Genomic DNA, 109,958 nt, shown 5'->3' on the forward strand with positions numbered 1-109,958 from the left:
GCCACCCACCGAGTCACCGGCGTAGAAGAACGACCCGCGGGGCTCGCCGCGCTCGGTGAGCACGTCGTCGACGACGCGCAGCACGCCGGTCGCGAGCTCGGCGATCGTGAACGGCTCCTCGGGCACGCCCCGGTTGTGACCGTGCCCGGGCAGGTCCCAGGCGACGACGTCGAAGACGTCGGTCAGGCCGGTCGCGCAGGCACCCCACAGCGTGGTGGCCGAGGTGCCCAGCGACGGTCCGAGGACCAGCAGCGGCAGCTCGGCGCGGTGTCGGGCTCCGGTCATCCGGACGACGGTGATGCTCGGGATCACGAGGGCTCCTCAGGGGTACGGCGGGCGCGGGCGACCACCTGGTCGACGTACGCCGTCGCGTCGCCGAGGTACGTCGGCGCGGGGTCGTCGGTGATGCTGCGCTGCTCGGCGAGCACGGCGTCGCCGGCCGCGGCGAGCGTCGCCGCCATCCGGTCGGTGTCGACGCGCAGGTCGGTGACCAGCTCGGCGGTCTGGGAGGCGGCGACGAGGGTCCGGCGGACGAGGTCGCGCAGCGTCGCCCACTCGGCGTGCCAGCCGCCGTCGGCCCGGTCGTCGACCTGCTGCGCGGCGGCGAGGTGCAGCGTCGCAGCGAGCTGCGGGGTGGTGAGAGCCGCGCGCCGCACCAGCACCGAGAGCACGGGGTTGGCCTTGTTCGGCATCGTCGAGGAGCCGCCGCCGCTGCCCTCGGCCAGCTCGCCGATCTCCGGGCGGGACAGGGTGAGCACGTCGTTGGCGATGCGGGCGCAGGCATCCGTGCAGCCGACGAGGGCGTCCCCGATCCGGGTGACCGGGGCGCGGGTGGTGTGCCAGCGAGGTACGTCGGCCGGCGACTCCCGCCCGAGCTCGACGATCGCCGCGCGGGTGCCGGCTGCGCCGCCGAGCTGCTGCGGGAAGGCCAGGCGCGCCAGGTCGTCGTCGGCGTCGAGCACGGCCGTCAGCCAAGCCGCGATCCGGAAGCCGAACGTCGTGGGCACGGCGTGCTGCGTCAGCGTGCGCGCCACCATGGGCGTGCCGCGGTGCTCGGACGCGAGCGCGGCGAGCCGGTCGGTGACGACGCGCAGGTCGCGGCGCAGGGTCGCCACCGCCGAGTCCGCCATCCGCATCAGCGCGGAGTCGACGACGTCCTGGCTGGTGAGGCCGCGGTGCGCCTCGGGGTGCTGCTCGCGCAGGATCCGCAGCAGCGGGATCACCGGGTTGCCGCCGGCCTCGGCGTCGAGCGCCAGCTGCTCGGCGTCGACCGGGGTCGAGAACCCGCGGCCGAGCCAGTCCTCCTCCACCGCGAGCATCGCGCCCACGAAGTCCTCGGCGGAGAAGTGCGAGCCGGCACGTTCGTCCCCGGGCCAGAACAGGTCCGTCATGGGGTCAGTCTTGCGCGTGCGTCAGGAAGACGGTCTCGCCCTCGCCCTGGAGCCGGATGTCGAAGACGAAACCGCGGTCGTCGGCGCGGGCGGCCAGGCTCGGCCACTGCGCCGGCGCGGCGCCCGGGAGGTAGGCCCGGGTCAAGAGCCGGTCGAGGAGGCCGCGTGCGAAGACCGTGACCGCGAAGTACGGCGACGCGCCGCCCGGTCGCAGGGTCGAGAACTGGTAGTGCCCGGTGCGGTCGGTGGCCGCCCGGCCCCAGCCGGTGAAGGTGTAGCCGTCGCGGTGCAGCGACCCCGGGGCCTGCGGGACCGACCCGTCGGGCGCGGCCTGCCACAGCTCGATCAGCGCGTCGGGCACCGGGTCCCCGGCCCCGTCGTACACGCGACCGTGCAGCCGGATCGCGTCCGGTCGCGTCGGCGGGACGAGCTCGCTGTCGCCGGCGTACGGCAGGGCGTAGCCGAAGAACGGCCCGACGGTCTGGCCGGGCGTGGGTGCGAGCGTCATGCGTCGTCCTCCTCGAGCGGGGTGCGGTGGCTGCCGGTCAGCACGATGTCCCACCGGTAGCCGGTGCACCACTCGTGGGTGGTCACGTCGTGGTCGTACGTCGCGACCAGGCGGTCGCGGGCGGCCGGGTCGACGATGGACTGGTAGATCGGGTCGAGCGCGAAGAGCGGGTCGCCGGGGAAGTACATCTGGGTGATCAGCCGCTGGGTGAACTCGGTGCCGAAGAGCGAGAAGTGGATGTGCGCCGGCCGCCACGCGTTGTGGTGGTTCTTCCACGGGTAGGGCCCGGGCTTGATCGTCGTGAAGCGGTAGACGCCGTCGCCGTCGGTCAGGCAGCGGCCCATCCCGGTGAAGTTGGGGTCGATCGCCGCCGGGTGCTGGTCGCGCTGGTGGATGTAGCGACCGCCGGCGTTGGCCTGCCAGATCTCGACCAGCTGGTGCCGCACGGGCCGCCCGTCGCCGTCGGTGACCCGCCCGGTGACGACCATCCGCTCGCCGATCGGCTCGCCGCGGTGCTGGATGGTCAGGTCGGCCTCGAGCTCGCCGACGTCGCGCTGCCCGAAGACCGGTGCCCAGAGCTCGATGCCCTCCGGGTCCACCTGCTGCGGCGCCTTGGTCGGGTGCCGCAGGATGCTGGAGCGGTACGGCGGGTAGTCGAGCCGCACGTCGGTCTCCGTCACGCCCGCGGCGCCGTACTCCTTCGAGATCGCCTCGATCTCGGCGCTGAGGTCGGCCTGGCTGGCGAGTTCGCTCACAGGCCCGACCGTAGGGAGACCGGTGCGTGCCTGACGACGGCCGGCTTCCGTTCAGTGGAAGACTGCTCCCATGGCCGGCAACAGCGGAAACCCGGGAGCGTCCGTCACCTCGCGCGCCCTGGCGCTGCTCGGCGCGTTCGACGAGCACCACCGGCGGCTCACCCTGACGGAGCTCGCCGAGCGGGCGGAGCTGCCGACGCCGACCGCGCACCGGCTGGTCGGGGAGCTGGTCGCGTGGGGCGCGCTGACCCGCACCTCGACCGGCACGTACGCCGTCGGCCGCCGACTGTGGGACCTCGGCCTGCTGGCGCCCGTGCAGACCGGGCTGCGCGAGCTCGCGTCGCCGTACCTCCACGACCTCTACGGCGCCACCTTCGCGACCGTGCACCTGGCGGTCCGCGACGAGACCGAGGTGCTGTACGTCGACCGGCTGGCCGGGCACGCCTCGGTCCCGGTCGTCAGCAGCATCGGCTCCCGGCTGCCGCTGCACGCGACCGGTGTCGGCAAGGTGCTGCTCGCGCACGCGCCGGCCGACGTGCAGCAGCGGGTGCTGGCGGACCTGCCCCGGATCACGCCGTACACGATCACCCAGCCGGGCCTGCTCCGTCGCCAGCTCGGCCGCGTGGTGCGCGACGGCTACGCCACCACCACCGAGGAGATGAGCCTCGGCGCCTGCTCGCTCGCCGTCCCCATCCGCCGCGGCCCCGACGTGGTCGCCGCGCTGGGCATCGTGGTGCCGTCGCTCAAGGACCGCGCCAAGCTCGTCGGCGCCATGCACGTCGCCGCCCACGGCATCGGCCGCTCCCTCGGCTAGGTGTTCCGCCCAGCGGAAGACGCCCCTGCTCGGACCTGGTGACCGGAGGACAGACTGCCGGCATGCGTACCCAGGTCGCCATCATCGGCGCGGGCCCGTCCGGGCTGCTGCTGTCCCACCTGCTCGCGGCCGACGGCGTCGAGTCCGTGGTCCTCGAGACCCGGTCCGAGGAGTACGTCGCGGGCCGGATCCGGGCCGGCATCCTCGAGCAGTCGACCGTCGACCTGCTCCGCGAGGTCGGCCTCGGCGAGCGGCTCGACCGCGAGGGCGACCCCCACCGCGGCATCTACCTCCAGTGGCCCGACGAGCGTCACCACCTCGACTTCGTCGACCTCACCGGCAGGTCGGTCTACGTCTACGGCCAGACCGAGGTGCAGAAGGACCTGGTCGCGGCGTCGCACGCCCGCGGCCAGGAGGTCCACTACGAGATCACCGACACCGCGCTGCACGACCTCGAGACCGACCGGCCGTCGGTGACGTTCACCGACCGGGACGGTGTCGAGCAGCGGCTGCAGGCCGACGTCGTGGTCGGCTGCGACGGCTCGTTCGGGCCGTCGCGCGAGGCGGTCCCGCAGGCGGTACGACGTACCTGGGAGAAGACGTATCCCTACTCCTGGCTGGGGATCCTCGCCGACGTCGCCCCGTCGACCGACGAGCTGATCTACGCCTGGCACCCCGACGGCTTCGCCATGCACTCGATGCGGTCGGCGTCGGTCTCGCGCCTCTACCTCCAGGTCCCCAACGAGACCTCGATCGACGACTGGTCCGACGACCGGATCTGGGAGGCCCTCGCGACCCGCCTCGGCCACGGTCAGGACGGGTGGCAGCTCACGCCCGGTCCGGTGACCGACAAGAGCGTGCTCCCGATGCGGTCGTTCGTGCAGCAGCCGATGCGGCACGGCCGCCTCTTCCTCGCCGGCGACGCGGCTCACATCGTCCCGCCCACCGGCGCCAAGGGGCTCAACCTCGCGGTCGCCGACGTCGCGCTGCTCGCGCCCGCCCTGGTCGGCCTGCTGAGGAAGGACGACCACGGCCTCGCCGACGCCTACTCCGACACCGCGCTGCGCCGGGTCTGGCGCTGCACGCACTTCTCCTGGTGGATGACGACGATGCTGCACACGAGCGGCGATCCGTTCGACGAGCAGCTGCAGCTCTCGCAGCTGCGCTGGGTCACCTCGAGCGAGGCCGGTGCCACCGGGCTCGCCGAGAACTACGCCGGCCTGCCGATCGGGTTCTGAGCATCCGCCCGCACTCACAGCCTGCGTACAGGAAGTCCTCGGTCTATCAGCAGGATCGTCGGTTGAACTTGCGAGCATGACCGACCACGACCCGTCATCCGACGACACCACCCCGATCGGGCGCATCCAGCCCGAGACCGCGCCCCCGGCGTACGACCCCTACGGCAACCCGTACCAGGACCCGTACGCCGCCCCGTTCCAGCAGGCTGCCGCCCACCCCGCCCCGGCCACCGCCCACCGCGCCGGCTGGAGCTGGCGCTCGTCGCTCGCCGGCGCCGTCGCCGGCGGCGTCATCGCCGCGTCGATCGCCGTCCCCGTCAGCTGGGCCTTCGCCCACGACAGCGGGCAGACCACGACCGCCGACGCCCCGGCCGCCGCCCCCCAGCAGCCGCAGACCGTCCCCGGCGAGGGCTCGGGCCAGGCGCCCGACCAGGGCCAGGGTGGCGGCTTCGGCTACGGCGCCCCGGACGGCCAGCTCGGTGGCAACACCAGCACCCAGGAGGGCGACCAGACCGACGCGACCGCCGACCAGTCGCAGGGCGTCGTGCTGATCGACACCCAGACGACGGCCGGCGAGGCGGCCGGCACCGGCCTCGTCCTCGACTCCTCCGGCGTGGTCCTGACCAACTACCACGTCGTCGAGGGCTCCACGTCGGTCAAGGTCACGATCGCGACGACCGGCGACACCTACGACGCCACCGTCATCGGCCACGACCAGGCCGCCGACGTCGCGCTGCTCCAGCTCAAGGACGCCAGCGGCCTGGCGACCGTCAAGCTCGACGACGACGGCGACCCGGCCGTCTCCGACGACGTCACCGCGGTCGGCAACGCGCAGGGCCAGGGCTTCCTGTCCGCCTCGACCGGGACGGTCGTCGCGCTCGACCAGTCGATCGACACCCAGTCGGAGGGCACGGTCGAGGGCGAGCACCTCACCGGGCTGATCGAGACCAACGCGTACGTCGTGGGCGGCTACTCCGGTGGCGCGCTCCTCGACGACGAGGGCGAGGTCGTCGGGATCACCTCGGCCGCCTCCAGCGGCGGTCAGGTCCAGAGCTATGCCGTCCCGATCGACGACGCGCTCGACATCGTCCAGAAGATCGAGGACGGGACCAGCTCCGGCGACGTGCAGGTGGGCCCCTCGGCGTACCTCGGCATCGCGATCAGCCAGGACGCCGCCGCGACCACCGGCGGCGTGGTGGTCGGCCAGGTCCAGAGCGGCGGCGCCGCGGCCCAGGCCGGCATCGAGGCGGGCGCGACCATCACCGCGATCGACGGCACCACGATCACGTCGTACGACGTGCTGCGGTCGACGCTCGCGGGCTACCGGCCCGGTGACTCGGTGACGCTGCGCTGGACCGACACGTCCGGGGCCAAGCACAGCGCCCAGGTCACCCTCGGGGAGTCCCCCGTCAACTGACGCTGGTCCAGACCACGTGTCGCCCGTCACAACCTTCCGGTTCTCCCCTCGTTGCTCGTGGGTACGAGACGCTCGCCCGCCACAACGGGCCAGTGACAACGAGGGGAGAACTCATGTTCAGGCAGGTCATGAAGGGACTGCTGGCACTGTGCGTGGTGGCAGCGATGTCCTTCGCCGGTACGACGTCGGCGTCGGCCGCGAGCGACAGCGCCGCCCGGTCCGGGAGCGTGGCGAAGGCGGGCGCGCCGTGCGCCAAGCAGAAGCAGAAGGTCGCCAAGACCACGAAGAAGGCGCACCAGGCGGACAAGCGCGTGAAGAAGGCCAAGAAGGCCAAGAAGCGCGCCGACTCGGGCAAGCAGCGGCACGCCGCGAGCAAGAAGCTGAAGAAGGCCAAGAAGCAGCAGCGCAAGGCGCACCGCCAGGCCGCCAAGGCCAAGAAGGCGCTGAAGAAGTGCCGGAAGGCCCACAGCGGCGGTGGCGGCAGCGACAGCGCCACCGTCGTCCAGCAGTGCCGCGACGCCGGCCTGCCCGCCGAGGTCTGTGAGGCGGTCGGGGCCCTGCCCGACCCGACGGGTGGCGCCGGCGATGCCGACCTCGCCCAGCAGTGCGTCGACGCCGGGCTCCCGGCGGAGCTCTGCAACGCGGTGTCGCAGCTGCCGCCACCCCCGGACCCGTCGGACAACCCGCTCTGCGGCCTCGGTCTGCCGGTCCCGCTCCCGATCTGCACCGACGGGATCCCCCGCAAGGCAGCGCACGCCAGCGCCGCCTGAGCACTAGGTTCGCGTCGTGGACGCGATCCTGGCGGCGGTCGTGGTCGTCATCCTCGTGGTGGCGACCGCGGCCGCCGTCCGTGCGAAGCGGGCCGGCCACCCGCTCGGCGCCGGCATCAGAGGCGTCGGCGCCGCGCGGAGCATCGCGACCGGGCTGGGCGTCGCCGCGGCCGGGATGCTCACGACCACCGGGCTGATGGCCCTCGCCGGCGTCGCCCACATCGACGGGATCGGCTTCGACCCCGGCGTGCTCCTGCTCGGGGCGCTGGTCTTCACGCTGTCCGGGTACGGCGAGGAGCTGCTCTTCCGCGTCCTGATGCTCGGCGGGCTGGTCCGCCTGACCGGGCGGCCGTGGCTCGCGCTGACGATCATGGCTGCCGCGGTCGGTGCGTTCCACGTCGCGACCACCGACCACACGACCGTGCTCTCGGTCGTCAGCAGCACCCTCGGCGGCGTGATGTACGGCGTCGCGTTCCTCCGCACCGGCACCCTGTGGCTCGGCCTCGGCGTGCACATCGGCTGGAACTGGATCCAGGGCACGCTGCTGGGCTTCACCGTCAGCGGCACCGACGACTACAGCGGCGCGCTCCTCGACGTGCACACGACCGGTGCGGCCTGGCTCGGTGGCGGCCCCTACGGGCCGGAGGGCAGCGTGCTGTCGCTGGTGGGCCGGCTCGTGATCATCGGGCTGGTCCTGGCCGTCACGGCACCGGGTCGCCCTGCACGCGGTACTTCCGGTAGGAGTACGCCAGCAGCCCGAGGGCGATGAAGCCCGAGAGCACCAGCGTGATCCCGGTCGCCGGGCCGCCGACGAGCCACCACGAGTCGCGCACCGGCCACCAGCCGGGGGCAGCCGGGTCGACGATCCAGAGCACGCCGAACCCGAGGATCGCCAGGCCGCCGAGCGTCGAGAGCGCGACCCGCCACCAGGTCTCGACACCCTCGGCGGCGGCGCGCTTCGCCATCCGCTCGACCGGCTCGAGCCGGCGCTCGGCCCACTCGTACTGCTGGGACAGCACGACCAGGCCCGCGAAGAGCATCAGCAGCCCGGGGCCGGGCAGCACCAGCGCGGCGATGCCCGCCAGGATCAGGGTCCAGCCCACGATCTCCAGCAGGATCCGCTTCGCGTGCCGACCGCCGGGGAACCCCATGCCGGAAGCCTGCCAGACCGCGTCAAGCGCGTCAGGCGGCCAGGCTCAGGTCGTCGCGCGCGACGTCCGGGTCGATCCCGTCGGGCAGCCGCACCAGGCGGGCGTGCACGTGCGGGGGTACGGCGAGCCGCGTCAGGATCAGCACCGCCCCGCTCGTCGCGACCAGCGCGTAGATGAGGTTGGCGTCGATGTCGGCGATCAGGCCGTAGGCGCCGGCCAGCGAGGCGTCGACGATGAGCATCGCCCATCCCGAGGCCGCGATCGCCGAGACGTCGTGCGAGCGCCACGCGGTCACGGCGGCGGGCCCGACCATGAGCGCGATCGAGCAGCCCAGCGCGACGACGATCGGGGTGGAGCCGAGCACCGGCACCAGGGCCGTCAGCGTCGCGATCGTCAGCGCCCAGACGGCGGGCAGCCACATCCGGTCGCGGTTGCCGCCGCGGCGCCAGGCCAGCAGCATCGCGCCCGCCGTACCGGGCAGGGCGAGGAACGCCGGCAGGATCACCCACACCTCGTGCTCGACCACGCCGAAGACCGTCCAGGCGATGCCGCTGACCGTCGAGTTCGCGAGCGCGGCGACGCTCACGCCGGCGGCGGTGCCGCTGCGCGCGAGCTTGCGCATCTGGGGGACGGTGTAGGCGAACGCGAGGAGCGTGCCGGCCAGGCCGACGACGGTCGCGAGCGAGAGGTTCACGGGCGTGCTTTCTTCGGGAACAGACGACGGCCGCCATGTGCGAGCACGTGGCGACCGTCGGCGGAGCTGACGTGGGGATCGGTGGTCGGCGGCGTCACGCCTGCCGACCGGACAAGTCTACCGACCTTCCGGACCGTTCCCGACCAAAAGTAAGCCCCGTCAGGGTGATGTCACCCACAGATCTTCCGGCATTCATCTTTCAGGGCCGGAAGATGTCCCGTTTCAGCGGCCCTTCCAGACCGGCGGGCGCTTCTCCGCGAACGCCGTCGCGCCCTCGGTGGCGTCCTCCGACACGAAGACCGGCATCATCACCTCGCCCTGCTTGGCCCACATCTCGTCGGCGGACCAGTCGGACGAGGTGCGGGCGATCTGCTTGGTGACGGCGACGGCGAGCGGACCGTTGCCGGCGATCGCGGCGGCGAGCTCGAGCGCTCCGGCCAGCGCACCGCCCTCGGGGGTCACCCGGTTGACCAGGCCGAGCTCGGCAGCGCGGGCCGCCGTGATCGGGTCACCGGTCAGCAGCATCTCCAGCGCGATCGCCTGCGGGATCCGCCGCGGCAGCAGCATCGCCGCGCCGGCCCCCGCGACCAGGGCGCGCTTGACCTCCGGTACGCCGAGCTTGGCCGTCTCGGCGGCGACGACGAGGTCGCACGCCAGCAGCAGCTCGAACCCGCCCGCCACGGCCCAGCCCTCGACCGCGCCGATGAGGGGCTTGCGGGGCGGTCGCTCGGTGATCCCCCCGAGGCCCCGGCCCTCGATGCTCGGCACCTCGCCTCGGAGGAACGCCTTGAGGTCCATGCCGGCGCTGAAGGTCCCGCCGGCGCCGGTCAGCACGCCGACCCGGAGCTCGTCGCTCGCGTCGAGCTCGTCGACCGCTGCCGCGATCCCGGCCGCGACCGCCCCGTTGATCGCGTTCTTCGCCTCGGGCCGGTTGATCGTGATGACCTGGACCCCGTCGCGCCGCTCGACCAGTACCTCGTCTGCCATCACGTTCTCCTTCGTGGGCGTCGTGCTCAGATGTCCGTGACCCGGATGCCGGCGTGGGCCTTGTAGCGGCGGTTCACGCTGATCAGGTTGGCGGTGAGGGCCTCGACCTGGTGGGCGTTGCGGAGGCGGCCGCCGTACACGCCGCGGACCCCGGGGATGGTGCCGGCCAGGTCCTGGACCAGGTCGGTGGCCTCACGCACGTCGCCGAGGACGAGCACGTCGGTGTCGACCGAGGTGACCTCGGGGTCCTCCAGCTTGACCGCGCTGACGTTGTGGAAGGCGCCGACCACGGTCGACTCGGTGAGGATCCCCTGTGCCTGCTGCGCCGCGGAGCCCTCCTCGACCGGCAGCGCGTAGGCGCCCTGCTTGTCGAAGCCGAGCGGGTTCACGCAGTCGACGACGACCTTGCCGGCGAGGGCGGGGGCGAGCTCGGCGAGCAGCTCCGCGTGGCCGTCCCACGGCACCGCGACGACGACGATGTCGCCCGCTGCGGCCGCGCCGGCGTTGTCGGCGCCGGTGACGTCGCCACCGACCGCCTCGGCCAGGGTCGCGGCCGCCTCGGAGGCGCGCTCCGCGCTGCGGCTGCCGATCACCACGGGCACACCTGCGGCCGCGAACCGGCGGGCGAGCCCGCGGCCCTGGGGTCCGGTGCCGCCCAGCACCGCGACGGTCTTGCCGGTCAAGGAGTCGGGAACGTTGCTCATGGCGACACTCTGTCAGCCTGGCGTGCCGATCACGCGGTAGGGCAGGGTGGTGGACCTCACACCGGGAGGCACGATGACCGCCACTGCCACGTCGCCGGCTCCCGCCGCCTCGCCGACGCCCACCTTCCTCACCGGACGTGCTCGGGTGGTCGCGTTCTCGACCATCGGCCTGGGGATGCTGCTGGCGGCACTGGACGGCACGATCGTGTCGACCGCGCTGCCGACCATCGTCGGCGACCTCGGCGGCGGCAACCACGTCTCCTGGGTGGTGACGTCCTACCTGCTGGCGCAGACCGCGGTCACGGTGGTCGTCGGCAAGCTCGGCGACCAGTTCGGCCGCAAGCTGGTCTTCCAGCTGAGCGTCACCATCTTCATCATCGGCTCGGCGCTGTGCGGCCTGGCGGACGGGATGACCTGGCTGATCGCGTCGCGCGCCCTGCAGGGGATCGGCGCCGGCGGCCTGACGGTCACCGCCACCGCCCTGATCGCGGACATCATCCCGCTGCGCGAGCGCGGCAAGTTCCAGGGCGCCCTCGGCGCGGTCTTCGGCGTCGCCACCGTGATCGGCCCGCTGCTCGGCGGCCTCCTGACCGACAACGTCAGCTGGCGCTGGTGCTTCTACGTCAACGTGCCGCTCGCGCTCATCGTGATCGTGGCCGCCCGCTTCACCATCCCCAAGGTCCCCGGCGGCGCCAAGCCGCGCATCGACTACGCCGGCATGGCCACGGTCGCGCTGGGCGCCTCGATGCTGGTGCTGGCCACCAGCTTCGGCGGTACGACGTACCCGTGGGCCTCGTGGCAGATCATCGGCCTGCTGGTCGGCGGCGTCGCGGTGCTGGGCGTGTTCGTCCTGATCGAGCACCACGCCGTCGAGCCGATCCTGCCGCTGCGGCTCTTCCGGTCGAAGGTCTTCTCGGACTGCTGCGCGCTGGCCTTCGTCGTCGGCTTCACCATGCTCGGCGCGATGACCTTCCTCCCGACGTTCTTCCAGTACGTCGAGGGCGTGACCGCGACGCAGTCCGGCTTCCGGATGCTGCCGCTCGTGCTCGGCCTGCTCGCCACCGCGATCACGAGCGGCAACATCGTGAGCAAGACCGGCCGCTACAAGGTCTTCCCGGTCGTCGGCGGCCTGGTGATGGGCCTCGGGCTCTTCCTGCTCTCGACGATGGAGCCGTCGACGTCGGTGTGGCAGTCGGCGACCTACCTCTTCGTGCTCGGTATGGGCATCGGGCTGAGCATGCAGGTGCTGACGATCATCGTGCAGGCATCGGTCCCCTACGCCGACCTCGGCGTCGCGACGTCGGGTGTGACCTTCTTCCGCACCATGGGCAGCGCGTTCGGTGCCGCGATCTTCGGCACGCTCTACGCCAACTTCCTCAGCGACCGGCTCCCCACCGCGATCGCCGAGAGCCCCGGGGTCACTCCCCAGGACCTGGCCACGCCGAGCGCGCTGCACCAGCTGGAGGACAGCGTGATCGCGCCGATCGTCACCGCCTACTCCGACTCGCTGACCCAGGTGTTCCTGTGGGCGGTCCCGGTCGCCCTGGTCGCGTTCGTCCTCGCGCTCTTCCTCCCCCAGGTCCGGCTCGCCGACAGCCTGGCGCCGGAGGCCAACGACATCGGGCCCGGCTTCGGGGCCCCCGAGTCGCTACCCAACCAGGAGATCCTGTCCCGCAGGATCGCGAACCTCCTCTACGGCCGCCGCCGCGACCGGGTGCTCGACCTGCTCGAGTCCGACGAGACCGACCTCGACGCCGCCAGCATCTGGGCGATCGTGCAGGTCTACGGCCTGACCGCGTCCGGCCACCGCGCCGACGTGGCCCAGGTGGCCTGGTCGCGGCACCTGCCGGCCGCGGTCCTCGAGCCGCTCTTCCGGCAGGTCGTCGCGGCCGGGTACGCCGAGGGCAACCTCGACGACCTCACCCTGACCGCGCAGGGCCGGGCCACGATCGACCGGCTCAGCGACGACCTCAGCGCCTGGATCCTCGACAATCTGGAGGGCATGGAGGGCGAGACCCAGGAGGGGGTCGCCGAGGCGATCGCGTTCGTCGTGCAGCGCATCGTCGTCGAGCGCGTCGAGTCGCCGGTCAGGCCGCCGGCCGCGGCGCTCGCGGGCGACGCCGCCCCGTGATCCGGGGCACCAGCACCCGCGCCGAGTGAGCGCGTACGGCCCCCCACCACAGGCCCGCGCCGTACGCGAGATCGTCCAGCCGCCGCGCCACGAAGGCCTCCGGCGCGCGGCCGGCCGGGACCTCGCGGTGGTCGAGCAGGTCCCAGACCATCGCCGCCGCGACGGCACGCCGGGCCCGTCGGGAGCCGAGCGCGACGACCGCGGTCCCGGGCCACCAGTGCCGCAGCAGCAGGTGCGAGCCCTGCCGCAGCGTGGAGACGCCGACCTCCGCTGTCAGCGCGGTCGCCAGGTGACCACGGTCGGGGGTGTCCGGCAGGGTCCGCCCGAGCCGGAGACGGACCAGGGCGACGCAGCCGAGCGCCACCGGCACCGACCACCGCCGCTGGGCCAGCAGGGCGAGCGCCCCCACCGCCGGGACCGGCGACAGCACGGCCGGCGCCATCCAGTCGCCGTGCCGCTGGGCCAGCCAGGCGCCGCCGGTGCCGTAGAACGCCTTGCGACCCAGCCAGGTCGCCCAGGTGCCGCGGCTGTCGTGACCCGCGACGTACGCCGGGTCGTAGCGGACGTGCCGCCCCGACTGGATCAGCCGCCACACGAGGTCGACGTCCTCTCCGACGCGGCGGCCCTCGTCGAAGGCCCCCGCCTCGAGGTCCGCGACCCGCACCACGAGGCAGGCGCTGGGCAGCCAGCCGACCTTCGACCACGGCCGCACCAGCGCGGGCACCTCGCCGAGGTCGAGCGAGAGCCCGTCGACGTCCCACCGCTCGAAGCGGCGCGGCTCGGCGCTCCGGGACACGCCCTGCACCCGTGGCCCGACCGCCGCGACCTGCGGGTCGGCGAAGTGGCCGGCGAGCCCGCGCAGGGTCGCCGCGTCGACGACGACGTCGGAGTCGACGAACGCGACGTACGCCGTCCGCACCTCGGCGGTGCCGGCGTTGCGGGCGCCCGCGGGCCCGACGTTGTCGGCGAGCACGACAAGTTGGGCACCGTGCCGGGTCGCGACCTCCGCCACGGCGGCCGGGTCGCGGGAGGCGTCGTCCACGACGATCACCGGGAGTCCGTCCAGGCCGGCGAGGAGGCGGTCGAGGCGGTCGGACCGGTCGCGGATCGGCACCACGACGGTGAGGTCGGCGTCACCGGTCGCCGGAGGCAGCACGGGTGCCGCGAGGTTGGCCGCGAGCAGCCGCTCGGCGACGGTGCCCGTCGTCCGGTCCGCGACCTCGAGGACGTCGCCGCGGGCCAGCGCCGGGGCGGGCTCCTTCAGCCGCAGCACCCGCAGCGGCGAGCCTCCCACCAGCGTCCGGCCACCGTCGTGGACCCGGACGTCGGCACCGACCCGGACCCGGAAGCCCAGGGGCAGGGTCATGGCGTCATGGCCGGAAGCCGCCGTCGGCGTGCACGACGCTGCCGTTGAGCGCGGCCCCCTCGACCGAGCAGCAGAAGGCGATGGTGGCGGCCACCTCGCCGGGGTCGAGCACCCGGCGCAGCAGCTGGTTGTTGCTGAAGACGACGGGGTCCGAGATGCCGTAGAGGTCGGCGGTCGCGTCGAGCATCGGGGTGTTGGTGGACCCGGGCGAGACCGCCACGGCGGTGACGCCGGTGGCGACCAGGTCGGCGGCCAGGCCCTTCACCAGCCCGACGACGGCGTGCTTGGCGACGGTGTAGCCGGCGAGGTGGAAGAGCCCGTACGTGCCGGCGGCCGAGGCGACGGCGACGAACCGGCAGCCGTGCGGGTCCGGCCCGGCGAGCATGGCGGGTACGGCGACGGCGGCGGTGTTCCAGACCCCGCGGACGTCCACGTCCCAGAGCTGTTGCAGCTCCTCGTCCGGCGTCTCCCACAGCGGTCTGCCGCCGGCGATGACGGCAGCTGCGGCGACCGCGACGTCGAGCCGGCCCCAGCGCGCGAGCGCGAAGTCGACGGCGCCCTTGAGGACGTAGCGGTCGCGGACGTCGCCGACGACGTGGGCGACGGTGTCGGACTCGGGCGCCTCCTCCAGGTCGATCCCCACGACGGCGTACCCCTGCGCGGTCAGGCGCGTGACCGTGGCCGAGCCGATGCCGCCAGCAGCGCCGGTGACGAGCGCGACGCGGTTCATCCGAGTCGTCCCAGCACGTCGGCGACCATCGCATCGAGGACGCGCTCGCCCTCGGCGGCGGAGGCTCCGGCCGGGTCGCCGAGGACCCCGTTGGCGGAGACGGCGGCGATCCCGCCGGCCATCATCACGGGGAGGATGTCCCTCAACGGCTGGGTGTTGCCGGTCTCGGCGCGCTCGAGCCGCACCGACTCCGGGCGGAGGTGCAGCATCAGGGACGTCTCGGTGAAGCCGGCGTGGAGGTCGACGTCCTCCGTCGCGCAGGGCACCCACTCCAGCTCGTCGGAGGCCTTGAGCGCGGTGAGGTTGCCGCCGTGCGCGTTGACGAAGACGACGCGGGACGCCCAGGTGCGCAGCGACCGGGCCAGCTCGACGGCCAGGTGCGTCAGCGCGTCGGTCCCGACCGACGCGGTGCCGGCGAAGGACTGGTGCTCGCCGCTCGAGCCGTAGGACAGCGCGGGCGCGACCCAGGTGCCGGGCAGCTCCGCCGCGACCCTCTCGGCCACCGCGACCGCGATCGCGGTGTCGGTGTCCAGCGGCAGGTGCGGCCCGTGCTGCTCGATCGAGCCGACGGGCACCAGCACGAGGCCGGCGCCGGCGGTCTCGGGAGACGTGGCGTCGGCGAGCCTCATGACCGGTGGAAGCCCTCGGGGACCAGCAGGTGCTCGGGGGTGAGCTCGTCGACGGACGCGACGCCGAGTCCGAGGAGGGCCGAGTCGATGCCGCCGTGCAGGACGTCGAGGACGTTCTCGACGCCGGCCTGGCCGTTGGCCGCGAGGCCCCACAGGTAGGCGCGGCCGATCAGCACCGCGCGGGCACCGAGGGCGAGCGCCTTCACGACGTCGGAGCCACGGCGTACGCCGCCGTCCATCAGCACCTCGACCTGGTCGCCGACGGCGGTGGCGATCGGGTGCAGCAGGCGGATCGCCGCGGGTGTCCCATCGAGGTTGTTGCCGCCGTGGTTGGACACCGAGATCGCCGAGACCCCGGCATCCACAGCACGTTTGGCGTCATCGACGCGACCGACGCCCTTGAGCACGAACGGCGTGCCGCTGAGCTGCGCCCACTGCTCGCGCATCCAGGCGACGTCCTCCCACGACGGAGGCGGGGTCGTCATCCACTCGTAGTAGGCGCCGAAGAACGTCGGGCCCTTGTCGGCACCCGGGGGCGCCAGGTTGGGGGCGGTGAGGTCGGGGATCTGGCCGGTCTTCCCGAACTGGTAGAGCCAGCGCGGCTTGGTGGCGACCTTCGGCGCCATCCGCACCATCGTCTTGAGGTCGACCTTCTCGGGGATCTCCGGGCTGCCCCAGTCGCGCCCCATCGAGAACGACCAGTCCAGGGTGGCGATCAGGCCGATCGAACCGGCCCGGTGGGCGCGCTCCATGCGCTGGATCATCCCGTCGCGGTCGCCGGTCCAGTACATCTGGAAGAGCGTGTTGGGGCAGGCCTCTACGACCTCCTCGACCGACTTGGAGGCGAAGTTGGACAGCCCCATCAGCGTGCCGCGAGCGTTGGCCGCCCGCGCCACCGCCACCTCACCGTCGGGATGCACCGCCTGGACGCCGGTCGGGCTGATCAGCACCGGCAGCGAGACCTCCTGGCCCAGCACCGTGCGCGCCATCGACCGGTCGGCGTGGTGCCCGGCGACGTGCGGCAGCACCCCGAGCTCGGCGAACGCCGCCTGGTTGTCGCTGACGGTCTGCCCGCGCTCCGAGCCCGCCACCAGCGCGGCGTACACCGGCTGCGGCAGCCGCTTCTGCGCCCGCCGCTGAGCGACCGCGACCGACTCGAACCAGGGGTTCTGCTTCCAGGGGTTCTCGAGCTTCACCTCAACCCCCGGCCGGCACGAAGCCGGCGAGCGGGCTCTCGGCGCAGTCGCTCACCGGCGGACGCGTCATCAGCTTGAGCATCACCGGCTGGTTGCGGGTCGGGTTGGCCTTGGAGTGGTCCTGGCTCGCGGCCGGGATCATCCGGTCACCGGACGCCAGCGCCGACTCGCCGTACCCCTGCACGCACTCGGGGTCCGGGCCGTCGAGCGGCAGGCCGGTGAAGAACTTCGCCGCCATGCAGCCGCCCCGACACGTGTCGTAGAAGTCGCACTTCGCGCACGCGCCGCCGGTCTGCGGGGAGCGCAGCTCGGCGAAGAGCTCGGAGTTCTGCCAGACCTCCTTGAAGCCGCCGTCGGCGAGCAGGTTGCCGGCCAGGAAGTTGTCGTGGATCGCGAAGGGACACGCGTAGACGTCGCCGATCGGGTCGATCAGGCAGACGACGCGGCCGGCGCCGCAGAGGTTGAGGCCGGGCAGGGCCTCGCCGAACGCGGCGAGGTGGAAGAACGAGTCGCCGGTCAGCACGTTGTCGCCGGACGCCATCAGCCAGTCGTAGAGCACCTTCTGCTGCTCGGGGAGCGGGTGCAGCTCGTCCCACACGTCCGCGCCGCGACCCGACGGGCGCAGGCGGGTGAGCCGCAGCGTCGCGCCGTACCTGTCGGCGAGGGCCTTGAACTCGTCGAGCTGCCCGATGTTCTGCCGGGTGCAGACGACCGAGATCTTGGCGTCGGAGAAGCCGGCGTCCTGCAGGTTCTGCAACGCGGTGATCGCCATGTCGTAGGAGCCGGGACCGCGCACGAAGTCGTTGACCTCGGCGGTCGCGCCGTCGAGCGAGATCTGCACGTCGACGTACCCCGCGCACGCCGGGCCGGCCAGGAACGCGGCCCGCTCGGCGTCGAGCCGGACCCCGTTGGTCGAGAACTTCACACCGACCTGGTGGTTGACGGCGTACTCCAGCAGGTGCCAGAAGTCCGGGCGGATCGTCGGCTCGCCGCCGCCGATGTTGACGTAGAAGACCTGCATCCGCTGCAGCTCGTCGATGACGGCCTCGGCCTGCGCCGTCGTCAGCTCACGGGGGTCCCGCCGACCCGACGAGGAGAGGCAGTGCGCGCACTCCAGGTTGCAGGCGTAGGTGAGCTCCCAGGTCAGGCAGATGGGAGCGTCGAGACCGAGCTCGAAGTGCTCGATGAGCTTCATGCGGCTCCCTCTTCCAGCTCACGGGGTCGGATCATGTCGGCGTCGGCGAGGCCCTCGAGCGCGGCGGCGTACGCCGGGTGCTGTCCCTCCGGCACCCCCACCGCGACGAGCGTGGACCGGACGTCGGGGTGCTCGGCCAGCTGCTCCACCACGCGCACCAGCTCGGGGCGCTTGAGGAAGGTCAGCTTGCGGTTGCCGAAGTGGTAGGCCAGCGCACCGAACGGCTCGGGGCGCAGCGCCACCGACGGCGACAGCCGCCACGGCTCGTCGAGGATCATGTCGTCGGCAGCAGACTCAGTAGACGCCGCACATGCCGTCGATCGAGACCTCTTCGATGAGGTCCTCCGCGGTCACGTCCTGCTCAACGGTCTCGTTCTGGTCCGGGTTCATGGCAGCCTCCTCGGTGGATGTGGTGCGGGACACACTAATGGCACTCTGCGCCAAAAAGATAGGGTTCGCTCATGAGCAGTCGTGGCCGACCGGTTGCGACCAGTCACGCCCAGATCGAGGCGGCCGCCTTCCGGCTCTTCGCCGCGCGCGGGTTCGAGTCCGTCACGATGGCCGACATCGCCGCCGAGGTCGGCGTCGGGCGGCGCACCCTCTTCCGCTACTTCGAGTCCAAGAACGACATCCCCTGGGGACAGTTCGACCGGACCCTCGACGGCTTCCGGGCGATCCTCGCCGCGACCCCGGCGGACGCGCCGCTGGCCGAGGCCGTGCAGGGCGCGGTGCTGCGGTTCAACGAGTACCCCGCCGACGCGGAGCCGTCGCACCGCGACCGGATGCGGCTGATCCTCGAGACGCCCGCGCTCCAGGCGCACTCCGTGCTGCGGTACGCCGAGTGGCGCGGCGTCATCGCCGAGCACGTCGCCCGGCGGACCGGCCTCGGCCCGTCCGACACCCTGCCCCGCACCGTCGGCAGCGTCTCGCTGGCGCTCGCCATCTCGGCGTACGAGGGCTGGCTGGCCGACCCCGGCAGCGACCTCTCGGCCCTGCTCGAGGAGACGATGCAGAGCCTGCGGGACTACCTCGGCTGAGCCGGGGTTAGGGTCCGAAGATGCCCGCCTCCCGCCTGCTGCCCTCGGACGAAGCCGTCGACCTGATCGCGCTGGTGCGCGACCTGGCCACCCGCGAGCTGGCCCCGCTCGTGGCGACCGCCGAGCGGGACGAGGCGTTCCCGCGCGAGGTCTTCCGGATGCTCGGCCGGGCCGGCCTGCTCGGCCTGCCCTACCCGGAGGAGTACGGCGGCGGCGGGCTGCCGTACGAGGTCTACCTGCAGGTGCTCGAGGAGATCGGGTCGGTGTGGTCGAGCGTGGGGGTCGGGACCTCCGTGCACGCCCTGAGCTGCTTCGGGCTCGTCACCGCCGGCACCGAGGAGCAGAAGCAGCGCTGGCTGCCCGACATGCTGGGCGGGGAGCTGCTCGGCGCCTACTGCCTGTCCGAGCCGCACGCCGGCTCCGACCCGGCCGCGATGACCACCCGCGCCCGGCTCGACGGCGACGAGTACGTCATCACCGGCGCCAAGGCCTGGACCACGCACGGCGGACAGGCCGACTACTACAAGGTGATGGCCCGCACCGGCGACGGGCGCAACGACATCTCCTGCTTCCTGGTCCCGGGCGACAGCGACGGGCTGGTCGCGGACCCGCCCGAGCACAAGATGGGGCTCACGGGCTCGACCACGGCGACGATGCGCTTCGACGGCGTCCGCATCCCCGTCGAGCGGCGGCTCGGCGCCGAGGGCCAGGGCCTCAGGATCGCGCTCGCCGGGCTCGACGCCGGCCGGCTGGGCATCGCCGCCGTCGCCACCGGACTGGCCCAGGGAGCCCTCGACCACGCGGTCGCCTACGCGCGGAGCCGGGAGACCTTCGGCGAGCGGATCATCGACCACCAGGGCCTGAGCTTCGTGCTCGCCGACATGGAGGCCGCGATCGAGAGCGCCCGCGCGACGATGCTGCACGCCGCCCGGCTCAAGGACCAGGGCCTGCCGTACGGCCGCGAGGCCTCGGTCGCCAAGCTCGTCGCGACCGACAACGCGATGAAGGTGACCACCGACGCCGTCCAGGTGCTCGGCGGCTACGGCTACACCCGCGACTTCCCGGTCGAGCGCTACATGCGCGAGGCCAAGGTGATGCAGATCTTCGAGGGCACCAACCAGATCCAGCGGCTCGTGATCGGCCGCCATCTCGACCGCGGTGACGCGGGGCGCTTGTCCGTGGTCGGTGGCTCCGTCTAGGTTGCTGCTCTCGTCACAACGAAGTGACCTGGATCACTCGGGAGTTCCAGATGCGCCTGCTCCGTGCCCTACCTGTCGTGCTCGTCCTCGCGCTCGCGCCGCTGGTGCCCGCGGCGGCCCAGGCTGCGAAGCCGGACGGTGACTACGCCCGGCACGCCCTGCGGTCGGGCCTGACCGACCAGGACTTCTACTTCGTGATGGGCGACCGGTTCGCCAACGGCAGCACCGCCAACGACGAGGGTGGCCTCGGCAGCGACCCGCTCGTCAGCGGCTTCGACCCCACCAGCAAGGGGTTCTACAACGGGGGCGACCTCAAGGGCCTGCGCTCCAGGCTCGACTACATCCAGGGGCTCGGGACCGACGCGATCTGGCTGACCCCAATCTTCAAGAACAAGGCGGTCCAGCTCGAGGACGGCCCCTCCGCCGGCTACCACGGCTACTGGATCACCGACTTCACCAAGGTCGATCCCCACCTCGGCACCAACGCCGACCTCACCGCCCTGGTGAAGGCCGCGCACAAGAAGGGGATGAAGGTCTTCTTCGACATCATCACCAACCACACCGCTGACGTGATCGGCTACGAGGAGGGTGCGCGCACGGCGTACGTCTCCAAGGACGTCTCGCCCTACCGCACCGCAGGTGGTCAGGCGTTCGACGACCGTGACTACGCCGGAGGGTCGAGCTTCCCCGCGCTCGACCCGGCGACGTCCTTCCCCTACACGCCGGTGCTGGACCCCGCCGAGCAGGACGTCAAGGTCCCGGCCTGGCTCAACGACCCGCGGGTCTACCACAACCGGGGCAACACGACCTTCACCGGCGAGGACAGCCAGTACGGCGACTTCTTCGGGCTCGACGACCTCTTCACCGAACAGCCGCGGGTGGTCAAGGGGATGACCCAGATCTATCGGTCCTGGATCGGCGAGTTCGGGATCGACGGCTACCGCATCGACACCATGAAGCACGTCAACGACGAGTTCTGGCAGCAGTTCGGGCCGGGGATCCTCGACTACGCGCACCGGCACGGGAAGCCCGACTTCTTCATGTTCGGCGAGGTGGCGCTCGACGGGAGTGACGCCGCCGCCAAGAGCTTCACCTCGCACTACACGACCCACGACGGGATGCAGGCGATCCTGGACTTCCCGTTCCAGGACGCGGCCCGCGGGTTCGCTTCGAAGCGGCTGCCGACCCAGCGGCTGGCGGACTTCTTCGCCAACGACGACTGGTACACCGATGCCGACTCCAACGCCTACTCCCTGCCGACCTTCCTCGGCAACCACGACATGGGCCGGTTCGGCTACTTCGTCACGACCGACAACACCACCGACGGCCAGACGGCGGACGCCGCCGAGCTGCTCGCCCGCGACCGGCTCGGCCACGAGCTGATGTACCTCTCGCGCGGCAACCCGGTCGTCTACTACGGCGACGAGCAGGGCTTCACCGGCACCGGCGGCGACCAGCTGGCGCGCCAGACGATGTTCGCCAGCCAGGTCCCGGACTACCAGGACGACACCCAGATCGGCACCACGCGCACCGGCGCGGACGACAACTTCGTGACCACCCACCCGCTCTACCGGTCGATCCAGCGCCTGGCGGCGCTGACGGACCGGCACCCCGCGCTGCGCGACGGCGCCCAGCAGGTGCGGCTCGCGTCGGACCACGCAGGGCTCTTCGCGTTCTCGCGGGTCGACCGCAAGCGGCAGCGTGAGTACGTCGTCGTGCTCAACAACAGCGAGCAGCCCGCGTCCGGCAAGGTGCCGACGTACGTGCGCAACGGCGCCTTCAAGCGGCTCTACGGCACCGGGCCGGCGCGCCTGACGAGCAACCGCCAGCGCAAGCTCGCCGTCACCGTGCCCGGCCTCTCGACGACCGTGTACGTCGCGCAGGAGCGCATCCCGCGCTCCGAGCGCGCGCCGGGCATCAGCCTGCGCAAGCCGAAGCCGAGCAGCGTGTCCCGGGCCCGCATGCACGTCTCCGCCCAGGTGACGGGCGCGTCGTTCAACGAGGTGACCTTCCAGCGCCGCGTGGGGAAGGGGCCGTGGCGCGCGATCGGCACCGACGACTCCGCGCCCTACCAGGTCTTCGACGACGTCAGCACCCTGCGGCCGGGCACCGCCCTGCACTACCGCGCCGCGGTGCTCGACAACGCCGGCCACGCCCGCGGCACGTCGCCACGCGCGGCGCGGGTGCCGTCGCCGGCGATCCGGATCTCCTCGCCCGCGGGCCCGACGGTCACCGCGATCGACCCCGTGCGCCTCGAGGCCACGGTCGACCCGGAGCGGGCGACCCAGCGGGTGACGTTCCAGCGCCGCGTCGGCTCCAGTGCCTGGACGACGCTCGGCACCGACACGTCCTCGCCGGCGTACACCCTGACCGACGACGTCTCGGACCTGCCGATCGGGACCTCGGTGCGCTACCGGGCCGTGCTGCGCGAGGGATCGCTGCCGGCGGTCACCAGCGCGCCGGTGACCGTCACGACCGCCGACCCGATCCCGTTGCGCGACAGCGTGACCGTGGCCGGCAACCTGCAGTCCGAGCTCGGCTGTCCCGCCGACTGGCAGCCCGACTGCGCCGCGACGCACCTGGCGTTCGACACCTCGGACGGCCGGTGGCACCGGACCTTCACCCTCCCGGAGGGCACCTACGAGTGGAAGGTCGCGATCAACGACTCGTGGGACGAGAACTACGGGTCGGGCGGAGCGGCGGGCGGCGGCAACGTCGTCGTGACGGTGCCTCCGGGCGGAGGCGACTACGTCTTCACCTGGGACCAGGTGAGCCACGTTCCGAGCGTTGCTGCACTGCCCGGATAGAGATGGCCCGGGTGGCGCCGAGTGCGGGGCGCGGTCCTACATCAAACGGATCGTCGCGATCGGGCCGGCTGTTGTCGCCGCAACTGTCGACCGCGACGAGTCAGCGGTGCCCTGCAGACATGGTCTACCTGCAGGGAGACAACTACTGACGGCAGCGACGTCGACTCGCTGCGCATGGAGGCCAGGCCTTCGCTCGTTGCCGACGGCCTGCGCGTCCGCCTCATGCCGATCGCGAACCGCGGCGCCGCCTCACGCGCTGGATGCCTGAGCGCGTAGCTTCTCGACGCGCTGCGCGAACCGCTCCCACACCGCTTGCCGAGAGACGCCCATCGCCTTGCCGATCTCAGCCCAGGACAGCTTGCGCGACCGAGCCAGCTCGACCCACTCGACCAGGAACTCGTTGACCTCGTCCGCCGTCTGGGAGATCAGGGGGAGGTTGCTCAGGATCTCGGCATCCGACATCGCCTCCCATGGGGGCCTGGCTGCTCGCGACGTCTTGGCAGCAGACGCGAAGACCTCGTGGTAGTGGCTGACACAGCTCTCACAGATCATGGCGCCCAGACCGCCGCCGAACCGCATGCCGCGTTTGCCCTTCGTCCCACAGAAGGAGCAGTGCTTCCGCACGATGTTGTTGTCCATGAACGTCCTCTGGTCTCCGGTGCGCTGCCGGCATTCTCATCCCATCGCGGTGATCACGACTCTACTTCGGGCTCCGGGGCCGGTGGAGACAGCCGGACGGGGCCTCCGGACTCGCCGTTCTTTACCGGTCACTTGACCGGTAAAGCGAACTCCGTTACTGTACCGGTACAGCGTCATTCATCGAGCCCGAGGAGGAGCCATGACGTTCGACCCCATCGCCGCAGACCTGGCCGTCCGGGCCGCCCGCGCCACCGCCGGCAGTGCCCGTCCCGACGCCCCCGTCGTCCCCGACCGACCGGCCCGCACCCGGCCGACCCGCGCCGCCCGCAGCCGGGTCGCCGCCCGCCTGCACGGCTTCGCCCGCTGGGTCGAGCCCGCGCCGCGCCGTACCTACCTGCACGGGTGAGTCCCACCCCGGCTGGGGTGACCCGCGATACTGGGTCTCCCATGGCCAAGGTGACCCTCCAGTCGATCGCGGACCGCGTCGGCGTCAGCCGGATGACGGTGTCCAACGCGTTCTCGCGCCCCGACCAGCTCTCCGCCGACCTGCGGGCGCGGATCCTGACTGCGGCCGACGAGCTCGGGTACGTCGGGCCCGACCCGGCCGCGCGCGCGCTCGCCCGCGGCCGGACCGGCTCGGTGGGTCTGCTGATCAACGGCAGCCTGAGCGAGGCGTTCGAGGACGCCGTCTCCGCCGAGTTCCTGGCCTCGGTCGCCGATGCCCTGGCCGGGCAGGGGATGGCGCTCACCCTGCTGCCGTCGTCCACCGACGAGTCCTTCGTCCCTGCGCGGGACGTCGCCGTCGACGGCGCCCTGGTCTACATCTGCGACCCGACGTCGTCCGACATCGGCTGGCTGGACCGGCGCAACATCCCGGTCGTCGTGGTCGACCACAACGTGCGCGACGGCGTGGCCTCGGTCAACGTCGACGACCGCGGCGGCGCCCGGCTCGCCGCGCAGCACCTGGTCGACCTCGGTCACCGCCGCATCGGCATCGTCACCCTCGACGTGGCCGCCGACGAGCCCAACTACCCCGCCCGCGAGCGGATGCTGGGGTGGCGCGACGCCCTCGACCCGGCCGGCATCGAGCCGGCGGTCGTGGCCACGCCGTACTCCCCCCGCGACGCGGCGTACGACGTCGCCCGCACCCTGCTGGACCGCCCCGACCGCCCGACCGGCGTCGTGTGCTTCTCCGACGCCTTCGCGATCGCGACCGTGCGTGCGGCCGAGTCCCTCGGTCTCCGCGTCCCCGACGACGTGTCGATCGTCGGCTTCGACGACAGCGTCGTCGCCGCAGCGAGCCGTCCCCCGCTCACCACCGTCCGCCAGGAGGTCGGGGCGAAGGGCAGGGCGGCCGTCGCCGCGATCGCGGACGTCATGGGCGGTCGGTCGCCGGCCGCGGTCGTGCTGCCGACGACGCTGGTCGTCCGGGACAGCACCGCGCCGCCGCGCGGCTGAGGGCCGGCGTCAGGTCGCGATGAAGAGGATCTCGTCGCGGCCGTACTTCATGCCCGGGTGCACCTCGGCGAGGTGCTGCTGGGTGAGCTCGACGAGCTCGTCCTCGTCCTTGCCCTTGACCACTTCGCCGCACGGGCAGGTCAGTCGCGTCTTCATGGCTCCAGCGTAGGCGTTGGCGCCAGCACCCGGGCCGAGACGTCCGCCAGGCTGGCGGCGAGCTCGGTGGCGGTCGGACGGTCGGTGCCGTCGGCCTGGAGCAGCCACGCCCGGACCACGCCGAGGAACCCGGCCGCGGCGTACCGCAGCACGGCGGCGCCCGCGTCCGGTGCGCGCTCGGCCAGCCGGTCGACGAGCCAGCCCTCGACGGCGTCGCGGGACGCGGAGAACGCCGTACCGCTCCCGATCGTGCGCTGCCAGGCGGACCGCTCGCCGTCGAGGTCCTCGAGGAAGGCGACGAGCAGCCGGTACGACGCGTCCGGGCTGTCGCACCCGGGCAGCTCGGCGCTCAGCCGGAGGAACCGCTCCTCGATGCCCGCCACCGCGACCTCGTCGAGGCTCGCGAAGTGCTGGTAGAAGGTCGGCCGGCTGACCCGGGCCTCGGCGCAGAGCGCGGAGACCGAGATGTCGCGGGGGTCCTGGGTCCGGAGCAGCGTGCGCAGCGCCTCGGCCAGCTGCGCCCGGCTCCGTTCGACGCGGACGTCGGTCCGGGTATCTGACAACGCGCTCGCCCCTCCTCCCGATGACTTCGTCGCCGGCGGCGAGTCGAACAGGTGCACCCCAGTGTGGGGTTCACGCAGGCGGAACGCTAGTTTACAGTTGTAAGAGTAGGGAGGGACGACACGATGACGGTGAGCACGGCGGGGCCGGTCGCGGCGCGCCGTACCCCCGCACCGGAGGTCCTGCGCGAGGTCGCCCAGATCCTGGCCGCCTTCCTCGTCTACAACCTCGGCCGCGTGCTGGCCACCCAGGAGCTCGGCCGCGCCGACGCCCACGCGCACGACGTGCTCCACGTCGAGCGGTGGCTCCGGCTGCCGGCCGAGGCCACCCTGCAGACCTGGGCGCTCGGCCACGACTGGATCGTCGAGGTGGCCAACCGCTACTACGTGTCGGTCCACTTCCCGCTCACGATCGCGGTGCTGGTCTGGCTCTACCGCTACCGACGGCCCGCCTACCGCTGGGCCAAGCGGGCACTCCTGTGGGCCACGGCGATCGCCCTGGTCTTCACGGTGCTGCTGCCGGTGACGCCGCCGCGGCTGCTCGGCTCGCTGGGCATGGTCGACACCGGCCACGCCGGCGGGATCTCGATCTACCAGGCCCCGGTGCTCGGCAGCATGTCCAACGAGTACGCCGCGATGCCGAGCCTGCACGTCGGGTGGGCCCTGCTGATCGCGGTAGTGCTGATCGCCGCCTGCCGCACCCGGTGGCGCTGGCTGTGGCTGCTCCACCCGGCCGCCACGGTCTTCGTGGTCGTCAGCACCGCCAACCACTACTGGCTCGACGGCATCGCCGGCGCGGTGCTGGTGCTGGGGGCGTTGTGGCTGACCCGCCCGCAGCGCCAGGACTGACCCTCAGGCCTCCGCGTCGAGGGCGGCGGACACCCGGCGGTGGGCCTCCCAGATCTCCTCGGGGACCCGGTCGAAGCCCTTGAGGTGCGCCTCCCGGAAGCCCATCTCCTGGCGCCACCGCTCGTTGTCGATGGTCAGGATGATGTCGAGGTCCTCGCGGGTGATGTCGACGCCGTCGAGCTCGAGCTCCTCCTCGGTCGGGAGGACGCCGACCGGCGTCTGACGACCGGTGACCTCGCCGTCCTTGAAGCGGGCGAGCCAGAGCAGCGCGCGCAGGTTCTCGCGGTAGCCGGGCCAGCGGAAGTGGCCGTCGTCGCCGCGCTGGAACCAGTTGACGTGGGCGAAGATCGGCCGGTCGGTGGCCGCGCCGATGATCTTCATCCAGTGCGCGGCGTAGTCGCCCTCGCCGTACGCCATGAACGGGCGCATCGACATCGGGTCGTAGCGCAGCTGGCCGTCGACCCCCTCCGCGGCGAAGGTCGCCTCGGCGCCGAGCGTCAGGCCGTCGTACACGCCCTCGGCGAGGTCGGTGATCGCCCGGACCAGCGGCTCGCGGTCACTGGTGCGGCCGCCGAAGATGATCGCGTCGATCGGGACACCGGCGGGCGCCTCGAAGTCGCCGGCCACGTTGGGCACGTTGGCCAGCGTCGTGGTGAAGCGGCTGTTGGGGTGGGCCCACGGCGACGTGTCGTCGGCGGCACGCTCCGAGATCAGGTCGCCCTTCCAGTCCTGCCACCCGGTGACGTCCTCGGGCGGGTTCTTCGTCATGCCCTCCCACCAGACCTCGTGGGTGTCGGGGTTGTAGGCGACGTTGGTGAAGATGACGCCGGAGCCCTCGCCGATCGAGTCGAGCGCGGTCGGGTTGGTCTTCTCGTTGGTGTCCTTGGCGACGCCGAACACGCCGTTCTCGGGGTTCATCCCGTAGACCCGGCCGTCGTCGCCGACCCACAGCCACGCGATGTCGTCGCCGTAGAACTCGACGTGGTAGCGATCGCCCAGCGCCTCCGGCGCCAGCGTCATCGCCAGGTTGGTCTTGCCCGACGCGCTCGGGAAGCCGCCGCAGATGTGCCAGCGCTTGCCGGTCTCCTTGTCGGTGATGCCGAGCAGCATGAACTGCTCCGCGAGGAACGCGCCCGACGCGCGGCCGTCGTAGCAGGCCTGCCGGAGACCGTGGGCGATCTTGCCGAGCAGCGCGTTGCCGCCGTACGACGACCCGTAGTGCAGGATCGTCCGCTCGTCGGCGACGGTCGCGAAGTAGCGCTGGTCCTCGGGCGTGCCCTGCCCGAGGTTCTCCAGGTCGCCGGTGACGTGGACCGCGCGCACGAAGCTGTCCGGGTCCTCGAGGTTGTCGACGTACGACGCACCGACGCGCGACATCCGGATCATGTGCAGGACGACCGGGCGGCTGTCGGTGAGCTCGACGCCAGCGGCGTACGCCTCGAGGGGCGAGCCGGGCGGAGCCATCAGGTAGGGGATGACGTACATGGTCTTGCCGGCCGACGCACCGCGCATCCGCTCGGTGAGGAGCTCGGTCATCTCGGCCGCGGGCTTCCAGTTGTTGTAGACGCCCTTGTCGTCCTCCTTGCTGGTGGCCACGACCGTGCGCTCCTCGGAGCGGGCGGTGTCCTTGTAATAGCTGCGCGAGTAGTAGCGACCCTCACCAGCCGGCAACAGCTCGCCGGCGTCGAGTGCCTCCTGGATGAGCCGGGCGTCGTCCTCGGCACCGACGACCTCGACCCGGTCGGGCTGGGTGATCGCCGCCCAGTGGGCCACGTACTCCCGCACCCGGGGGTTGGTGAGCCCTGCCTCGTCCAGCGCGGTGTTCACATCGACCATGTTCGTCGCAACCCTCTCGATCCATCGGCGGTGCTGGGCACGGTACCCAAGATCGCGAGAACCGTAGCCGCCGGGTAGGGCCGAAGTGCCCAGATCCCAGTGCCTACTGTGCTTTCGTCTTCCTGAGACTTAAGTGGCGGGGTGCTGACAGGGACGTTTCGGGCCGGGTACCAGACCTCTGCAACCGGACCCCGACACCCAGTGAGGACCTACCCCATGGCCGAGGGCCACGAGCTCGACGAGACGCCCGGCGGCCGCACCGACATCAGCCGTCGCCTCCGGTCCGCGCTGCGTCGCGGGGCCTCCGCGGCGCTGCGGACGGCCGTCACCACCAGCCTGGCCGTGGTCGCCGGCCTGGTCGTGCTGGACGCCGTGTGCACGTGGTGGGCGAGCCGGGGATCCGTCGCGGGAGCGGCCATCGCGTTCACCTTCACGGGGATGACCGGCGCCCTCTTCGCGACGTACGTCGTCGGCGTGCGGGCCGTCGGGCGCGGGGTGATCGTCGGCAACGAGGAGGCCCAGCTCGGCCAGCTGGTCCTGGAGGCCACACTGTCGTCCGCGCCCGCGACGTCGGACCTCGGCGTCGCCACGGCGGAGCACGTGCGGTCGGCGAGCGTCCGGACCCGGGCGGCGGTCGACCGGCTCGAGACCCAGGTGGACGGCAACGTCGTGACGCGCTTCGCCGCTCGGCGGGTCCTCGGCCTGGTGACACGACTGGTCGGCGAGAAGGTCGCGGAGACGCTGGTCGACAACCGGGGCGACATCCCGGGCACGGTGCGCGGCCTGTCCGTCTCGGTGACGTCGTGGCTCAGCTCGATGGTGGTCCGCTGGATGCGCGTGCAGACGTTCGTGGCCTGCGCGATCGCCGTCGTGGTCTGCCTCCTGGCCGCCACGCTGCTGTCGCAGGCGCCCTTCTAGCCGACCGCTACCGTGGCGCAGCATGCCGCTCACCAACCGCCAGGTCCTGCTCCGCCGCCGTCCGCGGGGGCTGGTCGAGCCGGCCGACGCCGAGCTCGTCAGCTCCGTCGCGCCCGAGCCCGCCGACGGCGAGGCCCTCGTGCGGGTCACGTACGCCGGTGTCGACGCGGCCGTCCGCACCTGGCTCGACGACCAGCGCGGCTACCTGCCACCGGTGGGCATCGGCGAGGTCGTCCGGTCCGCCGGCATCGGGGAGGTCGTCGCGAGCCGGTGCGACGCGTACGCCGTCGGCGACGTCGTCACCACCCTGACCGGCTTCCAGGAGTACGTCGTCGTCCGCGACGACGTCTTCTGCACGCCCGTCACGGGCATGGACGTGGTCGACCACCGCGCGGTGATGTCGCTCTACGGACCGACCGGCGCCACGGCGTACTTCGGCATGCACGACGTCGGCCGGCCCCAGGAGGGCCAGACCGTGGTGGTCTCGGCGGCCGCCGGCGCCACCGGATCGGTCGCGGGCCAGATCGCCAAGATCGCCGGCGCCCGGGTCGTCGGCATCGCGGGCGGACCCGACAAGTGCCGGGCGGTCGTCGAGGACTTCGGCTTCGACGCCTGCATCGACTACCGCGCCGACGACGTGAGGGCCGCGCTCCGGCACCACTGCCCGCAGGGCGTCGACGTCTACTTCGACAACGTCGGCGGGGAGATCCTCGACGCGGTGCTCGGCCGCCTCGCGACCAACGCCCGAGTCGTGCTGTGCGGCGTCATCTCCAGCTACCTCACCGGCGAGCACCCCGGCCCCGCCAACTACGTGAACCTGCTGTCCAAGACCGCCTCCATGCAGGGGTTCAACGCCCTCAACGAGTGGGACCGCTTCGACACCGCCTTCGAGGCCCTCCGCCGCTGGTCCGCCGACGGGCTGCTGGTCCACCGCGAGACCGTCTACGACGGCATCGAGTCCAGCATCGACGCCCTCAACGGCCTCTTCACCGGCGCCAACATCGGCAAGATGCTGGTGAAGATCGCCGACCCGGAGGAGCCGAGATGACGAGAGCCGCAGCTCAGCGATGCTGACCTGCGGCTCCTCGTCCTGCGCGCCTGTAGGGATTCGAACCCCAAACCTTCTGATCCGTAGTCAGATGCTCTATCCGTTGAGCTACAGGCGCATGTCGCCACGTGGTGAGCGACTGGACGAGGATAGCCGAATGCAGGGACGTTGCCGAAATCAGTGGCGGCGGCTGGTCGGTGCCGGCCTGGCCGTGCTCGTCGGAGCCTGCGCCCTCGCCGGGTGCCAGGGGTCCGAGGAGCCCGGCTCCACGCCGAGCAGCATCCAGGCGTTCCCGGACCCGCCGCACGTGGACGGGCCGCTCGAGGTGATGCTGCACCCGGCCCTGCTCCGGATGTCCGGCGACCGACCGTGCCGCTCCAGCACGGACACCGGCGTTCTCTGCTCGTCCGACGGGTCCGGCGGCTACCAGTCGCTGGGCAAGATCGGGCCGGTTGTCATCACCGAGGTGAGCACTGCTCCCTCGGACGACCACACGTCCTGGGGCACGACGATCCGGTTCGCGCCGGCTTCGCGCGACGCCGTACGACGGGCGCAGGAGCAGGCTGCAGGGTTCGGCGGAGTGGTCGTCGTGACTGGGTCCTCCGGCGTCGTGGCCGTCATCGGCCCACCCGACCTGACAGCCCGCCGGGCCGCCGTCTTAGGTCTCGAAAAGTCCGAAGCCTGGTCGCTCGTGGACGCATTCGAGAAAGCCGAGACCCGCTCAAAATAAGGGATGTGACGCTCCCCACGGAGCATTGATCGATCCAATGTGTGGGAGCCAGACTGCCCGGTACTGTCGCTGCCATCCCGAGCCAGACCGACAGGTCTCCGGCCCCCGGGACGCGCTCCACCACTCGCCGACAACGACGCCGAGCGATCCGCCACTACTCCACGACACACCGTCGACGCGCTCGACGGCCGGCGAGGCCCCTCCAGCGGGCAGCACCGTGAATCGCGAGAGGGACCAGCATGACCGCCACGCAGACCGCCATCACCCACCCCACCACGCACCAGGGGATCATCGACTTCGTCAACGAGGTCGCCGAGCTGACCCAGCCGGACCGGATCTACTGGTGCACGGGCTCCGACGAGGAGTGGACCGAGCTCACCGAGACGCTGATGTCGACCGGGACGTTCACCCAGCTCAACCCGGCCATCAAGCCCAACTCCTTCTACGCCGCGTCCGACCCGATCGACGTCGCCCGCGTGGAGGACCGCACCTACATCTGCTCCGTCGACGAGCGCGACGCCGGCCCCACCAACAACTGGATGCAGCCGGACAAGATGAAGGACCTCATGCGCGGGCTGTACGCCGGCTGCATGCGCGGCCGCACCATGTACGTCATCCCCTTCGTGATGGGCCACCTCGACGCCGAGAAGCCGATGTTCGGCATCGAGGTCACGGACTCGGCGTACGTCACCGCCTCGATGCGCGTGATGTCCCGGATGGGCAGCGACGTGCTGGCCCGGATGGACGAGCTGACCGCCGACTTCGTGCAGGCCGTGCACTCCGTCGGGCACCCCCTCGCCGAGGGCCAGGCCGACGTGAAGTGGCCGTGCAACGACACAAAGTACATCGTGCAGTTCCCGGAGGAGCGGACCATCTGGTCCTACGGCTCCGGGTACGGCGGCAACGCGCTGCTCGGCAAGAAGTGCTACGCCCTGCGCATCGCCAGCGTGATGGCCCGCGACGAAGGCTGGCTCGCCGAGCACATGCTGATCCTCAAGCTCACGTCGCCCGAGGGCACGGTCAAGTACATCGCCGCCGCCTTCCCGAGCGCGTGCGGCAAGACCAACCTCGCGATGCTCCAGCCGACCATCCCGGGCTGGACCGTCGAGACCCTCGGCGACGACATCGCCTGGATGCGCGTGGGTGCCGACGGTCGCCTGTGGGCCGTCAACCCCGAGTTCGGCCTCTTCGGCGTCGCGCCGGGCACCAACGAGCACACCAACCCCAACGCGATGCGCACCATCAACAAGGGCAACTCGGTCTTCACCAACGTCGCGCTCACCGAGGACGGCGACATCTGGTGGGAGGGCCTCGAGAACCCGCCCGCCAAGGCGACCTCCTGGAAGGGCGAGCCCTGGACCCCCGAGTCCGAGGAGCTCTCGAGCCACGCCAACAGCCGCTACTGCACCCCGATCAAGCAGTGCGACATCCTCGCGGCGGAGTACGACGACCCGCGCGGCGTGCCGATCGACGCGATCCTCTTCGGCGGCCGCCGCAAGACCACGGTCCCGCTCGTCTTCGAGGCCCGCGACTGGGCGCACGGCACCTTCCTCGGCGCGACGCTCTCGAGCGAGACGACCGCCGCCGCGGTCGGCCAGGTCGGCGTCGTCCGCCGTGACCCGATGGCGATGCTGCCCTTCATCGGCTACAACGCCGGCGACTACTTCAGCCACTGGATCAGCATCGGCAAGGACAACGACGCGGCCAAGCTGCCGAAGATCTTCTACGTCAACTGGTTCCGTCGCGACGACGAGGGCGGCTTCCTGTGGCCCGGCTTCGGCGAGAACAGCCGGATCCTCAAGTACGTCGTCGAGCGGATGGACGGCCTGGTCGCGGCTGTCGAGACCCCGATCGGCCACGTGCCGGCGCCGGGCTCCCTCGACACCGACGGTCTCGACATGACCGAGGAGGCTCTCGCGGCCGCCCTGCGCGTCGACGTCGACGAGTGGAAGGCCGAGATCCCGCAGATCCAGGAGTGGTTCGAGAAGTTCGGTGACGACCTGCCGGCCGTCCTCTGGACCGAGCTCGACGGGCTCCGCGCCCGCCTCGGGGGCTGACCGCTCCCCCGCCGTACGCACGCACGAGGAAGGCCCCGTCCACCGGACGGGGCCTTCCTCGTTGCCCCCCCTGTGGGATTATCGGCACACGGGGACTTGGTAGGGGGACTGGTCAGGAGGGGATGTGGGGACACCCGACGCGGAAGGTCGCGCGCTCTTCGAGAGTGCGGGCAGGCCGCTGTACGAGGAGATCGTGGCGTCCGGCGGTCTCCTGGCCGGGGAGCCTCGGATCGTGGCCGACGGCGAGCTGCACGCGGCCTTCGAGCAGCTCCGCGACATGGGCCTCGTCCGGCTCGACCCGGAGAAGGAGACCTGGGTCGCCGAGGACCCCGGGCTGGTCCACACCCGCGTCGTCGCACCGCTGAGCAAGCAGGGCGCCGAGCTGCTCCAGGAGTCGTCGCGCTGGACCGAGGCCTTCGCCACCCTCAGCCAGATCTGGCGGCGTGCGCCGGGAACGACCGAGGGCGGGCCGTTCCGCTACCTGCAAGGTGGCGAAGCCATCAACTCGTTCATCCAGACCCTCGCCCGGGAGTCCGAGCAGGAGGTGCTCACCGCGCAGCCGCAGAGCGGTCGCGGCGTGGGCGTCACCGAAGAGGCGATGGAGATCGAGCGGACGCTGCTCGAGCGCGGCGTCAGCATCCTGACGCTCTACCAGCACAGCGCCCGGCGCAGCACCGGCACCCGGGAGTACGTCGCGGCGCTGACCCCCCTGGGGGCCGAGGTACGCACCCAGGACGAGTTCTTCAATCGGATGATCGTCGTGGACCGGAGAACCGCGATCATCCCCTCGCCGGACGACCTGATGCTCGCTCTGGCGATCCGCGAGCCGACGATCGTGGGCTACCTGGTCGACGTCTTCATGCGCTCCTGGGAACGGGCCCGCCCGTTCACCAGCCAGGAGGCGGCGGTGGTCAAGCACATCGCCGAGGAGCAGCGGGCGATGACGATGCGGATGCTGATCGAGGGCCACTCGGACCCGGTCTCGGCCAAGCGGCTCGGGGTCAGCCCCCGCACGTACGCCGGCTACGTGGCTGACCTGAAGGACGAGTTCGACGCCGAGACGCGCTTCCAGCTCGGCTACTCGCTGGGCCGCCTCAATCTCTGGGCGGACGGCGGGGACCCGGAAGACGACTGAGAAGACGATTGAGGGCGGTGGTCCGATGGACCACCGCCCTCAATCGGGTGAGGCGGGCTCCGGGGGAGAGCCTCGGAGCCGGTATGACGTGGGGGGACGTCGACCGGCTCCCGCCTCAGGTGCGGGGAACGGTCAGGTCAGCGACGGACCGAGTTGTTCCAGGTGATGTCGGCGTGGGCAGGGGCCGAGATCCCCAGCAGACCGACGCTGAGCATCGCGGTGGCCACCACCACGGCAAACTTGCGCGCTACCTTCATTTCTCTTCACCTCTGACTGTCGGGGCCCCACGGAAGGCCCGGTGCCACAAGTGTGGGCGATCAGCACGGACCCCCGGAACGAAACGTTGCCTCACTTCTGTGCATTGCAACATCCTGCAATCTGGGGGTCTTCGCCCGCCGTTGCACGCTCAGAAATCGGCTCCGGCCCCCTCCGCGCGCGGGCACGAAGGGGGCCGGATCACTGGCGGAGGCGGAGGGATTTGAACCCTCGATGGGGTTTTAGCCCCAAACCCGCTTAGCAGGCGGGCGCCATAGACCGGACTAGGCGACGCCTCCCGACAGCCAGCACAGGCTACAAGCAGGCGGGCGCGGGCACCGAATCAGGGCCCCGAACGCGCCGGGTCAGGACAGCCGGCGCAGGCCCTGGCCACGCTGCAGGTGCTGCTGGAGGTCGCGCACGAACTGCTCCCGGTCCACGTCGAGCACGGTCACCGGGATGGTCGTCGTCCGGCCGTCGGCCAGCTTGAGGACCACGACCGGGACGCCCTGGGGCGTCGCCGTCGTCACCTCCCGCACCTCGGTCCACGCGGCCTCGGTCACCCCGGCACCCCGCACCAGCCGCACCCGGTAGCCCGTCGCACCCAGGCGGACGACCGCGACCCGGCGGGTCAGCAGGTGGCCGACCGCGAAGACGGCGCCGACCCCGACGACGGCGGCCGCCGCCAGCACCAGGACCGAGAGCGACGCCACCGCGACCACGAGCGTGGCTGCCGCAAGGAGGAGCGCGAGCACGACGAGGAGCGCCCCCACGATCCGCACGGAGACCGTCGGCGCGAACCGGTACTGCGACACCTCGGGGGACACCTCGGACATGCACTGATTGAACAAGACACCGGATTGGTGGGCCACAGTGGGTTGTCGCGGGCCGGGCGCGGGGTGACACTCGAAGTCCCACTCCTCCGGGCCACCGGGAGGCTGCCATGACCGTCACCGACACGGGGCTGCCGGCCGCGATGCAGGGCCTCAGCACGGTCCTCGACGGTCGCCGTCGAGCCGAGGTCCCGGTCGGCCAGTGGCGCTGGCAGGTCCGTCAGCAGATGGCGGCACTGCGCGACGCGCTGGTCGCCGAGACCGGCAACGGCGCCGACGGCTGGACCGTCGCCCGGCAGGGCGGCATGCTCCGGGAGCGCAACACGCTGCTCGCCCGGATCGGCGCCCTCGGGCCCCGCGTGCTCGAGCACCCCGACCCCGAGGTCGTCCGGCTCGACCTGCAGCGGCTGCTGGTCGACGTCGGACACCACGCCCAGCGCCTCCACAACCTCGCGTACGACGAGGTCGAGCTCGAGCTGGGCGGCTCGGAGTAGCACCCGCGGCTCCGCCTTCTACACTGCTCGCGTGTCGGGACTCCGGTCCGGGCGCGAGGAGGGGTGCCGGAGCGGCCGATCGGAACCGCCTTGAAAGCGGTCGTAGGGAGACCTACCGCGGGTTCGAATCCCGCCCCCTCTGCCAGCCCGGCCAGTCCGGTGGCGTCAGTCGGCGACGATCTCCACGAGCACGTCGCCCTCCTGGACGACGTCGCCCGGCGCGACCTTGATCGCGCGGACCGTGCCGGGCGCCTCGACCAGCACCGGGATCTCCATCTTCATGGACTCGAGCAGCACGACCGTGTCGCCCGCCGTCACCCGGTCACCCGGCTCGACCGCCAGGGTCAGCACGTTCGCGACCATCTCGGCCACGATCTCGGTCACCTGTTCGCGCGCCATGGTGCGAACCTAGCCGTTACCTCTGAGTACCCCCGTATCAGGGCAGAGGCCGCCCGCTCCTCCACGACATGACGACGTACCGGATCCGCGTTGCGGTGGCCACCCTCGGCGACGACATCCCGCAGCCCTACGTGTGCGAGGACCTCGACGCGATGCTCCGGCTCGACGCCGACGTGTACGTCGGCTGCGGGGTCGTCACGGCCCGGCACCAGCAGGCGTGGTGGCGCAAGCTGCGCGAGGCCGGCCTCGAGACCTACCACCGGCACGACGACGCGCCCGTGTCGACGCGGCTGCCGGTGCTGCACCCGTGGACCGCGGCGGTCCGCCTCGACGTCGCGCCCGCCACCCAGGTGCTCGGGCCGCGGTTCTCCAGCCGCCGCCTCGAGCGCTGCCGCACCCACGGCGTCACCAGCATCATCGCCGGCGAGCTCGGCGCCCGGCCCCCGGCGTACCACCCCGCGCAGGTCGTCGTGGCCCACGTCGGCTCCGTCGGCATCGTGATCGTCCCCGCGTCCGGCGCCGAGGTCACGCTGAGCGGGGAGCACGCCGTGCCGGCGTCGCAGCTGCACGCCGGCACACCGGCCCTGGCCGCCGACCTGACGATCAGAGAAGCGCGCGGGTCCGCCCCGGCTCCGGGCGGAGCGCCCCGGCTTCCTCGGCCCGTCGACCGCGACGTCCACGCGGCCCGGTGAAGGCCAGGTCGAGCCGGATCACGACGAACCCGATGACCAGCCCCACGACAGCGCCGTACGTCACCGACAGCACGCTCTCGGTCAGGGTGACGGTCGGGTTGACCAGCGAGTGGGCGACGGGCACGGTCGCGGCCACGCCGAAGGCGCACACCCACCAGCCCTGACGCCGCCGGGCCCGCATGTGCACGCCCCAGGCGAGCGCGGGGACGCCGAGCACGGTCTCGATCGGCCGCGGGAAGGCGCCCAGGTGGTGGCGCGACCACACCACGACGTCGAGCAGGCTGGTGACCAGGCCGGGCGTCCCGTAGCGGCGGAGCAGCTCGGCGTACGCCAGCGTGAGGGCCAGCACGCCGGTGCCGATCAGCACGATCACGATCCCGCGACGGCCGAGCCCGTGCAGGCCCGCGCCGAGGCGGTAGACGAGGGCGAACACGCCGAGCAGGGCCAGCCCGAGGGTGGCGTACTCGAACCGGTCGACCTGGACGACCGGCTCGAAGCCGACGGTCGCGAGGGCGCCGATCCCGGCCAGGACGATCGCGACGAGCACCTCGCGGACCGCGGCGACGAAGCGCACCGCGGGGACGGTCGCCATCACGGCGAAGACCGCGGAGACGACGCAGGTCAGCACGGCGGCCCCGGTGCGCAGCGCGTCGTCGTCGCTGATGACCGCGACCAGGCCGAGCACCAGCGCGAGGCCACCGACGACGATCGGGCGGCCGCCGGTGCGGACCGCGAGCGCCCAGGAGAACGCCGTCGCGACCGTCACCGCGCCGGCGCTGCACGCCCACGACGGTCCCACCTCGACGAGGCACCCGACCAGGGCGACGAGGCCGGCGAGCACCACGACCGACCAGATCACGAGCGGCCAGCGGGACCGGAGGAACCCACGCCCACGGCTCTCACGACCACGCCCCTGCCGACGAGGCGTCGGCTCGGCGCGACGACGAGGGGCGGACCTGGACACGGGGAGGAAGGTTACAGACGCCGGTTGGCCAGCGAGGGGTTGGTGCGGCGCACCCGTTCGAGGGTCGTGTGGTCGAGCACGGTCGTGAGGACCTGGGCGCCCTCGTCCGCCTCGACCAGCACCTCGCCGAGCGGGTCGACGACGATCGAGTGGCCCGCGTAGCGCGGTCCGGGCTGCCCGACGGCCACCACGAAGACGGTGTTCTCGATCGCCCGGGCCCGGACCAGGGTGCGCCAGTGGTCGACCTTGTGCGGGCCGGCGACCCAGGCGGCCGGGACCACGAGGACCTCCGCCCCGGCGTCCACCAGGGCGCGGCCGAGCTCGGGGAACCGCAGGTCGTAACAGGTCATCAGCCCGACCCCGAAGCCCTGGAGGTCGAACACGACCGGCTCGACAGGCCCCGCGGACAGGCGGTCGGACTCGCGGTAGCCGAAGGAGTCGTAGAGGTGGATCTTGCGGTACGACGCGTCCACGGCGCCGCGCGCGACGAGCGTGTTGAACGGCCGGTCGACGTCCTCGCCGGGCTCGAACATCCCGGCGACCACGGTCGCGCCCCGGTCCGCGGCCACCCGGCCGACCTCGGACGCGAACGGCCCGTCCAGCGGCTCGGCGTACGCGCTGACGTCGGAGCCCGCCTCCCCGAAGTCCCGCGCGAACGCCTCGGGGAAGACGACCAGGTCGGCGTCGCGGGGCGCAAGGCGGTCGAGGGCGGCGCGGTTGTCGTCCGGCTCCAGGCCGGAGGCCTGCTGGACGAGGGCGACACGGAGACTGGCCACGGCACCACCCTGCCACCGATGCCAGACTCGTGGACATGGTCTTCTGCGCGATCGTGCTCGCCGGCGGCCGCGCCGCCCGGATGGACGGCGCGGACAAGGCATCGGTCGAGCACCAGGGCCGCACGCTGCTCGAGCACGCCCTCGAGGCGCTCACCGACGCCGACGAGGTGGTCGTCGTCGGCGACCCCGTGCCGACGACGCGGCCGGTGACGTTCACCCGGGAGAGCCCGCGGTACGGCGGCCCGGTGGCGGCGCTGCTGACCGGCCGGGACTCCCTGCTCCGGGTCCCCGGCACGCTCGGTGTCCTGGCGGTCGACATGCCGCTGGTGACCCCGTGGACGTTCCGGCGGCTGCACCAGGCGGCGCTGGGCCACGACGGGGCGTTCCTGACCGACGCCGACGGCCGTCGACAGCTCGCGGGGGTCGTCGACGCCGCCCGCCTGGACGCCGTACGCCCGGACCTGGAGGGGCAGCACGGCATGGCGCTGCGGGCCCTGCTCGCCGAGCTCGACCTCGCCCTGGTGCCGCCGGTCGGTGACGAGGGTCGCGACGTCGACACGTGGACGGACCTGCGCGACCTCTGACTGTTTGTCGACGAAGGGTTGCGGCACGCCCGGGGATGCGGCGAACCTGGGTCCGTGAACCTGCACGACTGGATCGACGAGCTGATCGACGTCCTCGACATCGAGACCGAGGTCGACGAGGGACTCGTGCTCGACCTGGCCCGGGTCGCGGCCCACAACGTCGAGCGCCCGGCGGCGCCGATCACGACGTACCTCCTGGGGTACGCCGCGGGCTACCAGGACGCCGACCCCGAGCGGATCGAGGCGCTGGCCGCGCTCGCGCAGAAGCTCGCGGAGAACTGGGATCGGCCGGCCAACGCCCCCGACCCCGACGACGTCAACGACGAGATCCCCGACGACCGGGGCGTCGACCACACGGGCGAAGTCTTCGAGGACGTCTGACGGCCACTCCCTAGGGTGGGGACATGCGCGCCGTCATCGCCACCGAGCCCGGGGGCCCCGAGGTCCTGACCGTCACGGAGATCCCCGACCCCGAGATCGGCGCCGGCGAGGTGCTGCTCGACGTCGCCGCGGCCGGCCTGAACCGGGCCGACCTGCTGCAGCGGCAGGGCTTCTACCCGCCGCCGCCCGGCGCGTCCGACGTGATCGGCATGGAGTGCAGCGGCACCGTGGCGGCCGTCGGCGAGGGCGTGACGGGGTGGGCCGTCGGCGACCAGGCGTGCGCCCTGCTGGCCGGGGGCGGGTACGCCGAGCGGGTCGCCGTACCGGCCGGCCAGCTGATGCCGGTCCCGGACGGCGTGGATCTGGTCACGGCCGCCGCGATCCCCGAGGTGGCCGCGACCGTGTGGTCCAACGTGTTCATGGTGGCTGGCCTGCAGCCCCAGGAGACGCTGCTGGTGCACGGCGGCGCCGGCGGGATCGGGTCGTTCGCGATCCAGCTCGCCCACCGCCTGGGTGCCCGGGTGATCACGACGGCCGGGTCGGCCGACAAGCTCGCCGCCTGCGCGGCCCTCGGCGCCGACGTGACCGTCAACTACCGCGACCAGGACTTCGTCGAGGTCGTCCGCGACGCCACCGAGGGCGGCGTCGACGTCATCCTCGACAACATGGGCGCGAAGTACCTCGATCGCAACATCGACGCCCTCGGCATCGAGGGCCGGCTGGTGATCATCGGCATGCAGGGCGGGTCCAAGGCCGAGCTCGACATCAACAAGCTGCTGCGCAAGCGGGGGGCGGTCATCGCGACCAACCTCCGCGGCCGGTCGGTCGAGGAGAAGTCGGCGATCTGCGCGTCGGTCGTCGAGCACGTCTGGCCGCTGGTGTCCGAGGGACTGGTTCGGCCGATCGTGGGCCGGACGTTCCCGCTGGCCGAGGCGGGCGCCGCGCACGCGTTCATGGAGTCAGGTGACCACAGCGGGAAGATCCTGCTGACCGTCTGAGGCTTCGGCCCCCCGGCTACGGTGAGGGCATGAGCGAGCAGGAGCACGTCGTCGTCATCGGGCCGGACGGGCAGCAGGTCTCCGTACCGGCATCGGCGGTCACCGTCGAGCACGACGGCGACGGCAACGGGATCACCGACCTGGTCGAGCAGCCGGCCAAGGTGATGCGGATCGGCGGCATGATCCGGCAGCTGCTCGAGGAGGTGCGCTCGGCGCCCCTGGACGACGCCAGCCGGATCCGGCTCAAGGAGATCCACCAGGCGTCGATCAAGGAGCTCGAGGCCGGGCTCGCGCCCGAGCTGGTCGAGGAGCTGGAGCGGCTGTCGCTGCCGTTCACCGAGGAGGCCGTCCCGTCCGACGCCGAGCTGCGGATCGCGCAGGCCCAGCTGGTCGGCTGGCTCGAGGGCCTCTTCCACGGCATCCAGACCGCGATGTACGCCCAGCAGATGGCGGCCCGCGCCCAGTTCGAGCAGATGCGCCGCGGGCTGCCGCCGGGGAGCGGTCAGCCGGCACCCGGTGCGCCGGGTCCGGCCGAGGGTGGCACGGCCGCCCCGGGTGACTCCGGCGGCATGTACCTCTGACTCCTCGGGCACTCCACTGACTTCTCGGGCACTGCAATGCCTGAGAAGTTCAGGGAACACCCGGTGAACCGGGTATCCCTGCGACGGGTGGGACTACGCCCGCCGGCGCCCCCGCCAGGCCACGAACACCAGGCCGAGCAGGCCCACGATGACGAGGGCGGCACCGGGGGCGGCGAGGCGCTGCACGTCCGCAGGGGGGTCGGCGACGGTCGTGAAGGTCGCCTGCTCGGGCGTCGGGGGCACTGCCGGCTGACCCTCGCCCAGCAGGCTCTCGACGCGCGCGACGTACGCGTCCGTCGCCGAGGAGGTGCCGCTGCGCTGGTCACTGGTGAGGTCGCTGCCGTCGGCCTGCGTGAAGAAGACGTACGACGAGCCCTTCTCGAGCCGCGGCAGCCCGCACGCGCGCGACCGGGTGTCGGTCGACACCGACACCTGCTCGCCGACGAGCGTGCCCTTGTAGATCCGCTGGACGTCGACGGTGTAGGTCGCGGTGTTGCCGGTGACGGAGCGGTCGGAGACGACGCCGGTGAAGATGTCGTCGGCGGCCATCGTGCGCTCCTGGAGGCCCGAGGGAGCACCGGCAGGGCATGCGGCGAGTGACGGCGCGGCCAGCGCCACCACGGTGGAGCACGCCAGCAGGAGGGCGGCCAGGAACCTGCGCATCACTCGCCCATCTAACAGATCAGAGATCGAAGACACCAGCCAGCACCTGCGCCACGCCGTCCTCGTCGTGGCCCGGGGCGACGTGGTCCGCGGCGGCCACCACGCTCGGGTGGGCGTCGGCCATGGAGTACGACGTACCGGCCCAGGTCAGCATCGGCAGGTCGTTGGGCATGTCGCCGAAGGCCATCACCTCCGCCGCCTCGATCCCGAGGTCGGCGCACAGCAACGCCAGCGTCGAGGCCTTGGTGACCGCGGCCGCGCTGATCTCGAGCAGCGGGAACGAGCTGTGGGTGACGTTGACGCGGTCACCCACCGCGCGGACCGCGGCCGCGACGAGGTCGTCGGGATCGGCGTCGTCCTGGCGGCCGAGGAGCTTGAGGACCGGCTGCCCGAGGAGGTCCTCCAGGGACGACTCCTGGCGCGCGTCGAAGCCATGCTCCTGGTCCGCATCGTGCCGTGCGTAGCCGGGCTCCATCGACCAGCCCTCCACGGTCTCGACCGCGAACCGGAGCTCCGGGAGCGCCGCCCGCAGGTCCCGGGCGACGCCCAGCGCCACGTCCGGCTCGATCGGCCGCTCGAGCCGCGGCTCGTGCCGGGCCACGTCCCACACCAGGGCACCGTTGCTGACCACCGCCAGGCCGTGCTCCCCGACGTGGTCGAAGAGGACCGCGGTCCAGCGCAGTGGCCGGCCGGTCACGAAGACGACGGGCGTGCCGAGCGCCTCGACGGCCGCGAGCACCTCGGCGGTGTACGGCGAGATCGTGCCGTCGGAGCGGACCAGGGTGCCGTCGAGGTCCGTGGCGACGAGGCGCGGGGTGGTCACGCCGGCAGCGGCCTTGCCATCACGAGCTCGCCGTCCTCGTTCGCGCCGCGCAGCTCGGTGAAGCCGCACTTCGCGAGCACCCGCACGCTGGCCTTGTTGGTGGGCTCGACGCTGGCCCGGACGCGTACGCCGGCGGCGTCGGTCTCGACCAGCAGCGCCTGCAGCGCCTCGGTCGCGAAGCCGTACCCGTGCGCCTCGTCGACCAGCCCGTAACCCACCTCGACCTCGGGCACGCCGTCCGGCGCGGCCTCGGGCGGGCCGAAGAAGCCGATCGAACCGAGGGCGGTGGCGCCCCGGATGATGTGACGCGGCGCCCAGGGGTCGTCGCGGTGGTACATGCCGGCGGCGTCACGGTCGTCCTCGCGCGGGTAGTCGCGGTGCCACCCGTCGCGGCTGCGACCGGCGCGGATGTCGGCCGCCTCGTCGGGCGTCCAGACGGGCAGGGTGAGGCGCTCGCTGGTGACGACGACGGGGAGGGTCACGCGCCGAACCAGCGATCCAGCTCGGTGGCCAGGCCGTCGTCGTACACGCTGCCGGTGACGTCGTCCGCAGCATCGAGCACGACCTGGATCGCCTGGCCCATCGCGACACCGCGGCGGGCCCACTCGAACATCTCGAGGTCGTTGCGACCGTCGCCGACCGCGAGGGCGTCGTCGGCCGTCAGCCCGAGCTCGCGCGCGACGTGCTCGAGACCCGACGCCTTGGAGACGCCGACCGGGGCCAGGTCGAGCCACGCGGTCCACCCGACGACGTAGCTGGTGCCGTGCAGGCCGAGGTCCGCGGCGAGGGCGACGAAGTCGTCGGCGGTGGCAGCGGGGTCGCGGATGATCACCCGGCTGACCTCGGCGGCGATCAGGTCGGCGACGTCGGTGACGATCATGTCGCCGGAGAGCTCGCCGTCGGGGAAGTGGGAGTTGACCCGGTAGCCGACGCCGCGCTCCTCGACGGCGACCAGCGCCGTGGGGTGCCGCTCGAGGATCGCCTCGACGGCCGGCCGGGCGTCGAACTTCTCCTCGTGCACCACCTCGAGCGGCGGGTAGCGGAAGACGACCGCGCCGTTGGAGGCCACGATCCAGAGCCGCTCGCGCTGCTCGTCGTAGAGGTCGAGCAGGTCGGCGACGCCGGTCATGCCGTGCGGCGAGCGGCCGCTCGCGAGCACGACGTGGGCGCCCGCGTCGAGGGCCCGGTGCACGGCGGCATGGACGGCCGGCGAGATCTCCTCGTGCGTCATCCCGGCGCCCTCGACCCACTTCAGGATCGTGCCGTCGATGTCGAGGGCGACCAGCTGCGGGCGCCAGTCAGCGGGTGGTGTCGAGGACTCAACCACCGACGGGCTCCATGACCTCGCGGCCGAGCCACTTCTGCAGCGCCTTCGGGACCTTGACCGACCCGTCGGCCTGCTGGTGGGTCTCGAGGATCGCGACGATCGTCCGGGTCGAGGCGCACAGCGTGCCGTTGAGCGTGGCGAGCGGCGTGACGCCGTCGTCGAACCGGCCCCGGATGTCGAGGCGCCGGGCCTGGAAGTCCAGGCAGTTGGACGTCGAGGTGAGCTCGCGGTACTTGCCCTGCGTGGGGATCCACGCCTCGCAGTCGAACTTCCGGGTCGCCGAGAGACCGAGGTCGCCGGCCGCGGTGTCGATGACCTGGTAGGCCAGCTCGAGCTTGTCGAGGAACGCCTTCTCGATCTCGAGCAGGCGCTGGTGCTCGGCGTACGACTCCTCGAGCGTCGTGTAGACGAACATCTCGACCTTGTCGAACCAGTGCACCCGGATGATGCCCTTGGTGTCCTTGCCGTGCGAGCCGGCCTCCTTGCGGAAGCAGGGGCTGAAGGCGGCGTACCGCAGCGGCAGCGTCGCGCCGTCGAGGATCTCGTCGGAGTGGTACGCCGCCATCGGGACCTCGGAGGTTCCGACGAGGTACATGTCCTGGCCCTCGATCCGGTAGACGTCGTCGGCGGCCTGGCCGAGGAAGCCGGTGCCCTCCATCGCGCGCGGCTTGACCATCGACGGCGCGATCACCTGGGTGAAGCCGTGCTCCCGGGCGGTCTCGTTGGCCAGGTTGATGAGCGCGAACTCGAGCTCGGCGCCCACGCCGGTGAGGAAGTAGAAGCGCGAGCCGGACACCTTGGCGCCGCGCTCGATGTCGATGGCCCCGAGGATCTTGCCGAGCTCGATGTGGTCGCGCGGCTCGAAGTCGAACTCGACGGGGGTGCCGACCCGTTCGATCAGCCTGAAGTCGTCCTCACCACCCGCCGGCGCCTCGTCGGCAGCCAGGGCCGGGATGCTCGCCAGGGCCGCGTGCCACTCCTCGTCGGCGGCGTTCTGGGCCGCCTCGGCCGCCTTGACCTCGGCGGACAGGGTCTTGGTCTGCGCGAGGAGCGCCTGCTTCTCGTCGCCCTGCGCCTGCGGGATCAGCTTGCCGAGCTGCTTCTGCTCGCCGCGCTTGGCCTCGAACTCCAGGATCGCCGTACGCCGGGCGGTGTCGGCGGCCAGCGCCCGGTCCACGACGTCGTCGGACAGGCCGCGCTTCGCCTGGGCGGCGCGGACACGGTCGGGGTCGTCTCGGAGGATGCGCGGGTCGATCATGTCGTCAGGCTATCCGGGTCGCCCCGGGGGGCGCGCGGGAGATGTCCGTGGCTGGGGACGGCATACTTCGGGGCGTGCTCGACCGTCCCCGCGCCATCGTCCTGAGCTGGGCAGCGCTCTGCTTCGTCCTCTTCGGACTGCTCACCCTCGCGGTCGTCGACGACGCCGAGTGGTTGTGGGACATCGACAACCGCGGCCAGTCCTCCCAGGAGTGGGCCACGGACGTGTCCTGGCTGCACGACGTCCTCCGGATCGTCGAGATCGCCTTCGGCACGATCGCCATGACGGCGTACACGGTCGTCCTCGTCGCCGTCCTGCTGCGCCGCTACCACCGCGCGGCGTTCTTCGCCGCCGGCGTGATGATCGTGACGCCGCTCCTCACGACGATCTGCAAGGGCGTCGTCGGGCGCGACCGACCCACGTGGCAGAACCCCGACGCCCTCCTGCACAGCAACGCCTTCCCGTCCGGCCACGCCTCGGCGATCACGGCGCTCGGCGGGATCGTCGTCGTGCTGGTGTCGATGCTGGTGCGCCGCAAGAACGTGCGGCGGCTGGCGTACGTCGGGGTCGTGCTCGTCGTGGTCGTCGTCGGCCTGGACCGGGTGCTACTCGGCCGCCACTACCCCTCGGACGTCGTCGGCGGCGTGCTGCTCGGGCTGGGCGTGCTGCTGCTCGGCATCGGGGTCTACAACCCGCTGCCGCGCAGCCACTCGGCGAGCGTCGAGCCGCTGCCGGAGGTGTTCGTCTCGGAGCGTCAGCTGGCGGTGGTGCTGAACCCGATCAAGGTCGAGGACGTCGGGCAGTTCAAGACGCTGGTGACGACCATGGCCGCCGAGACCGGCTGGTCGACGCCGTCGTGGCACTACACGACCGTCGAGGACCCCGGGAGCGGGATGGCCGCGGCCGCGTCGGTCTCCGGCGCCGACCTGGTGCTGGTCTGCGGTGGCGACGGCACGGTCCGCGAGGTCTGCGCCGAGCTCGCCGGGACCGGGATCCCGGTGGGGATCATCCCCGCCGGCACGGGCAACCTGCTCGCCCGCAACCTGGACATCCCGCTCTACCTGCGCGCGGCGATCGACGTCGCCCTCACCGGCCAGGACCGCGCGATCGACCTGGTGGAGGTCTCGGGCGACGGCTTCGAGGACACCCACTTCATGGTGATGGCGGGCATGGGCTTCGACGCCGCGATCATGGAGGGCGTCAACGAGGACATCAAGAAGCGGGTCGGCTGGCTGGCCTACGTGCTGTCCGCGCTGAAGTCACTGATGTTCCCGGCCGTCCGGGTCGAGGTCTCCGTCGACGGCGGCGAGTTCACCAAGCACCGGGCCCGCACGATCGTGGTCGGCAACGTCGGCTTCCTGCAGGCGGGGATGCCGCTGCTGCCCGACGCCGCCATCGACGACGGCGTCCTGGACGTCGTGATGCTGCACCCGCGCAAGTTCCTGTCCTGGATCCCGCTCGCCTACCGGGTGCTGGCCCGTCGTACGCGCACCGACGAGATGGTCAACCGGATGACCGGCCGCACCGTCGTGATCCGCGCCGCCGTCGACACCCCGCGCCAGCTCGACGGCGACTCCATCGGCCCCGGCCGCGAGCTGCACCTCACCTGCGTGCACGGGCGGCTGCTGGTGCGGGTGCCGCGCTAGCGCGGCGTCAGCCAGAAGAGCGGGAGCTCGCGCTCGGTGCGCTCGGCGTACCTGGCGTAGTTGGGCCAGCCGGCGACGGCGATCGCCCACTTCTCGTCGCGCTCCGGCCCGGCGAGCTCGCGGGCGTCGACGGCCACGGTGCGGCCCTTGAAGGTGACCGTCGGCTCGTCGGCGGCGCGCAGGTTGCCCGCCCAGGCGGGCGGGTCCTGCGCGCCCCAGTTGGAGCCGACGATCAGCCAGCCGTCGCCGTGGGGCACGGTGAGCAGCGGCGTGGAGCGCAGGATCCCGGTCTTGCGGCCCGGCACCTGCAGCACCAGCTCGTGGAGACCGGTCGCCATCATGATGGTGACCCGCCCACGGCTGATGCGCTGCAGGAACCTGTCGGCGCCGACGATCAGCTTGGAGTAGCGAGGCAGCCAGGGCTGGGCGCCGAGCTTGATCGCCATCCAGCGCATCGGGTTCATGGCCGGACTATAGGGGCTCCGATCACGCGGTCGTGACGACTTCGTCGGTCACGGGGGTCACCGGCTCCGGAGCGCCGTGGACCACGAAGTCCTTCTGCCGGATCAGCAGCAGGCACAGCGCGCCGACGACGAACGCCGTGCCCGCCCCGATCCACACGATGTGGTTGAGCGCCTCGACGAAGCTGGACGTCGCGGCGTCCGCGAGGGTCGGGCGTACGGCGGCCGGCGCCTGCTCGATCACGGCACCGACCTGACCCCCGGTCACCGCCTCGGCGATCCGGTCCGACTGCCCGGCGGCCGGCGTACCGGCCAGCTTGTCGTGCAGGCCGGACGCCACCTGGTGGCTGAAGATCGACCCGAGGGCCGCGATGCCGGTCGCGATGCCGACCTGGCGGAAGGTCGAGTTCACGCCGGACGCCATGCCGGCGCGGGCCGGGGCGACCACGCCGACGGCGGTGGAGACGAGCGGCGGGTTGATCAGGCCGACGCCGAGGCCGGACACGATGAGGCCGGGGATCAGGTGCGTCCAGCTCGAGCCGGTGTCGATCCCGGTCACCAGCAGCAGGCCGACGCCGAGCACCAGGAAGCCCGGCCCGATCAGCCACTTCGTGGGCACGTGGTCCATGAAGCGACCGGTCACGGCGGAGGCGGCGAACGCGGCCGCCGACAGGAAGAGCAGCCGGACGCCGGTCTCGACGGCGGAGTAGCCGAGGACGTTCTGCAGGTAGATCACGATGTAGGTCAGCAGCGAGAAGATCGACGCCGAGACGCCGAAGGCGGCGAGCAGGCCCGCGGTGAAGGTCGGCTTCCGCAGCAGCCCCAGGTCGAACATGGGCGCCTCCTGGATCAGCTGGCTGACCACGAACGCCGCCATCAGCACCGCTGCGGCGGCCAGGCTCAGGACGACCGTCCGGTCGCCCCAGCCGTCCTTGCCGGCCTCGATCAGACCGAAGACGAGCAGCCCCAGCGCGGAGCTGAAAGTGACGAAGCCGGCCCAGTCGGGACGCCCGGCGTGCGGGTTCCGGGACTCCTCGACCCGGGTCATCGAGATGAACATCGCGACCAGGCAGATCGGCAGGTTGACGAAAAAGATCCAGCGCCAGGACAGCCCGCTGGTGAGGATGCCGCCGAGCACGGGGCCGATCGCCACCGCGACACCGGTGGTCGCGCCGAAGGCGCCGAAGGCGACGCCGCGGTCCTTGCCCGTGTACGTCGTGCCGAGGATCGCCAGCGAGGTCGCGAACATCGCGGCGCCGCCGATGCCCTGGGCGGCGCGGGCGATCGCGAGGAACTCGATGCCCGGTGCGAGGCCGCAGAGCAGCGAGCCGATCGTGAAGAGCGCCGTACCGATCACGAAGACCTTGCGGCGACCGTAGATGTCGGCGAGCGAGCCGGCCGTGAGGAGCAGCGCGGCGAGGCTCAGCGCGTAGGCGTCGATCACCCACTGCAGGCCGGACAGCGACGCGTCGAACTGGCCCTGGATGTCGGGGAGCGCGACGTTCACGATCGTGACGTCGAGCAGCAGCATGAACACGCCGGTGCAGACCGCGACGAGGGTCCACCACCTGCCCCTGTCGGGCTCGGCGCTCGCCTGCACTGTGGAGTCAGCCATTTTCATCAACCACCAAATCATCATCTACTTAACGATTACCTGCAGTACGATACGCTTCTTCGAAGAATCGTCAAGTGGCTAACGATCAGGAGGTGGGGCGTGGCCGAGCTGCTGCCGGCCCTCGCGCAGAACGACGGCCACCTCTTCTGGCGCGCCGCCGCCCGGGTGCACGCGGCGCTGGCCGAGACGCTCCCGCCGGGTGTCGACGTGCACGAGTACGCCGCGCTCCTGTCGCTCGCGGGCGGCATCACCCGGACGCAGCAGTCGATCGCCACCGCGATCAGCGTCAGCCGGACCACCGTCGTCAAGGTCGCGGCCGACCTGGCGACGCAGGGCCTGGTCACCCGGGTGCGCAACCCCGACGACCGCCGTTCGTACGCCCTGACCCGGACCGCCAAGGGTGCCGCCGCCGCTCGGAGCTGGCGGCGGCACGTTGAGGACCTCGAGGACGCACTGACCTCCGTCTTCACCCTCGACGAGCGCGAGGAGCTCCGCCAGATCCTGGTGCGGATCTCCGAGCAGGACCTCGCACCGGACACGCCCGCTCCCTTGCTCGACAGCATCGCGTTCCTCATCACCCGGGTGCACTTCCGCATGCACCGGGACTTCTCGGCCGTCCTGGCGCCGCTCGGCATCGAGCCGCGCCACAAGGGCTGCCTGGCCGCGCTCCACGCGTCGGGGCCGATCCCGCAGGCCGAGCTGGCCCGGATCCTGGGGGTCAGCGCCGCCAGCGTCGTGCAGATGGTCGACGACATGGAGCGCCGCGGCCTCGTCGAGCGGCGCCGGCTCGAGACGGACCGCCGCACGCAGCTGCTCCACCTCCTCCCGGAGGCGGAGGTGGTGGCGACCCAGGCCCGGGAGCTGAGCGACGAGCTGACGTCGGAGATCCTCGTCATGCTGAGCGGGGCCGAGCGGAAGCGACTGACCGGCTACCTGCTCCGGTTCGTCACCGCGCCGTAGACGCGGTCAGGGGCGGGCATGCTCGAGCGCCTCGAGCTCCTCGGGCGAGAGCTGCTGCTCGCAGGCCCACCCGGTGATGCTCTTGGCGTAGGTCCGCGCGTCGTTGCGGCCGTTGATCGAGGTCAGGACGACGCCGTTGCCCGCGTCGTCCAGCAGCGCGACCGACCAGGACAGGTGTCCGCCCATGTCGCCGAACGCGTCGTAGCGCACCACCGCGAGGTGCCGCAGGGCGTCGCTGCCCTCGTTGCGGAGCGCCGCCACCTCCTGCCGCAGCCCGTGCACGTCCTCGGGGAGCGCGTCGACACCGCCACCGCCACCCCGCGCCGCCGTACGACGGACGGCGAGCAGCGAGAGGGCCAGCGCGGCGACCGCCGCGATCAGGGCAAGGAGATCCACGCCTCCGAGACTAGGTCGGCGAGCGTGGACACCTGCCCGGACCCGCCGTGTCCCGGTCCGCGTGAACGAGTAGGTTCACCCCGTGGAGCAGCAGGACCCCCGGATCACCGACCTCGGATTCGCACGCGTGGACGTCGACCGCGCGGCACGCACCGGCGACCCCGAGGTCGTGTACGGCGCCGGGAAGACGCCCGACCAGGTGGTGGCGATCCTGCGGGCGCTGCACGAGAAGCACCCCGAGCGCGCCGTGCTCGCGACCCGGCTCGCACCGGAGGCCCTCGACATCGTGGCCGCCGCCCTGCCGGAGGCCGTGGTCGACCTGGTCGCCCGGGCCGTGACCCTCGGCCCCCTCCCGACCGCGACCGGCACCGTCGCCGTGGTCAGCGCCGGCACGTCCGACGCGCCGGTCGCGGCCGAGGCCGCGCTCACGGTGGCCGTCCACGGCGCCCACGTGGACCGGGTCGACGACGTGGGGGTCGCCGGCCTGCACCGGCTCCTCGGCGTCCGCGACCGGCTGGCCGCCGCCGACTGCCTGATCGTCGTCGCCGGCATGGAGGGCGCCCTGCCGTCGGTCGTCGGCGGGCTGACCGGCGTACCGGTCGTCGCCGTCCCCACCAGCGTCGGGTACGGCGCCTCCCTCGGCGGGATCGCCGCCCTGCTCGGGATGCTCAACTCCTGCGCTCCCGGCGTCACCGTGGTCAACATCGACAACGGGTACGGCGCCGGCGTCCACGCAGCCCGGGTCGCCCGCCAGAGCGCACCTCGATGACCGCCGTCTGGATCGACGCGTCCTCGGGCGCGAGCGGCGACATGCTGCTGGGCGCCCTGGTCGGCGCCGGGGTGCCGGTCGAGGTGCTGCAGCACGCCATCGACGCGGTGTCGCCGGAGCCGGTGACCCTCCGCGTCGAGGAGGTACGGCGTGGCGGGCTGGCCGCCACGCGCGTGCACGTCGACGTCCCCGACTCCCACCACCACCGCACCTGGCGCGACGTCCGGACGATGCTCGACGGGCACGACCTCGCGTTGGCCGCCTTCGAGCGGCTCGCGGTCGCCGAGGGGGCGGTGCACGGCACCAGCCCCGACGAGGTGCACTTCCACGAGGTCGGCGCGCTCGACGCGATCGCCGACGTGGTCGGGGTGAGCGCCGGCTTCACCCACCTCGGCGCCTCGTCGGTGACGGTCTCCCCCGTCGCCGTCGGCTCCGGCACCATCCAGGCCGCCCACGGCACGCTCCCCGTCCCGCCGCCGGCCGTGGCCGAGCTGCTGCGCGGCGTCCCGACCTTCGCGGGCCCGGCGCCGATGGAGCTGTGCACGCCCACCGGCGCCGCCCTGCTCACCACCGTCGCGACCGCCTGGGGCCCCCAGCCCGCGATGACCGTCGACACCATCGGCGTCGGCGCCGGTGGGCGGGACCCGGACGGGCACGCCAACGTCGTACGGCTCTTCCTCGGTGTCGAGACGGGCGCCGGCGCTGGTCCGCTGCTGCTGGAGTGCAACGTCGACGACCTGGACCCGCGGGTCTGGCCCGCCGTGATCGCCGCCCTGCTGGACGCGGGCGCGTCCGACGCGTGGCTGACCCCGATCCTGATGAAGAAGGGCCGCCCGGCGCACACGCTGAGCGTGCTCGTCGACGCGGCCCGGGCCGCGGACGTCCGCGCCACCGTCTTCCGACAGACCTCGACGATCGGCCTGCGCGAGCAGCCCGTCGCCAAGCACGCGCTGGAGCGCGAGTTCACCGAGGTCGAGATCGACGGGCAGACCATCAGCGTCAAGCTCGCCCGCCACGACGGCGTGGTCGTCAACGCCCAGCCGGAGTACGACGACGTCGCGCGGGCCGCGACCGAGCTCGGTCGCCCGGTGGCGGACGTGCTCGCGGAGGCCGCGGCCCTGTCGCGTAGGTTTCTCTAGTGGATCCAGTAGTCATCGGCCTGACGTTCCTGGCCATCTTCGTCGTCGAGCTGCCGGACAAGACCTTCCTCGCGACGCTGGTGCTCGCCACGAAGTACCGCCCGATCCTGGTGTGGATCGGCGTCAGCCTCGCCTTCCTGGTGCAGACCCTGGTCGCGGTGCTGCTCGGCCACGCGGTGTCGTTCCTGCCCGAGGAGGTCGTGCAGGCGGCGGCCGGGCTGATGTTCCTGGTCGGCGCCGTCATCCTCATCCGGGAGGGCCGCGGCCACCAGGAGGCCGCCAACAGCGACGAGGAGATCGAGACCAAGCCGGTCCACGGCTGGCGGGCCGTGCTCGCGAGCTTCCTGGTGCTCTTCGCCGCCGAGTGGGGCGACCTGTCGCAGCTGCTGACGATCTCGCTGGTCGCGAAGTACGAGGAGCCCGTCGCGGTCTTCATCGGCGCCCTCGCCGCGCTGCTGCTCGTCAGCGGGCTCGCGGTGGTCGCCGGTCGCCAGCTGCAGCGCTTCGTCAAGCTGCACGTGCTGCACTACATCGGGGCCGGCGTCTGCCTGGTGCTGGCCGCGATCACGGCGTACGAGCTGCTCACCTAGGCTCAGCCCATGGCTACGCATGGTGCCGACTCCGAGGTCGGCAAGCTCCAGACGGTCCTGCTCCACAGGCCGGGCAACGAGCTCAAGCGACTCACCCCGCGCAACAACGACCGGCTGCTCTTCGACGGGATCCCGTGGGTCGCCCGCGCGCAGGAGGAGCACGACGCCTTCGCCGAGGCGCTGCGCAGCCGCGGTGCCGAGGTGCTCTACCTGACGGACCTGCTCACCGAGACGCTCGCCGACGAGGGCGCCCGCCACCACGCGATCTCGACCGCGCTGGCCGGCCTGCACCTCGGCGACACGCTGCGCGACTACCTCGCCCGGTTCCTCGGCGAGGCGGCGCCGGCGGAGCTCACCGACTACCTCACGGCCGGCATCCGCAACGACGAGGTGCGCGGCGGCTTCGGGCTGGTGACGTCGCTGCTGGCGAGCGACGACTTCCTGATCGACCCGCTGCCCAACCTGCTCTTCACCCGCGACTCGTCGGTCTGGGTGCGCGACCGGGTCGCGGTGACCTCGCTGACCATGCCCGCCCGCTCCCGCGAGACCCAGCTGACCGAGCTCATCTACACCGAGCACCCGCGCTTCCACGGCACCCGCAAGCTGCACGGCTGGCACCACGAGCACGTCGAGGGCGGCGACGTGCTGCTGCTGGCTCCGGGCGTGATCGCGATCGGCGTCGGCGAGCGCACCACCCCCGCCGGCGTCGAGCGGTTCGCCCGCCAGGTCTTCCACGCCGACCTCGCGCACACCGTGCTCGCCGTACCCATCGCGCAGGAGCGCGCCACGATGCACCTCGACACGGTCTGCACCATGGTCGACGTCGACAAGATCGTGATGTACCCGAACGTCGCCGACTCCCTGCAGGCGTACGCCGTCACGCCGGTTCACGGCGCCCGCGACGGTGACGAGCGCGCGCTGGAGCTCTCGGTGGCCGAGGCCGAGCCGTTCCTGGTCGCGGCCGCGAAGGCGATGGAGATCGACACTCTCCACCAGATCGACACCGGGCTCGACCCGGTGACCGCCGAGCGCGAGCAGTGGGACGACGGCAACAACACCCTCGCCATCGCCCCGCGCGTCGCGGTCGCCTACGAGCGCAACCACGAGACCAACGCGCGGCTCGAGGAGGCCGGCATCGAGGTCGTCCGGATCGCGGGCTCCGAGCTCGGCTCGGGCCGGGGCGGGCCGCGGTGCATGAGCTGTCCGGTCACCCGGGAGCCGGTCCCCGTCGACTGACGACGTGAAAGACCCGGCCGTTGTCGACGGGGGAGGCGACAACGACCGGGCAGCGCGACCCTACGTCTCCGACAGGTGCCCGGACAAACCCGGACGGGCCGAAACGGACGTGAGCAACGTCAAGTCCTCCGTCAGCGGATAGTGACCTGGCGGTTGGCCAGCCCGGACCGGGCGGAGCGCTCCTCGCTGGTCAGGTCGGAGTCGTCGGCGAGCGCCGCGGCCAGATCGGCCGCGAACCGCTCCGCCGGCTCCTCCAGGGCCTCGGGCCCGGTGCCGACCGGGAGGTCCCAGACCGGCGCCAGGAGCCCGTGGGCACGGAACATCCCGACGAAGCGCGAGTCCTCGACCAGCACGTCCTTGCCCGCGGCGTGCAGCCGGGCGAGGGCGTCGAGGAGCCGGTCCTCGGGCTCCGGCATCACCCAGCGCAGGTGCTCCTTGGTGCCGACGTTCGTCCAGTACGCCGCCTCGACGCTGGTCAGCCTGGCCGTCGGGTTGGCGGCGGCGTTGGCCTGGTCGAGGGCGGCCTCGGCGGCGGCCCGGTCGGCCTCGTCCACGTCGGCGACCCAGAAGCCGAACCCGTCGTGGACGGCGATGGTCAGCGTCTCGTCGCTGATCAGGTCCTGGATGCGGGGGCCCTCCCCGGGAGGGTCCGTCAGGCCGACCACGCCCGGCTCGGCGGTCAGCGCGGCCTCGAGCACCGCGCCGAGGTCGCGGGCCGGGTCACCGAAGTTGTGCTGGACCTGCAGCCCGAGCCAGATCTCGCCGTTGTCGCGCACCATCGCCGGCGCCGCCATCGGCAGCAGCGAGCAGAGCTGCACGACGCGGTCGGCGTCGCCCTTCAGGGTCAGGCGGGCGGTCGCCGCCGGCACCAGCTCCCGCAGCGCGACCACGTCGCACTCCGACGGCATGCCCTCGAACGGGCGGCCGACGTACACCCCGGCCGCTCCCCCGGGCGCGCCGTGGCAGGCCTTGTAGCGCTTGCCCGAGCCACAGGGGCAGGGCTGGCGCGGGCCGACCTCGCCGGCGGGCTGGGCGGGACGGGACTTCGTGCGGGACTTCTTGGCCATGCCGGCCAAACTATCGGTGAGCTATCCGGCGGCGCTCTCGCGGGTGTCCAGCAGGTCGAGGATGTACGCCGGCCGGTCGGTGATCACGGCCTTGACCCCGAGCTCGAGGCAGAGGTCGAGCTGCTCCTCGCTGTTGACCGTCCACACGTGCAGGTCGTGGCCGGCGCGGGTGATCCGCGGGCCCAGCCGGGGGTGCTCGGTGAGCTCCTTGATGCCCGGGCCGACCAGCCAGTCGGGGCCGACCATCCGCCGGAGCATCGACCAGTTGCGGGCGCGCTCGACCAGCATCACCAGCGGCACCTCGGGCGCGAGCCGCTCGACGCGCTGCAGGCCGGTCCACGAGAAGCTCATCACCCGGGCCGGCGAGCCGGCGCGGTCCCAGCCGAGGTGGCGCAGCTGGTCGACCAGGCGGCGCTCGACGAGCCCGCCGTACCGGGTCGGGTGCTTGGTCTCGATCGCGACCTCGACCCGGCGGTCGTAGTCGGCGACCACCTCGAGCAGGGTGCGCAGGGTCAGCACCCGGTCGAGCTGGTCGTCGGGGTCGGGCGCCTCGTCGTCGAGCTCGGCCCAGGGGTTCTTCCAGGAGTGGAAGTCGAGCTGGTCGAGGTCGGCGAGCTCCGTGTTGGAGACCAGGGTCCGCGTGCTCGCCGTACGACGCAGGTCGCGGTCGTGCACGCAGACGAGGTGGCCGTCGGCGGTGAGCCGGACGTCGCACTCCAGGGCTTCAGCCCCGGCGTCGAGAGCGGCGACGTACGCACGCAGGGTGTGCTCGGCGTTGTCATGGCTGGCGCCCCGATGCGCGACGACCTGGGGTCTCACGACGTCCATCGTCCTACTCCTGTGTGACGACCCCTGACGCGACGCGCCAACGACGGTCGAGGGTGACGTTGTCGAGCAGCCGGCGGTCGTGCGAGACGAGGAGCAGCGCGCCGTCGTACGACGCCAGCGCCTCCTCGAGCTGCTCGATGGCCGGCAGGTCGAGGTGGTTGGTGGGCTCGTCGAGGACGAGCAGGTTGACCCCGCGACCCTGGAGCAGCGCGAGCGCGGCCCGGGTGCGCTCCCCCGGCGACAGGCGGCCGACCCGGCTGGCGACCTGGTCGGCCTTGAGCCCGAACTTCGCGAGCAGGGTGCGGACGTCGGCGGGCGACATCTCCGGCAGTGCCGCCTCGACCGCGTCGCCGAGCGGGACGTCCTCGCCGAGCCCGGTGCGGGCCTGGTCGATCTCGCCGATCGCGACGCTCGCGCCGAGGCTCGCGGTGCCGGTGTCGGGACGCTCGCGGCCGAGCAGCAGCTGGATCAGCGTCGTCTTGCCGGCGCCGTTGGGACCGGTGATGCCGATCCGGTCGCGCGCGTTGACCTGGAGGCTCGCCGGGCCGAACGTGAAGTCGCCGCGGCGGAGGGTCGCCTCGTTGAGCGTCGCCACGACGGCGCTCGAGCGGGGAGCGGCGCCGATGCTGAACTGGAGCACCCACTCCTTGCGCGGCTCCTCCACCTCCTCCATCCGGGCGATCCGCGACTCCATCTGGCGCACCTTCTGGGCCTGCTTCTCCGACGACTCGCTCGAGGCCTTGCGGCGCATCTTGTCGTTGTCGGGGTTCTTCTTCATCGCGTTGCGCACGCCCTGCGAGCTCCACTCGCGCTGGGTCCGGGCCCGGGAGACGAGGTCGGCCTTCTTGTCCGCGAACTCGTCGTACGCCTCGCGGGCGTGCCGCCTCGCGACGGCCCGCTCCTCCAGGAACGCGTCGTAGCCGCCGTCGTACACGCTCACCTGCTGCTGGGCCAGGTCGAGCTCGACGATCCGGGTGACGCAGCGGGCGAGGAACTCGCGGTCGTGCGAGACCAGCACGACGCCGGCGCGCAGCCCGCGGACGAAGCTCTCGAGGCGTTCGAGGCCGGCGAGGTCGAGGTCGTTGGTGGGCTCGTCGAGGAGGACGACGTCGAAGCGGCTCAGCAGCAGGGACGCCAGCGCCGCCCGGGCCGCCTGGCCGCCCGACAGGCTCGTCATCATGGCGTCGGCGCCGACGTCGAGGCCGAGGTCGGCGAGCATCGGCGGGATCCGCTCGTCGAGGTCCGCCGCGCCGCTGGCCATCCAGCGGTCGAAGGCCACGGCGTACTCGTCGTCCGCGCCGGCGGCGCCCGTGCCGAGCGCCTCCGCGGCCGCCTCCATGGCGGCGGTCGCGCCCGTGGCGCCGGTCCGGCGGCCGACGTACGCCGCCACCGTCTCGCCGGCGACCCGCTCGTGCTCCTGGGGCAGCCAGCCCACGAAGGCGTCGGCGGGCGCGGTGGAGACGGTCCCGCCGTGGGGGTCGAGGTCACCGGCCAGGATCCGCAGCAGCGTCGACTTGCCGGCGCCGTTGGCACCGACGACGCCGACGACGTCGCCCGGCGACACGGTCAGGTCGAGGCCCTCGAAGAGGGTGCGGTGGCCGTGACCGCCGGCGAGGTCCTTGGCGACGAGGGTGGCGCTCATCGGGACCGCAGGAACTGGCCGAAGTGCGGGACGGTGAAGGCGACGCTGCCGCGTTCGGCCGAGTAGACGAGGCCCTTCTTGATCAGCCCGTCGCGGGCCGGGGAGAGCGACTGCGGCTTGCGGGCCAGGTGGCCGGCGACGTCGGCGGTGGAGATCGCGCTGTCGCCGTTGTCGGCGCCGAGGTCGGCCATCGCGACCATGTAGTCGCGCTCGGCGGGGGTGGCCCGGTCGTAGCGCGCGCCGAAGAATCCGACGGCGAGCTCGGCCTCCGCCTCGGGGGCGGCGGCGCGTACGTCGGCCGCGCGGATCGGCGAGTCGACGGCGGCGTCCCAGGTGACCTTGCCGTACGCCTGCACGAAGTAGGGGTAGCCGTCGGTGAGCCGGTAGAGCTCGTCGAGCGCGTCGTCCTCGAAGTCGACGTCCTCGTCGGCGGCCGGGAGCCGCCAGGCGCGGTCGGCCATCTCCCGGGGGAGCCGGTCCACCGAGACGTAGCGGAACAGGCGCTCGGCGTACGACTTGGACGCGGCGAGCGCGACCGGGAGGTGCGGGAGGCCGGCGCCGACGACGATCAAGGGTGCGCCCTGCTGGCTGATCTCGTGGCAGGCGCCGCAGAGCGCGGCGAGCTCGGCGGTGGACACGTCCTGCATCTCGTCGATGAAGACCGCGACGCCGACGCCGAGGTCGCCGGCCAGGGTGGCCACGTCGGTGAAGAGCTCGACCAGGTCCAGCTCGAGGTCGCCGGAGTCGGCCCGTCCCCGCGCCGCCGTGACGTCGGTGGGCGGGGTCCAGCGGAAGCCCTTGCGGTCGTCGACGCTGGTGCGCAGCGCAAAGCTCTTCAGGACGCTCGCGACCTCGTCGACCCGGTCGGGGTCCCGGTGCCGGTGCGCGACCTCGCGGACGGCGGCGTGCACCGCCTGCGCCACCGGGATCCGGATGCTCTGGTCGGGACGGGCCTCGATCTTGCCGGTCCCCCACGCACGGCGTACGGCCTGGCTGCGCAGCGCGTTGAGCAGCACGGTCTTGCCGACGCCCCGCAGCCCGGAGAGCACCATGCTCCGCTCCGGGCGGTGGGCGGCGACCCGCTCGAGGGTCACCTCGAACTGCTGCAGCTCCCGGTCGCGGCCCGCGAGCTCGGGCGGTCGCTGCCCGGCTCCGGGCGCGTAGGGGTTCCTGATCGGGTCCACGTCAGGACGGTATCGGCATGTCTAGGGTTTTCCGTAGATGGGTCGCGGCGCGGCGCCGCCGGGGGCTGTAACGCCGGGTTACTGGCTGTACCACCCCTGTTGCAGCACCGGGGGAAGAGCAAGTAACCGGGCGTTACATGTGGCGTTGCTGCTCAGGCGGACTCGGACTCGACCACGCCGAGTCGGTCGCGGGCGTCCTCGTAGGAGCGGACCAGGCCAGCGCGGAGCATCTCGATCAGCCCCGGGACCTCGTCGATCGCGAGCCGGAACGAGCCGGCACAGACGTTCTCGCGCCACAGGGACAGCACGACCAGCCCGGAGTCCTCGTGCCACGAGACCCGCAGCGCACGGTCGCCGCCACGGGCGTCGAGGAAGATCGACCCCGTCTGCGGCAGCGGACGGACAGCGGACATGTGTCCATCATGCTCCCGCTGCGCAACGCCTGTCACCGGTTCTGGTCGCTCCCTGGGGATGCCTAGACTCTGAGCGTGCCCGAGCTGCCCGAGGTGGAAGCCCTGGCCCTCGACCTGGGGGCCAGGCTCGACGGCCACGCCATCGCCAAGATCCACATCGCGGCGTTCAGCGCACTCAAGACCTTCGACCCGCCGCTGTCGGCGCTGGAAGGCACGATGGTCGACGGGGTCACCCGGCACGGCAAGTTCCTCGACATCGAGGCGTCCGGCCTCCACCTGTGCCTGCACCTCGCCCGCGCGGGCTGGGTCCGCTGGCGCGACGAGGTGCCGACGATCCCGCCCAAGCCGAGCACCAAGTCGACCCTGGCGCTGCGCGTCGTGCTCGACGACCAGTCCGGCCTCGACATCACCGAGGCCGGCACCCGCAAGAGCCTGGCGGCGTACGTCGTGCGCGACCCGCAGGACGTCCCCGGCATCGCCCGGCTCGGCCCGGACCCGCTCGCCGACGACTTCACGATCGAGCGGTTCGCGGAGATCCTCCAGCAGGAGGGCCGCAAGCAGCTCAAGGGCGCGCTCCGCTACCAGAGCACGATCGCGGGCATCGGCAACGCCTACTCCGACGAGATCCTGCACGCGGCGAAGATGTCGCCCTTCAAGCCGTCCAACAGCCTCACCGACGACGAGCTGGCCACGTTGTACGCCGCCGTGCGGGACACCCTCGGCGACGCGGTCGCGCGCTCGCGGGGCCTGCACGCGAGCGAGCTCAAGGGCGAGAAGAAGTCCAACCTCGCCGTCCACGGCCAGACCGGCAAGCCGTGCCCCGTCTGCGGCGACACCGTGCTCGAGGTGTCCTTCGCCGACTCGAGCCTGCAGTACTGCCCGACCTGCCAGACCGGCGGCAAGCCGCTCGCCGACCGGCGGATGAGCAAGCTCCTCAAGTAGCGGACGTGTGAATTGACACTTAAGTTGGCCATTTGACAGTTTCGGTGGCCATTTGAGCGTGAATCCGACTTTGACACTTACGTTGGCCACTACTTCGGACCTTTTGACACAAACGTTGGCCACTACATTTTCTGACACGAACGTTGGCCTCTACTCGCGTTTCTGACACGAACCTCGGACACCACCGGTATTTCCGACACTTGGTTTGGCCTGCAGATGTGGCTCAGCCCCTCACGCGAACTCGTTGTTCACGGAGGGGCTGAGGTCTGCTGACATCGGTCAGACTGGCGGGCCTCGCAGTTGTTAGAACTTGGTGCGGAGGTGCTCGGCTACCTGCTCGACGATGTCGAAGTGCCGGGGCGCCGACCTACGTCGAAGTTCGCGAAGTTGGGCGACGGTCCCGTGGGCTTGGTCTGGGTGTTTGCGTTCGCGGATGACCATGGGTGCGACGTTGACGTCGCCGCCGGTGAGGATGCTCCAGGTCCAGACTGTGTAGAGGCGTCGGCGTTTGTCCCAGTTGACGTTCTTGCGTGAGAGGCCGCCGCCGGTGAGGCTTCGTCGGAGTTCGGCCCAGGCATCGTCCGGGAGGAGCCAGTCCGCGTTGATCTCGGTTCGGGGGGTGTGGAAGTCGGTGAGCGGTGCTGCGTCGAGGTCGCTGGCGATATTGGCTACGCGTGCGCGGAGTTCGTCGACTCCGTGGTCGGGGAAGACCTGGGCCATTCGGCCTGTCGCGCTTTGGATGGCGTGGTCGGAGTAGCCGAGGAAGTGTCCTGCTTCCTGGGCGGTCGGAAAGTCGCCGACGAGCCGCGCCAGTGCGATGGGGACGTGTCGCCTGATGCGGCGTTCGTGGTTGGCAGCCGTGTCGGTGAAGTGTCGCCGGTACAGGTCGGCGGGCAGGTATGCCGGGATGTGTTCTGGTCCGAACGAAAAGGCTTGTCCGACTGTGTGTGTCGTGAGTTTGGCTGGGTCGGTGGTGTGGAGTCGCTTGCTGGTGAGGGCGGCCCAGAGCGCTGTTGACGGTTCGCTGGTTGCTTGAGCGGTTGGCCAGTTGTTCTTCTCGTTGGCGGTCGCTCGGGCGGCGAGTTCGTTGATCTGGTCGGCGCCTCCGGAGTTGGCGAGAAGGTCGGTGGCGGCGATGAGGAGGCCCGCGCTGGACTGGTGCCTGTCGGGCGGGAGGGTGACTGTGCGTCCGCTGCGCGTCAGTTGCCCGAACGTTTCGGCCCGCGATGCGATGAGTTGTTCGGCTGCTGTCTTGTAGGTGCCGGGGACCGACTCGACGGCCGCTGTGTCGCTTGCCATCTGCATGAGAATCATGAGGAGGCGAACGTCGCGCAGGTACTGCCGCCCGGTGACGGGCGCGCCGAGTGACGTGAGGTGGGTGGGTTTGTCGTCATCGAGGATGTCGTCGAGGTCGTGTTGGACTTCGAGAAGTCGAGGGTGTGCGGGCGCCGCTGCTGTCTGGTCGAGTCGGGTGCCGCACAGCGGGAGCGATTTGGCGTTCGCGGGCTTGGCGCGGCAGGCGGCAGGGTGAGTGACGGGGACCATGACGTGGGGGATGAGGCTGCGGAGTTGTCCGGCAGTTTCTCCGACGCGGGTGTCGCAGGTCGGGCACGCGTCGAGTAGTTCGCAGCCGTGGAGGGTGCATGCGACGGCCCATGGGGTGAGCCAGTCGAGCCGCCAGTTGGGCTGGGCGAGGTCGCTGTCGTCGGTGAGACAGGCGGGGCAGTAGCGGCTGGTCCGGAGGTCGATCCATTGCCGGTCGTCGCGGGCCTTGGAGATTCGCGGGATGACGGTGAGGCTGGCCAGGGACTCCATGGTCAGGCCGATGGCTTCGTCTTCGGCGAGGCCGGTGGTGTGCGCGAACGGGACCAAGACTTCTCGGGGTAGTCGCATCCCGAAGGTCAGTTGGAGAACGTGGGTGCGCCCCTTGCTCGCGAGTCCTGTGCGCTTCATGAGGTCGCTCGGGGTGATGCCGAGACGGAACGCGAGGTTCAGTACGTACCCGGCGAGAGTTTGTCTCGACTTAGGGGCGTTGCTGCGCGGGAGCCGCCGAGGGAGCGCCTCGGAGCGGGCGCTCTCAGCGGGCTGGGTGAGTGTGGTGCTCATGCGACGTCGCTTCGGCTGGGCTGGTCGAAGACGGTGTTGCGGCCCTTGCGCTTCTTGGTGGCGGTGGGTCGGACGCTGTTGCGAACTTCGTTTTCGGGGTCGTCGTAGGTTCCCTTCACCGGGATGCGTTCGAAGTCGTCCCGGGTGAGGTATTCGCCGCCGCGACTCGGGTCGCGTCCGATGGCGGTTTCGGCGGTGAGTTGGACCCAGTCGGCGAGTACGCCGATGACGCCTTGGGTGCGGTCGTAGAGGAACTCGGCGAGGTTCTTGCTGAGCATTCCGGGTGACTTGTCGAGCAGGGGAAGGTCGGCTTCGACGGCTGCGAGGTGTTCAACCCAGGCTCGGATTTCGTGGGAGGTGTCGTACCGGAACGGTTCGATGTCGAGGATGGTGAACCGGCGTGCGGTTTGGGTTCGTAGTTGCTTGTCTCGTCCTCGTGTGCCGTCGTAGAGGATTCCGGACCCTCGTACGTCCACGCCCATGGCGACGACTGTCACGCTGGTCTCCATCAGGTTGCGAATCCAGTCGGATGCGAGGCGGTCTGCTTCACCGTCCTTGTAGCGGGTGATGTCGTCGAGGACGAGGAGTCGGGTGCCGCAGTCACGAAGGACCTCGACGACTCGCTGGGTCAACGCTGAGTCGGTCATGTGGGAGCGGACGGGCTCGCCGTAAAAGGTGAGGATGGCGGTGGCCAGGCTCTTGATGGAGAGTTTGGGTGGGACGGTCACCCATGCGACGGGCACCCATCGGTCGCGGACGGAGACGGCGCTGGGCATCACTTCGCGGACGACTTCGACGGCGGCTTCGTAGTCGGCGGCGATCTCGCGCATGAGGGTGCTCTTGCCCATGGCTCCGTCGGCGGAGATGAAGATTCCGGACCGTACGCCGGGATCCATCCGGTAGAGGTTTGCCTGCAGGACGGGTTGGACCTGCTCGCGAATGGCGGCCGTCATCGGCGTCTCGTGCTTGGGCGGATTGAAGTTCCCGAGTCGTCGGATGGTGTCGTACTTGAGGCGTTCTCGGGGGGCGAGGGACTGGTAGTCGGACCGGTCTATGACCGGTGGTGCGTGGTAGGAGTTGCGGAGCCTGACGAAGGTCTTCCACCCGTCGAGGTCGCTGATGTCCAACTTCTCGACCTTGCGGAGGTCGACGTAGTCGCTGGGGTCGAGGCTGAGTGTCATGTCGTTTCCTGTCAGTTGTCGCGAAGGTCGGCGAGGTCGCCGAACATGCCGCCCCCGGCGTGAAGCCGAGGTGCGGGGGTGATGGGTTCGGTGCTGGAAGCGGCCTCACGCCGTGCCTTGCGCTTTGCCTCCAGCGCGGTCGTGGGGTCTGCCGTGGGCGGTGCAGGTTCGGCTTCGTACTTGGCGGCGTCGCGGGTGGCGAGTTCCTTGTCACGTGCGTGCTTGGATGCCTGCGCATCGGCGCGCTGACCGTCGACGACCCAGCCGTCCGCGTCCCGGACAGGGAGGACTTGAGTAAGGAGCACTTCGGCGAGGTAGTCGGCGTCGTACTTCTCGACGCTCTCGCCGAGTCGGTTGCGCAGCGCCTTGATGTGACGGTCGCTGAAGGCAGGGAAGTCGCCGGTGAGTCCAACCCACGGGAGCCGGTGCCGGTTGTCGTTCTCGTCGATGAACCAGACGTTGCGCAGGTCGCGGACGTCATAGTGCACGGCCCACTTGTTGTTGGCGCGGTGCGAGGGCTGGTTGCGGTACTCGTCAAGGACTGCGTCGTCGAACCAGAGCCCGCGAATCTTCACGCCCCGGGAGTGAACCTTGACGTAACTGGTCGAGAGGACACCGAAGTAGTCGCCGACTGTCATGACTTTCGGGGCGAGTCCAGAGGTTTCGAGACCGTGGAGGTAGAGAGCGTTCGGGGACCAGCGTCCTTCGGGGCACCAGGCGGGCTTGGTGTCGCTCATGATGTGGGTCTGCCAGACCATGACGGCCCACAGGGAGAGCAGGTCTTCGAGACGCTGCGCGGTCCACTCGACTTCGGCGTCGGTGTTCTTGGCTCGTTCGGACGTGTCAGAGCCCCGGTAGCCATCGAGGCGTTCGAGCAGCATCGTTCGGATCGCGCCGAAGATGCGCTCGACGGGTGCCTTGTCGGATGCGGTGTAGGTGCGAGCGGGGAGCAGGTCGATGCCGTGCTGGCGGCAGACCTGCCGGGTCTTGTGGGCGCGGTAGGTCGAGCCGTTGTCGGTGACGACGGCCTCGGGGTTAACGATGGGCATGGCGGACACCGCTTGAGCAGGTGCGTCGGCCGTTGTTTCGGAGGCGCTCAGGATGCTCTCCGGAATGCCGACGAACGGCCAGCGCGCCTCGGCTGGCCAGCCTGGCAGCATCTGCTTGGGGCGGGCGACGTCGAGCAGGGTGAAGGTGACGTCGATGTTCTTCTCGGCTTGCTCGACCACCCGCAACGCGCAGATGGACCACGAGAACGCGTCGACGGCGAGGACGAGCGACCCCCGCACTGCGCCTTCCAAGATGGTGCCCTTGAGGAGGACATCGAGGTTGTTGGTGTCCATGAGGACCAGTTGGCCGGGGCGAGTCGGGTTGGTGCGCACGAAGCCGCCCTTGGGTGCGGTGGTCGCGGAGGCACGGGTGCGGGCCTTGCCGTTGACCTCGCTGGGGGTCCACCGGTCGTTGAGGTATCGCCGCCAGGTGCGTTCGCTCGGGAGGTTCTTCTTGGTCCAGTCCGGGCCGTGGGATTCGAGCAGGCGTCCGCGAAGTTCCACGAACAGCCCGCTCACCCTCTTGCTGGACTTGTGGGACTGGTCGGCGATGAGCACCTCGGTCGCTTCTGCGATTTCGGGGTGGATGGCGCGTCGTCCGCGAAAGTGTCGCGGTCCGTGCGCACCGGCGAGGTGCTCGAACGCGGTGCCGTTCTTGATGCTGGGCCACAACCGGCGCATGGTTCGAGCACTCATGCTGACTCCGTACTGACGAGCGAACTCGTTGCCGAGTTCGCGTTCCTTGGCGGCGAGCCGGTCCTGCTGCAGCACCGTCGCGGGGTCGTACTCGGGTCGCGGCTCACCGGGCAGGGCCTCGTTCGGATCCCCGGAGCGGTAGCCGGTCATCGCCTCGCTGATGTGCTCGATGCGCCTGAGCGCAACAGCCCGCACGTCCTCAGGCAGAGTCGCGAGCACGTCAGCGGAGCCCTTGGCTCGTTCGAGCGTTTCGAGGCCGGGATGGTGGACGAGGTCGTCGACAGCGAGGGTGGTGAGCACGCCGTCACCGTCTACGACGGTCAGGCAACCGCGACGGTTGTCGTAGGACTCGACCTGATGCCAGCGGCCATCGAGGGTGAACTCGGTTCCGGGCATGGGACGAAGGCCGCTCATCGGGCCACCTCCGCGTTGGGAAGCGCGACGAGCGTCCAGTCCTCCAGGTTGCGGTTCAAGTCGACGGAGACCTGACGTTCCCAGATGAGCCGCTGGAGGATGGCCCGCGCCACCAGGTGCCCGTCGACGCTGTGGCAGACGGCAGCGAACTCCATCGGGCCGCGTACGCGCAGCAGGTCGAGGATGGTCTCGCCGTATCCGAGGCGGTCGTGGTCGCGTGCGTGCGTTTCGACGGTCTCGATTGCGGTGTAGGCGGGCAGTTCGTAACCCACGACGAGAGCGTGACCCCAGCCGCGCGAGAGGCACACCTCGCCGAGCGCTGCCGCGTCGTCGAGGAGTCGGTTGTTGAGCCGCTCGGCGGGCCGGGTGTTAATGACGATGACCTGACCGTCGATGAGCGCGAGAAAGTCAGGGGTGTGGTGTCGCTCGCGGGTGCCGTCGTGCCAGGTGAGGGTGAACGGCTGCGAGACGACCTCAGCGGCACCAGCGAAGTCGAGGACGCAGAGCAGTTTGCGTTCGAAGAGTGACTCGTGGGCGTGGTGGCGACCGGTCGAGTGCATGTAGCGCAGCCCGGCACGCGAGGTCTTCTTCGGGTGCCACGAATTCACCCGCACTGGGTCTGCGGTGAGGAGGTCAGCGGTCGAGGCGACGGCGACCGGTGCGGTCCGGTCGAGGCTGCCGTGACGATAGGTCAGGGTCCACCGGTAACCCCAGCCCTGGGGCAGTCCAGGCCGCTCAGGGACCGTGTGCTGGATGACGACGTCGGTCCAACGTGCTTGGGCAGACCAGAGTGCTGGCCGGTTATGTTCGGGCTGGTAGCGCGGGAGGGGTTGGTCGTGGCGTAGGGCGTCGCGCACGACCGGGAAGGTCGTTGACACAGGTACTCCTGAAGGGACGGGTGAACGGTGCTCGGCCCCGCCTCGCAGCAGGGTCAGGCTCCGGTTCTGTGTCCGCTCATTCGCACTGACGTCTCCCTCAATATCTATGTCGAACATGTGTTCGATTGCGGTGACTGTAGCGTCCAAGGACGGCGTCTCGTCAAGAAGCGGTTCTGCGGGCTCGACGATCCGCAGATGCTGGGGTTGCGTTGGCTCTGTCATGGGTCCGGCTTTCGACGGAGTCCACAACTGGCTGGATAGATGGCCACACCATGTGTGGCCACTGGCCACACGCGACGTCGGTCGGCAGTGTTCACTACTTCGCCACGTCTGATGTGGTCGTACGTTCTCTCGGTGCCTCGGCGACCAACCATCAAAGCGGCGACCGTCCGGGGTCCGCGCCTGTTCTTGCGCTATCCCGACGAGTTCGGCGTCGCCGACCCTGCCGAGCCCGCGCCGTTGCCTCCTTCGCAGCGCTACAAGGCGCAGGCTGCCCTCGTTCAGCACGAACTGGCCAGGCAGGTCACCGAGCAGATGCCACGACTGGGTCTGACCTACCCCGAACTTGCAGAGCATGTGGGCGTCAGCGTCGAGCAGTTGCGTCGACTCCTTCGAGGAGAGTCGGCGATGAGCGTCGAACGCATGCAGCGCTTAGCGAGCGCTGCCGGACTCCGGATGACGGTCAGAGTCGAGCGCTCCGAATGAATCGCAGTACAACCCTCACTCAGAACGGACAGAGCGCGGCATGAGCACCAACGGACATCAAGGTGTTCTCACCCGCCACCACGCCAACAAGTTCGCGTTCCACTGCTGCGTAGACGGCCCTGAGCCGTTCTCCGCCATCTGGAACGCCAGCGGCTCGTCGGTCAGCGAGATGGTGTTCGGTTCACCCGCGCAGGTCTTTCAGCAGATTGTCACCCACCTGACCGATGGTCGCTCCGACAACCACACGGCGACGGTCGTCGCCGCCGCCAACAATCAGTCGGGCCTCACCGACGACGTTGTTGCTGGCGTGCGTGTACTGCACGAGCAACTTCCGTACGTCACCGTCACCGTCACCGGCTGAGACTGGAGGCTTACCGGGAGCGGTGTCCACCGGACAGTCGGGAGACCTACCGGAAGATCTTGGTCCCGTCGCAGAGCACACGACTAGGGCACTCATCAGCGGTGTCGGTGTCGCCGTCTACCGTCCCGGGGACCGAGCCGAAAGTAGGGGTCGAGCGGCTCGCACAGGTAGCCACTGGAGCGAGAGGAACGACCCCGATGACGAAGCCCGAACCGAGCACAGCACTCACCGCAATCCCGGACATGGAGATGGTTGCGCGTGCCTGGCATGAGGTGTGGGACGAACCTCTCGGTACCGTCCCCTTCGGCAGCAACGGCTGCCATTGCCGGAACTACGCGCCGTATGCCAAGGGGGTCCTCGAACTCTTCTACGGCGACCCCATCGCGGAGCCGGACGGCCTCGGTGCAGTCGTGGTCAACCCACTAACCGGTGGCGTGTGGGTGCGCGCCGCGCATCCGTCGTTGCCGTGGCACGACCCGGCGTCGGCGTCTCCCCAGGAGTGGTCGGACCCGACACGGGAGGACCACTACGTCTGGGCCGACCTCCCCCGACCGCTCGTAGTGCAGAGCATCGGTTGGAAGCCCCCCACCACCCGGCCGACAGCCCCTGCGCCTCCTGTGCAACCACCCGAGCCCACTGGCATTGGCGCGGTCGTCGTCGATGCGACCGGCGCGGCGTGGGTGCGAGTGCATGACGGACGCGAGCCGTGGCTCCAGGTCGACGCGGCTGGCACCGGGTTGGCGGAGAACTGGGAGGGCTCGTTCTACGCCGTGAGTTGGTCGGACCTCACCCAGCCCATCCAGATCCGCAGCCACGGTTGGCACCGGTCGGTGAACGCCTCGTGAGTTGGGTAGAAGAGGTCGAAATGGCGTGGCCCATCGAAGTCCTCACCCGCATCGGCTATGACCAAGAAGCGGCGGAACGGCTTCACCTGCTGCTCCCGCCGGTCCCAGCGGGCCACCTCCCAGTGCCGAACTGGAACAATCCGCTAGTCCACTACGAGGGCGGCGACAACCCCGACGCCGCCATCATCTGGTTCCTTCACGGACCACCCGGAGACGATGCCGTCCGGCTCGCCAACAGCGGACGAGACCTGCTCGACGTCCTTGCGATTATGGATGCAGTCGCGGTCACACACCCCGGGCCCATGTGGAGACCGGCCAAGGTTGACATCGCCTCATCCTGGGTCGCGGCCGCCGCCATCTCCACGGAGCGGGCAGCCCGCTACATCGCAGCCGGAATCACCGCCCGCGAAGCCACCAACTTCGAGGCCGATCCGGACACCCGGCCCAGCGACGACCAACTAGCACTGCTGGCAGCACTTCGGACACCAGCAGAATCGACGTGAACGAGAAGCGTGGTCCGAGCCGCCTGACACAACGGCTCGGACCACGCTGCGCGCCCGATTCGCCTGCAACAACGCGCCGGACGCTCCACTGGTGTGCCGAGCCGCCTGTCAACAACGGCTCGGACCACCGGCACCACGGATGCACCTGCACACAGCGCACCCGGTGGTGCTGGTCGACAGCATCCGGCCGATCTCGGCTGGTGCGCAAGTAGGCCCGTCGCCCTCGGACGCTCTCGGCTCGGGTCTAGGCGGACCGGCCGCTCGGGCAGATGACCCGGCATCAAAGCCGCCATTCGTGTCGGCGCTGCTCCCTACACTGAGGCCCGGTCGCACCGTGATCCACGACACGTCCGCAGGGGGACTCATGCAACTCACTCGCTTCCGAGTCCGGAAGTTCCGGAACATCCTCGACAGCGGCGACATCGCCGTCGACGAGGAAGTCACCTGCCTGGTCGGCATGAACGAGGCCGGTAAGACCGCCGTGCTCGCGGCCTTGTATCGCCTCAACCCCGTGGACGGTACGGCCTTCCACACCCAGCACGACTACCCCCGATGGCTGCTGTCCAAGGACCGCAAGGCTGGCCTCGTCGAGGAGGTCCGGCCCATCGAGGCCGACTTCACCCTGACCGACGAGCAGACGAAGGCCGTCGCCGAGAAGTTCGGCGAGGACGTCTTGGCCAACGACCAGATCACCGTTTACCGCACCTACGACACCGACACCGCGTGGCTGGAGATCTCTGCTGCCGAGGGCAAGGCTGTCGAGAACTTCCTGCGGTCACACCCTGTAGCGGACAAGGACATCGCCAAGGCGCTGAAGGGGGCGGACACCTTCGATGACCTCCGCGCTCGCATCGCCACCCTGACCACCGAGGCCCAGTCGGAAGCGAAGGTCGAGGCAGTCGCTGCACTCGCTGAGGTTGCGGCTGCGGTGACAGCGCTCGTGGGCGACGGCGACCTCGACGACGCGATCATGGATGTGCTCGACCCGCACTTGCCGTCGTTCTTCTACTTCGGCGAGTACAGCGTCCTCGAAGGCAGGATCGACCTCCTACGCCTGTCCAACGGGGCCGAGGAGGAGACCGCCTCCACATCCGACCAGACCGCACGCTCGCTACTCGCCCTCGCCGACACCACGCCCGCTGCGCTGTGCGCCGACGACTACGAGGACCGGCGCGCCGAACTCGAAGCCGTCAGCAACGACCTCACGGAGCAGGTCTTCGAATACTGGAAGCAGAACCCGAGCCTGCGGGTCCGGTTCGACATCGACCGCAAGATCGGCACCAACCCGCAGGGCTACCCGTACATAACCGAGAACGTTCTGGACATCCGCGTCGAGGACACCCGGCACTACTTCACCAACAACTTCTCCCAGCGCTCCAGCGGCTTCCGGTGGTTCTTCTCGTTCCTCGCTGCCTTCACCGAGTTCGAGTCACGCAACGACAACTTCGTCATCCTCCTCGACGAGCCCGGCCTCACCCTCCACGGGCGCGCACAGGCCGACTTCCTTCGCTTCATCAACGAGCGCCTAGCCCCTGCCGCACAGGTCCTCTACACGACCCACTCACCGTTCATGGTGGAGACCGACCGGATCGCGCGCGTCCGCATCGTCGAGGACAAGGGGCCTAAAGAAGGATCCGTCGTCAGCCAGGAAGTGCTCACCGTCAACGCCGACAGCCTGTTCCCCCTGCAAGCCGCGCTCGGCTACGACGTCGCCCAGCACCTCTTCATCGGGAACAGCAACCTCCTCGTCGAAGGACCTAGCGACTTCCTCTACCTCGACCTCATCGGACGCAAACTCGCCGACGAAGGACGGACTGGGCTCGACGAGCGGTGGCGGATACTCCCCGCCGGAAGCGCCTCCAACATCCCCGCGTTCGTCGCACTCATCGGTCGCGAACTCGAAGTCACCGTCCTAGTCGACTCAGGAACCGAAGGCGCCGGGCGACTCGACGCCGCCATGGAAGCGGGCCGTCTCAAGAAGGACCGCCTCATCCGCGTCGGCGACGTCATCGGCTCCAAGCACGCCGACATCGAAGACCTGATGACCCTCGACGACTACCTGCCGCTGTACAACGAGGCGTTCGACCGCAACGTGAAGGAGACCGACCTCCCGCCCGGAGACCGGGTTGTGCACCGCCTGCAGACACTCAACGGCAAGTACGACCACTACAAGCCCGCCGAGGCACTCCTCCGTGACCCCACGAAGATCGACGCTCTCAGCGCCGACACCCTCGCCAACTTCGAGTCCCTCATCGAACGCATCAACGCCACCCTCGCGTGACAGCATTCTGGGAAGGCTTCGACCGCTACCTGGCTGCGCGTGCCCCGACCGAGGCACACAAGGCCGAGGTTCGCAGGTACCGCGAGCGCATCCGGGGGATCATCGCGGCCAACCACAACCTCATGGGGTTCTTCCAGAGCGGGTCGTTCCAACACGGCACCGCCGTGATGCCGTACAGCGATGTCGACTACATCGCCCGGATCCACTTCGAAGACAAGCCGGGGTCGTCCAACACCATCCTCAACAACCTTCGCGACCTTCTGAAACGCGAACTGTGGGATGCCACCGTGACCGTGCGCCGCCCAACCGTCACCGTCGAGTTCCCTAGCCTGCTCCCGTTCTACGAGATCACTCCCGGCTACCTCCACCGGGGTGGCACGACCGACGAAGACCGCGTCCTGCTGATCCCGGCACCGGGCGGCGGCTGGCGAGAGGCCGCGCCGCAGGCCCACAACAAGTTCGTCGGCGATATGGACCGCAAGCACGGTGGTGACGTCCGCAAGACCGCGCGACTCCTCAAGGCGTGGAAGTACGAGCACAGCGTCCCGATCTCGTCGTTCTACTTAGAGATGCGGGCTGCCGAGTACGGCAAGAACAACGACTCGATGTACCCGTTCTCGGCCTGCCGGTCCATCTTCACCACACTCGCTGACCAAGGGCTCCCGTCCATGAACGACCCGGCCCGGCTGGTGGCGCGCATCAACGCCTGTTCCAGCGAGTCCGCCCGCGCCTCGTCCATGAGCCACCTCCGGAGGTGCAAGCAGAGCATCAACGCCGCGTCGGCAGCATGGCTCGCCGACGAGCGGTGGGACATGAACCAGGCTCTTCAGGACGTCTGGGGCAGCGACTTCCCCTACTGCGACACGTAGGCTCCGGCGCGATGACCAGCACCCCGGCCGAGATCTCCGTCGCGCAGAACACCGACCGTGCGCAGCGGCTGATCGCCGCGCAATCCCGGCGGTACACCGACGCCAAGCGGCTCCATGACACCCGAGTGATCACGGTGACCGCCTTGGCTGCCGCCACCGTCATCACCGCGCTCGCGCTCCCGGACGCGCGGATCGTCGTCGGCACCATCGGCGGCGCGGTCGCCTTCCTATGGTCTGTGCTCGGCGGAGGGCGCGAGAAGCGATGCCGGAAGCAAGCAGCCTTCATGCAAGAGGAGTTCGACACCTACGTGTTCGACATGCCGTGGAACAACATGGCTGCCGAACACCCTTCGCCAACGCTCATCACCGAGGCCGCCACTCGGTATCGAGGCAACCGAACTAAGGACTGGTACCCCGACACCGCGCCGGTGGCACGGCCTCTCGACGTCCTGATCTGCCAGCGGAGCAACCTCGGCTGGGGAGCGTCTATCCACCGGCTCTACGCCGCAATCCTCACCGGACTGCTCGTCACGCTGGTCCTCGCCGGGACCGCCATCGCGCTCATCGCGAATCTCAACGCCACAGAAATCCTGACAGTCCTGCTAGTGCCGCTACTCGGGCCCGTGCGAGAACTCATTGAGATGATCCGTAACAACCGAGATAGCGCAGACACTAAGACCAGCACGGAGAACAAGGTCCACAACCTGTGGCAGCGCGGCCTCGAACCGAGTGGGCAGGTCACCATCAAGGACTGCCGCGCCGTACAGGATCAGATCCTCAGCATCCGCCAGACGAATGCCCACGTCCCGGACTGGCTCGACAACCTCCGCCGCAAGCGGAGCGAGACCCTCATGCAGCAGAGCGCCGTCCACCTTATCGAAGAAGCCGTACAACACGGCAAGATCCGCTGACCGTCGACCTCGGGTCGGTCGTGAGTACCGCCGACGTTCCTAGCCTCGATCAGTTCGTCGTAATGTCGCCCAACTTCCAGGTGCGGTCGAAATATGGCTGGAGCGGGCCGTAGAAGCGGAAGTAGGAGAACCAGTGTTGCCCGGGGATCGTCTGGACCCAGTTCGACTCCTTGCCCTCGGGTGCGGTGGGGCCGAACCAGAGGTCGACGGAGCCGTCGTCGTTGTGCACCACGTCGGGGTCACGGGACCCTCGGTCGCCGCGTTGCTGTTCGTTGTCGATGAGGCAACGAGTGTCGGCGGTGTAGACCGTTGCGGACCAGAACAACTTCGCGGGCACGTCGGCCGGGACGTGGAGGGTGTACGAGGAGCCGCCGTCTAGCCAGTCACCGTTCTGGTCGGTGTAGGACCCGAGGTATGCCTGTCCGACGCCGGGGGTCTGGCTCTTCATTGCGGTGGAGAACGTGACTGCTTCGTAGAACCAAGACGCTCGTTCGAGGAGTTCGTCGTAGTGCGGTCCTCGCTGGGCGGGGTTGTCGAGGACGATGGCCAGGTCCCACTGCCGGTCGGGCCAGTACCGCGAACCGGCGAATCTCTTGGCGAAGGCGTTGGCGCGGGCCATCAGTTCACCGGCTTCGGTGGCCTGGGTCAGGATTCCTGTGAGTCGCTCGTCGGGAGCGAACGGCTGGCCTACCTCGATCCCGAGTTGACGCAGCATCGCGAGGTGGAACCGGTCGCGTTCGTCAACGACCTCGCTCTGGTAGATGTCGTGCAGCCGTACCCAGTAGTCGAGCCCACGTGGCTGGTCACCCGACCATGACTTGCCGTCCGGGCTCACGACGCGGGTAGGGGGCGGGTTGTCGCGCTGCTCGTAGGGGTAGATCCGAACCTGGGCGACGAGAGCCCGGGACCGGTCGGGGTCGGGGTCGAGGGTCCGGAACCCGAAGAACAGGTTGACCCCGGTCGAGTGCAACACGTTGTAGCCGTCCGTGGTCGGAGGCTCCTGTCCAGGCGGCACGATGAGGTACTTCCCACCCTTGCCCTGATCGGGGCCCATCTCGCCCATGACCCCGAACTCGCGTTGCCAGAAGTCCGAGACTCCGCCAGCGACCGGTCCGGCAGGCATCTCGATGACGAGCGGACCTGTCTCAGAGAGCCGGATCAGAGTCATGATGTACGGGGTGGTGGCGTTCGCGGTGATGATCCCCAACCGGTCGCGGTAGGACACGTACGCGACAAGGTCTGAGTTCGTGGCACCGAACACCTCGCGATGCTCATGCTGCCACTGCGCGTACGAAACCAGCGGCAACGACCACAGGTACGCCTGCGTCGCCAACTGATAGTCCAACTCGTCGAAGACCAACCCCAGGTCCTCGCGTCGAGGCAGACCACCATCGATTTGAACCTCGCCCAGCCTGCCCGGCAACCGTGGTGTCGTCACCCTTGAAGCCTAGCGAGCCTCAAACCCTCGACGCCCAAACCGTGCCTTGACGTACCTCGGCCGGGGACCCGAACCCGATCAGGCCGAACCCTCAGAAGGGTGACCGCTGTAATTCATCGCAACCCTCACCACAGGTGTTTGGGGCACACGGTGAAGGCGGCGCTACGCGACCCACTTCGCGTCGCGGCCCCTCAGGATGCGAATGTCTGGAACCCGAAGTCCGCGACTGAAGAACATCAACTCCTTGCCGACCTTCTGAGTCTGAGCGGTGTGGCTGATGTTGAACCTTGCGCACCGCACCTCGGGGTAGAGGTGCCTGATCCGCTCGCCGTTGTCGTAGGTCAGAACCCAGGGGTGCGGGCTGCGAAGCAGTTGCCCGGCGAGTCGGCTGTGGTCGTCCCACGTGTGGGCTGTCATGTACAACTCGTCACCCTGCGCGATGTAGGGCGGATCGACATAAAGGAACACGGGGCGCTTGCGGCGGTTGAGTCGAGGAATCAGCGTGGTGGCCCGCTCCTGCGTAACGGTGACCTGGTGGGCGTACGTGCCCAGCGCGGCGATCCGCTCAACCAGGTCCTTCTTGTTAAATCGGGCGTCGATCTTCCACTCCCCGGTCTGCTCAAGACCACCGATAGGTCGAGCGCTGAGGATTCCGGAGCGGTTGCACCGGTTGAGGAAGTACGTGGCGAACCCGAGTTCGGCGTCGTCTCGACCGTCCGGGGTGGAGTAAATGTTCCGTTGAGCGTGCCAGTTGTCGATGGTCACCTCTACGGCGTCCACCTTGGAGGCGAAGGCGTCAGTGTCGGCGAGCAAGGTGCGCCAGAAGGCAGCGACGCCGGGATTGAGGTCGTTGATGATGAGGCGTTCGACGTGCCCCTCAACGAGAAGGTGAAGTCCCGCTCCGGCTCCACCAGCGTACGGTTCGCAGTAGGTCTCGATGTCGACTCGTTGACTGGCCAGCAGGCGTGCGAAGTATGGTCCGAGCCGCGCCTTGCCGCCGGGGTAGCGCAGCGGGGACAGGTAGTTCACTTCGCCTCCAGTCCGGTCTTGTTGTTGACGGCTTCGAGGAAAGGTCGCCAGACCTGGCTGTACCGGCGCGAGTGGTGAAGGTCAGGGTGAGCCGTCGGGTTGTGCACGAATTGGTGAAGGTACCGGACCCCGAAGTCTTGCTGCGTCTCCATGTACGCGGGTGTCAGCGCTGGGAGGTCCGGGCGCGGCCGGTCGTACTTCGGATCGAGCACCTTGAGGCACGCCTTGACCTTCTGCGCGAACGAGTCCTTCTCTTCCGCTCCGCTCCAGGCAAGGACCATGGGTTCAGAGACCGTGAGTTCGACAATGACGCGCGCCATCACACAGGCGATCCCTGGGGCCTGCTCGTGCTCTACCTGTCGCGCCTCCTTGAGGAGCAACTGTGTGCGCCGCGAGAGGTGTGGCAACTTCAGGTCCTGGTAGAGACGCTTCTCAGGTGTCGCCTCGTTCTTCCGAGGAGCAGTACCCGACCCCGGCGACGAACCGCCACTGCCACCGTCAGCCCCGCCCCCGGCGTCGCCGTTCGTGCCACCCGCACCATCATCGCCGCCCCCGCCAGTGCCACCCCCCGAGTCGGAGTCGACCGAACCGGTGTCCTCGCCTTCCCCTTGCTCACCGTTCTCATCGTCATCACCGCCCTCATCGGTCGAAGAAGCGGCGTACGGGGTGTCGGCGAGGCGAGTGGCGTCGGCCTCGTCCAGCCCGTCGGTGTCAGGGAGCACATGCTTGTTCTCGTCGAGCAACTTCCGACGCACGTCCGCGTTCTTGTACGCATCGACCGGCTTCGCGTCGATGTACCGGAACGCCCAGTCGAAGAACGCGTGGAGTGCGTCAGCGGAATGCTTCGCCCACAGAGTCCGCTCACGAACGTAGATCTCATCAGTCTCTCGGACCGCCAGATGCAAGCGGTTCAGCACGTCCATCGCGAAGAACCGACCGATGTTGGTCAACTTGTTGTCGCGGACCCGCTTGATGACCTCCACGAGCGCAGCGTCCTGGGCGTACGCCTCCTGCAACTCGTCAGCAATCGCAATCGACCGGACCGTCCCCGAGTCCACCGGCGCGTTCAGACGCTTCCGATGCGTCGCGATCTGCTCGGCGCTCCAACCCTTCACGCCGACGCCCTTGTTGAGCCCCGTGTGTCGCAGGACCAGCCAGTGATCGGCAGTCTCACGGTCCGGCACCACCGCGCACATGATCGTCGCGGGCGGCGTGCCCTTGCCCACTACCCGCTTGAAGGCAGCACGATGAGCGGCGTCGTCGGCGAGGTCCGGGTTGGCGAGCAACTTCAACGCCGCGAACCGCCGGTTACCTTCGAGCACCAGGTGCTTGTTGCCGTCCTTCATCACGATGGGGAGTTCGGCGGGATTCGACTCACCCATCTCGACCAGATCGCGCGCGAGTGCCAACAACTGCTTGTAGCCCTCGGACAGGAGCCGGTTGACGGCTTCATGATCACTGTCGGTGCCATCGGGCAGCCGTGGATTCTGAGGATCCAGCCGCACCTGACTTGCCCGTAGCCGCTTGTAGTCCATGAGAGTCTCCCCGCGATTCCTGCCGCAGGGTATACGTCCCGTCAACGCCACGTGCGCAGAACGCAGCATCGCCCAGCCCGCCGGTCAACCGCACTAGTGGCCAACGTTCGTGTCAAAAGTGCCGATGTACTGGCCAACGCACGTGTCAGAAAAGTGATCGGTGGCCAAACCAACTGTCAAAGCCGGTGGCCACTCGTGTCAGGACTACGCTCGGACAGGTCCGCACCAATGGCCAACTAAACTGTCAGGTCACAGGACGAGAGGCCGACGCAGCTCACCTTTCGCTACGACCCGATGAGTGACTTCATCTCCTCGATCTCGGCTTTCTGCGCGATGACGATCTCTCCGGCGAGGTCGACGGCGGGCTCGTACTGCCCGTCCTTCTGCTCGGTCCTCGCCATCTCGATGGCGCCCGCGTGGTGTTGGATCATCATTTCAAGCCACATGTCCTGAAACTCGGCGCCGGAGGCGTTCTGCAGCGCGTCCATGTCGTCGGCGGACATCATTCCTGGCATGGAGTCGTTCATGCCCTCCATCGAGTCGGACATGTCGCCCATGTCGTGACCGGCGTTGGTGTGGTCGCGCATGGTCTCGGGGATCTCTTCGTCCCAGTCGGTGAGCCAGTCGCTCATGGTCTCGATCTCGGGTCCCTGTGCCTCACGGATGGCTTCGGCGAGTGCTTCCACCTGCGGGTCAAGGGTGCGGTCGACGGTCAGGTCGACCATCGAGAGGGCTTGTGCGTGGTGCTGGATCATGTCGGTCGCGAAGGTCACGTCGGCGGCGTTGTGACTCGTCGGTGACCGTGACGTGGAGTCGTCGCTGCCGTCGCCGCAGGCGGTGGCGGTCAGCGCCAACGTCAGCCCGAGGCCGACTGCTGCGAGCGTCTTCATGGTTCGTCCGGCCTGAGGTGTCGTGGGCGAGGTGCGGTGGCGCATGGGTTCTCCTGGAGGTCATCGAAGGTGGGGTGTGGGCAGCACGGCCAGCACCCCTGGAGGCACGGCGTATGCGGGTCCCCCATCAGCATCTGATGACGGAGAAAGCGCTGGGTGACATCTGGAATATACCCCCATAGGGTATCGGTTGGGGCGGCGTCGGACCAGACCCCGGCAAGGGAGACGAGCGATGAGCGACACCGCCAGCCACGAGCACCACGGGCACGAACATGACGCGGGGCACCAGATGGGCAGCCTCAACGCCATGTCCGCGTCCGCAACCCTGCACTGCCTCACCGGGTGCGCCATCGGCGAGATCGCCGGTCTGCTGATCGGTACCGCCATCGGCCTGAGCAACGGGTGGACCATCGCGATCTCCATCGCACTGGCGTTCGTCTTCGGCTACACCCTCTCCACGCTCCCGCTCCTCAAGGCCGGACTCGCCCTCGGGACCGCCCTGGGCGTCGTCCTCGCTGCCGACACACTGTCCATCGCCACCATGGAAGTCGTCGACAACCTCGTCATGGCTCTCATCCCCGGCGCGATGAACGCCGGTCTCGTCAACGTCGTGTTCTGGGTCGGGATGATGATCGCCCTCACCGTCGCGTTCTTCGCCGCCTACCCCGTCAACCGGTACCTGCTCCAGCGCGGGAAGGGTCACGCCCTGACCCACCAGTACCACGGCACCGACACCGCCGTGACCGGCCCGAGCCGGTTCATCCCCTCCATCCCCACGCCCAGCCTGGTGGCGGTGCTCATCGCATTCATGCTCGGCGGACTCATCGTCGCCATCGCAGACGAGCTCGGGGAGAACACGGGCGGCGAGCCGGGCGGTCACAGCGCGGTGTCGACTCAGCGCCGCTGAACCAGACCTACAGCCCTGCTCGGCGTGCTCACGGGCGTGAGCCTAGTGTCGGAGCATGAGCCAGATCCCGACCGTGTCCATCGACGCCGTGCCCGACCCGCTGCCCGAGGAGCTCTCGGTCCTCGACGTCCGCGAGGACTTCGAGTGGGTGGGCGGCCACATCGACGGCGCCGTGCACATCCCGATGAACGAGCTGCCCGAGCGGCTCGACGAGGTCGGCGGCGGGCAGACCCTGGTGGTCTGCAAGGTCGGCGGCCGCTCCGGCCAGGTCGTGGCCTGGCTCGCGGAGCAGGGGTACGACGTGGTCAACCTCGACGGCGGGATGCTCGACTGGAAGGCGGCCGGCCGGCCGATGGTGAGCGAGAACGGCCAGCCGCCCCAGGTGGTGTGAGGGTCAGCTCGCGGACGGCGACGGCGTCGGGAGCTCCGGGTCGTCGCAGTTGTCCTGGGTCCAGTCGCTGAACGTCTCGGCCGACTTGTTGTCGGCCTCCGACAGCTCGCTGTCCAGGTTGGACAGGTCCTCGACGCTGGCGTCGTCGTCGACGTCCTTGATCGTGGAGATCACGACGTCGAACCCGTCCCGCACGTCGTCGGGCATGTCCTCCGGCGTGCCCAGGTCCTCCATGTCGCCGGCCCAGTCCTTCATGCCCTTCACGGCGGCGGAGGTGTCCTCGGGGTCGGCCGCCACCAGCTGGGTGTAGAGGTCGTTGAACTTCGTGCAGAAGTCGTCCTGCGAGACCGTCCCCGAGTCGGCCTTCGAGCCCGACGCGTCCGAGCCACCGTCGCTGTCGCTGCCCCCGCAGCCGACCAGGCCTCCGAGGAGCAGTGCGGTCGCCGCGATCGTGACGGCGGTGTTCGTGGACCTGTTCATGGTCGTCTCCCTCGTTCGTGGTCGGTCTCGATCACCGTTCCCCGAAGAGGTCCGGCTCACGCACGTGGAGAGCGCGGCCGAGACGGCGCAGATACTCCTCGCGGCTCACCTCGACGACTCCGAGCGACGCGAGGTGCGGTGTCGACCACTGCACGTCCAGCAGTCGCTGGGCCGGATAGCTCGCCCGCAGACCCTCGACCAGCGCCACCAGGGCCACCTTGGACGCGTCGCGCTCGCGGTGGAACATCGACTCCCCCGCGAAGAGCCCGCCGATGCCCACGCCGTACAGCCCGCCGGCCAGCCGCCCGTCGCGCCACGCCTCGACCGAGTGCGCCCACCCGAGCTCGTGCAGCCGGAGGTACGCCGCGCGGATGTCGCCGTCGATCCACCCCTGCGGCCGGGACGGGTCGGCGCACGCGTCGGCGACCTCGGCGAATGCCGTGTCCACGCGGATCTCGAACTCCCGGCACGAGCGGCGCAGCGACTTCGACACCACCAGCCCGTCGAGCGGCAGCACCCCGCGACGGACCGGGCAGAACCAGTACATCGGGTCCCCCGGCGTACCCGACGGCATCGGGAAGAGGCCGCGCCGGTACGCCGCCAGGAGCGTCCCGGGCGCCAGGTCCGCGCCGATGCCGACGAGGTCGTCGTCGGGGTCGTAGCCCTGCGGGTCCCCGAACGTCCAGCGCGACGGCGGGGGCTCGACGGGACTCACGCGTCCGACCGTAGCGGGCGGGTGCCGACCCGTTCCGTACCATCGGAGCGTGGGCGCGAAGACCAGCATGACCTCGGCGGCGGGCAAGTACGTCGCGCCGCGGCTGCCCGCGCTCGCACCGGAGCTCAACGCGACGTTCGTCCGCGAGGCGCTCAACCGGGCGATCCACGGCATCGGGCCGCTGCCGTCGGCCCCCGCGGCCGCCGAGAAGGCGCTCCGGGAGACCAAGGGCAACCGGAAGCGCGCGGTGAAGGCGGTCGTCGACGACCACATCCGCTACGCCGGCGCCCAGGGCATGCTCACCAGCGTCGGCGGGGCGTTCACGGCGATGGTCACGATCCCGACCAACATCACCGGCCTCGCCCTGATCCAGGCCCGCATGGTGGCGGTCATCGCGCACCTGCGCGGCTACGACCTCGAGGACCCGCGGGTGCGCAACGCGATCCTCGCCTGCATGCTCGGCGAGGACCGGGTCGAGGCGCTGGTCAAGGCGCGCAAGATCCCGGCTCCCCCGATGGCGCTCGCGACCGCACCGGTGCACGACCCGGAGATCGAGCGGGTGCTCTGCGCCGAGGTCACCTCGGAGCTGGTGACCCGGGTGGCCGGCAAGCGCGCCGCGATCATGGTCGCGCGCAAGGTGCCGATCGTCGGCGGCGTCGTCGGCATGAGCGTGGACGGCTTCGCGACGTACCAGATCGGCCGCTACGCGGGCGGCGAGCTCCGCCCGCGCAACCGCCGGTAGCCCTGGAGCGCGCGGCGGCCGGTGTCGCTGTCCTGGAGGCGCCGCACGGTGCGCTCGCGCCAGCGGTACGTCGGACGCAGGTAGGACCGCTCGAGCGCCTCGTAGGTGGCGCGCAGCTCGGCCTGGAGCTCGCCCTCGCGCCGGCGCAGGCGTGCGCCCTCGAGCAGCGTCGCCTTGAGCGCGTCGAGCGCCGCGTCCGCGACCTCGGCCTCGTCGGGGTGGTCGGGGTCGACGTAGTCGGTGACGGGTGGGGCGCCGGTCAGGTCGCCGAGGTCGCCCACGACGTCGTACCCGCGCCGCTCGATCTCCTCGACCCAGGACGCGGTCACCTCGGAGACCCACGGGTGCAGGTCGGGGGGTACGGCGAGGCGGGGTGAGTCGGTGCGCCGCGAGAGCGTCTGGTGGGCGAGCAGCTCCCGGACCAGCGGCCGGTAGTCGCCGGGCTCGAGCTCCTGGTTGGCGGACCGGTTGATCCGGCGCACCAGCGCCGTCTCGGGCACGCCGAGGGACGGGTTGGCGCGCTCCGCCTCCAGGTCGAGGGCGAGGCCGTCGAGCCCGAAGGCGGTGCTGAAGCGCTTCCACAGCAGGTCGGGCGGGCCACCCACGGGCGGGACCGTGACCAGGTGGATGCGGTCGGGGGGCAGGTCGTCGCCCCAGCGGTTCAGGATGTCGGGCAGCTCCTGCACGCCCCAGAACCAGGTGGAGATGCGGGTGTCGCGCTTCGGGTCGCGGATCTGGTCGAGGAAGGCGCCGTACGACAGGGACGCACGGTGCTTGACGTTCTCCTGCCACTCCGCGGGGATCTGCCGGACCAGGTCGCGCACCGAGATCATGATGTGGACCTCGGTGCCGTCGCCGTGGCCGAGCGAGGTGAGCGCGCGCCCGACCTGCGCGCGCGACGCCGTCGCGAGGATCTCGTGGCTGATGATCGCGGTGCCGTCGTGCCGGCGTACCTGCGCCGCCAGGGCGTCCCACTGACCGACGGCCTCGCGCTCGAGACCGCCCCAGGGCATCCGCATCAGGTCGAGGGCCGCGAGGAAGTGCGCGTCGAATCGGTCGCCGGGGTAGAGGATGCCGGCCTCGGCCAGGGTCTTCTGGTTGCGGAACAGCACGTCCTGGAGGTACGACGTGCCCGTCTTCGGCGTGCCGACGTGCAGCAGGACGCGGGAGCTCACGGGTGGACCACTACTTCTCTTCCAACAGCAGGCGCAGCGCGAGCGCCAGGACGCCGGCGTCCGAGGGTTCCGGTACGCCGGGGCGGTCGACGGGCAGCAGGGCGTCGGGGTCGCCGTGGACAGGGTAGCCAGCGCGCACCAGCTCGTCGCGCATCGAGCGGGCCCGCCCGCGCGCCCAGCCGACGTGGCGCGCGGGCAGCGTGAGCGCAGGCCCGGGGTGCGCGACGAGCCGCGGCAGCAGCACGCCGCGGAGCAGCGCGCGCTGCTCGTCGGGCACGGCCAGCAGCGCGAGGACCTGCCCGGTCCGGCGGGCCAGCTCGACGGCGTCGGCGGAGAGAGCGGGAGCAGACGCGAGCGGACGGCGTACGCCGACCAGGCGGGGCAGCGTCTCGAGGTCGAGCACGATCCGCACCCGGCGGACGCCGACCCGCTCGGCCGAGGAGCGGGCGAGCCGGGGCAGGTCGACCCGGTCCGGCAGCAGGTCGAGCGTGGCGCGGCGCCGTACCCAGTCGGTCCACGGGAGCGCCCCGCTGCCCAGGCTCCGGGCGGTCCACGCGTCGACCAGCATCTGCCCCAGGTCGGTGCCGAGCACCAGGACGAGCTCGGTGCGGCCGCCCGGCGGGCGGCCGCGGGCGACCAGGTCGGCGCGGCGCGGGTCGGCGAGCACCGGGTCGCCGAGCAGCCGGTAGCGGGTGCGCCAGGGCCGGGGCCGGCCGACGGCCGGCTCGGGCACGCCGGCGGCGTGGACGTCCTCGGCGAGCAGCCCGGCGGCGACCCGCAACAGCTCGTCGGCGTCCAGGTCGGCGGGGTCGACCGGGGGCGGCCCGAAGGCCAGGCGTTCGACCGAGCCGAGCAGCTCGAGGTCGGCGCGACCGCGGCCGGGTGCGCTGGCCTCGAGCACCCGGGTCGCGAGCCGCTCGGGGACCCGTCCCGACTCGTTGAGGCGCCGGAGCAGCTCGAGCTGCTGGGCTCCGGGCAGGTGCCGGCCGCGCGCGACGCCCTCCGCGGTCCAGTCGCGCCACGGCGTCGTGCCGCCGTCTCGCAGGTGTGCCGTCCAGCCCCAGGCGCGGCGGATGCCCGGGGTGTCCCCGTCGCTGCTCACCGTTCGCGCAGCCGCCGGGCGACCTTGCCCACCCGGGCCGTGAGCTGGTCGTCGGGGTCCTCCCGCCGGGCGGCCTCCACGATCACCGCGACGAGCGCGTCCAGCGCCGAGTCGGCGACGGCACGCGGTCGCGCGCGGTCGGGGTCGTGCCAGACCTCGCCCGGCGCCGGGCGCACCGGTCGGAGGTCCTCGACGTCGCCGACCACGTCGACGCCGGAGCCCTCGATCCACTCGCGCCAGGAGTCGAAGACCTCGTCGGCCCAGTCGTAGAGGTCGGGCGGCAGCGTGAGCCGCTGCTGGACGGGCTCCGCGGCCAGCGTCTCGTGGACGATGAGGTGGCGGACCAGCGCGCGGTAGTCGCCGTCCTCGAGGTCGGTGTGCCGGAGCCGGCTGTTGAGCTGGCGCAGCATCGAGCTCTCGGCTGCACCGATGGAGGGGTTGCGGCGGACGCCGTCGAGAGGGGCCCACGCCGGATCGATGTCGACGGCCCGGCAGAACCGGCGCCACAGCTCGCCGTGGGGTGCGCCGGGCTGCGGCACGGTGACGACGTGGACGTGGTCCGGCGGCAGCTGGCGGCTCCAGCGTCCGAGCACCTCGGTGACGCCCTGCACCTGCCAGAAGGACCGGCCCAGCTGGGTCCGCGGCTTCTGGACCCGGCGGACGAACTTGCGGTAGGTCATCCGGCCCTGGTGCTTGAGCCGCTCCTGCCACTCCGCAGGCACCTGGCGCGCCACGTCACGCGACGTGAGCACCACGTGGATCTCGGCGGGCGCCAAGGACGTGACGGCGCGCTCGACCTGCTCGCTGGTCGCCCCCGCCAGGATCTCGTGGCTGATCACCACCGACCCGTGGGCGCGTCGGGTGCGCTTGACCAGCGCGTCCCACTCGCCCTTGGCCTCGGCGAGCATCCCGCCCCAGGGCCGCTCCACCAGGTCGAGGGCAGCGTGGAACATGTCGCCCCGCGCGCCGATCGGGTAGCGGACGTCGTGCCGGGCCAGCTGCGACCGGTTCAGCGCCAGTCGGTCCTGGATGTAGGTGGTCCCGGTCTTGGGGGAGCCCACATGGAGGTACACGACGTCGGCCATGCGAGGGATTCTGCCGTAGTCAGGAGAGGGCGCGTACGACGGCCGACGGGCTCGGCCGGCCCAGGTGCCCCGCCATCCAGACGCTGGTGTCGACGACCTGCTGGAGGTCGACCCCGGTCTCGATGCCGAGGCCGCGCAGCATCCACACCAGGTCCTCGGTCGCGAGGTTGCCCGTGGCGCTCTTCGCGTAGGGGCAGCCGCCCAGGCCGCCGGCGCTCGCGTCGTACGTCGTGATGCCGGTGTGCAGCGCGGCGTACGTGTTGGCGAGGGCCTGGCCGTAGGTGTCGTGGAAGTGCATCGCCAGCTGGTCGGTCGCCATGCCCGCGGCCCCGAACGCCTGCACCAGCGCGGTCACGTGGCCGGCGGTGCCGACGCCGATCGTGTCGCCGAGGCTGAGCTGGCTGGCGCCGAGGTCGAAGAGCCGCTTGCCGACGGCGACGACCTGGTCCACCGGCACCCCGCCCTCCCAGGGGTCGCCGAAGCACATGGAGACGTAGGCGCGGACGTCGAGCCCGGCGTCACGGGCGCGGCGCACGGTCGGCTCGAACATCGCGAACTGCTCGTCCAGGCTGCGGTTGAGGTTCTTCTGCGCGAAGGTCTCGGTCGCCGAGCCGAAGATCGCGATGTGCCTCGCCCCCAGCTCCAGCGCCCGGTCGAGGCCGCGCTCGTTGGGGACGAGCACCGGGCAGTCGCGTCCGGCCGGCCCGAGCAGCTCCATCAGCTCGGCGGCATCGGCGAGCTGGGGGACCCACTTCGGGTGCACGAAGCTGGTCGCCTCGACGATCGGCAGACCGGCCGCGAGGAGACGGCGCACGAACTCGGCCTTGACGTCGGTCGGGACCAGCGCCGACTCGTTCTGCAGCCCGTCGCGGGGGCCGACCTCGTAGATCGTCACGCGGTCGGGGAGTCCGTCGGCGCGGACGACGGTGGGGAGCTCACTCATCGGGCTGCACCTCCAGGAGGGTGGCGCCGAGCGCGACCTGCGCGCCGGTGGCCGCGGCGAGCCCGGAGACGGTGCCGTCGAAGGGCGCCTTGAGCGACAGCTCCATCTTCATCGCCTCGAGCACGACGAGCACCTGTCCGGTCTCGACGCGGTCGCCGTCGGCGACGCGGACGTCGAGCACGGTGCCGGGCATCGGGGCGGTGATCGCGCCGTCACCGACGTCGACCGCGCGGTCCCCGAACACGTCGGGCCGCTCGAAGGCGAACCGCTGACCGCGGAAGGACACCTCGGCGACGTGGGGCTGGACGTTGACGACCGCGCGGTGGCGGGCGCCGTCGACGGCGAGGGTGAGGGTGTGGTGGGCGGCCTCGACCTGACGGACGGGAGTGCCGTCGACGGTGCCGAGGGCCCGGTCGACGACGACCGGCCGGTCGAGCTCGACGATGGTCGGCGCGGGGTCGCTGCCGGCACGCCAGCCGTCGGACTGGAAGGGGTGGCCGCTGTCGGTGACCGCCGTGAGCATCGCGCTGACCCAGGCCACGAAGACCCGGGGCAGCTCGTCGTCGGGCTTCTCGACCACGGCCGTGTCGAGCCAGGCCGTGTCGATCATGGCGTCGCGGAACTCGTCGCTCGCGGCCAGCGCCCGCAGGAAGCCGACGTTGGTGGTGAGCCCGAGGATCGCGGTGTCGTCGAGCGCGGCGACGAGCGCCTGGCGGGCCTCCTCGCGGGTCGCGCCGTGCACGATGACCTTGCCGAGCATCGGGTCGTACGACGTGCTCACGACCTGCTCCGGCTGGAGCGCGTGGTCGACCCGGGCCGTCTCGGACCACCGCACGATGCTGGTGGTCCCGGCCTGGGGCAGGAAGCCGCCGAACGAGTCCTCGGCGTACACCCGGGCCTCGATCGCGTGCCCGGTCACGGTGACGTCGGCCTGGGTGATCGGGAGCGGCTCGCCGTCGGCGACGCGGAGCTGCAGCTCGACCAGGTCGAGCCCGGTGATGGCCTCGGTGACGGGGTGCTCCACCTGGAGGCGGGTGTTCATCTCCAGGAAGTAGGCCTCGCCGGTGTCGGCGTCGAGGAGGAACTCGACGGTGCCTGCGTTCTCGTAGCCCACGTGCTTGCTCAGCGCGACGGCGCTGCTCGTGACGAGCTCGCGGACCTCGGGGGTGATCGTGGGCGCGGGCGCCTCCTCCAGCACCTTCTGGTGACGGCGCTGGGTGGAGCAGTCGCGCTCGAAGAGGTGGATCACGTTGCCGTGCGCGTCGGCCATCACCTGGACCTCGATGTGGCGGCCGTGCTCGACGTACTTCTCGACGAGCATGGTGTCGTCGCCGAAGGACGACAGCGCCTCGCGCTTGGCGGCGGCCACGGCCTCGTCGTACTCCTCCGCGGAGCGCACGACCCGCATGCCCTTGCCGCCGCCGCCGGCGGCGGCCTTGACCAGGACCGGGTAGCCCGCGTCCTCCCCGCGCGGCACGACGGGGACGCCCGCCGCGATGGCGATCTCGCGGGCGGCGTCCTTGCGGCCCATCCGGTCCATCACATCGGCGGACGGGCCGACCAGCTTGAGGCCCGCGGCCTCGACGGCCCGGGCGAACGCCGCGCGCTCGGAGAGGAAGCCGTAGCCGGGGTGGATGGCGTCGGCGCCGGCCGCCTGTGCCGCGGCGACCACGGCGTCGACGTCGAGGTAGCTCGTGACGCGGACGGCGTCGTCGGCCGCGCGCACGTGGAGCGCGTCGGCGTCGAGGTCGGTGAAGAGCGCGATGGTGCGGATGCCCATGGCGCTCGCCGTGCGCATGACGCGGAGCGCGATCTCGCCGCGGTTGGCGATCAGCAGGGTCTGCATCACATCCTCCAGACGCCGTAGGACGGCGTGGGGATCGGGGCGTTGGCGGCGGCTGCGAGGCCCATGCCGAGGACGCGTCGGGTGTCGGCGGGGTCGATCACGCCGTCGTCCCAGAGGCGGGCGGTGGAGTAGTACGGCGAGCCCTGGGTCTCGTACTGGTCGCGGATCGGGGCCTTGAGCTCCTCATCGTCCGGGCGGCCGGCGACGGTCGCGAGGACGGACGCGGCCTGCTCGCCGCCCATCACGGAGATCCGCGCATTGGGCCACATCCACAGGAACCTGGGGTCGTACGCGCGGCCGCACATGCCGTAGTTGCCGGCGCCGAACGAGCCGCCGATGACGACGGTGAACTTCGGGACGACGCTGCAGGCGACAGCGGTGACGAGCTTGGCGCCGTCGCGGGCGATGCCCTTGTTCTCGTACTCCCTGCCGACCATGAAGCCGGAGATGTTCTGCAGGAAGACCAGGGGGATGCCGCGCTGGTTGCACAGCTCGATGAAGTGCGCGCCCTTGAGCGCCGACTCGCTGAAGAGGATGCCGTTGTTGGCGACGATCCCGACGGGGTGGCCCCAGATGTGCGCGAAGCCGGTCACCAGCGTCTCGGCGTACAGCTTCTTGAACTCGTGGAAGCGGCTGCCGTCGACGATCCGGCGGATCACCTCGCGGACGTCGTACGGCGTGCGGGTGTCGGCGGGCACCACGTCGTACAGCGTGGCGGGGTCCTCGTGCGGCTCCTCGACGGGCGCGATCTCGTACGTCGCTCCCGCGGGCCGGCGCTCGAGGGTCCCGACGATGCTGCGCACGATCGCCAGGGCGTGCGCGTCGTCCTCGGCGAGGTGGTCCACGACGCCGGAGGTGCGGGCGTGCACGTCGCCGCCGCCGAGCTCCTCGGCCGTGACGATCTCGCCGGTCGCGGCCTTCACCAGCGGCGGTCCGCCGAGGAAGATCGTGCCCTGGTTGCGCACGATGACGGTCTCGTCGGACATCGCGGGGACGTAGGCGCCGCCGGCGGTGCAGGAGCCCATCACGCTGGCGATCTGCGGGATGCCGGCCGCCGAGAGGTTGGCCTGGTTGAAGAAGATCCGGCCGAAGTGCTCGCGGTCGGGGAAGACCTCGTCCTGCATCGGCAGGAACGCACCGCCGGAGTCGACGAGGTAGATGCAGGGCAGCTTGTTGTCGGCCGCGACGGTCTGGGCCCGCAGGTGCTTCTTGACCGTCATCGGGTAGTAGGTGCCGCCCTTGACGGTCGCGTCGTTGGCGACGACGACGACCTCGCGGCCGCTGACCCGGCCGATGCCGGTGACGATGCCGGCGCTGGGCACGGCGTCGCCGTACATGCCGGTCGCGGCCAGGGGACTCAGCTCCAGGAACGGGCTGCCGGGGTCGAGCAGCCGGTCCACCCGGTCGCGGACCAGCAGCTTGCCGCGGTCGGTGTGCTTGGTCCGGGCCGCGTCGCTGCCGCCGGTGCGGGCGACGGACAGCCGCTCGCGCAGGTCGTCGACCAGCTCCTTCATGTGACTCACCCCGCCAGGTTAGCGATCATTAACCTAAGGGTCCACCAACCCGGAACAAATCCACCGCCCGCTCCGGTTGAACGGATATGGCGACCACAGTCCTGACCTCCGACACCTTCGAGCAGACCGTCGTCGACGGCGGCATCGTCCTCGTCGACTTCTGGGCGTCCTGGTGCGGCCCGTGCCGTCAGTTCGCCCCGGTCTTCGAGGCCGCGGCCGAGCGGCACGACGACGTCGTCTTCGGCAAGGTCGACACCGAGGCCGAGCAGTCGCTGGCCGCCGCGGCGCAGATCACCTCGATCCCGACGCTGATGGCGTTCCGCGACGGCATCCTGGTCTTCAGCCAGCCGGGCGCGCTGCCCGCACCCGCTCTCGAGCAGGTCATCACCGCGGTCAAGGGTCTCGACATGGACGACGTACGCCGTCAGATCGCCGAGCAGGATGCTGACGGCAAGCAGAACGACGAGACCGGGACCACTCAGGGTTAACAGGCCCTAACCTGGGCGGCATGAGCCGGCGCGACCAGATCCTCGCCACGGCGGCGGAGCTCTTCGCCTCCCGGGGCTACCACGGGGTCTCCGTGGCCGACCTGGGTGCCGCCTGCGGGATCTCCGGGCCGGCGCTCTACAAGCACTTCCCCTCCAAGCAGGCGATGCTCGCCGAGATGCTGGTCTCGATCAGCGAGGAGCTGCTGCGCGAGGGCCGGCGGCGGGTCGCCGAGACGCCCGAGCCCGACGCGGCGCTGGCCGCCCTCGTCGACTGGCACGTCGACTTCGCGCTGCGGCACCGGCCGCTCATCGTCGTCCAGGACCGCGACTGGGAGTCGCTGCCCGTCGACGCCCGCGAGCAGGTGCGCGCCCTGCAGCGCGAGTACGTCGACCTCTGGGCGGCCGAGCTGCAGCTGCTCCACCCGAGGCTCGAGCTGGCGACCGCCCGGTCGATGGCGCACGCGGCGTTCGGGCTGATCAACTCCACCCCGCACAGCAGCCTGCTGCCGGACTCCGAGATGCGAGCACTGCTGAGCCGGATGGGTCTCGCGGCCCTCGGCGTACCGCTGAATCAGCCCACGTAGACCCAGGCCGCGGCGGAGAAGGCGGCGAGAGCGACGCCGCCGCGGTTCGAGAGGCCGCCGAGGGCCTCGTGCGGTGAGTACGTCCGCCACGACCGACCGGCCCAGACCGTCTGCGCACCGTCGAACCGGACGCAGTAGTCGCTGGCGCAGGAGACGGTCGACGGCTGCGCGTCGACGTCCCGGTTGAAGCCGTACCGGCGCAGGAGCGTCCACCTGCCGTCGGCGTACGTCCACTGCAGGGAGTCGTACTGCGACTCCTGGTCGATGTCGCTGCCCTGCTGGTGGTAGACGTACGCCCCCACCGCCACGCACGTGCCGTTGTCGGCGCAAACCACCCGACGGATGGTGACACGCGGGTTCTGTGCCGCGTCCGCGGGCAGGGTCGCTCTGCTCACCGTCCAGGCACCCCCGGCGGACCGGACCCACAGCGCGCCCTCGGCGTCACCGGCCGCATCCTCGTACTGCCCGACGGCCACGCACGTGCCGGTCGCCGCGCACGTGGTCGCGCTGATGTAGCCGGTGCCCGACGCCGCTCCCGGCGGCAACGGGATGCTGGTGGCCGTCCACGAGCCGCCCGCGAGGGTCCACACGGCGCTCGCCAACCCGGAGCCCCGCGTGAGGTCGAAGGTGGCGAGACAGACGGCCGGGCCGCACGCGGCACCGATGTGGTCCGTCGGCGCGTAGGACAAGCCTGCGGGCGCAGGTGCCTCGCTCACCATCCAGGCAGCACCGGTCCGCGCCCACAGGGCCCGGCGCGAGGACAGTCCCGGGTCGGCCAGGTAGACACCGCCCGCCGCGCAGGTGGCGCCGCCACAGGCGACGTCCACGACCGAGCCGAGGTCGACGCGCACCGCGTTGCTGGGCAGCGGGGCGATCGCGACCGACCAGACGCCATGGTCCGACGTCCAGAAGGCAGGACGGAGGTTGCCACCCAGCTCATAGGCTCCGCGCGCGGCACAGACCGACCCGGCGCAGCTGACGTCCGTGACGTGCGCGCCCGTACCGGCGTCGGCGTCTGCCGGCACCGGCGGAGCGGTGGCGGTCCACCCGCCCGGGGTCAACGCCCACAGGAGAGCGGCATCCTCGTCGCGTCCGTCGCGGTGGGCCTGATAGACGGCGTACGCCGCGCAGACCCCGGCGGCGCCGCACGAGATCCGGAGCGGGACGGGATGAGGATTGGTGGCGGCGCCGTCGGGCACCGGGGCCCGAGTCCCGGACCAGTGGACCCCGCTCAGCGTCCAGAGCACCGCGGCATCGTTCCCGGACCGCTGCCGATAGGTCCCGGTCGCCACGCAATGGCGGTCCGCCCAGCAGGCGGACTGACTGATCCGGGGTGCGAAGGCCGCGTCGGACGGCCTGGGGAGCGCGGTCCGCACCCAGTCCGCGTAGCGGAACCGGTCGGCGCGCACCGCCTTCGACGTCCCGTGCCTCGTCACGACCCTGACGTGCACGACACCCACCGCGTGGGCCGGCGCCGTGACTGTGAGGGAACCTGCCGAGCGGACGACCACCCGCGTGCCGCGGGCGTTGCCGAAGAGCACCCGGACGACCTGGGTCAGGTGCTTGCCCCTGATCGTGACCCGCGTGCCGCCGGCGGTCGGCCCCGACGCGACCGACAACCGGGTCACCGACGGCCTCGAGACGGCCGACGCCGGGTGCGGTGCGGCCACCACGGACATGGTGACGCCGAGCAGGAGGGCGAGGAGCAGACGGATCTTCGGGTACATGGGTCACCTCGTTCGACATCCAGGGGCGTCCACGAGTCGCACCGCGTCGGAGCGTGCCACCGACCGTCAGCCAGCGGCATCGCCCGTCTCGGGTATCTCCTCACCCAGGAGACGCGCGGCGTACAGCGCGGCCTCGACGGCCAGGTCCAGGTCGGCGTCGACCTCCACGTCCAGGCCGTCGATCACGACGGTGCGGGCGTGCAGGCGCGCGAGCAGCTCGTCGCGGGGCAGCCCACGCAGCTGGAAGAGCACGAACGGGTCGGCGTCGACGAGCCACGCCAGCTGGTAGAGCACCGCCAGCGCGTGCGTGCAGGGGTCGGTCCAGTGGTCGCAGCCGCAGGTCGAGCCGAGCTCGTAGCCGCTCGGCAGCAGCTCCGCGCCCGACTCGTCGGCCTGCTCCACCAGGTCGTGGGGCAGCTCGCCGGACACCAGCGCCGCGACCCGGCCGGCCGCCGCGGCGACCGTCTCGACCAGGGCGTCGACGGCCGCGGCGTCGAAGACGGGCAGGCTGCCCTCGACCGTCCAGAGGCCCCGCGCGTCCTCGACCGACGCGACGTACCGTCCCGGCTCGGTGGCGACCTGACCGACCTGGCCGCCCCGCGCCAGCACGCGGGCGGCGCGCAGGTCGGCCTCGGCGTACGACGCCTCCTCGACCGCGCGCACCCAGGCCTTGCCCCACCACGTCGTCGCCCGGGCGGCCCCGCGCCGCGGCGCGACGCGGGGGTGCAGGACCACCACCGCCATCAGTCGTCCATCGCGTCCGGGCGCAGGGAGACCAGGTCGCGGAGCTCGTCGTTGCTGAGCTCGGTGAGAGCGGCCTCGCCCCGTCCCAGCACCGCGTCGGCGAGCGCCCGCTTGCGGCCGAGCATCTCGGCGATCTTCTCCTCGATCGTCCCGCGGGTGATCATCCGGTGCACCTGCACCGGCCGGGTCTGGCCGATCCGGTAGGCGCGGTCGGTCGCCTGCTCCTCGACGGCGGGGTTCCACCAGCGGTCGACGTGGAGCACGTGGTCGGCGCGGGTCAGGTTGAGCCCGGTCCCGCCGGCCTTCAGCGACAGCAGGAACACCGGCGACTCCCCCGCCTGGAAGCGCCGCACCATCGCCTCCCGCTCCCGCACGGGCGTGCCGCCGTGCAGGAACTGGTGCGGGACGCCCGCGCGGTCCAGGTGCGCCTCGAGCAGGCGGCCCATCGCGACGTACTGCGTGAAGACCAGCGCCGCGCCGTCCTCGGCGAGCACCGTGCCGAGCAGCTCGTCGAGGAGGTCGATCTTCTGCGACCGCCCGGACAGGCGTACGGCGGACTGCTTGAGGAACTGGGCCGGGTGGTTGCAGATCTGCTTCAGCCCGGTGAGCAGCTTGAGCACCAGCCCGCGGCGGGTGTCTTCGTCGGCGCGCTCGATCCGCTCCATGATGTCCCGGACGAACGACTCGTAGAGCACCACCTGCTCGCGGGTCAGCCCGATCCGGTGGTCGGTCTCGGTCTTGGCCGGCAGCTCGGGCGCGATGCCGGGGTCGGACTTGCGCCGACGCAGCAGGAACGGGCCGATCAGCTCCGCGAACTGCGCCGCCTTGGTCGGCTCCTTGCCCGACTCGATCGGCGCGGCCCACGCCTTGCGGAAAGCGTTGCGGCTGCCGAGCAGCCCCGGGATCGCCCAGTCGAGGATCGCCCAGAGCTCGGTCAGGTTGTTCTCGACCGGCGTGCCGGTGAGCGCGACCCGAGCCGTGCTCGGGATGGTGCGCAGCGCGCGGGCCGTCGACGTACGCGGGTTCTTGACGTGCTGCGCCTCGTCCGCGACGACCAGGTCCCACCCGACGGACGCGAGCCGCTCGGCGTCACGCTGCATCGTGCCGTACGTCGTGAGCACGAACCCGTCGCCGGCACCGGCGAGGTCCCTCGCGCTCCCGTGGAAGCGGACGACGGGCACGCCGGGGGCGAAGCGGTGCACCTCGTCCTCCCAGTTGCCCAGCAGGCTCGCGGGGCAGACGACCAGCGTCGGCCCGGTCGCCCCGCGCTCGTGGCGGTGCAGGTGCAGCGCGATCAGCGTGATCGTCTTGCCGAGCCCCATGTCGTCGGCCAGGCACGCGCCGAGACCGAGCGAGGTCAGCTCGGCCAGCCAGGTCAGTCCGTGCCGCTGGTAGTCGCGCAGCGTCGCGGTCAGCCCGGCCGGCGCCTCGACCGGCTCGCGGGTCGACGCGGTCAGCAGCTGCTCGCGCACCTTCAGCAGGCTGGCGCCGACGACGACCTGCTCGGGCGCGCCGTCGGTGCCGACCTGCACGACGCCGGTGAGCGCGGCCGCCACGGCCTCGGCCGGCTTCACCGTGCGCAGCAGCCGCTTGCGGGCCTTGCGGACGATCGCCGGGTCGACGACGGTCCAGTTGCCGCGCAGCCGCATCAGCGGGGTGGCCGACGACGCGAGCTGGTCCATCTCGGCGTCGCTCAGCGGGTCGCCGTGCAGCGCCACCTGCCACTTGAACGCGAAGAGCGCCTCGGTCCCGAGCAGCGGCTCGTTGAGCGGCTCCTCCCGCGGCGCGGCCGGAGCGGCGCGGTCGAGCGTCGCGGTCGCGCTCAGGTCGCGCCCCAGGCTGCGCGGCCACAGCACGTCGATGCCGCGCTCGCGGAGCGTGCCGACCCCCTCGTCGAGGAGGCTGACCAGCTCGTCGGTGTCGAGCACGATCTGGTCGGGCACCCGCAGCTCCAGCAGCCGGTCCAGCACCGGCCACGCGTCGGCGGCGGCCCGCAGCGCGATGGTCGCGTGGGTGCGCGCCCGCCCGCCGAACCCGTGCTCGTCGGCGTCGTGGGTCCACAGCGTCGCCAGGTCGCAGAGGTGCAGCGGGTTCTGCTCGTCGTGCACCTGCGGCACGAGGCGTACGGCGCCGGCAACCAGCTCCTCCTCGTCCGCCTCGACCCGGATCGAGAGCCGCACCAGCTGCGGCAGGTCGGTCGGGTCGACCCGGCGGTGCTGGGCGAGCCGGGACTGCAGGCGCTCCTCGAACGTCGGTCCCCGCGGCGCGGCCGGCCGCCGCTCCGGCGTCTCCACCGGGGGCTGCCGCGGCATGGCGTCGGCGATGGCGTCGATGAGGTCGCGCACCAGCCGCTCGTCGTCCCGCTGCGAGCGGGCGAGCATCTCGATCCGGTCCTCGTCGTCCTCGTCGAGCCCGCTGATCCGCCAGCTCGGCGTACCGGTGCCGGCGGCGGACACGCTGGGCGCGAACTTGCCCGCCGCCACGAACCGCATCCCCAGCAGCGCCGCCCCCGACAGCAGCCCCACGCTCGGGTGCAGGTCCTCCCGGTTGCGGGCCTTCGTCAGGACCGGCAGCGCGGCCCGGATCGGCAGCGCGACTGTACGGCGCGCGTCGGTGAACTCCACGACCCCTTCCCGCGGCGGATCGGCGGCCCGGAAGGTCGCCGGACCGGAGAGCGGGACGAAGGACACGTGGAGACGCTAGCCCGAGACACCGACACGGTTGTTTCGCCGAGGTTCTACGCTTGTAGTCATGACGATCCTCGACGCCCCGATCGCCCGGCTCGACGGCACCGCCGCGACGCTCGGCGAGCTCACCGGCGGCAAGCCGGCCCTGCTGGTCAACGTCGCGAGCAAGTGCGGCCTGACCCCGCAGTACACCGGCCTCGAGCAGCTCCAGGAGACGTACGCCGAGCGCGGCTTCACCGTCGTCGGGCTGCCGTGCAACCAGTTCCTGGGCCAGGAGCCCGGGTCCGCCGAGGAGATCCAGGAGTTCTGCTCCGCGACGTACGGCGTGACCTTCCCGATGACCGAGAAGATCGAGGTCAACGGCGACGACCGCCACGAGATCTACCAGGCGCTCGTCGAGACCCCGAACGAGAACGGCGAGGCCGGCGACGTGACCTGGAACTTCGAGAAGTTCCTCGTCGACGGCTCCGGCGCCGTGGTCGCCCGCTTCAGTCCCGGCGTCGTGCCCGAGGACCCGCAGGTCGTCAGCGCGATCGAGGCCCAGCTCGCCTGATCCTCGTTGCACTCATGCGGTGACGAAGCCCACTGATCCAGGAGACACAAGTCGCGTGACCGCTGTCGGTGACGCCACCTAGCCTCGACGGGTGAGCACCGAGACCCCCACCCAGTCGTCCCCGGCCTCCGACAAGCTCGACCGCGGCGTCCTCGTGATCGCCGGCGTGGTCGTCCTCGGCGCGATCATGTCGATCCTCGACATCACGGTCGTCTCGGTCGCCCTGCAGACCTTCCAGCAGGAGTTCGACGCCACGTCCGCCCAGGTCGCCTGGACGATGACCGGCTACACGCTGGCGCTCGCCAGCGTGATCCCGCTGACCGGGTGGGCCGCCGACCGCTTCGGCACCAAGCGGCTCTACCTGATCGCGGTCGGGCTCTTCACGGCAGGATCGGTCCTCTGCGCCTCGGCCTCGTCGCTCGAGATGCTGGTGACCTTCCGCGTCATCCAGGGCCTGGGCGGCGGCATGCTGATGCCGCTCGGCATGACGATCCTGACCCGCGCGGCCGGCCCGGAGCGCGTCGGCCGCGTGATGGCCGTGCTCGGCATCCCGATGCTCCTCGGCCCGATCTTCGGCCCGATCATCGGCGGCGCCCTGATCGACTCCGCGTCCTGGCACTGGATCTTCCTGATCAACCTGCCCATCGGCATCGCCGCGTTCGTCTATGCCTTCGTCGTGCTCCCGAAGGACGACGTCGAGCCGTCCGAGACCTTCGACTGGCTCGGCATGGTGCTGCTGTCGCCGGGACTCGCCGCGTTCCTGTACGGCGTCTCGTCGATCCCGGAGGCCAAGCAGGAGCACGGCACCGTCTGGACCGCGCAGGTGGTCGCACCCGCCGTGATCGGCGTGCTGCTCATCGCCGCGTTCGTCCCGTGGGCCCTCAACCGCAAGAACCTCCACCCGCTGGTGGACCTGCGCCTGTTCAGCAACCGCACGATGACCGTCGCGGTGCTCGCGATGTCGCTCTTCGCGATCGCCTTCTTCGGCGCGAGCCTGCTCTTCCCGCTCTACTTCCAGTCGGTCCGGGGCGAGGACGCCCTGCACGCCGGCGTGCTGCTCGCCCCGCAGGGCATCGGCGCGATGATCACCATGCCGATCGCCGGGATCCTGGCCGACCGGATCGGCCCCGGCAAGATCGTGCTGGCGGGGATCACCGTGATCACGGTCGGCATGGCGATGTTCACGCAGGTCGAGGCCGACACCTCCTACACCTACCTGCTGTCGGCGCTCTTCATCATGGGCCTCGGCATGGGCGGCACCATGATGCCGATCATGTCGGCGGCGCTGGCCACCCTCAAGGAGCACGCGATCGCCCGCGGCTCGACCCTGATGAACATCGCCCAGCAGGTCTCCGCCTCGATGGGCACCGCCCTCTTCTCGGTGCTGCTCACCAACGGCACCATCGACCTGGACCCGACCGACCCCGCGACCTACGTCCCCGGTCTCGCCGACGCGTTCGCCACGGTCTTCGTGGTCGCGACGATCCTGGTCGCCTGCGTGCTCATCCCCGCCTCCTTCCTGCCGCGCAAGAAGATCGATCACGCCGTGGACCCGACGGTGCTCGTCGGGCACTGATCAGAGCGCGATCCGGCCGGTCACCGGAGGCAGGTCCGCGAGCGTGACGATGCCGGGCGGCGCGGCGACGACGTACGGCACGGCGTTGGTGACCGGCATCGCGGTGTAGATCATCCCGAGGTCCATGAACCCCTCGGTCCAGCCCTTCGGCGGCAGGCAGTGCAGGACGGTGCGCATGTTGGGCACCCCGAAGACCTGGATCACGTGCCCGTGCTGGAGCGGCTTCGGCGGGGTGACGTGCTCGCCCATGGTCCAGTTGAAGCCGACGCTGACGACGTTGCGATCGCCGACCCAGCCCCGGTGGTAGCCCATCACGCCGCCGACGGTGCCGGCCGGGATGGTCATGAAGCCCAGGTCGCTGTCGCCGGTGGCCGCGGTGAACTCGACGTCGAAGCTCATCCGGTCGAGCGTCACCCCGAGCGCGTCGGCCATCATCGCCGCGGACTCGGCGAAGACCTCGCTCTCCCGGCGCACGCTCTCGGCGAGACCGGGCGTCGCGGGGTCGAGCGAGAAGCCCATCGCCGTCTGGGTCTCCGCGCTCTCGTACGTCGAGCAGTCGACCGACTCGGTGATCCGGATCTCGTCGACCTGCTCGCAGGAGCCGCTGAGCACCATCCCGACCATGTTGGTCATGCCCGGGTGCGCGCCGCTGCCGAAGATCGAGGCGTGGCCGCTCTCGCAGGCCTTCTCGATCCGCTCGCGGTCCTCCGGGGTCTGCTTGCCGCCGGTGATCCAGGCGGCCGACGTACAGACGTTCACGCCCGACTCGAGCAGCGCGCACAGCTCGTCGACGCTCGGCCACAGCGGGTTGTAGCAGCACGCGTCGGCGCCGAGCGCGAGCAGCGCCGCGACGTCGTTGGTGGCCACGATCCCGGTCGGCTCCGCCTGCCCGCACAGCTCGGCGGCGTCCTTGCCCACCTTGTCGGCCCCGTGGGCGTAGACGCCGACCAGCTCCATGTCCGGGCGGCCGATGATGGCGTGCAGCGAGCGCCGGCCGATGTTGCCGGTCGTCCACTGGATCACGCGCAGAGGTCTGTCCATGGCCGCACACTAGAACGTGTTCTAGTGTGCGGTCCAGCCTCACGGCCGATCGCTACGCCGTGATGGCCTCGCCGCGGCCGGGGCCGCCGTTGACCAGCCGGTCGCGGAGAGCGACGAGCGCCGACACCGACTCCAGGAAGCGGGTCGTGCTGTCCCCGACCTGCAGGTCGTCGAAGTAGTGGTGCCGCATGGCGACCCGCGCGAGGTGGTGCTCGTCGTACTCGAGGCGCGCGGCGACCAGCTCGGTCAGCTCGGCCACGTCGACCTCGTCGAGCACGTCCGCGCAGCGGCTGACCGGCACCTCCTGGCGCAGGCGCTCGGCGTCGTGGTGGCGGTCGGTGATGAAGATCGGCTTCTCGGTGCGCAGGTAGAGCCAGTCCAGGCCGACCGAGGAGACGTCGGTGACGATCGCGTCGCACTCGGGCATCACGGCGAGGATGTCGCCGGCCGTGACCGCGACGTGGCCGGCCTCGGGGTGGCGCCGGGCGGCCGCCGCCACCAGGGCGAGGATCGCGGTGTGCGCGTCGCGGATCGCGTCGACCGTGCTGGTGGTGACCTTCGGGTGCGGCTTGTAGACCAGCCGCACGTCGGGCACGTCCAGCACCGCCCGGACGATGTCGGCGCCGAGGGTGTCGACCGAGGTGTAGTCGTTGTACTCGGCGTCGCCCTCCCAGGTCGGGGCGTAGAGGACGGTACGGCGCGTGCTGGGCTCCAGCAGCGACGGCGGACGCAGGTCGAGCTGGGGCCGGCCGATCCGCACCAAGCGGGAGGTGTCGAACTCCAGCAGCCCGGCCTCGTGCCGCTGCACCGCGGCCTCGCCGGCTACGAACACCCGGTCGTAGGCCTTGGCGTTGTTGCTCGCCATGCTCTGCTTGTCGCTCTCGCCGTGGTTGATGTGGACGTGCAGCTTGCGCCCGTCCAGGAGCGAGTGGAAGTTGAGCATCGAGTTGTTGCAGTAGAGGACGACCTTCGCGTCCGACTCCGCGTAGACCTGGGTCAGCTCGGCGAAGCCCGCGGCCAGCGTGATCGGCAGCCGGGTCCGGGTGCCGAGCAGCTCGGCGGTCTCCTCGTCACGTGCCACGATCGCGACCGGATGCTGGTGGTCGAGCTGCTCCAGCACGGGCAGCCACTGGATGAGCTGGTAGCTGCGCGTGGTGTCGTCTGCGAAGTAGGCGAGGACGTGGGCGTGGATCACTGGCGAACTCTAGATCTCGGGTGTTTCATTCGTGCAAACGGGGCTACGACGTCGTGGCCAGCACGAGTGGGCGCACCTCGGCGGCACCCGCCGACCGGATCGCCCGGGCGGCCAAGGTGAGGGTCCAGCCGGTGCCGACCCGGTCGTCCACGAGCAGGATCCGGGCACCCTGCGGCACGTCCGCCTGGAGGTCGAAGCGGCGCCCGACCGCGGCGATCCGCTGCGCGGAGTTGGCGGCGCCCTGGCCCGGCGCGACGTCGGGGTCGACGATCGCGTAGCGCCCCACGACGGGGACCTTCAGGTAGCGCGACAGGCCGTCGGCGAGATCGGCCGTGAGCGTCGGGTGGGTCGCGGACTCGACGACGACGATGCCGTCCACCGGCGGGCGCCAGTCGGTGAGCACCTCCACGACGGCGCGGACCAACGGGACCGGCACCGGACCGTCCGGGGTGCCCGGGGCGAAGAGCTCCCGCAGCGCGTTGCCGTAGCCGAGGTCGGTCAGCCGGGCCACGCCCCGGCCCTCCTGCGCCGCCTCGGCGATCTTGCCGCGCAGGTCGACGCCGAGGTTGGCCAGCGCCGTCGGCCACATCTTGCGCGGCTCGACCACCACGCCGGGCCGCGACAGCCGGGCCTCGGCCTCCTCGATCGCGGCCGTCGAGACCTCCGCCGCGAGCGTCAGCCCGCCGCAGTTGTCGCAGCGACCGCAGTCGACGGCTCCCGGGTCGTCGAGCTGCTCCCGCAGGAAGCGCATCCGGCAGGTGTCCGTGGCGATGTAGTCGAGCATCGCGCGCTGCTCGCGCTCGCGGGCCTCGGTCACCCGCCGGTAGCGGTCCTCGTCGTAGGACCACGCCTGCCCGGTGGACTCCCAGCCGCCGCGGACCCGGCGTACGGCGCCGTCGACGTCGAGCACCTTGAGCATCGTCTCGAGCCGGTTGCGGTTGAGCTCGACGTACGTCTCCAGGGTGGCGGTGCTCATCGTCCCGCCCTGCTCGGCGAGGACCTCGAGCGTGCGCCGGACCTGCTCCTCGCGCGGGAAGGCCAGCGAGGCGAAGTAGGCCCAGATGTCTCGGTCCTCGATCGCCGGCAGCAGCACGACGGTGGCCTCGGCCGTGCCACGACCGGCACGGCCGACCTGCTGGTAGTAGGCGACCGGGGACGGCGGGGCGCCGAGGTTGACCACGAAGCCGAGGGTCGCGTCGAAGCCCATGCCGAGCGCGCTGGTGGCGATCAGCGCCTTGACCCGCCCGTGCACCAGGTCCTGCTCGAGCGCGTGCCGCTCGGTGGGCTCGGTCTGGCCGGAGTAGGCCGCGACCTGGTGGCCGCGCGAGCGCAGGTAGTCGGCCACCTCCTGGGTGGCGGCCACGGTCAGGCAGTAGACGATGCCGGAGCCGGGCTGCTCGGCCAGGTGGTCGGCCAGCCAGGCCAGCCGCTGCTGCGGGGTCGTGAGGCGGACGACGCCCAGCCGCAGCGACTCCCGGTCGAGGGTGCCGCGGAGCACCAGGACGTCGCCGAGCGTCCCGGCGCTGCCGAGCTGCTCGGCCACGTCGTCGGTGACCCGGGTGTTGGCGGTCGCCGTCGTCGCCAGCACCGGGATGCCCTCGGGCAGGTCCTGGAGCAGCGTGCGGATCCGCCGGTAGTCGGGCCGGAAGTCGTGGCCCCAGTCGGAGATGCAGTGCGCCTCGTCGACGACCAGCAGCCCGCAGGTCGCGGCGAGCCGCGGCAGCACCTCGTCGCGGAAGCCCGGGTTGTTGAGCCGCTCCGGGCTGACCAGCAGCACGTCGACCTCGCCCGCGAGGATGGCGTCCTGGATCGGCTGCCAGTCCTCCATGTTGGTGGAGTTGATCGTCACCGCTCGGATGCCGGCACGCTCGGCGGCGGCGATCTGGTTGCGCATCAGCGCCAGCAGCGGCGAGACGATGACCGTCGGGCCCGCACCCTGGTCGCGCAGCAGCAGGGTGGCCACGAAGTAGACCGCCGACTTGCCCCAGCCGGTCCGCTGGACGACGAGCGCGCGCCGCCGGTCGACCGCCAGCGCCTCGATCGCGGACCACTGGTCCTCGCGCAGCCGGGCGTCGTCGCTGCCGACCAGGGCGCGCAGGTGGGCCTCGGCGCTGGCCCGTACGTCGGTCGTGGTGGTCATGGGTGCCTGTCTACCAGCGGGGTCCGACGCCGATGTATCTGGCCGGGACCGGGCGGCTCCTCAACGTCGCCAGCGCGCGACACGGGGCGCATTGCTGGTGGATCACAGGTCGGGCGTCCCCAGGGCACGTTCTGCAGAGCCCTGGGGCGCCCGACTCCCCGTCGGTCGGCTCATCTCGGGGCCGCCGGACGTCAGGAGGATCAGCCATGAACACATCACTCCCCATCGCCGCCGCAGGACTTCTCGCGGTCACCCTCGCCGGCAGCACCCTGGTCGGGACCGCCAACGCCGACGACGGCGGCAAGGGCAGCGCTCCGAAGGTGCCGGCCGCCCGCGCCCAGGTCGCGGCATGCACCGGCGGCCCGACGATCGCGATGATGTCGCGCGCGATGGACTTCCAGTCCGTCCCCGCCGGCACCACGGCAGAGGTCGAGGGCTCCCAGTGGAACGTCAAGGGACCGAAGAAGGGCAAGGACACCGTGCTCGTCACGCTCAGCGCGATGGCGTCGAGCGGCGGTGCCGGCGAGCTCACGAGCGTCACGTTCTACCGCGACGGCGTGGGCACCTCGGAGGGCACCAAGTACTTCACCTACAACAACATCCTCGACCAGGCGACCGTGCAGTTCTGCACGAGGATCCCGAAGGGCCAGCACACCCTCGCCCTGCGGGTGACCGACGGCGGCGGCGGAGCCACCACGCTCTACTACCCGACGATCACCTACCAGCGGTTCGGCTGACGACGAACGCGTCCGCGACCAGCACCGGTACGACGTCGCTGTCGTCGAGCTCTGCGGCGACGGCGACGTCCTCGGGGAAGCCGGCGGTCACCAGCTCCTCGCCGCTCGCGCAGGCATGGAGCTCGTCGTACAGCCGCGGCTCGACGGCGCGGAACGCCTGCTCGGCGACCTGCGCCTCCGGGCTGAGCCCGTCCACGCCGAGGTCCACCAGGGACGCGAGGACGGCGCCGGCCCCCCACAGGTCCTCGACTGCGGGCCGCAGCGTGCCGTCCGGCCACCGCTCGCCCGCGGCGACGACGGCCACGTCACCGCCCCGCTCGTGCAGCCATCGGGCGACCGCCGACGCGTTGCGCAGCGCCGCGCCGACCACGGTGACACCCGTCTCGGCGAGGCCGAGGCTGATAGCCGACCCGTTGGGCGAGGGCAGCACCAGCCGCTCGACCCCGACCGCGGCCCGCACCGACGCCGGCGACAGGCTCACCCCGTCGCGCAGCGACCGGCCGCGGGCGAGCACGGCGTCCCGCTCGGCGGCGTACGCCTCGGCCCGGTCGTCCTTCCAGCGGAAGGGGTAGACCGTGATGCCGCGCTCGACGGCCACGCTCAGGGTGGTCGTGAAGGACAGGACGTCCACGACGACCGTCGTCGGAGCCGCGATCGCCGCCGCCCCGGTCGGTCCCCACTCGAACCGGATCACCAGATGCGGACGCGGTCCTCGGGGTCGAGCCACAGGCCGTCGCCGGGCGCCGTCTCGAACACCTCGTGGAACTCGTCGAGGTTGCGCACGATGTTGGCGCGGAACTCCGGCGGGCTGTGCGGGTCGATGGTGAGGTACTGCTGCTCCTGCTCCTTGCGACGCTTGGTCCGCCAGCAGTAGGCCCAGTTCATGAAGAGCTGCTGCCGGTCCTCGGCCGCGGCCGAGCCGCCCCGGGCGATGAGGTACGCCGTGTGCCCGATCGTCAGGCCGCCGAGGTCGCCGATGTTCTCGCCGACGGTGAGGGCGCCGTTGACGTGCTCGCCGGGCAGGGCGCGCGGCTCGAACGCGTCGTACTGGTCGATGAGCTTCCTCGACTTCACCTCGAAGGCGGCCTTGTCGTCCGGGGTCCACCAGTCGTTGAGGTTGCCGTCGCCGTCGTACTGCGCACCCTGGTCGTCGAAGCCGTGGCCGATCTCGTGGCCGATGACCGCGCCGATGCCGCCGTAGTTCTCGGCCTCCGCGGCGTCCGGCGAGAAGAACGGCGCCTGCAGGATGCCGGCGGGGAAGCAGATCTCGTTGGTGCCCGGGTTGTAGTAGGCGTTGACGGTCTGCGGCAGCATGAACCACTCGTCGCGGTCGACCGGCGCGCCGATCTTGGCGAGCTCACGGTCGGTCTCGAAGGCCGAGGCGGCCGCGACGTTGCCGAGCAGGTCGTCGCGCGAGACCTGGAGCGCGGAGTAGTCGCGGAACTTCTCCGGGTAGCCGATCTTGGGGCGGAACTTGTCGAGCTTGTCGTACGCCCGCTGCTTGGTCTCCTCGGTCATCCAGTCGAGGGCCTCGATGGAGACGCGGTAGGCCGCCAGCAGGTTGGCGACCAGGTCGTCCATCATCGCCTTGGACCGCGGCGGGAAGTGGCGCTCGACGTACACCTTGCCGACGGCCTCGCCCATCGCGCCCTCGACGAAGGCGACGCCGCGCTTCCAGCGCGCCCGCAGCTCGGGCGTGCCGTTGAGGGTGCGCCCGTAGAAGTCGAAGTTGGTCTCGACGAAGTCGTCGGTGAGGTACGCCGCCGACGCGCGCAGCACGTGGGAGAGCAGCCACTCGCGCCACTCGTCGACCGGCACCTCGTCGAGGACTGACGAGAGGTGGGAGAAGTACGACGGCTGCCGCACGCAGACCTCGGCCAGCGTCTCGTCGCTGCCACCGAGGTTGGTGACGTAGGCGTCCCAGTCGAAGCTGGGGCACAGCTCGACGAGCTCCGCCTTGGTCATCAGGTTGTAGGTCTTCTGGACGTCGCGGGTCTCCGCGCGCTCCCAGTGGCCGGCGGCGATCCGGGTGTCGATCGCCAGCACGGTCGCCGCCGCCCGGTCGGGGTCGGCGTGGTCCGCGAGGGAGAAGAGGCGGGTCAGGTACGCGACGTACTTCTCCCGGATCTCGGCGAACTTCTCGTCGCGGTAGTAGGACTCGTCGGGGAGGCCCAGGCCGCCCTGGCCGAGGTTGAAGAGGTAGCGGTCGGAGTCCTTGCTGTCGGTCGCGACGTAGGAGCCGAAGAGCCCGTGCCCGCCGATCCGCTCGAACTCGCCGAGGAAGGCGGCCAGGTCGCGGACGTCGCGCAGGCCGGCGACCGCGGCGATGAGCGGCCGCGCCGGCTCGATCCCCTTGGCGTTGATGGTCTCGGTGTCCATGAAGGCGTGGAAGACGTCGCCGATCTTGCGGGCGTCCTCGTCGATGTCGGCACTGCCCTCGGCCGATCCCTCGGCGACGACGCGGGCGAGGTCCTCGATGATCGTGTGGACCTGGTCCTCGGCGATGTCCGCGAGCTGGACGAACGGTCCCCAGCTCGAGCGGTCGGAGGGGATCTCGACCTCCTCGAGCCAGCGCCCGTTGACGTGGCCGAACAGGTCGTCCTGCGGACGGATGGTGACGTCCATGCCCTCGCGGGCGTCCTCGAGAATGCTCACCTGCCAACCCTAGACGCACCGGGGGCACGAAGCGGAATAGGCCGAACGGGCTTCGTCGTTGCCGGCACGCGCTACGGTCCGGACATGACCGACCTGCCTGCCGACGCCCTCCGCGTCGTCGCCACCATCCCGATCGACCCCGCCAAGACCGCCGAGGCCGCTGCCGCCCTCGCGACGCTGGCCGCCGCCACCCTCGAGAAGGAGGAGGGCTGCTACGCGTACGACGTGTTCGAGTCCGCCTCGACGCCCGGGGTCTTCGTGACGGTCGAGGCCTGGCGTGCCCAGGCCGACCTGGACGCGCACATGGGGATGCCCCACATCGCGGCCGCCTTCGAGGTCCTGGGTGGCGCCATCGCCGGCGACATCGCGATCCACCCCCTCAAGGCCCTCTGACCCAGCGGGTCCTTACACGCCCGCAACACCGGGGGCCGATACTTCCGGGCATGGAGACCGTCGACCTGCCTCTGGAGTCCCGCGACTACGGCAGCAAGGTCGCCGCCGTCGAGCCCGGCGGGGTCGAGCTGATCCCCCTCGAGGAGCGGCACGGCTCCCCGCTCCAGCTGCTGTGGACCTGGGCGTCGCCCAACCTGGAGTTCGCGACCGTCTTCGTGGGCGTGATCGGGACGCTCTTCTTCGGTCTGTCCTTCGTCCAGGCCGCGTGCGCGATCGTCCTCGGCACCGCGCTCGGGTCGCTCACCCACGGCTACCTCTCGACGATGGGGCCGCGCACCGGCCTGCCGCAGATGGTCGCCTCGCGCTCGGCGTTCGGGTTCTGGGGCAACGCCCTCCCGGCCGTGATCAGCTCGGTGATGGCCGGGATCGGGTGGTTCGCGGTCAACAGCGTGAGCGGCGCGCTCGCACTGAGCTCGTTGACCGACCTCCCGGGCGTCGTGTGCCTGCTGATCGTCGTCGGCGTCCAGGTCGTGGTGGCGTTCTTCGGGCACAACTTCGTGCACGTCTTCGAGCGGTTCGCGTTCCCGGTGCTCGCGGTGATCTTCCTGGTCGCGGTCGTCGTGGTCTTCACCAAGGCCGACCCCGGCGCCCCGGGCGGGGGCGGCGGCTTCGGCGGCTTCATGCTGCTCACCGCCGCGACGTTCGGGTACGCCGCGGGCTGGAACCCCTATGCCTCGGACTACTCCCGCTACCTCGCCCCCGACACGAGCCGGGTCAAGGTCTTCGCGTGCGCCGGGCTCGGCATCTTCCTCTCGTGCACGCTGCTCGAGCTGGCCGGGGCGGCCGCGGTGACCGCCGGGCCGGATCCGTTCTTCGGCAACCCGACCACGGCGTTCACCGACCTGCTCCCCGGCGTGCTCGGCAACCTGACGCTGCTCGCGATCGCCCTCGGCGCGGTCTGCGCCAACATCCTCAACATCTACTCCGGCGCGATGGCCTTCCTCACCCTCGAGATCCGGCTGCCGTCCCACATCCGGCGTGCACTGGTCGCGAGCGTCTTCGGCGTGATCGGCTTCTTCGTCGGCTGGAGCGGGCTGGACGACGCGGGCGCGAAGTACGAGAACTTCCTGCTCGTGATCGCCTACTGGGTCGCCCCGTGGCTCGGCGTCGTCCTCACGGACCGGCTGCTGCGCCGCGGCACCGACCCCATCGGCACCATGCTGACCCGCGGCTACCGCAACTGGGCGGGCCCGGTCGCGTTCGTGGTCGCCGCCGTGGTCTCGATCTGGTTGTTCAGCGACCAGACGAGGTACGTCGGGCCGGTGGCGAGCGCCCACCCGGGCCTCGGCGACCTGACCCCGGTCGTCGGCTTCGTGCTGGCGGCGGCGGCGTACGCCCTGCTCTTCCGGCCGCTCGCCGCCCCGGCTCCGCCGGTGCCGGCCGAGGTAGCGTCCGTCGCATGACGCTGGACATCCCCACCGCCCGCGACTGGCTCGCGGTCGCCGTCGAGGAGGCGCGGCTGGGCCTCGCCGAGGGCGGCATCCCGATCGGCGGGGCGCTGGTCGCCGCCGACGGCACCGTGCTCGGTCGCGGGCACAACCGCCGCGTGCAGGATGACGACCCGTCGATGCACGGCGAGACCTCGGCCTTCCGCAACGCCGGCCGGCAGCGGACCTACGCCGGCACCACGATGGTCACGACGCTGTCGCCGTGCTGGTACTGCTCCGGCCTGGTCCGTCAGTTCGGCATCTCCCGGGTGATCGTCGGCGAGGCGACCACGTTCTTCGGGGGCCACGAGTGGCTCGCGGACAACGGCGTCGAGGTGCTCGTGCTCGAGGACCCCGAGTGCATCGGGCTGATGGAGTCGTTCATCGCCGACCGCCCCGACCTGTGGTTCGAGGACATCGGCGTCGACCCGGACTGACGCTGCTCAGCCGATGAACGCCTCGCGGACGTCGGCGATGATCTCCTCGCGGGACACGCCCTCGGCGAGGCCGAGCTGGTCCGCGAGGTAGCCGACGACCAGTGTCAGGCCGCTGAGCAACGGTGCGACGTCCAGCTGGATCTCGGCCTCGCCCTCGGACTCGTCGAGGACGATGCCGATGGCCCCGATCTCGACGAGTCGGCCGAAGGCCTCCTGCATCCCGTCGTTGATGCGGGCGTCGTCGGCGGGATCGGCCGCCCGCACGCCGTCGAGGATGATCTGCGCCGCGAGCAGGGCGTGGGCGCGGGCCTCTGCAGCCTCGTCCGGCATCTCAGCCCCGCACCTTCACGACGGACTTGCCGAGGGTCTTGCGCTGCTCCATGTCGATCAGCGCCTGGCCGAACTCCTCGAGCGCGTACGTCGTGCCGACCGGCGGCCGGATCACGCCGGACTCCATCATCGGCAGCAGCTCGGCCCACTGCTGCTGCATGTAGCCGGGCCGCATCATGGCGTAGGCACCCCAGCCGACGCCGCGCACGTCGACGTTGTTGAGCAGCAGGCGGTTGACCTTGACCTCGGGGATGCCCTGGCCGGCGGCGAAGCCGACCACGAGCAGCCGGCCCTGGGTCGCCAGGGAGCGCAGCGAGTCAGTGAAGACGTCGCCGCCGACGACGTCGACGACCACGTCCACGCCGCGGCCTCCGGTGAGCTCCTTGACCGAGTCCCGGAACCCGTCCAGCAGGACCGTCTCGTCCGCGCCGGCGTCGCGGGCGATCGCCGCCTTCTCCTCGGTGCTCACGACGGCGATCGTGCGCGCGCCGTACCCCTTGGCGACCTGGATGGTCGCCGTGCCGACGCCACCGGCGGCACCGTGCACCAGCACGGTCTCGCCCTCGCGGAGGTCGCCGCGCTCGGCCAGCGCGAAGTGCGCGGTCAGGTAGTTCATCGGCAGCGCCGCGCCCTCGTCGAAGGACAGGCCGTCGGGCAGGGCGAACGTCGTGTCGGCGGGGCTGGCGACCAGGTCGGCGGCGTTGCCGTAGCCGGCGACACCTGCGACCCGCTGACCCGGGGTGAACCCCTCGGGTCCGGAGACGACCACGCCGGCGAAGTCGACGCCGAGCGTGAACGGCGGCTCCGGCTTCAGCTGGTACTCGCCCTTGCTCAGCAGCAGGTCGGGGAAGGAGATCCCGACGCTGTGCACCTCGACCAGCACCTCGTGGGCCTGCGGGGTGGGCTCGGGGACCTCGTTGACGACGACATCGGCGGGACCGGTGGGCTGGACGACCTGGACTGCGCGCATGGCGTCGAGGCTAGCGGCCGGGTCAGCGCGGCTCGACGAGCCGGTTCATCTCGAAGTGCATCGGGTCGGTGTAGCCCCAGTCGCCCCCCCAGGTGAAGCCCCAGCTCTTGAAGATCGCGACCACCTGGCGGTCCATCTGGCCGACGGTGCCGCGCTGGTTGCCCGGCACGTTGAGGTCGAGGGCGAGCCCGAACGCGTGGTTGGAGAGCTTGGTCGATCCGGCGATGAAGCGGGCGTTGTAGCAGCCGGCGTACTCGCCGGGATGGATCTTGTCGGCCAGGCCCTGGTCCCGTACGGCGTTGAGCGCGGCGATCAGCTGCGGGAAGATCGCCTTGTTGCAGGTGACGCTGCCCAGGATCGGCACCGTCTGCGTGGTGATGTGCTCGGCGACCCAGGCGGGGTCCGGCGCGATGCGACCGCCGGCCAGCACGCTGTAGCGGTAGACGCCGACCGCGTCGGCGATGGTGCCGACGACGACTGCGGTCTGGACGACGTTCGGGTCGATCCCGTAGCGGGCGACCGCGTCGGTCATCTGCACGGACGCCTTGCCGGCCAGCACCCCCTCGATCGCCTTGCGCAGCGTGACCGGTGCGGTGCCGCCGGTCCGGATGAGCAGCGCGTTGTCGGGCGTCATGCCGAGGTCCGGGATCCAGGTGTCGTTGACCACCGCGTCGATGAGCGGCGCCTGGGCTGCGTACGCACCGATGTGCACCTCCGGGGCCTCGGCCGTGCTGCCGAGACCGACGAAGTCGTTGTCGTCGACCGGGAGCCTCGCGACCAGCGACTTCTTGATCGCGAGCTCGCCCCGGGCCACCCGGTCCCAGATGTCCTGGCTCTCGGCGACCTCCAGGCGGGTGTAGTTGCGGTACGTCGCCGGGTCGACCGCCGCCACCTGGAGGGCGCGGTTCTGGACGATCACCTGCGCCAGCGCGATCGGCAGGACGTCCTGGACGTGGTCGAGGTGCTGGATGGCGGCGATGGTCTCCGCGTCGATCGACTTGGAGCTGGTGACGACGATGTCGGGGTAGCCGACCACGCCGGTCCGGGGACCGGGGCTGTCGACCGCGTGCGCCGGGTCGAGGGTCGGCCCGCCCGTGGGCGCCGCCGAGTCGGAGGAGCGCGGCGAGGACGCCGTACTGCTCGCCGTCGCCGTCGCCGTGGGCTTCGGCTCGCGCCCGGTGCTCGGCTCGGAACCGTCGCAGCCGGCGGTCAGGGTGGCGGCCAGGAGCGCGACGACGACCAACATCGCCCCACTGCGTGCACGCCGCATGCCGCTCCCTCCCCCCGGTGTCACTCGACCCAGGGTAGGCGGGCGGCCGCAGCGCGTCAGCCGGTCAGGTCAGGCCGACCAGAGCACGGCCTCCTTGGTCAGGTCGGCCGGCGAGTACACCCCGGTCAGGTCGGGGCGCCGCCCGAACAGGTCGGTCAGGGCCCGGACATGGCTCAGGGCCCGGACCTGGGCGAGCGCCTGGGGATCCTCGGGCAGCTCCCACGGTCGTTCGGCTGCGTGCGTCATCTCGACTCCCTCTCTCCGCCCGGCTGCCGATCGGCCCGAGCGATGAACCAGGTGGCGGCGTACGCCGCTCCTGCGGCGAGGAGCTC

General features: G+C 71.0%; 113 protein-coding genes and 3 tRNA genes (2 of these 116 only partly in view). 49 read left to right on the top strand and 67 right to left on the bottom strand.

What is annotated here, in order from left to right:
* The 4 genes in view from pcaDC to pcaH are tightly spaced (at most 4 nt apart) and all read right to left on the bottom strand, a layout consistent with a single transcriptional unit that may run on beyond the window.
* Window positions 1–312 carry the beginning of a bifunctional 3-oxoadipate enol-lactonase/4-carboxymuconolactone decarboxylase PcaDC gene (gene pcaDC, locus ABEA34_RS10750; RefSeq protein ID WP_345521253.1) on the bottom strand. Its footprint begins 870 nt before the window's first position, so only the first 312 of its 1,182 coding nucleotides appear in the window; the start codon lies at window positions 310–312; its stop codon lies off the left edge, out of view.
* On the bottom strand, window positions 309–1,391 hold the full coding sequence (locus ABEA34_RS10755; RefSeq protein WP_345521254.1) for a lyase family protein: 1,083 nt from the start codon (window positions 1,389–1,391) through the stop codon (window positions 309–311). Before ABEA34_RS10755 ends, pcaDC begins: the two co-directional genes overlap by 4 nt.
* Before the next feature lie 4 nt (window positions 1,392–1,395).
* Complete coding sequence (gene pcaG, locus ABEA34_RS10760; protein ID WP_345521255.1) at window positions 1,396–1,899, bottom strand: protocatechuate 3,4-dioxygenase subunit alpha; 504 nt, start codon at window positions 1,897–1,899, stop codon at window positions 1,396–1,398.
* Window positions 1,896–2,654, bottom strand: a complete 759-nt coding sequence (gene pcaH, locus ABEA34_RS10765; protein ID WP_345521256.1) for a protocatechuate 3,4-dioxygenase subunit beta — start codon at window positions 2,652–2,654, stop codon at window positions 1,896–1,898. Before pcaH ends, pcaG begins: the two co-directional genes overlap by 4 nt.
* Before the next feature lie 70 nt (window positions 2,655–2,724).
* Between pcaH and ABEA34_RS10770 the strand changes: the two genes are divergently transcribed.
* The 5 genes from ABEA34_RS10770 (at window position 2,725) to ABEA34_RS10790 (ending at window position 7,662) form a co-directional block, all read left to right on the top strand.
* Window positions 2,725–3,468, top strand: coding sequence for an IclR family transcriptional regulator (locus tag ABEA34_RS10770; protein WP_345521257.1), 744 nt, complete (start codon window positions 2,725–2,727; stop codon window positions 3,466–3,468).
* A gap of 62 nt (window positions 3,469–3,530) precedes the next feature.
* Window positions 3,531–4,706, top strand: a complete 1,176-nt coding sequence (locus ABEA34_RS10775; RefSeq protein WP_345521258.1) for a 4-hydroxybenzoate 3-monooxygenase — start codon at window positions 3,531–3,533, stop codon at window positions 4,704–4,706.
* Between the two features lie 76 nt (window positions 4,707–4,782).
* Complete coding sequence (locus ABEA34_RS10780) at window positions 4,783–6,123, top strand: S1C family serine protease (protein ID WP_345521259.1); 1,341 nt, start codon at window positions 4,783–4,785, stop codon at window positions 6,121–6,123.
* A gap of 113 nt (window positions 6,124–6,236) precedes the next feature.
* The gene (locus ABEA34_RS10785) at window positions 6,237–6,893 is read left to right on the top strand and encodes a hypothetical protein (RefSeq protein WP_345521260.1); all 657 of its coding nucleotides are present in this window, start codon (window positions 6,237–6,239) and stop codon (window positions 6,891–6,893) included.
* 16 nt (window positions 6,894–6,909) lie between these two features.
* Window positions 6,910–7,662, top strand: a complete 753-nt coding sequence (locus tag ABEA34_RS10790) for a CPBP family intramembrane glutamic endopeptidase (RefSeq protein WP_345521261.1) — start codon at window positions 6,910–6,912, stop codon at window positions 7,660–7,662.
* On the opposite strand, the gene ABEA34_RS10795 is transcribed toward ABEA34_RS10790, so the two are convergent.
* From ABEA34_RS10795 to npdG, 4 genes are all read right to left on the bottom strand, one after another.
* Window positions 7,595–8,044 (bottom strand): PGPGW domain-containing protein, encoded by a 450-nt coding sequence (locus ABEA34_RS10795; RefSeq protein ID WP_345521262.1) that lies wholly within the window; start codon window positions 8,042–8,044, stop codon window positions 7,595–7,597. The genes ABEA34_RS10790 and ABEA34_RS10795 overlap by 68 nt on opposite strands.
* Before the next feature lie 31 nt (window positions 8,045–8,075).
* The gene (locus ABEA34_RS10800) at window positions 8,076–8,738 is read right to left on the bottom strand and encodes a hypothetical protein (protein ID WP_345521263.1); all 663 of its coding nucleotides are present in this window, start codon (window positions 8,736–8,738) and stop codon (window positions 8,076–8,078) included.
* Between the two features lie 222 nt (window positions 8,739–8,960).
* Window positions 8,961–9,725 (bottom strand): crotonase/enoyl-CoA hydratase family protein, encoded by a 765-nt coding sequence (locus tag ABEA34_RS10805; protein WP_345521264.1) that lies wholly within the window; start codon window positions 9,723–9,725, stop codon window positions 8,961–8,963.
* A gap of 26 nt (window positions 9,726–9,751) precedes the next feature.
* Window positions 9,752–10,429, bottom strand: coding sequence for an NADPH-dependent F420 reductase (gene npdG, locus ABEA34_RS10810; protein ID WP_345521265.1), 678 nt, complete (start codon window positions 10,427–10,429; stop codon window positions 9,752–9,754).
* Window positions 10,430–10,502: 73 nt separating this feature from the next.
* On the opposite strand from npdG, the gene ABEA34_RS10815 reads away from it, so the two are divergent.
* Entirely contained in the window at window positions 10,503–12,560 is a 2,058-nt protein-coding gene (locus ABEA34_RS10815; protein ID WP_345521266.1) for an MDR family MFS transporter, read from the top strand.
* On the opposite strand, the gene mftF is transcribed toward ABEA34_RS10815, so the two are convergent.
* Genes mftF through mftA form a run of 7 tightly spaced genes read right to left on the bottom strand, consistent with a single transcriptional unit; the run spans window position 12,517 to window position 18,066 of the window.
* Window positions 12,517–13,926, bottom strand: a complete 1,410-nt coding sequence (mftF, locus tag ABEA34_RS10820) for a mycofactocin biosynthesis glycosyltransferase MftF (protein ID WP_345521267.1) — start codon at window positions 13,924–13,926, stop codon at window positions 12,517–12,519. The two genes, ABEA34_RS10815 and mftF, sit on opposite strands and share 44 nt — an antisense overlap.
* 4 nt (window positions 13,927–13,930) lie before the next feature.
* A complete protein-coding gene (locus ABEA34_RS10825; RefSeq protein ID WP_345521268.1) occupies window positions 13,931–14,656 on the bottom strand; it encodes a mycofactocin-coupled SDR family oxidoreductase in 726 nt (241 codons plus the stop codon).
* The gene (gene mftE / locus ABEA34_RS10830) at window positions 14,653–15,285 is read right to left on the bottom strand and encodes a mycofactocin biosynthesis peptidyl-dipeptidase MftE (protein WP_345521269.1); all 633 of its coding nucleotides are present in this window, start codon (window positions 15,283–15,285) and stop codon (window positions 14,653–14,655) included. Before mftE ends, ABEA34_RS10825 begins: the two co-directional genes overlap by 4 nt.
* Window positions 15,282–16,481 carry a pre-mycofactocin synthase MftD gene (mftD, locus tag ABEA34_RS10835; RefSeq protein WP_345521270.1) on the bottom strand — a complete coding sequence of 400 codons (1,200 nt, stop codon included), beginning with the start codon at window positions 16,479–16,481 and terminating at the stop codon, window positions 15,282–15,284. The genes mftE and mftD overlap by 4 nt, the downstream gene beginning before the upstream one ends.
* A 1-nt stretch (window position 16,482) precedes the next feature.
* The gene (mftC, locus tag ABEA34_RS10840) at window positions 16,483–17,676 is read right to left on the bottom strand and encodes a mycofactocin radical SAM maturase (RefSeq protein ID WP_345521271.1); all 1,194 of its coding nucleotides are present in this window, start codon (window positions 17,674–17,676) and stop codon (window positions 16,483–16,485) included.
* Window positions 17,673–17,954 (bottom strand): mycofactocin biosynthesis chaperone MftB, encoded by a 282-nt coding sequence (gene mftB, locus ABEA34_RS10845; RefSeq protein WP_345521272.1) that lies wholly within the window; start codon window positions 17,952–17,954, stop codon window positions 17,673–17,675. The genes mftC and mftB overlap by 4 nt, the downstream gene beginning before the upstream one ends.
* Window positions 17,955–17,970: 16 nt before the next feature.
* Window positions 17,971–18,066 (bottom strand): mycofactocin precursor MftA, encoded by a 96-nt coding sequence (mftA, locus tag ABEA34_RS10850; RefSeq protein WP_345521273.1) that lies wholly within the window; start codon window positions 18,064–18,066, stop codon window positions 17,971–17,973.
* A 71-nt stretch (window positions 18,067–18,137) separates the two neighbouring features.
* Here mftA and mftR point away from each other — a divergent pair, with 71 nt between their 5' ends.
* Genes mftR through ABEA34_RS10865 form a run of 3 tightly spaced genes read left to right on the top strand, consistent with a single transcriptional unit; the run spans window position 18,138 to window position 22,719 of the window.
* Entirely contained in the window at window positions 18,138–18,713 is a 576-nt protein-coding gene (gene mftR, locus ABEA34_RS10855; protein ID WP_345521274.1) for a mycofactocin system transcriptional regulator, read from the top strand.
* 20 nt (window positions 18,714–18,733) lie between these two features.
* On the top strand, window positions 18,734–19,912 hold the full coding sequence (locus ABEA34_RS10860; RefSeq protein WP_345521275.1) for an acyl-CoA dehydrogenase family protein: 1,179 nt from the start codon (window positions 18,734–18,736) through the stop codon (window positions 19,910–19,912).
* Between the two features lie 50 nt (window positions 19,913–19,962).
* Window positions 19,963–22,719, top strand: a complete 2,757-nt coding sequence (locus tag ABEA34_RS10865; protein ID WP_345521276.1) for an alpha-amylase family glycosyl hydrolase — start codon at window positions 19,963–19,965, stop codon at window positions 22,717–22,719.
* Between the two features lie 249 nt (window positions 22,720–22,968).
* Here ABEA34_RS10865 and ABEA34_RS10870 read toward each other — a convergent pair whose 3' ends face one another.
* Window positions 22,969–23,358: a hypothetical protein gene (locus tag ABEA34_RS10870; RefSeq protein WP_345521277.1), complete on the bottom strand. Its 390-nt coding sequence runs from the start codon at window positions 23,356–23,358 to the stop codon at window positions 22,969–22,971.
* A 199-nt stretch (window positions 23,359–23,557) separates the two neighbouring features.
* Here ABEA34_RS10870 and ABEA34_RS10875 point away from each other — a divergent pair, with 199 nt between their 5' ends.
* A complete protein-coding gene (locus ABEA34_RS10875; RefSeq protein ID WP_345521278.1) occupies window positions 23,558–23,764 on the top strand; it encodes a hypothetical protein in 207 nt (68 codons plus the stop codon).
* Between the two features lie 41 nt (window positions 23,765–23,805).
* Window positions 23,806–24,816 (top strand): LacI family DNA-binding transcriptional regulator, encoded by a 1,011-nt coding sequence (locus ABEA34_RS10880; RefSeq protein ID WP_345521279.1) that lies wholly within the window; start codon window positions 23,806–23,808, stop codon window positions 24,814–24,816.
* Between the two features lie 9 nt (window positions 24,817–24,825).
* On the opposite strand, the gene ABEA34_RS10885 is transcribed toward ABEA34_RS10880, so the two are convergent.
* Window positions 24,826–24,972 carry a hypothetical protein gene (locus ABEA34_RS10885; RefSeq protein WP_345521280.1) on the bottom strand — a complete coding sequence of 49 codons (147 nt, stop codon included), beginning with the start codon at window positions 24,970–24,972 and terminating at the stop codon, window positions 24,826–24,828.
* Window positions 24,969–25,535, bottom strand: coding sequence for a TetR/AcrR family transcriptional regulator (locus ABEA34_RS10890; protein WP_345521281.1), 567 nt, complete (start codon window positions 25,533–25,535; stop codon window positions 24,969–24,971). The genes ABEA34_RS10885 and ABEA34_RS10890 overlap by 4 nt, the downstream gene beginning before the upstream one ends.
* Window positions 25,536–25,658: 123 nt before the next feature.
* Here ABEA34_RS10890 and ABEA34_RS10895 point away from each other — a divergent pair, with 123 nt between their 5' ends.
* On the top strand, window positions 25,659–26,381 hold the full coding sequence (locus ABEA34_RS10895) for a phosphatase PAP2 family protein (protein WP_345521282.1): 723 nt from the start codon (window positions 25,659–25,661) through the stop codon (window positions 26,379–26,381).
* 3 nt (window positions 26,382–26,384) lie between these two features.
* Here ABEA34_RS10895 and ABEA34_RS10900 read toward each other — a convergent pair whose 3' ends face one another.
* Complete coding sequence (locus tag ABEA34_RS10900; RefSeq protein ID WP_345521283.1) at window positions 26,385–28,217, bottom strand: phosphoenolpyruvate carboxykinase (GTP); 1,833 nt, start codon at window positions 28,215–28,217, stop codon at window positions 26,385–26,387.
* Window positions 28,218–28,433: 216 nt separating this feature from the next.
* On the opposite strand from ABEA34_RS10900, the gene ABEA34_RS10905 reads away from it, so the two are divergent.
* Together ABEA34_RS10905 and ABEA34_RS10910 are read left to right on the top strand one after the other, a co-directional pair.
* Window positions 28,434–29,135 carry a hypothetical protein gene (locus ABEA34_RS10905; RefSeq protein WP_345521284.1) on the top strand — a complete coding sequence of 234 codons (702 nt, stop codon included), beginning with the start codon at window positions 28,434–28,436 and terminating at the stop codon, window positions 29,133–29,135.
* Window positions 29,136–29,157: 22 nt separating this feature from the next.
* A complete protein-coding gene (locus ABEA34_RS10910; RefSeq protein ID WP_345521285.1) occupies window positions 29,158–30,183 on the top strand; it encodes an NADP-dependent oxidoreductase in 1,026 nt (341 codons plus the stop codon).
* Between the two features lie 45 nt (window positions 30,184–30,228).
* Here the strand turns inward: ABEA34_RS10910 and ABEA34_RS10915 are convergent.
* Window positions 30,229–30,301: transfer RNA gene (locus ABEA34_RS10915), tRNA-Arg, on the bottom strand.
* A gap of 39 nt (window positions 30,302–30,340) precedes the next feature.
* Here ABEA34_RS10915 and ABEA34_RS10920 point away from each other — a divergent pair.
* The 3 genes from ABEA34_RS10920 to ABEA34_RS10930 all read left to right on the top strand — a co-directional run bounded on the left by ABEA34_RS10920 (window position 30,341) and on the right by ABEA34_RS10930 (window position 34,105).
* Complete coding sequence (locus ABEA34_RS10920; RefSeq protein WP_345521286.1) at window positions 30,341–30,913, top strand: hypothetical protein; 573 nt, start codon at window positions 30,341–30,343, stop codon at window positions 30,911–30,913.
* Between the two features lie 239 nt (window positions 30,914–31,152).
* Window positions 31,153–32,970, top strand: a complete 1,818-nt coding sequence (locus tag ABEA34_RS10925; protein WP_345521287.1) for a phosphoenolpyruvate carboxykinase (GTP) — start codon at window positions 31,153–31,155, stop codon at window positions 32,968–32,970.
* A gap of 124 nt (window positions 32,971–33,094) precedes the next feature.
* Entirely contained in the window at window positions 33,095–34,105 is a 1,011-nt protein-coding gene (locus ABEA34_RS10930) for a LuxR family transcriptional regulator (RefSeq protein WP_345521288.1), read from the top strand.
* A gap of 460 nt (window positions 34,106–34,565) precedes the next feature.
* Here ABEA34_RS10930 and ABEA34_RS10935 read toward each other — a convergent pair.
* A tRNA-Ser gene (locus ABEA34_RS10935) sits at window positions 34,566–34,659 on the bottom strand.
* 66 nt (window positions 34,660–34,725) lie between these two features.
* Window positions 34,726–35,196, bottom strand: coding sequence for a hypothetical protein (locus ABEA34_RS10940; RefSeq protein WP_345521289.1), 471 nt, complete (start codon window positions 35,194–35,196; stop codon window positions 34,726–34,728).
* Between the two features lie 107 nt (window positions 35,197–35,303).
* On the opposite strand from ABEA34_RS10940, the gene ABEA34_RS10945 reads away from it, so the two are divergent.
* Window positions 35,304–35,687, top strand: coding sequence for a hypothetical protein (locus ABEA34_RS10945; protein WP_345521290.1), 384 nt, complete (start codon window positions 35,304–35,306; stop codon window positions 35,685–35,687).
* 57 nt (window positions 35,688–35,744) lie between these two features.
* Window positions 35,745–35,832 (top strand) — tRNA-Ser (locus tag ABEA34_RS10950).
* A gap of 20 nt (window positions 35,833–35,852) precedes the next feature.
* Here the strand turns inward: ABEA34_RS10950 and ABEA34_RS10955 are convergent.
* A complete protein-coding gene (locus ABEA34_RS10955) occupies window positions 35,853–36,086 on the bottom strand; it encodes a biotin/lipoyl-binding carrier protein (protein ID WP_345521291.1) in 234 nt (77 codons plus the stop codon).
* 68 nt (window positions 36,087–36,154) lie between these two features.
* Here ABEA34_RS10955 and ABEA34_RS10960 point away from each other — a divergent pair, with 68 nt between their 5' ends.
* A complete protein-coding gene (locus ABEA34_RS10960; protein WP_345521292.1) occupies window positions 36,155–36,778 on the top strand; it encodes a hypothetical protein in 624 nt (207 codons plus the stop codon).
* Here ABEA34_RS10960 and ABEA34_RS10965 read toward each other — a convergent pair.
* Together ABEA34_RS10965 and ABEA34_RS10970 are read right to left on the bottom strand one after the other, a co-directional pair.
* The gene (locus ABEA34_RS10965; protein WP_345521293.1) at window positions 36,690–37,637 is read right to left on the bottom strand and encodes a hypothetical protein; all 948 of its coding nucleotides are present in this window, start codon (window positions 37,635–37,637) and stop codon (window positions 36,690–36,692) included. The two genes, ABEA34_RS10960 and ABEA34_RS10965, sit on opposite strands and share 89 nt — an antisense overlap.
* 116 nt (window positions 37,638–37,753) lie before the next feature.
* The gene (locus ABEA34_RS10970; RefSeq protein ID WP_345521294.1) at window positions 37,754–38,518 is read right to left on the bottom strand and encodes a carbon-nitrogen hydrolase family protein; all 765 of its coding nucleotides are present in this window, start codon (window positions 38,516–38,518) and stop codon (window positions 37,754–37,756) included.
* A gap of 35 nt (window positions 38,519–38,553) precedes the next feature.
* Between ABEA34_RS10970 and mobA the strand changes: the two genes are divergently transcribed.
* From mobA to ABEA34_RS10990, 4 genes are read left to right on the top strand one after another with little or no spacing between them, the layout of a single operon-like run.
* A complete protein-coding gene (mobA, locus tag ABEA34_RS10975) occupies window positions 38,554–39,102 on the top strand; it encodes a molybdenum cofactor guanylyltransferase (RefSeq protein ID WP_345521295.1) in 549 nt (182 codons plus the stop codon).
* A 54-nt stretch (window positions 39,103–39,156) separates the two neighbouring features.
* The gene (locus ABEA34_RS10980; protein WP_345521296.1) at window positions 39,157–39,483 is read left to right on the top strand and encodes a DUF6457 domain-containing protein; all 327 of its coding nucleotides are present in this window, start codon (window positions 39,157–39,159) and stop codon (window positions 39,481–39,483) included.
* Between the two features lie 23 nt (window positions 39,484–39,506).
* A complete protein-coding gene (locus tag ABEA34_RS10985) occupies window positions 39,507–40,481 on the top strand; it encodes an NAD(P)H-quinone oxidoreductase (protein WP_345521297.1) in 975 nt (324 codons plus the stop codon).
* Window positions 40,482–40,510: 29 nt separating this feature from the next.
* Entirely contained in the window at window positions 40,511–41,062 is a 552-nt protein-coding gene (locus ABEA34_RS10990; RefSeq protein WP_345521298.1) for a bacterial proteasome activator family protein, read from the top strand.
* 93 nt (window positions 41,063–41,155) lie between these two features.
* Here the strand turns inward: ABEA34_RS10990 and ABEA34_RS10995 are convergent, their stop codons facing one another.
* From ABEA34_RS10995 to serS, 5 genes are read right to left on the bottom strand one after another with little or no spacing between them, the layout of a single operon-like run.
* A complete protein-coding gene (locus ABEA34_RS10995; RefSeq protein WP_345521299.1) occupies window positions 41,156–41,725 on the bottom strand; it encodes a hypothetical protein in 570 nt (189 codons plus the stop codon).
* A 19-nt stretch (window positions 41,726–41,744) separates the two neighbouring features.
* Window positions 41,745–42,548, bottom strand: coding sequence for a Cof-type HAD-IIB family hydrolase (locus ABEA34_RS11000; RefSeq protein WP_345521300.1), 804 nt, complete (start codon window positions 42,546–42,548; stop codon window positions 41,745–41,747).
* Entirely contained in the window at window positions 42,545–43,030 is a 486-nt protein-coding gene (locus ABEA34_RS11005; protein WP_345521301.1) for a GNAT family N-acetyltransferase, read from the bottom strand. The genes ABEA34_RS11000 and ABEA34_RS11005 overlap by 4 nt, the downstream gene beginning before the upstream one ends.
* Window positions 43,027–43,875, bottom strand: a complete 849-nt coding sequence (locus tag ABEA34_RS11010; protein ID WP_345521302.1) for an HAD family hydrolase — start codon at window positions 43,873–43,875, stop codon at window positions 43,027–43,029. The genes ABEA34_RS11005 and ABEA34_RS11010 overlap by 4 nt, the downstream gene beginning before the upstream one ends.
* Entirely contained in the window at window positions 43,868–45,133 is a 1,266-nt protein-coding gene (gene serS, locus ABEA34_RS11015) for a serine--tRNA ligase (protein WP_345521303.1), read from the bottom strand. Before serS ends, ABEA34_RS11010 begins: the two co-directional genes overlap by 8 nt.
* Window positions 45,134–45,207: 74 nt before the next feature.
* Between serS and ABEA34_RS11020 the strand changes: the two genes are divergently transcribed.
* Window positions 45,208–46,779, top strand: a complete 1,572-nt coding sequence (locus ABEA34_RS11020; RefSeq protein ID WP_345521304.1) for a bifunctional phosphatase PAP2/diacylglycerol kinase family protein — start codon at window positions 45,208–45,210, stop codon at window positions 46,777–46,779.
* Here ABEA34_RS11020 and ABEA34_RS11025 read toward each other — a convergent pair.
* Both ABEA34_RS11025 and ABEA34_RS11030 read right to left on the bottom strand, forming a co-directional pair.
* Window positions 46,776–47,243 (bottom strand): nitroreductase family deazaflavin-dependent oxidoreductase, encoded by a 468-nt coding sequence (locus ABEA34_RS11025; protein WP_345521305.1) that lies wholly within the window; start codon window positions 47,241–47,243, stop codon window positions 46,776–46,778. The genes ABEA34_RS11020 and ABEA34_RS11025 overlap by 4 nt on opposite strands.
* Window positions 47,244–47,265: 22 nt before the next feature.
* Window positions 47,266–48,855 (bottom strand): MFS transporter, encoded by a 1,590-nt coding sequence (locus ABEA34_RS11030; RefSeq protein ID WP_345521306.1) that lies wholly within the window; start codon window positions 48,853–48,855, stop codon window positions 47,266–47,268.
* Window positions 48,856–48,954: 99 nt separating this feature from the next.
* On the opposite strand from ABEA34_RS11030, the gene ABEA34_RS11035 reads away from it, so the two are divergent.
* Window positions 48,955–49,815, top strand: coding sequence for a MarR family winged helix-turn-helix transcriptional regulator (locus tag ABEA34_RS11035; RefSeq protein WP_345521307.1), 861 nt, complete (start codon window positions 48,955–48,957; stop codon window positions 49,813–49,815).
* Between the two features lie 6 nt (window positions 49,816–49,821).
* On the opposite strand, the gene ABEA34_RS11040 is transcribed toward ABEA34_RS11035, so the two are convergent.
* Window positions 49,822–50,211: a DUF4446 family protein gene (locus tag ABEA34_RS11040; protein ID WP_345521308.1), complete on the bottom strand. Its 390-nt coding sequence runs from the start codon at window positions 50,209–50,211 to the stop codon at window positions 49,822–49,824.
* An 82-nt stretch (window positions 50,212–50,293) separates the two neighbouring features.
* Between ABEA34_RS11040 and larB the strand changes: the two genes are divergently transcribed.
* Genes larB through ABEA34_RS11060 form a run of 4 tightly spaced genes read left to right on the top strand, consistent with a single transcriptional unit; the run spans window position 50,294 to window position 53,945 of the window.
* Window positions 50,294–50,980, top strand: coding sequence for a nickel pincer cofactor biosynthesis protein LarB (larB, locus tag ABEA34_RS11045; protein ID WP_345521309.1), 687 nt, complete (start codon window positions 50,294–50,296; stop codon window positions 50,978–50,980).
* Window positions 50,977–52,119, top strand: coding sequence for a nickel pincer cofactor biosynthesis protein LarC (larC, locus tag ABEA34_RS11050; protein ID WP_345521310.1), 1,143 nt, complete (start codon window positions 50,977–50,979; stop codon window positions 52,117–52,119). Before larB ends, larC begins: the two co-directional genes overlap by 4 nt.
* The gene (locus ABEA34_RS11055) at window positions 52,119–52,709 is read left to right on the top strand and encodes a TMEM165/GDT1 family protein (protein ID WP_345521311.1); all 591 of its coding nucleotides are present in this window, start codon (window positions 52,119–52,121) and stop codon (window positions 52,707–52,709) included. The genes larC and ABEA34_RS11055 overlap by 1 nt, the downstream gene beginning before the upstream one ends.
* Before the next feature lie 9 nt (window positions 52,710–52,718).
* A complete protein-coding gene (locus tag ABEA34_RS11060; protein WP_345521312.1) occupies window positions 52,719–53,945 on the top strand; it encodes an arginine deiminase in 1,227 nt (408 codons plus the stop codon).
* A gap of 131 nt (window positions 53,946–54,076) precedes the next feature.
* Here ABEA34_RS11060 and ABEA34_RS11065 read toward each other — a convergent pair whose 3' ends face one another.
* From ABEA34_RS11065 to ABEA34_RS11085, 5 genes are all read right to left on the bottom strand, one after another.
* Window positions 54,077–55,012: a DUF5926 family protein gene (locus tag ABEA34_RS11065; protein ID WP_345521313.1), complete on the bottom strand. Its 936-nt coding sequence runs from the start codon at window positions 55,010–55,012 to the stop codon at window positions 54,077–54,079.
* A 21-nt stretch (window positions 55,013–55,033) separates the two neighbouring features.
* Window positions 55,034–55,840 (bottom strand): glycerophosphodiester phosphodiesterase family protein, encoded by an 807-nt coding sequence (locus ABEA34_RS11070; protein ID WP_345521314.1) that lies wholly within the window; start codon window positions 55,838–55,840, stop codon window positions 55,034–55,036.
* A gap of 4 nt (window positions 55,841–55,844) precedes the next feature.
* On the bottom strand, window positions 55,845–57,482 hold the full coding sequence (gene abc-f / locus ABEA34_RS11075; protein WP_345521315.1) for a ribosomal protection-like ABC-F family protein: 1,638 nt from the start codon (window positions 57,480–57,482) through the stop codon (window positions 55,845–55,847).
* On the bottom strand, window positions 57,479–58,666 hold the full coding sequence (locus ABEA34_RS11080; RefSeq protein WP_345521316.1) for an ATP-binding protein: 1,188 nt from the start codon (window positions 58,664–58,666) through the stop codon (window positions 57,479–57,481). Before ABEA34_RS11080 ends, abc-f begins: the two co-directional genes overlap by 4 nt.
* Window positions 58,667–58,818: 152 nt before the next feature.
* Window positions 58,819–59,079 (bottom strand): hypothetical protein, encoded by a 261-nt coding sequence (locus tag ABEA34_RS11085; protein ID WP_345521317.1) that lies wholly within the window; start codon window positions 59,077–59,079, stop codon window positions 58,819–58,821.
* A 75-nt stretch (window positions 59,080–59,154) separates the two neighbouring features.
* Between ABEA34_RS11085 and ABEA34_RS11090 the strand changes: the two genes are divergently transcribed.
* Window positions 59,155–60,021: an Fpg/Nei family DNA glycosylase gene (locus ABEA34_RS11090; protein ID WP_345521318.1), complete on the top strand. Its 867-nt coding sequence runs from the start codon at window positions 59,155–59,157 to the stop codon at window positions 60,019–60,021.
* 303 nt (window positions 60,022–60,324) lie between these two features.
* On the opposite strand, the gene ABEA34_RS11095 is transcribed toward ABEA34_RS11090, so the two are convergent.
* From ABEA34_RS11095 to ABEA34_RS11110, 4 genes are read right to left on the bottom strand one after another with little or no spacing between them, the layout of a single operon-like run.
* Entirely contained in the window at window positions 60,325–62,127 is a 1,803-nt protein-coding gene (locus ABEA34_RS11095) for a TniQ family protein (protein ID WP_345521319.1), read from the bottom strand.
* The gene (locus tag ABEA34_RS11100) at window positions 62,124–63,308 is read right to left on the bottom strand and encodes a TniB family NTP-binding protein (protein WP_345521320.1); all 1,185 of its coding nucleotides are present in this window, start codon (window positions 63,306–63,308) and stop codon (window positions 62,124–62,126) included. The genes ABEA34_RS11095 and ABEA34_RS11100 overlap by 4 nt, the downstream gene beginning before the upstream one ends.
* Before the next feature lie 11 nt (window positions 63,309–63,319).
* On the bottom strand, window positions 63,320–65,467 hold the full coding sequence (locus ABEA34_RS11105) for a transposase family protein (protein ID WP_345521321.1): 2,148 nt from the start codon (window positions 65,465–65,467) through the stop codon (window positions 63,320–63,322).
* Window positions 65,464–66,567, bottom strand: coding sequence for a hypothetical protein (locus ABEA34_RS11110; RefSeq protein WP_345521322.1), 1,104 nt, complete (start codon window positions 66,565–66,567; stop codon window positions 65,464–65,466). Before ABEA34_RS11110 ends, ABEA34_RS11105 begins: the two co-directional genes overlap by 4 nt.
* A gap of 132 nt (window positions 66,568–66,699) precedes the next feature.
* Between ABEA34_RS11110 and ABEA34_RS11115 the strand changes: the two genes are divergently transcribed.
* From ABEA34_RS11115 to ABEA34_RS11145, 7 genes are all read left to right on the top strand, one after another.
* Window positions 66,700–67,050: a helix-turn-helix domain-containing protein gene (locus ABEA34_RS11115; protein WP_345521323.1), complete on the top strand. Its 351-nt coding sequence runs from the start codon at window positions 66,700–66,702 to the stop codon at window positions 67,048–67,050.
* 40 nt (window positions 67,051–67,090) lie between these two features.
* Complete coding sequence (locus ABEA34_RS11120) at window positions 67,091–67,411, top strand: hypothetical protein (RefSeq protein WP_345521324.1); 321 nt, start codon at window positions 67,091–67,093, stop codon at window positions 67,409–67,411.
* Window positions 67,412–67,608: 197 nt separating this feature from the next.
* The gene (locus ABEA34_RS11125; RefSeq protein WP_345521325.1) at window positions 67,609–68,256 is read left to right on the top strand and encodes a hypothetical protein; all 648 of its coding nucleotides are present in this window, start codon (window positions 67,609–67,611) and stop codon (window positions 68,254–68,256) included.
* Window positions 68,257–68,276: 20 nt separating this feature from the next.
* The gene (locus ABEA34_RS11130) at window positions 68,277–68,759 is read left to right on the top strand and encodes a hypothetical protein (protein WP_345521326.1); all 483 of its coding nucleotides are present in this window, start codon (window positions 68,277–68,279) and stop codon (window positions 68,757–68,759) included.
* Between the two features lie 364 nt (window positions 68,760–69,123).
* Window positions 69,124–71,040 (top strand): AAA family ATPase, encoded by a 1,917-nt coding sequence (locus ABEA34_RS11135; protein WP_345521327.1) that lies wholly within the window; start codon window positions 69,124–69,126, stop codon window positions 71,038–71,040.
* Window positions 71,037–71,909, top strand: a complete 873-nt coding sequence (locus ABEA34_RS11140; protein WP_345521328.1) for a hypothetical protein — start codon at window positions 71,037–71,039, stop codon at window positions 71,907–71,909. Before ABEA34_RS11135 ends, ABEA34_RS11140 begins: the two co-directional genes overlap by 4 nt.
* 11 nt (window positions 71,910–71,920) lie before the next feature.
* Window positions 71,921–72,820 carry an S-4TM family putative pore-forming effector gene (locus ABEA34_RS11145; RefSeq protein WP_345521329.1) on the top strand — a complete coding sequence of 300 codons (900 nt, stop codon included), beginning with the start codon at window positions 71,921–71,923 and terminating at the stop codon, window positions 72,818–72,820.
* A gap of 49 nt (window positions 72,821–72,869) precedes the next feature.
* On the opposite strand, the gene ABEA34_RS11150 is transcribed toward ABEA34_RS11145, so the two are convergent.
* The 4 genes from ABEA34_RS11150 to ABEA34_RS11165 form a co-directional block, all read right to left on the bottom strand.
* Window positions 72,870–74,258, bottom strand: a complete 1,389-nt coding sequence (locus tag ABEA34_RS11150; protein ID WP_345521330.1) for a DUF1254 domain-containing protein — start codon at window positions 74,256–74,258, stop codon at window positions 72,870–72,872.
* A 162-nt stretch (window positions 74,259–74,420) separates the two neighbouring features.
* On the bottom strand, window positions 74,421–75,287 hold the full coding sequence (locus ABEA34_RS11155; protein ID WP_345521331.1) for a DNA adenine methylase: 867 nt from the start codon (window positions 75,285–75,287) through the stop codon (window positions 74,421–74,423).
* A complete protein-coding gene (locus ABEA34_RS11160) occupies window positions 75,284–76,822 on the bottom strand; it encodes a hypothetical protein (RefSeq protein WP_345521332.1) in 1,539 nt (512 codons plus the stop codon). Before ABEA34_RS11160 ends, ABEA34_RS11155 begins: the two co-directional genes overlap by 4 nt.
* Before the next feature lie 284 nt (window positions 76,823–77,106).
* Window positions 77,107–77,757 (bottom strand): DUF305 domain-containing protein, encoded by a 651-nt coding sequence (locus ABEA34_RS11165; RefSeq protein WP_345521333.1) that lies wholly within the window; start codon window positions 77,755–77,757, stop codon window positions 77,107–77,109.
* Window positions 77,758–77,944: 187 nt separating this feature from the next.
* Between ABEA34_RS11165 and ABEA34_RS11170 the strand changes: the two genes are divergently transcribed.
* On the top strand, window positions 77,945–78,619 hold the full coding sequence (locus tag ABEA34_RS11170) for a DUF4396 domain-containing protein (RefSeq protein ID WP_345521334.1): 675 nt from the start codon (window positions 77,945–77,947) through the stop codon (window positions 78,617–78,619).
* Window positions 78,620–78,674: 55 nt separating this feature from the next.
* Entirely contained in the window at window positions 78,675–79,010 is a 336-nt protein-coding gene (locus ABEA34_RS11175) for a rhodanese-like domain-containing protein (protein ID WP_345521335.1), read from the top strand.
* Between the two features lie 3 nt (window positions 79,011–79,013).
* On the opposite strand, the gene ABEA34_RS11180 is transcribed toward ABEA34_RS11175, so the two are convergent.
* Window positions 79,014–79,490 carry a hypothetical protein gene (locus tag ABEA34_RS11180; protein WP_345521336.1) on the bottom strand — a complete coding sequence of 159 codons (477 nt, stop codon included), beginning with the start codon at window positions 79,488–79,490 and terminating at the stop codon, window positions 79,014–79,016.
* A gap of 31 nt (window positions 79,491–79,521) precedes the next feature.
* Complete coding sequence (gene aat / locus ABEA34_RS11185; protein WP_345521337.1) at window positions 79,522–80,205, bottom strand: leucyl/phenylalanyl-tRNA--protein transferase; 684 nt, start codon at window positions 80,203–80,205, stop codon at window positions 79,522–79,524.
* Between the two features lie 49 nt (window positions 80,206–80,254).
* Between aat and ABEA34_RS11190 the strand changes: the two genes are divergently transcribed.
* Window positions 80,255–80,947, top strand: a complete 693-nt coding sequence (locus tag ABEA34_RS11190) for an EcsC family protein (protein WP_345521338.1) — start codon at window positions 80,255–80,257, stop codon at window positions 80,945–80,947.
* Here the strand turns inward: ABEA34_RS11190 and ABEA34_RS11195 are convergent.
* The 6 genes from ABEA34_RS11195 to ABEA34_RS11220 are packed head-to-tail and all read right to left on the bottom strand — an operon-like array spanning window position 80,908 to window position 88,612.
* Window positions 80,908–82,122, bottom strand: coding sequence for a hypothetical protein (locus ABEA34_RS11195; protein WP_345521339.1), 1,215 nt, complete (start codon window positions 82,120–82,122; stop codon window positions 80,908–80,910). The two genes, ABEA34_RS11190 and ABEA34_RS11195, sit on opposite strands and share 40 nt — an antisense overlap.
* 10 nt (window positions 82,123–82,132) lie before the next feature.
* A complete protein-coding gene (locus tag ABEA34_RS11200; RefSeq protein WP_345521340.1) occupies window positions 82,133–83,224 on the bottom strand; it encodes a hypothetical protein in 1,092 nt (363 codons plus the stop codon).
* Window positions 83,221–84,309 (bottom strand): hypothetical protein, encoded by a 1,089-nt coding sequence (locus tag ABEA34_RS11205; RefSeq protein ID WP_345521341.1) that lies wholly within the window; start codon window positions 84,307–84,309, stop codon window positions 83,221–83,223. The genes ABEA34_RS11200 and ABEA34_RS11205 overlap by 4 nt, the downstream gene beginning before the upstream one ends.
* A gap of 19 nt (window positions 84,310–84,328) precedes the next feature.
* Window positions 84,329–85,252 carry a hydroxymethylglutaryl-CoA lyase gene (locus tag ABEA34_RS11210; protein WP_345521342.1) on the bottom strand — a complete coding sequence of 308 codons (924 nt, stop codon included), beginning with the start codon at window positions 85,250–85,252 and terminating at the stop codon, window positions 84,329–84,331.
* Window positions 85,245–87,098, bottom strand: a complete 1,854-nt coding sequence (locus ABEA34_RS11215) for an acetyl/propionyl/methylcrotonyl-CoA carboxylase subunit alpha (RefSeq protein ID WP_345521343.1) — start codon at window positions 87,096–87,098, stop codon at window positions 85,245–85,247. Before ABEA34_RS11215 ends, ABEA34_RS11210 begins: the two co-directional genes overlap by 8 nt.
* Window positions 87,098–88,612, bottom strand: a complete 1,515-nt coding sequence (locus ABEA34_RS11220; RefSeq protein WP_345522777.1) for a carboxyl transferase domain-containing protein — start codon at window positions 88,610–88,612, stop codon at window positions 87,098–87,100. Before ABEA34_RS11220 ends, ABEA34_RS11215 begins: the two co-directional genes overlap by 1 nt.
* An 86-nt stretch (window positions 88,613–88,698) precedes the next feature.
* Here ABEA34_RS11220 and trxA point away from each other — a divergent pair, with 86 nt between their 5' ends.
* Both trxA and ABEA34_RS11230 read left to right on the top strand, forming a co-directional pair.
* Window positions 88,699–89,100 carry a thioredoxin gene (gene trxA, locus ABEA34_RS11225; protein WP_345521344.1) on the top strand — a complete coding sequence of 134 codons (402 nt, stop codon included), beginning with the start codon at window positions 88,699–88,701 and terminating at the stop codon, window positions 89,098–89,100.
* 20 nt (window positions 89,101–89,120) lie between these two features.
* A complete protein-coding gene (locus ABEA34_RS11230) occupies window positions 89,121–89,684 on the top strand; it encodes an SACE_7040 family transcriptional regulator (protein ID WP_345521345.1) in 564 nt (187 codons plus the stop codon).
* Here the strand turns inward: ABEA34_RS11230 and ABEA34_RS11235 are convergent.
* The 3 genes from ABEA34_RS11235 to ABEA34_RS11245 form a co-directional block, all read right to left on the bottom strand.
* Window positions 89,672–91,411: an IPT/TIG domain-containing protein gene (locus tag ABEA34_RS11235; RefSeq protein WP_345521346.1), complete on the bottom strand. Its 1,740-nt coding sequence runs from the start codon at window positions 91,409–91,411 to the stop codon at window positions 89,672–89,674. The two genes, ABEA34_RS11230 and ABEA34_RS11235, sit on opposite strands and share 13 nt — an antisense overlap.
* Window positions 91,412–91,477: 66 nt before the next feature.
* Window positions 91,478–92,155: an SWIM zinc finger family protein gene (locus ABEA34_RS11240; protein ID WP_345521347.1), complete on the bottom strand. Its 678-nt coding sequence runs from the start codon at window positions 92,153–92,155 to the stop codon at window positions 91,478–91,480.
* A complete protein-coding gene (locus ABEA34_RS11245; RefSeq protein WP_345521348.1) occupies window positions 92,155–94,845 on the bottom strand; it encodes a DEAD/DEAH box helicase in 2,691 nt (896 codons plus the stop codon). The genes ABEA34_RS11240 and ABEA34_RS11245 overlap by 1 nt, the downstream gene beginning before the upstream one ends.
* Before the next feature lie 61 nt (window positions 94,846–94,906).
* Between ABEA34_RS11245 and ABEA34_RS11250 the strand changes: the two genes are divergently transcribed.
* Together ABEA34_RS11250 and ABEA34_RS11255 are read left to right on the top strand one after the other, a co-directional pair.
* Window positions 94,907–95,395 carry a glutathione peroxidase gene (locus tag ABEA34_RS11250; RefSeq protein ID WP_345521349.1) on the top strand — a complete coding sequence of 163 codons (489 nt, stop codon included), beginning with the start codon at window positions 94,907–94,909 and terminating at the stop codon, window positions 95,393–95,395.
* A gap of 91 nt (window positions 95,396–95,486) precedes the next feature.
* On the top strand, window positions 95,487–96,971 hold the full coding sequence (locus ABEA34_RS11255) for a DHA2 family efflux MFS transporter permease subunit (RefSeq protein ID WP_345521350.1): 1,485 nt from the start codon (window positions 95,487–95,489) through the stop codon (window positions 96,969–96,971).
* On the opposite strand, the gene ABEA34_RS11260 is transcribed toward ABEA34_RS11255, so the two are convergent.
* The 3 genes from ABEA34_RS11260 to ABEA34_RS11270 are packed head-to-tail and all read right to left on the bottom strand — an operon-like array spanning window position 96,972 to window position 101,347.
* Window positions 96,972–98,012: an NAD(P)H-dependent amine dehydrogenase family protein gene (locus tag ABEA34_RS11260; protein ID WP_345521351.1), complete on the bottom strand. Its 1,041-nt coding sequence runs from the start codon at window positions 98,010–98,012 to the stop codon at window positions 96,972–96,974.
* Window positions 98,013–98,064: 52 nt separating this feature from the next.
* Entirely contained in the window at window positions 98,065–99,207 is a 1,143-nt protein-coding gene (locus tag ABEA34_RS11265; protein WP_345521352.1) for a CDP-glycerol glycerophosphotransferase family protein, read from the bottom strand.
* A gap of 43 nt (window positions 99,208–99,250) precedes the next feature.
* Window positions 99,251–101,347: a RecQ family ATP-dependent DNA helicase gene (locus ABEA34_RS11270; protein WP_345521353.1), complete on the bottom strand. Its 2,097-nt coding sequence runs from the start codon at window positions 101,345–101,347 to the stop codon at window positions 99,251–99,253.
* A 206-nt stretch (window positions 101,348–101,553) separates the two neighbouring features.
* Here ABEA34_RS11270 and ABEA34_RS11275 point away from each other — a divergent pair, with 206 nt between their 5' ends.
* Window positions 101,554–102,084, top strand: a complete 531-nt coding sequence (locus ABEA34_RS11275; RefSeq protein WP_345521354.1) for a hypothetical protein — start codon at window positions 101,554–101,556, stop codon at window positions 102,082–102,084.
* Here the strand turns inward: ABEA34_RS11275 and ABEA34_RS11280 are convergent.
* Together ABEA34_RS11280 and ABEA34_RS11285 are read right to left on the bottom strand one after the other, a co-directional pair.
* Entirely contained in the window at window positions 102,062–102,778 is a 717-nt protein-coding gene (locus ABEA34_RS11280) for a 2-phosphosulfolactate phosphatase (protein WP_345521355.1), read from the bottom strand. The genes ABEA34_RS11275 and ABEA34_RS11280 overlap by 23 nt on opposite strands.
* Entirely contained in the window at window positions 102,775–104,739 is a 1,965-nt protein-coding gene (locus tag ABEA34_RS11285; RefSeq protein ID WP_345521356.1) for a M13 family metallopeptidase, read from the bottom strand. The genes ABEA34_RS11280 and ABEA34_RS11285 overlap by 4 nt, the downstream gene beginning before the upstream one ends.
* Window positions 104,740–104,823: 84 nt before the next feature.
* Between ABEA34_RS11285 and ABEA34_RS11290 the strand changes: the two genes are divergently transcribed.
* From ABEA34_RS11290 to ABEA34_RS11300, 3 genes are read left to right on the top strand one after another with little or no spacing between them, the layout of a single operon-like run.
* Window positions 104,824–105,132 (top strand): putative quinol monooxygenase, encoded by a 309-nt coding sequence (locus tag ABEA34_RS11290; RefSeq protein ID WP_345521357.1) that lies wholly within the window; start codon window positions 104,824–104,826, stop codon window positions 105,130–105,132.
* Between the two features lie 50 nt (window positions 105,133–105,182).
* Window positions 105,183–106,595, top strand: coding sequence for a purine-cytosine permease family protein (locus ABEA34_RS11295; protein WP_345521358.1), 1,413 nt, complete (start codon window positions 105,183–105,185; stop codon window positions 106,593–106,595).
* Entirely contained in the window at window positions 106,592–107,056 is a 465-nt protein-coding gene (locus ABEA34_RS11300) for a nucleoside deaminase (RefSeq protein WP_345521359.1), read from the top strand. Before ABEA34_RS11295 ends, ABEA34_RS11300 begins: the two co-directional genes overlap by 4 nt.
* Before the next feature lie 6 nt (window positions 107,057–107,062).
* Here the strand turns inward: ABEA34_RS11300 and ABEA34_RS11305 are convergent, their stop codons facing one another.
* The 5 genes from ABEA34_RS11305 to ABEA34_RS11325 all read right to left on the bottom strand — a co-directional run.
* The gene (locus tag ABEA34_RS11305) at window positions 107,063–107,386 is read right to left on the bottom strand and encodes a hypothetical protein (RefSeq protein ID WP_345521360.1); all 324 of its coding nucleotides are present in this window, start codon (window positions 107,384–107,386) and stop codon (window positions 107,063–107,065) included.
* Between the two features lies 1 nt (window position 107,387).
* A complete protein-coding gene (locus ABEA34_RS11310; protein ID WP_345521361.1) occupies window positions 107,388–108,356 on the bottom strand; it encodes an NADPH:quinone oxidoreductase family protein in 969 nt (322 codons plus the stop codon).
* A 22-nt stretch (window positions 108,357–108,378) separates the two neighbouring features.
* Window positions 108,379–109,626, bottom strand: coding sequence for a M15 family metallopeptidase (locus tag ABEA34_RS11315; RefSeq protein ID WP_345521362.1), 1,248 nt, complete (start codon window positions 109,624–109,626; stop codon window positions 108,379–108,381).
* Between the two features lie 69 nt (window positions 109,627–109,695).
* Complete coding sequence (locus ABEA34_RS11320) at window positions 109,696–109,872, bottom strand: hypothetical protein (protein WP_345521363.1); 177 nt, start codon at window positions 109,870–109,872, stop codon at window positions 109,696–109,698.
* Window positions 109,869–109,958 carry the 3' end of a hypothetical protein gene (locus tag ABEA34_RS11325; protein ID WP_345521364.1) on the bottom strand. 99 nt of this gene lie beyond the right edge of the window, so only the last 90 of its 189 coding nucleotides appear in the window; the start codon falls outside the window, past its right edge; its stop codon occupies window positions 109,869–109,871. The genes ABEA34_RS11320 and ABEA34_RS11325 overlap by 4 nt, the downstream gene beginning before the upstream one ends.

Source organism: Nocardioides conyzicola (assembly GCF_039543825.1).
Classification (GTDB): domain Bacteria; phylum Actinomycetota; class Actinomycetes; order Propionibacteriales; family Nocardioidaceae; genus Nocardioides; species Nocardioides conyzicola.

Bases quoted from the DNA above. Each gene is read 5' to 3' on its own strand.
- ABEA34_RS10755 (WP_345521254.1), bottom strand. From the start codon at position 1,391: ATGACGGACCTGTTCTGGCCCGGGGACGAACGTGCCGGCTCGCACTTC.
- pcaG (WP_345521255.1), bottom strand. From the start codon at position 1,899: ATGACGCTCGCACCCACGCCCGGCCAGACCGTCGGGCCGTTCTTCGGC.
- ABEA34_RS10770 (WP_345521257.1), top strand. From the start codon at position 2,725: ATGGCCGGCAACAGCGGAAACCCGGGAGCGTCCGTCACCTCGCGCGCC.
- ABEA34_RS10775 (WP_345521258.1), top strand. From the start codon at position 3,531: ATGCGTACCCAGGTCGCCATCATCGGCGCGGGCCCGTCCGGGCTGCTG.
- ABEA34_RS10780 (WP_345521259.1), top strand. From the start codon at position 4,783: ATGACCGACCACGACCCGTCATCCGACGACACCACCCCGATCGGGCGC.
- ABEA34_RS10785 (WP_345521260.1), top strand. From the start codon at position 6,237: ATGTTCAGGCAGGTCATGAAGGGACTGCTGGCACTGTGCGTGGTGGCA.
- ABEA34_RS10795 (WP_345521262.1), bottom strand. From the start codon at position 8,044: ATGGGGTTCCCCGGCGGTCGGCACGCGAAGCGGATCCTGCTGGAGATC.
- ABEA34_RS10805 (WP_345521264.1), bottom strand. From the start codon at position 9,725: ATGGCAGACGAGGTACTGGTCGAGCGGCGCGACGGGGTCCAGGTCATC.
- npdG (WP_345521265.1), bottom strand. From the start codon at position 10,429: ATGAGCAACGTTCCCGACTCCTTGACCGGCAAGACCGTCGCGGTGCTG.
- ABEA34_RS10815 (WP_345521266.1), top strand. From the start codon at position 10,503: ATGACCGCCACTGCCACGTCGCCGGCTCCCGCCGCCTCGCCGACGCCC.
- mftF (WP_345521267.1), bottom strand. From the start codon at position 13,926: ATGACCCTGCCCCTGGGCTTCCGGGTCCGGGTCGGTGCCGACGTCCGG.
- ABEA34_RS10825 (WP_345521268.1), bottom strand. From the start codon at position 14,656: ATGAACCGCGTCGCGCTCGTCACCGGCGCTGCTGGCGGCATCGGCTCG.
- mftE (WP_345521269.1), bottom strand. From the start codon at position 15,285: ATGAGGCTCGCCGACGCCACGTCTCCCGAGACCGCCGGCGCCGGCCTC.
- mftC (WP_345521271.1), bottom strand. From the start codon at position 17,676: ATGAAGCTCATCGAGCACTTCGAGCTCGGTCTCGACGCTCCCATCTGC.
- mftB (WP_345521272.1), bottom strand. From the start codon at position 17,954: ATGATCCTCGACGAGCCGTGGCGGCTGTCGCCGTCGGTGGCGCTGCGC.
- mftA (WP_345521273.1), bottom strand. From the start codon at position 18,066: ATGAACCCGGACCAGAACGAGACCGTTGAGCAGGACGTGACCGCGGAG.
- mftR (WP_345521274.1), top strand. From the start codon at position 18,138: ATGAGCAGTCGTGGCCGACCGGTTGCGACCAGTCACGCCCAGATCGAG.
- ABEA34_RS10860 (WP_345521275.1), top strand. From the start codon at position 18,734: ATGCCCGCCTCCCGCCTGCTGCCCTCGGACGAAGCCGTCGACCTGATC.
- ABEA34_RS10865 (WP_345521276.1), top strand. From the start codon at position 19,963: ATGCGCCTGCTCCGTGCCCTACCTGTCGTGCTCGTCCTCGCGCTCGCG.
- ABEA34_RS10870 (WP_345521277.1), bottom strand. From the start codon at position 23,358: ATGGACAACAACATCGTGCGGAAGCACTGCTCCTTCTGTGGGACGAAG.
- ABEA34_RS10875 (WP_345521278.1), top strand. From the start codon at position 23,558: ATGACGTTCGACCCCATCGCCGCAGACCTGGCCGTCCGGGCCGCCCGC.
- ABEA34_RS10880 (WP_345521279.1), top strand. From the start codon at position 23,806: ATGGCCAAGGTGACCCTCCAGTCGATCGCGGACCGCGTCGGCGTCAGC.
- ABEA34_RS10885 (WP_345521280.1), bottom strand. From the start codon at position 24,972: ATGAAGACGCGACTGACCTGCCCGTGCGGCGAAGTGGTCAAGGGCAAG.
- ABEA34_RS10895 (WP_345521282.1), top strand. From the start codon at position 25,659: ATGACGGTGAGCACGGCGGGGCCGGTCGCGGCGCGCCGTACCCCCGCA.
- ABEA34_RS10900 (WP_345521283.1), bottom strand. From the start codon at position 28,217: ATGGTCGATGTGAACACCGCGCTGGACGAGGCAGGGCTCACCAACCCC.
- ABEA34_RS10905 (WP_345521284.1), top strand. From the start codon at position 28,434: ATGGCCGAGGGCCACGAGCTCGACGAGACGCCCGGCGGCCGCACCGAC.
- ABEA34_RS10910 (WP_345521285.1), top strand. From the start codon at position 29,158: ATGCCGCTCACCAACCGCCAGGTCCTGCTCCGCCGCCGTCCGCGGGGG.
- ABEA34_RS10920 (WP_345521286.1), top strand. From the start codon at position 30,341: ATGCAGGGACGTTGCCGAAATCAGTGGCGGCGGCTGGTCGGTGCCGGC.
- ABEA34_RS10925 (WP_345521287.1), top strand. From the start codon at position 31,153: ATGACCGCCACGCAGACCGCCATCACCCACCCCACCACGCACCAGGGG.
- ABEA34_RS10940 (WP_345521289.1), bottom strand. From the start codon at position 35,196: ATGTCCGAGGTGTCCCCCGAGGTGTCGCAGTACCGGTTCGCGCCGACG.
- ABEA34_RS10945 (WP_345521290.1), top strand. From the start codon at position 35,304: ATGACCGTCACCGACACGGGGCTGCCGGCCGCGATGCAGGGCCTCAGC.
- ABEA34_RS10955 (WP_345521291.1), bottom strand. From the start codon at position 36,086: ATGGCGCGCGAACAGGTGACCGAGATCGTGGCCGAGATGGTCGCGAAC.
- ABEA34_RS10960 (WP_345521292.1), top strand. From the start codon at position 36,155: ATGACGACGTACCGGATCCGCGTTGCGGTGGCCACCCTCGGCGACGAC.
- mobA (WP_345521295.1), top strand. From the start codon at position 38,554: ATGGTCTTCTGCGCGATCGTGCTCGCCGGCGGCCGCGCCGCCCGGATG.
- ABEA34_RS10985 (WP_345521297.1), top strand. From the start codon at position 39,507: ATGCGCGCCGTCATCGCCACCGAGCCCGGGGGCCCCGAGGTCCTGACC.
- ABEA34_RS10990 (WP_345521298.1), top strand. From the start codon at position 40,511: ATGAGCGAGCAGGAGCACGTCGTCGTCATCGGGCCGGACGGGCAGCAG.
- ABEA34_RS10995 (WP_345521299.1), bottom strand. From the start codon at position 41,725: ATGCGCAGGTTCCTGGCCGCCCTCCTGCTGGCGTGCTCCACCGTGGTG.
- serS (WP_345521303.1), bottom strand. From the start codon at position 45,133: ATGATCGACCCGCGCATCCTCCGAGACGACCCCGACCGTGTCCGCGCC.
- ABEA34_RS11025 (WP_345521305.1), bottom strand. From the start codon at position 47,243: ATGAACCCGATGCGCTGGATGGCGATCAAGCTCGGCGCCCAGCCCTGG.
- ABEA34_RS11030 (WP_345521306.1), bottom strand. From the start codon at position 48,855: ATGGCTGACTCCACAGTGCAGGCGAGCGCCGAGCCCGACAGGGGCAGG.
- larC (WP_345521310.1), top strand. From the start codon at position 50,977: ATGACCGCCGTCTGGATCGACGCGTCCTCGGGCGCGAGCGGCGACATG.
- ABEA34_RS11060 (WP_345521312.1), top strand. From the start codon at position 52,719: ATGGCTACGCATGGTGCCGACTCCGAGGTCGGCAAGCTCCAGACGGTC.
- ABEA34_RS11065 (WP_345521313.1), bottom strand. From the start codon at position 55,012: ATGGCCAAGAAGTCCCGCACGAAGTCCCGTCCCGCCCAGCCCGCCGGC.
- ABEA34_RS11070 (WP_345521314.1), bottom strand. From the start codon at position 55,840: ATGGACGTCGTGAGACCCCAGGTCGTCGCGCATCGGGGCGCCAGCCAT.
- abc-f (WP_345521315.1), bottom strand. From the start codon at position 57,482: ATGAGCGCCACCCTCGTCGCCAAGGACCTCGCCGGCGGTCACGGCCAC.
- ABEA34_RS11085 (WP_345521317.1), bottom strand. From the start codon at position 59,079: ATGTCCGCTGTCCGTCCGCTGCCGCAGACGGGGTCGATCTTCCTCGAC.
- ABEA34_RS11095 (WP_345521319.1), bottom strand. From the start codon at position 62,127: ATGAGCACCACACTCACCCAGCCCGCTGAGAGCGCCCGCTCCGAGGCG.
- ABEA34_RS11100 (WP_345521320.1), bottom strand. From the start codon at position 63,308: ATGACACTCAGCCTCGACCCCAGCGACTACGTCGACCTCCGCAAGGTC.
- ABEA34_RS11105 (WP_345521321.1), bottom strand. From the start codon at position 65,467: ATGAGCGGCCTTCGTCCCATGCCCGGAACCGAGTTCACCCTCGATGGC.
- ABEA34_RS11110 (WP_345521322.1), bottom strand. From the start codon at position 66,567: ATGACAGAGCCAACGCAACCCCAGCATCTGCGGATCGTCGAGCCCGCA.
- ABEA34_RS11120 (WP_345521324.1), top strand. From the start codon at position 67,091: ATGAGCACCAACGGACATCAAGGTGTTCTCACCCGCCACCACGCCAAC.
- ABEA34_RS11125 (WP_345521325.1), top strand. From the start codon at position 67,609: ATGACGAAGCCCGAACCGAGCACAGCACTCACCGCAATCCCGGACATG.
- ABEA34_RS11130 (WP_345521326.1), top strand. From the start codon at position 68,277: ATGGCGTGGCCCATCGAAGTCCTCACCCGCATCGGCTATGACCAAGAA.
- ABEA34_RS11135 (WP_345521327.1), top strand. From the start codon at position 69,124: ATGCAACTCACTCGCTTCCGAGTCCGGAAGTTCCGGAACATCCTCGAC.
- ABEA34_RS11145 (WP_345521329.1), top strand. From the start codon at position 71,921: ATGACCAGCACCCCGGCCGAGATCTCCGTCGCGCAGAACACCGACCGT.
- ABEA34_RS11160 (WP_345521332.1), bottom strand. From the start codon at position 76,822: ATGGACTACAAGCGGCTACGGGCAAGTCAGGTGCGGCTGGATCCTCAG.
- ABEA34_RS11165 (WP_345521333.1), bottom strand. From the start codon at position 77,757: ATGCGCCACCGCACCTCGCCCACGACACCTCAGGCCGGACGAACCATG.
- ABEA34_RS11170 (WP_345521334.1), top strand. From the start codon at position 77,945: ATGAGCGACACCGCCAGCCACGAGCACCACGGGCACGAACATGACGCG.
- ABEA34_RS11175 (WP_345521335.1), top strand. From the start codon at position 78,675: ATGAGCCAGATCCCGACCGTGTCCATCGACGCCGTGCCCGACCCGCTG.
- ABEA34_RS11180 (WP_345521336.1), bottom strand. From the start codon at position 79,490: ATGAACAGGTCCACGAACACCGCCGTCACGATCGCGGCGACCGCACTG.
- ABEA34_RS11205 (WP_345521341.1), bottom strand. From the start codon at position 84,309: ATGGCCGACGTCGTGTACCTCCATGTGGGCTCCCCCAAGACCGGGACC.
- ABEA34_RS11210 (WP_345521342.1), bottom strand. From the start codon at position 85,252: ATGAGTGAGCTCCCCACCGTCGTCCGCGCCGACGGACTCCCCGACCGC.
- ABEA34_RS11215 (WP_345521343.1), bottom strand. From the start codon at position 87,098: ATGCAGACCCTGCTGATCGCCAACCGCGGCGAGATCGCGCTCCGCGTC.
- ABEA34_RS11220 (WP_345522777.1), bottom strand. From the start codon at position 88,612: ATGAAGGAGCTGGTCGACGACCTGCGCGAGCGGCTGTCCGTCGCCCGC.
- trxA (WP_345521344.1), top strand. From the start codon at position 88,699: ATGGCGACCACAGTCCTGACCTCCGACACCTTCGAGCAGACCGTCGTC.
- ABEA34_RS11230 (WP_345521345.1), top strand. From the start codon at position 89,121: ATGAGCCGGCGCGACCAGATCCTCGCCACGGCGGCGGAGCTCTTCGCC.
- ABEA34_RS11235 (WP_345521346.1), bottom strand. From the start codon at position 91,411: ATGTACCCGAAGATCCGTCTGCTCCTCGCCCTCCTGCTCGGCGTCACC.
- ABEA34_RS11240 (WP_345521347.1), bottom strand. From the start codon at position 92,155: ATGGCGGTGGTGGTCCTGCACCCCCGCGTCGCGCCGCGGCGCGGGGCC.
- ABEA34_RS11250 (WP_345521349.1), top strand. From the start codon at position 94,907: ATGACGATCCTCGACGCCCCGATCGCCCGGCTCGACGGCACCGCCGCG.
- ABEA34_RS11260 (WP_345521351.1), bottom strand. From the start codon at position 98,012: ATGGACAGACCTCTGCGCGTGATCCAGTGGACGACCGGCAACATCGGC.
- ABEA34_RS11270 (WP_345521353.1), bottom strand. From the start codon at position 101,347: ATGACCACCACGACCGACGTACGGGCCAGCGCCGAGGCCCACCTGCGC.
- ABEA34_RS11275 (WP_345521354.1), top strand. From the start codon at position 101,554: ATGAACACATCACTCCCCATCGCCGCCGCAGGACTTCTCGCGGTCACC.
- ABEA34_RS11290 (WP_345521357.1), top strand. From the start codon at position 104,824: ATGACCGACCTGCCTGCCGACGCCCTCCGCGTCGTCGCCACCATCCCG.
- ABEA34_RS11295 (WP_345521358.1), top strand. From the start codon at position 105,183: ATGGAGACCGTCGACCTGCCTCTGGAGTCCCGCGACTACGGCAGCAAG.
- ABEA34_RS11300 (WP_345521359.1), top strand. From the start codon at position 106,592: ATGACGCTGGACATCCCCACCGCCCGCGACTGGCTCGCGGTCGCCGTC.
- ABEA34_RS11305 (WP_345521360.1), bottom strand. From the start codon at position 107,386: ATGCCGGACGAGGCTGCAGAGGCCCGCGCCCACGCCCTGCTCGCGGCG.
- ABEA34_RS11310 (WP_345521361.1), bottom strand. From the start codon at position 108,356: ATGCGCGCAGTCCAGGTCGTCCAGCCCACCGGTCCCGCCGATGTCGTC.
- ABEA34_RS11315 (WP_345521362.1), bottom strand. From the start codon at position 109,626: ATGCGGCGTGCACGCAGTGGGGCGATGTTGGTCGTCGTCGCGCTCCTG.
- ABEA34_RS11320 (WP_345521363.1), bottom strand. From the start codon at position 109,872: ATGACGCACGCAGCCGAACGACCGTGGGAGCTGCCCGAGGATCCCCAG.